Source organism: Leclercia sp. LSNIH8 (assembly GCF_002920195.1).
Classification (GTDB): domain Bacteria; phylum Pseudomonadota; class Gammaproteobacteria; order Enterobacterales; family Enterobacteriaceae; genus Enterobacter.
Genome location: NZ_PQJY01000009.1, coordinates 1 through 115343 on the forward strand (window position 1 = coordinate 1; position 115343 = coordinate 115343).

The window sequence follows — 115343 nt, forward strand, 5'->3', positions numbered from 1 at the left end:
ATTTGCCTGGCGGCTGTAGCGCGGTGGTCCCACCTGACCCCATGCCGAACTCAGAAGTGAAACGCCGTAGCGCCGATGGTAGTGTGGGGTCTCCCCATGCGAGAGTAGGGAACTGCCAGGCATCAAACAAGCCGAAAGCCCATCCTCACGGATGGGCTTTTTGCGTTTCTGCTGATTCTATCCCGTCTTTAAAGTTATCCCCCTAACCGATTCCATATACGGTAAACTATCCCGGTTTTTGCATCTGGATAGCGTCTATGAATCACTCCCTTAAGCCCTGGAATACCTTCGGTATTGACCGAAATGCCCGTCAGATCGTGCGGGCCGACGATGCGCAGCAACTGCTGGCCGCATGGAATCATGCCACGCAACACCACCTCCCTGTTCTTATTCTGGGCGAAGGCAGTAACGTTCTCTTTCTGGAAGACTTTTCTGGCACGGTGATTGTTAACCGCATTAGTGGGATTAAAGTTGAAGAGGCGCACGATTGCTGGCGTTTGCATGTGGGAGCCGGGGAAAACTGGCATCACCTGGTGCAGTTTACCCTTGAAAATAATATGCCGGGGCTGGAAAACCTGGCGCTAATCCCTGGTTGCGCAGGCTCATCCCCTATTCAGAACATCGGTGCCTATGGCATCGAACTCAAACATGTTTGTGATTATGTCGATTGTATCGAGCTGGCAACGGGCAACCCGCTGCGTTTAAGTGCGGAACAGTGCCGCTTTGGTTATCGCGACAGCATTTTCAAACATGAGTATCAGGATAAATATGTCATCGTTGCGGTTGGACTGCGCCTGACCAAAAACTGGCAGCCTGTCCTTACCTACGGCGATCTCACTCGTCTGGATCGTGCCACGGTCACTGCAAAAGAGATTTTCGACGCGGTTTGCCATATGCGAATGAGTAAATTGCCCGATCCGAAAGTGAACGGAAATGCCGGAAGTTTCTTCAAAAACCCGGTGATCTCCGGTCAAAAAGCCGAAATCTTACTCGCCCAGTGGCCGCAGGCGCCACACTATCCGCAGGCAGATGGCAGCGTTAAGCTGGCAGCGGGCTGGCTGATCGATCAGTGTCAGCTTAAAGGCACAACCTGTGGCGGCGCAGCGGTACATCGTCAGCAGGCCCTGGTGCTTATCAACGAAAACAATGCGACCAGCAGTGATGTCGTGCAGCTGGCCCATCAGGTGCGCCAGCGCGTGGGTGAGAAATTTGATGTCTGGCTGGAGCCGGAGGTGCGCTTTATCGGCCATCACGGTGAAGTTAATGCGGTGGAGGCCATTGCATGAAAGATCATACCGTTCCCCTGAAGCTGATCTCTGTTCTGGCTGACGGTGATTTCCATTCCGGTGAACAGCTGGGGGAACAGCTGGGAATGAGCCGCGCCGCCATTAATAAACATATTCAGACCCTGCGTGACTGGGGAGTGGATGTCTTTACCGTGCCGGGCAAAGGCTACAGCCTGCCGGAGCCGGTTCAGCTCCTGGACGAAGCCTTTATTAGCAGTCAGATCACCGACAACAGCGTTGCCGTTCTGCCGGTGATTGATTCTACCAACCAGTATCTGCTCGACCGGCTTAACACGCTACAGTCCGGCGACTGCTGCGTGGCAGAATACCAACAGGCGGGTCGTGGCCGCCGTGGACGTAAATGGTTTTCGCCTTTTGGCGCCAATCTTTATCTCTCCATGTACTGGCGTCTGGAACAAGGACCTGCCGCCGCCATTGGCCTCAGTCTGGTGATTGGCATTGTGCTGGCAGAAGTGTTGCAGTCGCTGGGCGCCGACAAAGTGCGCGTGAAGTGGCCAAACGATCTCTATCTGAACGATCGCAAACTGGCCGGTATTCTGGTAGAACTGACCGGAAAAACCGGTGATGCCGCGCAGATCGTAATGGGTGCCGGCATAAACCTGGTGATGCGCAATGTACAGGCCGAAGATATTAACCAAGGCTGGATCAACCTGCAGGAAGCAGGGATCGTCATCGATCGCAATGTCCTTGCCGTGCGGGTGATTAACGAGCTACGCCACTCGCTGAAAATCTTCGAACAGGAAGGTTTAGCCCCGTTCCTGCCTCGCTGGGAAAAGCTGGATAACTTTGCTCACCGTGCAGTGAAGCTGATCATCGGCGACAAAGAGATCTACGGCACGTCGCGGGGTATCAACGAGCAGGGCGCACTGTTGCTGGAGCAGGATGGCGTGATTAAACCGTGGGTCGGCGGTGAGATTTCACTGCGCAGCGCCGAATAAATTGCGGGGAGCCGCGGGCTCCCCGGTTCTTCAGCTATACCGCCGCCAGCCCCGTGCGAAGCGGCAACCAGAATAATCCCTAAACGCTTGGTTACACTCTCTTAAACAGTTCCCGATAAGGTATACTCTGAAAGCAGCAGGGTAACAGTTGATTAACCTGCCTTTCGCGTTTCTGGAGATCCATTTTGCGTGTCAGCCGCTCTTTAACTATCAAACAAATGGCGATGGTCACTGCCGTCACCATGGTGTTTGTTTTCGTCTTTTGCGTCATTTTGCTGTTTCATGCCATTCAGCAGAATCGCTACAACACGGCTACGCAACTCGAGAGCATTGCCCGCTCAATCCGTGAGCCCCTCTCTGCCGCCATTCTGAAGGGTGATATTCCTCAGGCGGAGTCGATTATTAAAAGCATTAAACCAGCAGGGGTTGTCAGCCAGGCGGATGTCGTGCTGCCGAATCAGTTTCAGGCGTTACGCATGAACTTTATCCCGGAGCATCCGGTACCGGTGATGATGAAACGCTTGTTTGAAATGCCGGTGCAGATCTCCCTTCCGGTCTATTCGTTGCAACGTCCGGCGAACCCGCAGCCGCTGGCCTATCTGGTGCTCCAGTCTGACTCCTGGCGAATGTACAAATTTGTCATCAGTTGGATCTCAACGTTGGTAACCACTTACTTATTGTTGACGCTGATGCTTACCGTGGCGCTGACCTGGTGCATTAACCGTCTCATCGTTCATCCGCTGCGTCGCATTGCCCGGGAGCTGGATACCCTCTCGCCGCAGCAACAGGTGGGGCACCAGCTTGCTCTGCCGCGTCTGCATCACGACGACGAAATTGGCATGCTGGTCCGCAGCTACAACCTCAACCAGCAGCGCATGATGCGCCAGCACGATGAGCTCAACCACAATGCCACCCGTTTCCCGGTGTCGGAACTGCCGAACAAGGCGTTTCTGATGGTGATGCTGGAGCAGGCCGTGAAGCGGCAGCAGACCATGGCGCTGATGGTAGTGGCCTGTGAAACGTTGCAGGATACCGCGGGCGTGCTGAAAGAGAGTCAGCGAGAGATGGTCTTACTGACGCTGGTCGAAAAGCTGAAATCCGTGCTTGCACCACGGATGGTACTGACGCAGGTGAGCGGCTACGACTTCGTGATTATCGCCAATGGCGTTAAAGAGCCGTGGCATGCCATCACATTAGGTCAGCAAGTGCTTACTGTTATCAATGAGCGGTTGCCGGTTCAGGGGATCCAGCTGCGCCCGAGCGCCAGCATCGGTATCGCCATGTTTTACGGCAACCTGACCGCAGAACAGCTCTATCGCCGGGCATTTTCCGCCGCGTTTACCGCCCGCCAGAAGGGTAAGAATCAGATTCAGTTCTTCGAACCCGAGCAGATGGAGAAAGCGCAGCAGCGGCTCTCAGAAGAGAACGACATCCTGACCGCGCTGGACAGCAACGATTTCGCCATCTGGCTGCAGCCGCAGGTCGATCTGCGCACCGGTAAGGTCCATAGCGCCGAAGCGCTGTTGCGGATGCGTCAGCCCGACGGCGGCTGGGAGCTTCCGGAAGGGCTGATTGACCGTATTGAAAATTGCGGCCTGATTGTGACGGTGGGTCACTGGGTGCTGGAAGAGTCCTGCCGTTTGCTGTCAGCCTGGCAGTCGCGCGGGGTGATGATGCCGCTGTCGGTTAACTTATCGGCCTTGCAGCTGATGCATCCCAACATGGTTCCGGATCTGCTGGCGTTGATTCACCGCTACCAGATCAAGCCGGACACCCTGATGCTGGAAGTGACCGAGAGCCGCCGGATTGACGATCCTAACGAAGCGGTGGCAATACTTCGCCCGCTGCGTAACGCCGGAGTCCGTATCGCGCTGGACGACTTTGGCATGGGATACGCTGGCCTGCGTCAATTGCAACATATGAAAACCCTGCCGGTAGATGTGCTGAAGATTGATAAGGCCTTTGTGGAGGGGCTACCGGAAGACAGCAGCATGGTCGAGGCAATTATCCAGTTGGCGCGTAGCCTGAAGCTGAAAATTATCGCTGAAGGTGTCGAAACCGAAGCTCAGCGCCAATGGCTGGCCGATGCCGGGGTGGAATGCGGCCAGGGATATCTGTTCGACAAAGCCGTTCCGGGTGATATTTTTGAGAGCCGATATTTTAAACGCGCTAATGCTGATAACTGAAATGTTGCTGAATTGTGCGAGTCAGCTCAAAGTTCTTAACATTTGTGTTTCAAATTCAGCCTGATCTTCTATCTGTCCTGATTTATGGGTGATATTTTAAGGCCGCAGGTGAGCAGTAACCCTACTTCGCCTGTGGCTTTTCTTCCCAAGGACATCTTATGAAAACCTCTCTCTTCAAAAGTCTTTACTTTCAGGTCCTAACCGCCATTGCTATCGGTATCCTGCTTGGTCATTACTATCCTGAATTAGGCGCCCAGATGAAACCGCTTGGCGATGCCTTCGTTAAGCTGATTAAGATGGTGATCGCGCCGGTTATTTTCTGCACCGTCGTGACCGGTATCGCAGGCATGGAAAGCATGAAAGCCGTTGGCCGTACGGGTGCGGTGGCCCTGCTCTATTTCGAAGTCGTCAGCACCCTTGCGCTGATCATTGGTCTGGTGATTGTTAACGTCGTGCAGCCCGGCGCGGGCATGAACGTTGACCCCTCTACGCTGGATGCGAAAGCGGTGGCGGTCTACGCCGAGCAGGCGAAAGATCAGGGCGTGGTCGCCTTCCTGCTGGATGTGATCCCCGGCAGCGTGATTGGCGCCTTCGCCAGCGGGAATATCCTGCAAGTGCTGCTGTTCGCCGTGATGTTTGGTTTTGCCCTGCATCGCCTCGGCAGCAAAGGCCAGTTGATTTTCAACGTTATTGAAAGTTTCTCGCAGGTGATTTTCGGCATCATCAACATGATTATGCGTCTGGCACCTATTGGCGCCTTCGGGGCAATGGCCTTCACTATCGGTAAATATGGTGTCGGTACCCTCGTACAGCTAGGCCAGCTGATCGTCTGCTTCTATATCACCTGTATTCTGTTCGTGGTGGTGGTGCTGGGCAGCATTGCCCGTGCGACTGGCTTTAGCATCTTCAAATTCATTCGCTACATCCGTGAAGAGTTGCTGATTGTGCTGGGCACCTCCTCGTCTGAATCGGCGCTGCCGCGCATGCTCGATAAGATGGAGAAGCTGGGCTGCCGTAAATCGGTCGTCGGGCTGGTGATCCCCACCGGCTACTCCTTTAACCTGGATGGGACGTCGATCTACCTGACGATGGCGGCGGTGTTTATCGCCCAGGCCACCAACAGCCATATGGATATCTTCCATCAAATTACGCTGCTGGTGGTGTTGCTGCTCTCTTCAAAAGGGGCGGCTGGGGTCACGGGCAGCGGATTTATCGTCCTGGCGGCAACCATCTCTGCCGTGGGACATTTGCCGGTGGCGGGCCTGGCGCTGATCCTCGGTATCGACCGCTTTATGTCCGAAGCGCGTGCCCTGACTAATCTGGTGGGTAACGGCGTGGCGACGATCGTGGTGGCGAAGTGGGTGAAAGAGCTGGACCACAAAAAGCTCGACGATACGCTGAATAATCGTGCGCCAGACGGCAAAACACACGGTTTGTCCTCCTAAAATCTTTCCTCAGGCCCGCATTCCCTTGTCGGGGTGCGGGCTCCTGCGCATAATGGCCCGGCATACTTGTCATAATTCGATAAGATTTATTTCGGGTAAATTTCACTTCATGCCGTGACGTTTCGTTTCGTGCGCGGTCTAATCGGAGTGTTTTGTACATCATATTTAGAGTGCGACAGGGCGTGTGGCACTCTTTGTAACCAGGAATGTTGATCAGGGGTTCACATGCAGGGCACAAAAATTCGACTCTTAACCGGCGGTTTGCTCATGATGGCAGCAGCCAGTTACGTGCAGGCTGACGCGCTCCAGCCGGACCCGGCCTGGCAACAGGGAACGCTGTCTAACGGTTTTCAGTGGCAAGTTTTAGCCACCCCACAGCGCCCCAGCGACCGCATTGAAATCCGCCTTTCCGTCAATACCGGCTCCCTGACCGAGAGTACGCAGCAGAGCGGTTTCAGCCATTTTATTCCTCGTCTGGCGCTGACCCAAAGCGGTAGCCTTCAGGCTGTACAGGCCCGTTCTCTGTGGCAACAGGGTATCGATCCGAAACGCCCGCTGCCGCCTGCCATCGTCTCCTACGACTACACCATGTTTAACCTCAGCCTGCCAAACAACCGCAACGATCTGCTTAAAGAGGCGCTGACCTGGCTGTCAGATACCGCCGGTAGCGTCTCCATTACCCCTGAAACGGTGAATTACGCCCTGAGCAACAGCGACATGGTGGCGACCTGGCCTGCGGATACCAAAGAGGGCTGGTGGCGCTATCGTCTGAAAGGTTCGGCGCTGCTGGGCCACGATCCGGCAGAGCCGTTAAAACAACCGGTTGATATTGAACAGGTGAAGTCGTTCTACCAGACCTGGTACACCCCGGATGCCATGACCCTGATTGTGGTGGGCAATATTGATAGCCGCGCGGTGATCGAGCAGATTGGCAAAACCTTCGGCGAGCTGAAAGGCAAACGTAACACGCCAGCGCCGGTACCAACGCTTTCACCGCTGCGCGCAGAGCCGGTGAGCATCATGACCGATGCCGTGCGCCAGGATCGTCTCTCCATCATGTGGGACAGCCCGTGGCAGCCGATTCGTGAGTCTGCCGCGCTGCTGCGCTACTGGCGCGCCGATTTAGCCCGTGAAGCGTTGTTCTGGCATGTTCAACAAACCCTGAGTAAGAACAACGCCAAAGATATCGGTTTGGGCTTTGATTGCCGGGTGCTGTTCCAGCGCGCCCAGTGCGCCATTAATGTTGAGTCGCCGGGCGACAAGCTGAACGCCAATATGGCGATAGTGGCGAAAGAGCTGGCGAAAGTGCGTGATAACGGCCTGAGTGAAGAGGAGTTCAACGCGCTGGTGGCGCAGAAAAATATTGAGCTGCAAAAACTGTTCGCTACCTATGCCCGTACCGATACCGATATCCTGATCAGCCAGCGTATTCGCTCCCTGCAAAATCAGGTGGTGGATATCGCGCCGGAACAGTATCAGAAGCTGCGCCAGGATTTCCTTAACAGCCTGACTGCGGATATGTTGAGCCAGGATCTGCGTCAGCAGCTTTCCCAGGATATGTCGCTAATTTTAATGCAGCCGAAAGGTGAACCTGAATATGATATGAAGGAGCTGCAGGCGACGTGGAACGACATTATGGCGCCCGCGCAGTAAAAGGAAAAAGGCAACGTAAGTTGCCTTTTTTAATGGATACAGCCCTTAAGCAGGCATCGCTTCGCGTGGAATAATGGCGCCGCGATACTGGATCACCGTGCTGGCGGTCAGGTGGCCGCGCTGCGCTGCCGCTTCCGGCGTACCGCCGGTCAGACGTACCGCCAGATAGCCGGCGCTGAAGGAGTCACCCGCCGCGGTCGTATCAATCACTTTCTCTTTCGCCAGCTTCACCGCAGGTACTTCGATAACCGCTTCTCCGGCGATCGCCACCAGGCAGGAATCTGCCCCGCGCTTAATCACCACTTCGCTGACACCGGCGGCCTGCGTACGCGCAATCACCTCATCAACCGGCTTCTCGCCCCACAGCGCATCTTCGTCGTCGAGGGTTAAGAAAGCGATATCGGTGCATTCCAGCATCTGGCTATAGACCTGCTGCGTCTCTTCGCGGCTGGCCCACAGGCGTGGACGGTAGTTGTTGTCGAAAATCACCTTCCCGCCGTTGGCGCGGCATTCGCGCAGCAGGGAGAGCAGTTTTTCACGGCTGCTCTGGCTGAGGATCGCAAGGCTGATGCCGCTCAGATAGAGATAGTCAAAATGGGCCAGCGTTTCGCAGATCTGCGCCGCGCTGTCGCTCTCCAGCCAGAATTTGGCGGCGGCTTCGTTACGCCAGTAATAGAACGTACGCTCGCCGGTGCTGTCAGTCTCGATGTAATAGAGGCCCGGCAGGCGGTTTTCCATCCGCTGGGTCAGGGAGGTGTCGACATTTTCACTCTGCCATGCGTCCAGCATCTGCTGGCTGAAATTGTCGGTGCCCAGCGCAGTAACATAATTTACCGCCAGCGCATCAGCATCGACCTGACGAGCAATATATACGGAGGTATTTAAGGTATCGCCACCGAAGCCGCGGCTAACTTCCGCGCCTTTCTGGGAGAGTTCGATCATACATTCGCCGATCACGGCAATTTTTTTGGACATAGTCGTGAACCTGGATAATTAAACTGCGGTTAGTTTGCGCTGGAGGCCGGAAGCGGTCAACTGTATTAAAACGACGTTCCATTATTTTTTTGAACCTGGACAAGTTCCTGACGGGTTTGATATCTCAGATTTTCATTTTCGTCCGCAACCGAACATAAAGTTCTCTTACCTGGAGCCGATAATCCTTTGACCAGTCCCGACAGGCTCTTTCCCATTCAACAGGACATCTGAAATGAAGTTAAGGCAGGACATCCAGCTGCTGAGCATCCCTGAAGCGAGTATTGAGAACTTACAGGAACACCGCTACTGGCTGCAATGTGAGCGCGCTTATACTTATCAGCCGATCTACCGCACCGACGGTAAGCTGATGGCGATTGAGATCCTGACCGTCGTAACCCATCCTTCAAACCCGGCACAGCGGATTGCACCCGATCGCTACTTCGCGGAAGTGCCCGTGCGCCATCGTCTGGATATCCTTGAAGAGCAGCTCGCCATGCTGATGGCCAGGCAGGCCTTTTTTGCTGATAACAATATTCTGGCTTCGGTTAATGTCGATGGTCCAACTCTACTGGCGGTGCGGCAGGATGAGAGCCTGCAGAAGCTGATCCACCAGCTGCCGTGGCTGCGCTTTGAGCTGGTGGAGCACGTTCGTCTGCCGCAGGACTCCTCGTTTGCCACCATGTGTGAGTTTGGCCCCCTGTGGCTGGACGATTTTGGCACCGGCATGGCGAACTTCTCCGCCCTGAGCGAAGTGCGTTACGACTACATCAAAGTGGCGCGCGACCTGTTCATTATGCTGCGCCAGACCCCGGAAGGACGCAATCTGTTCACGCTTCTGCTGCAGCTGATGAACCGCTACTGTCAGGGCGTTATCGTCGAAGGCGTCGAGACGCTGGAAGAGTGGCGCGATGTACAGAACTCACCTGCCGCCGCCGCCCAGGGCTATTTCCTCTCCCGCCCGGTATCGATGGAGACGCTCGACAACGTAACCATCACCCTGTAAAACCCTGCAGCTTCCCGTAATAGTGCGTGGTTAACGCGTTATTACCGGACGCTGCCGCCCCCTTTCCGCATGCCTGGACTATATTCATGAAAGGCAAGTGATTACTGAAAGGGAGTATGGGATGACAAAAACAGCGAAGATTATCACCTGGACAGGGGGAGTCTTCTTGTTGCTGATTGTGGTGCTGATTGTCGTGATCGCGACATTTGACTGGAACCGCCTCAAACCGACCATCAACCAGAAAGTCTCGACCGAACTTAACCGTCCTTTCGCTATTCGCGGCGATCTGGGCGTGGTATGGGAGCGGCAGAAGGGCGAAACGGGCTGGCGCAGCTGGATACCCTGGCCGCACGTTCATGCTAACGACGTTATGCTCGGCAACCCGCCGGACATTCCTGCAATCACCATGGTGCATCTCCCGCGCGTCGAGGCCACCCTTGCGCCGCTGGCGCTGCTTACTAAAACGGTCTACCTGCCGCGGATCAAACTGCAACAGCCTGATGCCCGGCTGATCCGTCTGTCGGAGAAGACCAATAACTGGACCTTCAATCTGGCGGGTGATGATAAAGAAAAAGATCCTGATGCCCAGCCTTCGTCCTGGTCTTTCCGCCTCGATAATATTCTGTTCGATCGCGGGCGGATCGACGTAAACGACGCGGTCAGCAAAGCACAGATGGAGATCTTCGTCGATCCGCTGGGCAAGCCGGTACCCTTCAGCGAAGTGACCGGCGATAAAGGCAAAAAGGATAAGGTCGGCGATTACGTCTTTGGCCTGAAGGCTGAAGGGCGCTACAACGACCAGCCGCTGCGCGGCACCGGTAAAATTGGCGGTATGCTGGCGCTGCGCAGCGAAGGCACCCCCTTCCCGGTCCAGGCTGACTTCCGCTCCGGCAATACCCGGGTGGCTTTTGTCGGTACGGTGAACGACCCAATGAAGATGGGCGGCGTCGATCTGAAGCTGAAATTCGCCGGGGATTCGCTGGGTGAACTCTATGAGTTGACCGGCGTACTGCTGCCGGATACGCCGCCGTTTGAAACTGACGGTCGGCTGGTGGCGAAGATCAATTCGGAAGAGGCCTCGGTCTACGATTACCGCAACTTTAATGGCCGGATCGGTGACAGCGATATCCATGGCTCGCTGACCTACACCACCGGCAAACCGCGGCCGAAGCTGGAAGGGGATGTGGAGTCGCGTCAGCTGCGGCTGGCGGACCTCGGGCCGCTGATTGGCGTCGACTCCGGTAAAGGCACCAAAGCGGAGGAGGTGCGCAAGCAGGCGCCCCCTTCCGGCAAAGTGCTGCCCAATGACCGCTTCGAAACCGATAAGTGGGACGTAATGGATGCGGACGTGCGCTTCAAGGGGCGGCGAATCGAACATGGCAGCAGTCTGCCTATCAGTAATCTTTCTACTCATATCCTCCTGAAAAATGCCGACCTGCGTCTGGAGCCGCTGAAGTTCGGTCTGGCGGGCGGCACCATCTCCTCAAATATCCATCTTGAAGGCGATAAAAATCCGATGCGGGGCCAGGCCGATATTCAGGCGCGACGGCTGAAGCTGAAGGAGCTGATGCCGGATGTGGAGCTGATGCAGAAAACCCTGGGTGAGATGAATGGCGATGCCAAAATTCGCGGTACCGGCAACTCGGTAGCGGCCCTGCTGGGGAACGGCAACGGCAATCTGAAGCTGCTGATGAATGACGGGCTGGTGAGCCGTAACCTGATGGAGATTCTGGGTCTGAACGTCGGGAACTTCATCGTCGGCCAGATCTTTGGCGACGACGAGGTGCGGGTGAACTGCGCGGCGGCCAATATCGACCTGGTCAATGGCGTCGCCCGGCCGCAGATTTTCGCCTTCGATACCGAAAACGCGGTGATCAACGTCACCGGCACCGCCAGTATGGCCTCGGAACAGCTGGATCTCACCATCAACCCGGAAAGTAAAGGCATTCGCATCGTGACGCTGCGCTCGCCGCTGTACGTGCGCGGTAGCTTTAAAGATCCGGATGCGGGGGTGAAGGCGGGGCCGTTAATTGCTCGTGGTGCGGTGGCCGCTGCGCTGGCGACCCTGGTTACCCCTGCCGCAGCGCTGCTGGCGCTCATCTCGCCGTCTGAAGGGCAGGCCAATCAGTGCCAGACCATTCTGTCGCAGATGAAGAAATAGTGGGGGATTTGCCCGGCCTACAGGAGAAGGTAGGCCGGGTAAGCGCAGCGCCATCCGGCATTAAGGATCACAATGACTGATGGCGAGTCTCGTGGGTCAGCAGCAGCGCAATCAGCGTCAGTGCCGCCATCGCCGCCAGGTAGATCCCCACGTATTGCAGACCATAATTCGCCTGTAACCAGGTGGCGATATACGGCGCCACAGACGCACCCAGAATCGAAGAGACGTTATAGGAGAAGGAGGCCCCGGTATAACGCACTTCGGTCGGGAACAGCTCTGGCAGCAGCGCGCCCATCGGACCGAACGTCAGCCCCATCAGGCTCAGGCCAATCAGCAGATACGCCATCACCAGCGACGGGTTACCGGAACCGAGCAGCGGTGGGAAGACGAACAGCGCAAACAGAATAATCAGCGAGGTGATCACAATCATGCTCGGGCGACGGCCAAAGCGGTCGGCCAGCACGCCGGCAATCGGCACCATCACACCAAAACCGATAACCGCCATCATCAGCATCCACAGCACTTCGTTACGCGGCAGGCCCAGGCCCACCGGCGCAGGCGTAGTGCTGAAGGTCATGGAATAGACGGTCATGATATAGAACAGCGTATAGGTCGCCAGCATGATGAAGGTGCCGAGCACGGTTACGCGAACGTGTTTGGTCAGCAGCGTGCCCAGCGGAATTTTTACCTGTTTCTTCGCGGCGGCCACTTTGGCAAAGACCGGTGTCTCATGCAGGGAGACGCGCACATAGAGGCCGATCAGGACCAGCACCGCCGAGAAGATAAACGGAATACGCCAGCCCCAGGTCATGAACTGCTCGTCAGTCAGCAGCCATGAGAGCAGCAGGAAGGTGCCGTTGGCAAAGAAGAAGCCAATCGGTGCGCCCAACTGTGGGAAGGAGCCATACAGCGCACGCTTACGTGGCGGGGCATTTTCGGTGGCCAGCAGCGCTGCGCCGCCCCACTCACCGCCCAGACCCAGACCCTGACCAAAACGGGCCAGCGCCAGTAGCAGCGGGGCCAGAATCCCGATGGTTTCATAGGTTGGCAGCAGGCCGATGGCAACGGTGGAGATCCCCATGGTCAGCAGCGAGGCGACCAGGGTCACCTTACGTCCGACGCGATCGCCGAAGTGACCGAACAGGGCCGAGCCGATAGGACGCGCGACAAAGGCGATGGCGAAGGTTGCCAGCGACTGCAGCGTGGCCGCCGTCGGGTCGCCCTGCGGGAAGAAGATATGTGGGAAAACGATAACCGCAGCGGTGGCGTAAATATAGAAGTCGAAGAATTCGATGGCGGTGCCAATCAGTGACGCGACGACGACTTTATTGCGCGAGTTAACCGGGACGTTTTCCTGCTCTGAATTGAGTGTTGTGGCTGTGGCTTGCATAAACTTTTCTTATTTTTGGCGAACGAAAGGCCATATTACGCACAGCAAAAGCGATATTTCAATCTGTAACAAACGCAGCGAGTGGTGAAAAAGAGAGCAAAAAGCGGATAATTTTCGGACCAGAAAAATCACATCCATGAAATGCTTCACAGAAATTAAAAGTTAGAATATAAAACTGGTTTTTGGTTAAATAAAAGTTACAGGCTGGATTTATATGCTGAAATGATGAATCGGGCTGATATATTTCATTCTTATTCAGCCCGATAGCGGTGTTAATGGTGACTTTTACCGGGCATTCGCCGGTCATCCGGGTACTCGGCAGTGGCGATCCATGCTGCGCAGAAGAGGGTTAGCCTGGCAAAGAAGTAGAAGAAGGCCAGCAATCCCAGCACGGAGCCGAATGCCGCCCCGGACGGGGAAGTGACCAGCGACGGCAGGGTGTAGGTCATCACGATTTTGATCACCTCAAAGCCGATAGCGGCAATGAAGGTGCCGCGGATCAGCGCCTTACGCCGTGGACGGTGGCGCGGCAGGCGCCAGAAGATCCAGAAGAACAGCAAATAGTTCGCCAGCATTGAGATCCCTAACCCCACCAGATGCCAGACCGGCTTCAGCCACTCAATGGTGTCGAGATAGAGCGCGGAGATGATCATCTGCTGCGCCGAGCCTGCCGCGGAGGTGATGGAAAGGGTGATAACCAGCGCCACCAGCAGGCCAATCAGCGAGATAAAGTCGCGCAAATATTTGATCCAGAACTTCTCCTCATCCTGCGGCTTACGCTCCCAGACGTCACGCGACTGGGCGCGGATCGCCTCCCGCAGGTTGCCCATCCAGTTAATACCAGAGTAGAGCGCCACTAACAGCCCGACAATCCCCACGGTGGTACGCTGCTCTACGGCGGTACGGATAGTGCTTTTCAGGGTCGCGGCCAGCGTCGGATCGCTGACGTTCTGCAGAATTTTAGCGAAGATATCCTGCAGCAGAGTCGGGTGCGAGATCAGAACGAAACCCGCCGCGGCGAAGGAGAGCATCAGGATGGGGATCATCGATAAAAATGAGAAGTAGGTGATCGCCGCGCCAAACTGGTTTCCCAGCCGATCGTTAAATCGCTCGGTGGCGCGCAGCAGGTGGGCAATCATTGGCTGCTGCTGAATCAGCTGGAAGGCGTCCTTCGCCTTGTCCAGCAGGCTCCCCGTTTTACGTATGGAGGTGATTTTAGGTTCTTCCGGCGCCTGAGGCGGACGGGTTTCCAGTTTTTTAATCGGCTCGAAGTCCAGATCATGGGTGGGGCGTTGCTCACTATTTTCCGGCATCACGCGCACTTTCCTTATTGTTTAGCGGGAGGTCCTTAAAATTATAGCCTGCGCTCAGTCAACGTAGGCTTTCATGATGTCCGTGAGCCAGGCCATAAACAGATGCACCCGGCGGGAGAGGTTGCGGCGGTGGGGATATATGAGCGATACCGGCATCGGCCGGGCGCGGTACTGCGGGAGGATCTCCAGCAGCTTTTTGGCCCGCAGCGCGTCACGCACGCCTACCCGCGGCACCTGAATAATCCCCAGCCCGGCGAGGGCCGAGGCATGGTAAGTCTCGGTGCTGTTGACCGTCAGGACACCGCCGGTCTTAATCCAGTGGGTCGCCTCACCATCGTAATATTCGAACCCCTGGGGCCGGGTGCCGAGATGCGTTGCGTAATGCACCATCGCATGGGAGGTTAAATCATCCAGCCCGTCGGGATAGCCAAAACGCGACAGATAATCGAGGCTGGCGCAGTTGATCACCGACAGCCTGCCGAGCGGGCGGGCGATTAAGCCGGAATCTTTCAGGGTGCCGACGCGCACCACGCAATCAAATCCTTCCCGAATCACATCCACCAGCCTGTCGCTGCTGCTCAGCTCCAGTTCAATGCCGGGGTACTGTTGCAGGAAGAGTGGCAGTTTGGGGATGACTAAATTTCGCGCAACGTTGGCCGGCATATCGACGCGTATTCTTCCACTGACGCTGGCAGGGTCGTGCAAAAAAAGACCATCCAGTTCTTCCATATTGGTCAGCAGATCTTTGGCCCGCTCGTAGTAGACCATACCGTCCTGCGTCAGGCTGACCCGCCGTGTGGTGCGGTGCAGCAGCTGGGTGCCAAGCCCGTTCTCCAGCGCCTGAATCTGGCGCGATACGCTACCTTTAGGCAGGCCCATTGAGTCTGCGGCGCGGGAAAAACTCTCCAGTTCAGCGACGCGAATAAATAACTGCATTGCGTGAATTTTATCCATAGGAAGCGCTCATTGTTGTTGATTTTGAAACAGTGAAGCGTTGCAGAGCGTATTTATTGATTTTCTATCACCTAATAAGCTCTTTCTCAATCACCACAACAGCCGAAACGAGGTTTCTCATGACTGAACGTATTGTAATAGTGACCGGCGGCAGCCGCGGGCTCGGTAAAAACGCGGCGCTGAAGCTGGCAGCAAAAGGTGTCGGGATCCTGCTGACCTACAACCGGAGCGAGCAGGAAGCGCTCGAAGTTGTGCGCGAAATTGAACAAAAAGGGGTAAAAGCAACGGCATTGCAGCTGAACGTCGGCGATATTGCCAGCTTTGAACAGTTCGTCACTGAGGTGAGTGAAAAACTGCATTCGGTCTGGCAGCGCAACACCTTCGATTATTTGTTGAACAACGCAGGCATGGGTTTATACGCCCCCTATATGGAGACCACGGAAGCGCAGTTTGATGAAGTGATGAATATCCATTTCAAAGGCCCGTTCTTTCTGACTCAGGGGCTATTGCCGCTGATGGAAAACGGCGGGCGGATCCTGAATGTCTCATCTGGCCTGGCCCGTTTTGCGCTACCGGGCTCCAGCACCTATGCGGCAATGAAAGGTGCTATGGAAGTGCTCACCCGCTACCAGGCTAAGGAGCTGGGCGCGCGCGGGATCACCGCCAACATTATCGCCCCGGGGGCGATCGAAACTGATTTTGGCGGCGGACGTGTACGCGATAACAAAGAGATCAATCAGCAGATCGCCTCCCAGACGGCGCTGGGCCGCGTTGGGTTACCGGACGATATCGGCGATGCGATTGCGGCGCTGCTCAGCGACGAACTCGGCTGGATGAATGCGCAGCGCATTGAGGTCTCCGGGGGGATGTTCCTGTAATCAGGTGCCGGGGAGGGAACCCCGCGGCACGCTTAGCAGTACTCTTTTCTTAACAGCCCAAACAGCCAGTCGTTATGCCACTCACCTGCCAGCCAGTAGCTTTCGCGCAGTTCACCTTCCAGCACAAAACCCACTTTTTCCAGCAGGCGTTTAGAGGCGATATTGCCCGCCGTCACCGTGGCGGTTAAACGGCGGATGCCTCCCTGCATAAAGGCGTAATCGCACACCGCCTGTAAAGATTCAAAGCCGTAGCCTTTACCCTGCGCCTGCGGGGCGAACAGGAACCCCACTTCGGCGCAATCATCATCGCGATGAATATAGCCTGTGACCCCGAGCGGCGTCTGATTGTGATCGCGCACCACCAGGCTCAGCCAGTGGTCACTGCCCGGCGACCACGCGGGCAGGCGAGTGGTAAACGTTTCGCGAATGGCCTCTTCCGGGCGGGCTTCGGCCACGTAGCGCATCACGTCGGGGTGTTGTTGCAGAGAAAGAAAAAAGGGCCAGTCCTCTTCCTGCAGTGGGGAACAGATTAAACGCGGGGTGTGCAGCACAGGCATGCCAGGTCTCCGGGAGCTTTTGTAAATGATATTAACATTATCACTGAAATAGTGGCGGTTATCGGGTATGTTTAATCTGGTATAACCACTTAAAAAACAACCGCTCTCCGTTCGCTGCGCCTGAATCCTTGCGCGGCAGTTAAAGGAAAATGATGACCCTCAGTAAATCGCACGTGATCCGCGAGCAGTTTGAACGCTGTCTGGGAATTATTCGTCAGGCCTCTGTGGAGATCCTGCTCCTGTTAAAGGTGCATGTTGCCGAAGGCAAAGATCCCCGTTGGTTCCTTGAGCAACTGGATTCCGCCAGACTGGCGCTGGGGGGCTGGGCGAGCGTGGCAAAACGCCTGAACCTCAACGATGCGGAGCTCTCACAATTTACCCTGCAATTACGGCTTTTGCAGCAGCGGGTGCCGCAGTATGAGAGCGGGCAGGATGTGAGCGACAACCAGTTGATTGCCGCGACGCGCTTTGTAACGGCGCTGGAACACCTGCGTTTGCAGCAGCCGCTGCTAACCTACAGTACCGAAATGAGCTCCGGCGATGAGTTTCATCAGCAATATGCCCGGAAACAGGTGCGTACCCTGGAACTGATGCTTAAAGGGTTAATTATGCAGGCCTGGCCGGATCCAACGCGCCTGAACAATCACCTTAAAACGCTATTCGGCGCCGATAGGGTCCGCCGCTGGCTGCAGCAGGGCGAACGCAACGATGCCCTCGGCGGCATGATGTTTAGCGAGCTGGCACTGATGCTGGTGGACAAGAAAGAGTACTCCCGCTCTTATTCGGCGCTGTTCAGCGATCCCGCTCTGCTGACGCTGATGGTGGAACCACGTAAAACGCTCCACTCCTTTCTTGATGATATCCGGCTGATCCGCAACAACATCATTGCCCAGCAGCCGCTGACCTCTGCGCAAATCCTTCTGCTGGACAACTATTACGCCCAGATTGCCGGCCCCGTTCAGCGTGCCTTTAACGAGGGCCGTACCGCGGTGAACCCGGCGGGGTTGATGGCAGAAGGCAACCACGAGCTGGAGCTCTTCTGGGAAAATGCGCGAGAAAAATGCCGGGCCACCGGCGATGACATTTTTGAGGTGCGTGACACCATCGATAAACCGAACCGTCGGCCCGCGCGTACGCCGGAGCAGCGCGATCACCTGATCTCGGTGGGGCTGTGGGGCGCGGTGGGGGTAATGGTGATGGGAATGCTGGTGGCGGGCACCTGGTTGTTAATGGAAAGCAGCACGCCGACCCAGGCGGCCAGTAGCGCCTCGCCTCCTGTGCAGACCGCGGCGGAAGAGATGCGTGAGTTACCTTCCTCCCGCGAAACGCTGACGCGCATGGGCGTCACCTGGGATGAGAATAATTTCCGCGCGGCGATCGACAGGAACGACAGCCGCGTGGCGCTGCTGTTCCTGAAGGCGGGAATGGAGTGGAAGCTCTCCTGGACGGAGCATGCCCTGTCGGTGGGGCATCGGGAGGTACTGGATGTCCTGATGCGCTATCGCCTGCAGATGGGGCAGGCCAAGCCCTGCAGACAGTTTATCAACACCCTCGCACACGCGATGTCAGCGGGCGAACCGCTGACGGATCTGCGCAAAGAGTATCTCCAGGCGTTTTGTACCGTTCCGGCGGTGGTCGAACGCCAGCGACGCGAGATGGATCAGGCGAAGCGGCGAGCCCAGGCCCAGCCGGACGCCAGTACCAAAAAATGGCAGACGATCCAGACAGCCATTTATGAGGTGATCCGCTGAGAATGCGGGGAGTTATGGCTCCCCGTACAGGCCAATAAGTCTGCGCACCACGCCGTTAGTCCAGCCAAACCCATCCTGCAGGGGATACTCACCCCCACCCCCTTCCCGGGGCTGGCTGCTGGCGATGTGGTACTTCTCAATCAGCTTGTGATGCATTTTGTAGAAATGGTTTACCGTGTGCAGCCAGCTCCACGCGATTTCATCCCCCAGGGAGTCGTTGCCGTATTGCTTGAATCCCTGAATCGCCATCCACTGCAACGGCGCCCAGCCGTTAGGTTTATCCCACTGTTCGCCGGTTTCATACTCGGTGGCAAGGATGCCGCCCGGTGTCAGGAGGCGTGCTTTTACCGCATCGGATAGCCGTTCTGCCTGCTCATGGGTACACATACCGACATACAGCGGCACGATGCTGGCCGCGGAAAAGAGCGCCAGTTGCTCCCGGCGCCAGTCGTAATCGCGATAGCAGCCGTTCTCCTCATCCCAGAGATAGCGGTTAACCGCCTCGCGACGATCGCTCGCCTTCTGGCGGAAGCGCTCCGCGGTCTCTTTATCCCCTTTTGAGGCCGAAATATTCGCAATGGCGCTCTCCAGCTTGAACAGGAAAGCGTTGAGATCGATAGGGATAAACTGGGTGGTGCGGATACTCGCCAGCCGACTCGGATCCCGCAGCCAGCGGGAGGAGTAGTCCCAGCCGGAAGCGGCCCCGGCACGCAGATCGCGATAGACCTCGTTAGGTGGACGCCCGGAGTGGCGGGCGGTCTCGACGTCCTCTATCCACGATTCATCCCTTGGGGTGTCACGGTCATCCCAGTAACGGTTGAGCAGCGAGCCGTCCGGCATACGTACCGCGCTGCGGTAAGCCTGGTTGAGCAGCAGGGACTCTGCGCCGTCCATCCAGAAGGCATACTCCATTTTCAGATGGTCCAGATAGCGCTTAGCACCGCGCACGCCATCCTCTTCAAACAGCTCCACCATCAGGGCAAACACCGGCGGCTGCGAGCGGCTCAGATAGTAGGTGCGGTTGCCGTTAGGAATATGGCCGTATTTTTCAATCATCCACGCAAAGTTATCTGCCATGCACTTGAGCATGTCGTGGCGGCCGCTTTCGGCCAGCCCCAGCATGGTAAAATAGGAGTCCCAGTAGTAGGTCTCGCTGAATCGCCCGCCGGGCACAATGTAGGCCTGCGGCAGCGCCAGCAATGACGACCACGGAATATGATCCTGCGGCTCTCGGGTCAGCACCGGCCACAGATTATCGATATGGTCTTTGAGCGAGAAAGAGGGATCGGAGACATATTCGCTCGACAGCACTTCCGGCAACCAGAAGTGGTTTTCCACAAACTGGCGCAGGTCAAAGTCGCGGTGTCGTCTCACCTTGCGATAGCGGATAAGGATATCCAGCGGATCCATCTTTGGCGCACAGTCGGGAAAGGTTTTGCTGTCTTCAAACAGTCGCGACGACTGAACATGCTCGAAGAGTTCAAGGTAGCGATCGGCAGGGGTGAGCGCATCGGATGCGGGCAGCCCTTCAATCATTTCAGGTTCCGGCTCCGCCTCGAGCATTTCATCCAGTTTTAACTCGCAGGGATCGATTTCGTAGAGAAGTTCTTGTTCTATGTCGAACTCTACGGTCTCTACAGTGCGTATTTTCTGGTTGAACATGGTGGTCAGGACCTCCGGTTAGCGTTATCTCGGGTCTGGTTTTATCCGGTTGCTTACTAATCTTAGACATTCGCTTCGGTCTGTGGTGAGGGAAATGTGCGGTAGATCACGCTTTGCTACGAAGCAAAAAAGTGAGCGGTTGGCGCCATGTCGATGTTTTTCAGGCAGTAAACAGGACAATCCACAGTAAAGAGAGCAAATAAAATTCGGATCATTCGCTATGCCGTTAAGAGGGCATCAGGCGATAGCATCCGCTTTGCCGCTAAAGCGATACGCTTTTTGCGCGTGCAAAAATTCCCCGAATGCAAGAGGTACGCGAAATTCTCTGCTTGCGTAAAATGACCTGTTGTTATTGATTAATAACACAATCTATGTGTATTTATATTTTATTGGCCCGCATAGCGGCAAGGATACGTGCGTTTAACGTGTACAAGGGCCTAAACGTAAGTTTAACGAGGGTAATCGAAAGCTAATCCCCCTGGGAAGAGCGGTACAACCTTTTTTAGAAAAAATAATATTGTGTAATGATCTTGTACTCTTGAGTTTTTCTAAGAAAAGTCCTGCCGAATCGAAAGCGGTAAACAGGTATTTGGTGAGCTTTTTTTTATTTTTGCGTTTATTAACACGATTTTTTATAGGAAAAATCCTGTCAGCCAAATGACGCCCTCTTTAATGAGGTACGTTTCAGGCTGTTTGGGGCATATTGCTCAAAGAAAAAAGCATCGCTACAATGCGTAAATCCGAAATAACAACGCTTAACGTTTTACGTTAAGCGTTGTTATTTCGGTGTAAAAAGGAATGGGTCTTCTGTAATGTATTATTCTGCTGTAAATATATCAGACGCACTTTGTTCAAAATGAAATACTCATAAATAAGGATATATTAAAATGAAAAAGATCAACATGACTGAAGCAAGCGCAATTATTGGCGGTACTTGCGAAACTTGTGTAAACACTTATGAATTAATGATAGTTAATGGTTCTAACGTATGTGCGGATGTAAAGACCTGCACTGACAAAAATGGCGCTGTAACCAGAACTTATAAAATTTCAGACAAGGCTAACTGCCCAGATGTCGGCTAAGAAACATCTGTCTCTTAGTTAAATGGAATAATTTCTGATTATTCTGAAGGGCGTTGTGTGATTTTTTACAACGCCCCCTTAGAGCTTCTCCTACTTTTATTTTCAGGATGAAAAGCCTCCCATGAAAAAAAGAATTCTTCTTATTCTGGCTTACACCATTTTTATCGCCGTCATTTCATCGTTGATTACGACTGCCTGGTTCCATTATTTCGTATTTAATAACGCCGATAATAGCGGACAGCAAGCATTGGTTTCACTGTCAGCTGATAAAGTAGCGAAAAGCCCAATCGCTGACGGAGAGGATATTATTGAAATTTTTTCATACGGTTGCCATTTCTGTGCAGTAAATGAAAAAAATGTGGCTGAGTTGGAAAAACGCCTGCCTGCAGGGAAGAAACTGGTACGTCTTCATTTCAATCTCGATAAGCAAGGTGGGCTAGCGCGCTTTGCGCCGGTGTTCGCCACCCTACAGGTGATGGGGCTCGAAGAAGCGCACCGTGAAAGCGCCTACCAGGCGGTGATCAAGGATAAGGTTGATTTAGGCGATCCAGCGCAGCGCACTGCATGGCTGGAAAATAATAATATTAACGTGGATAAATATAATACCGTCAGCCAGTCCGCTGAAGTAAAAGCGCGTATGGATTATATGGTTCGCGTTACTCAGTATTATAATATCAATGCAACGCCGTCATTTATTATTAATAAAAAATGGGTCGCGCTTCAGGAAGGTGATTTCTCATCTTTTGCGGACAAATTAATCACGCTATTAGAAACTAATCGCGCGGCGGAGTAATAATGAAATTTTTTGCCCTGTGGTGTGCGTTGGTGTGGAAAAACCTCGCCGTCAAATATCAGCTGGCATTACATAAGCTCGGGCTGATCAGCTACAGGGCACATTGCTTATTATTCCGGCGCATGCACTATCGCGTCATCTTCGCTTTCTCGCATGTAAGCCGCTTCCTGGGGCTGACGCGGCGAGATGTAAAATTGCGGGCCGTTGTCGCGCAATCTAACCGTCAGTGCCTGCTTCATGATAACAAGGCATTTGACTATATCTGGCTGACGCAGCGGCGTGAGTTACTGGTCCAGGCCGTCACTTACGGGCAAAATCGCTGGGCCTTGCAGGAGCTTGCAGCCTGTACGGCACAACTCAATGCTGTCGTCGAACCGTTGCAGCGCGCAGGCCAGTCGGTGATCCTCGCCCCGTTACATATGGTCTCGGACATACTCAGCACCATGATCGGCGGCACGGTGTACCCTAGCAAGGCGACGGTGATTACGTCACGCAGTGCCGATGTCTATTCCGCAGCCGAACGGCAAATGGGTGGTCTGGATCTTACGTATTGTTCTATACACGAGGATAATAAAAACATTGCGGGAACGCTGATGACCTCGGTAATGGATGCCGCGAGTAACCAGCGAAATATTATTTTATTCCCGGATATTACGCCTGACTTTACGCAATTTGCCAGTAAAGACAAAGCCGGGAAATTAAAATGCCGGTTGTTTGGCCGCCCGGCTACGTTACACAGCGGCATTATCCGGCTGGCAAGAATGATGTCAGCGAAGGTGGTTTTTTATCATCTTTATTACGATAACGGACTGAAAATTCGCATTCATGAGCCGGTTCCGGCAAAAAAATTGAAAGATGAAATGCCGGGAATTATTGAACAGAGTATTCGCGAGTATTCCACCGACTGGATGCTATGGCATTCACACTCTTTATTCTTCATTAATGATTGAAAATGAATAAGTTTACAGCGCGGCGCTAGTGATATTACAGATGAGAACAGGACGTTCAAAGGTGTCAATTATGGAACATATCATTCCCGAAATGGTTTATCAGGCAGAAACAAACGAATGCGCGCTGGCCTGTATTTCCATGCTGGCGGAAACACAGGGCGTCGATGCGCCCCTTGATGAGTTACGCGAGCGCTTTCCGGCGTCTGCCCACGGCACCGCGCTCTCAACCATGTGCGATATCCTGACCGAACTGGCGATCCCCGTTTATCCGGTCGCCTTCGATTTGAATGAACTCGCAGAACTCCCGTTACCTGCCATTTTGCATTACGGTGCGAGCCACTATGTGCTGCTGGCCTACCGCCAGGGAAGTTATGTTTGCGTGATGAATCCGGCGATTGGCGAGCAGCTTTTACCCATCGCCGCGCTGAAATCTGAAATCAGCGGTTATGCCCTGGTTCTTGACCAGGAAGCGGAAAGTGCCGCACCGCCGTTGGAGAAACACAAACGCACGCGACGTTTTCGCGCTCTGGAGTGCATGAGCTTAAAACAGACCGCGGCGATCCCCGGCATTTATCGGCTGATGCTGCTGGCGTTTTTGATTTCACTGACCTTGTTTATCATGCCGGTAATGGTCAGCTCTGCTATCAACAACGTTTTCTCCTCGGGCGGTAAAACAGAATTTCCATATTTCTATTACCTGCTGGCCTTTGTCGTCTCAACTCTGTTGGCTTTCTTTGTACGCAGCGTGACCGAGCGGTTTATCAAACGTTTTGTGGTGATGCAGAGCGTCAGCGGTTTTGCTCATCTTCTGACGAACTCGCTCGCCTTCTTCGAAAAACGCAGCCCAGGGGAAATCTTCAGCCGCTTCTCCAACTGGCAAATGGCGGCAGCCCAAAAAATCGAGCTGGATAACGGCCTGCGAATAGACTGGGTGGTGGGAGTCATTGCGCTGGGGGTCATGTGCTACATCAGCCCACTGTTGGCCGCCATTTCTGCCGCTGGCGTAACGCTGATGGGGCTGGTCAGCGTTTGGGCTATTTTCCGGGACCGCTATTTTACGCAACAGATGCAGGTGAAGAGCGCGGAGCAAAGCGATTTTCTGCTGGAGACTATTCAGGGATTTGCGACGCTGAAATCGGCTGGCTTGACCAGCCAGCGTCAGGCTGCATTCGCGAATTATGTTATTTCCCTGTTTGACTGTCGGCAGAAACAGAAAATATATGAGCAGGTAAAGGGCAGCCTGTATCAGCTGATTGGCAGTCTTGAGATGGTCTTTTTTATGCTGCTGGCGTTGCCGCTGCTGAAAAATAACAGCATCTCGCTGGGTGAGTTTTTTGCCTATAGCTTTGTGCGCCAGATTTTTACCGCCTATATCACCCAGATTTTCTTCTCTGTTCTGCGCAAAAACCAACTGCACGTGATCGATACCCGTGCCGCCGATCTGTTCCCGAAGGTGAAAGAAGAACGTCACGACGCACTACTGCCGCCGGTGGCGTTTAATCATCAGCTTCACTATCGTGAGCTGCAGTATGCGTACGATCCGGGCAAACCGGTGCTCGATAATGTGTCGATAGCGCTGCGTCGGGGTGAATCACTGGCGATTATCGGCGAGTCTGGCGCGGGAAAAAGTACGTTGCTCAAAGTCATTACCGGGCTTATTGAACCTCAGTCCGGGGAGATCCTCGCCGACGGGCAGCCGGTAAACAGTCGTCAGGCGCAGAAACTGTTCTTCCTGCAAAGCCAGGAGGACATCCTATTCAACACCAGCGTATTGCAGAACATCACGCTGTTTGATCGCGAGTACGACGCCAAAAAACAGGCGCGCATCAATAAATTCCTGCACGGGCTGAACCTAACCGACGTGATTGATCGTCTCCCGGGAAAACAGAACGCCCTTATTCGCGAGAGCCATCCTGCACTGTCGCTTGGGCAACGTCAGCGTCTGATGCTGGCCCGTGCAATGTACAGCGATCGGCCGGTAATGGTGCTGGATGAGCCGACCGCCAATCTTGACGAACAGACCGCTCACCAGGTGATGCAAACCCTTATCGATCATTGCCGTGAATATGAAAAAACGCTGATCGTCGTAACGCACAGTGAAACGACGCTACACCTGTTCGACCGCCTCTGTGCAATGAGAAAAGGCCATATAGAAGCGGTGGGAAACACCTCTGTGTCCACCATCCTCCCTGAAGGAGAGCTGGCGTGAGAGTTGCGATCAAACGACTACTCGTTATGGCGGGCAGAAACCGCAAGACCTTTTATGCCCTGGGCGTGTTGGCCGTGGCGCTGGTGATTGTCGGTGTGCTGGCTGTGCAACGTATATGGTCCGGGACCGAGGTGCCGGTCGTTACGCAGGTAATTGAACGCGGTGATATTCAGAAGACCGTCCTGGCGACCGGCATCCTCAAACCTTCTGTACAGGTGAATGTCGGTGCGCAGGTCAATGGTCAGTTAAAAAAACTGCACGTTCGTGCCGGCGATCGCGTCACTAAAGGTCAACTGCTGGCTGAAATTGACCCGGCGTTGCAACAAAGCGAGCTGCGTAAATCTGAGGCTGCGCTGGATATTGCCATCGCCCAGAAAGAGGCCGCCCAGGTCACGCTCAAACAGTATGATCTTGAGCTTAAACGCCAGTTGCGGATGGATCGCGACGGATCCGGCACGAAGAGCAATCTCGAGGAGGCGCAGGCCAGGTTCGATACGCAGAAGGCGCAGTTGTTAGTCAATGAAGCGCAGATCGTACAAGCGTGGATGGCGCTGGAAACGGCAAAAGCCAATCTGGGCTATACGCAGATTATGGCGCCGGTGGACGGACAGGTGTTGGGTATCGTTACCCGGGAAGGACAGACCGTTGTCTCCTCGCAGACCGCGCCGACCATTCTGGTGCTGGCCGACGTTGATACCATGACGGTGCACACGCGTATTTCAGAAACTGACATTTTGAAAGTCCGTCCCGGCCAGCCGCTGTGGTTTTCCGTTGTGGCCGATCCTAAACGTCGATATCAAAGTGTGATGGGCACACTTCAGGATGCGCCGAGTGACGCTTTACAGGATGACAGTGCCCGTCCCCAGGGGCAACAAGCCTCCGCCGTCTATTACGATGGCGTATTCAGCGTACCGAACCCCGACCATCAGCTACGTACCTCCATGACGGCACAGGTGTTCATCATCACCGATCAGGTTAAAAATGTGCTGCGCCTGCCGCTGATGGCGCTGGGTCAGCCGCAGGGGAAAGATCGCTATCAGGTGCAGGTAATGAAGGGCGATAAGATCGAACTGCGGCAGGTGCGAGTGGGCATCAACGACCGTCAGTTCGTTGAGGTGAAAGAGGGCCTGAGCGAAGGCGAGCACGTTGTGATTGTGCAAAATGAGACCGGGGCTGCGCATGGCTAACGCGCCGGTTATCGAACTTTCGCACATCTCCCGCCATTTTGGCTCGGGCAGCGCTGCGGTAACTGTGCTGAAGGATATCTCCCTGCGCGTTGAGGCGGGGGAGATGGTCGCCATTATCGGTGCATCGGGTTCCGGGAAATCCACGCTGATGAATATCATTGGCTGCCTGGATAAACCGTCGGAAGGCGAAATGCGCATTATGGATATCCCTGCGCAGGTGGCCAGCAGCGAACAACTCGCAGAGCTGCGCAGCCAGTATCTGGGCTTTATCTTTCAGCGCTATCACCTGATGCCCTATCTGACGGCCATCGAAAACGTCACCATTCCGGCACTGTATACCGATATGCCTGCCCCTGAACGTCGGACACGGGCTGAGTATCTGTTGACTCGCCTGGGTCTTGGTGAGCGCATGAATTACCGGCCTGCACAGCTCTCCGGCGGACAGCAGCAACGCGTCAGTATCGCCCGAGCCCTGATGAACGGCGCGCCGGTGATTCTGGCGGATGAGCCCACGGGGGCGCTCGACAGCACCAGTGGCCAGGAGCTGATGGCCATTTTGCATGGACTTCATCAGGCCGGGCATACGCTTATTATCGTCACCCATGACCGGCGTATCGCCGAACAGTGCCAGCGCATTGTCGAAATCCACGACGGCCAGATTGTGGCTGACCGGGTCAATCCGGTTATGCCGAAGGTGACATCCCATGACCTTCCAGCCATAGCCGCCACCGGGCGAACGCCTGTCTGGCAGAGCATCAAGGAAGCGGTGCGCATGGCGTGGCGCTCCCTGCTTGGGCATCGGATCCGCGCCTTCCTTTCCATGCTGGGCATCATCATCGGCATCTCTTCTGTTGTCTCTTCTATGGCAGTCGGTGAAGGGGCAAGGCAGAGCATTCTCAGCCAGATAAGCCAGCTGGGAAGCAGCTCGGTCGAAATTCGCCCCGGTCTCGGCTGGGACAAACTGCGGCCCGATTTTGAACGGGCATTGACGCTGGATGATGTGGATTTGCTCGGCAAACAGCCTTACATCGACAGCCTGTCGCCGATAGTGAATAAAACTGCTATGGCGGTCCGGGGCGGTAAGCAAGTTGTTGTTTCGTTGTCGGGCGTCAGTAACGGTTTCTTTCGTGTGCAGGGGCTGAACTTTGTTAATGGGAACCGTTTCACGGCACGCGATCTGGATGAACGTGAGCCGGTGGTCATCATCGATCCGAACGTGCGCAGCACGCTATTCCCTGGCGGGCAGGATCCGCTGGGCGAAATTATTCAACTTTCCGGCGCGCCTTACCGGGTGATCGGCGTAGCGGAGAAAAAAGGGCCGAAATATTTCGGCGAGCAACTCGGCGCATGGATCCCCTATACCTCGCTGCTGGAGCGGATGTCGGGTGATACGCCGTTGCAGTCCATTACCCTGCGTATCGCCGACGATTATCCAATCGATGCTGCTCAGCGAGATGTCGAGCAACTGCTGGATTCGGTGCACGGCAGACGGGATTTCTTCACCATGACCAACGATCAGATGACGAAGACGATTCGTAAAACGTCGGAGTCGATGACCCTGCTGATCACCGCGATTGCCGGGATTTCTCTGCTGGTAGGTGGCGTCGGGGTGATGAACATCATGCTGGTGTCGGTAACGGAAAGGACCCATGAGATTGGCATTCGCCTCTCGGTCGGTGCCCGGCCTGCGGACATCATGCGTCAGTTTCTGATTGAGGCGATGGTGATTTGTTCCCTCGGCGGCCTGATTGGCATTATCGGCTCGGGTCTGGCGGGGCTGATTTTTTCTTTGGTTACGCAGGAATTCACCATGATTTTCACCTGGCCGCCCATCCTTTTGGCCTGTGGCTTCTCCGCGCTGATCGGGCTTGGCTTTGGCTTTTTCCCGGCGCGCAATGCGGCCCGCCTGCATCCCACGGAGGCGCTGGCCCGCGAATGAAACTGAACCCATTCATCATTGCCGCCATGACGCTGACGCTGTTTGGCTGTGGTCAGGCGCTGAAAAGCGACTATCAAAGACCCATGCTGTCAGTACCTGACGCCTGGCGTGTGAAGGATACTGGCGAGGGCGTAGCGAAATTTTCCCCGCACTGGTGGGATAATTTTGGCGATCCGCAGCTGTCACGCCTGATCGTGTCCATGTTGCAGAGCAATAACGATCTGGCGCTGGCAGGGATCAAGCTTCGCCAGGCGCGACTGGCGGCTGGGATATCGGATCTTAATCTGACGCCTGACGTCACCGCAGGCGGAATAGCCAGTAATACTAAGTCTCTGCATCACGACACTACGCCGACAGAAAGCTACAGCAACGCTCTTTCAGCGTCATACGAGCTGGATCTCTGGGGAAAACTGGCGCGTATCCGGGAGCAGTCCGACTGGCTGGCAAAAGCATCGGAGCAGGATTTACAGGCTACTGCGCTGTCGCTTATTGGCACAACGTCTCAGCTTTACTGGCAGATTGCCAGCCTGAATCAGCAGATCGGCAATGTCCGGCAGAGTCTGGAGATTGCCAGAGAAACTCTGCGCATGGTGACCTCCCGCTGGAAGGCGGGTGATCTGGGCCAGCTCGATTATTTGCAGGCGCAGCAGACGGTGTTGAGCCGTGAAATTAGTCTGCGTGATTTACTCCAGCAGCGCGATGAAAGCCGTAATGCATTGGCGATTCTACTCAGCCGCCCGCCTGGACAGTACCCTGCCGAACGTCAGACGCTGGATCTCCATCAGCGTGTACCGGTGGCGCAGCGCCTGCCACTGGAAACCATCGCCAAAAGGCCGGACGTGCAGTCCGCCGAACTGAAACTGCGTGCCGCGCTGGCGGGTTCAGACGTTGCGCGATTGAGTTTTTATCCCTCGCTGTCGCTCAGTGCCTCATTGAATGCCGGTGCTGCTGTGTTTCAGCAATGGTTCAGCAACCCGGCCCGAACGCTGGGATCAGCGGTTGATCTGCCTTTCATCCAGTGGAACAAAGTGCAACTGACCGTCGACCAGTCCGGTCTGGATGTCCAGAGTGCGGCGATTCAGTTTCGTCACGCCTCCTACAGTGCGCTGCAGGATATCGATAACGCGATGTCGCAGCGCCTGACCTGGCAGCAGGAAAAACAGCATTTATTGAACGATTTGGCGCTGAGCCAACAGCGGCTGGTGCTGGTGGAAAGCCAGTATCACCACGGTTCGGTGAGTTATCAGGCGTTACTTGATGCGCAGAATGCGCTGCTGGTCAGCGAAAACGCGCTGGTAACAAACCAGTACAACTACCTGTATTCCACGATGAAACTCTGGTTGGCGCTAGGGGGCGGGGAAGACAATACGATGAATAAACAAGGATAAGCCATGACAATGGACACTTTACAGACGATGGACGCGCCGCGTCGGGTAGTGGTTACGGGTTATGGGGCAGTAACACCGCTGGGGATGAATGCCGCTGAAAGCTGGGCAGCCATCATGGATTACAAACTCGGCTACCGTTATTGCGACAAATCTGCCGCCGGGATCAAATCCCGTTTTTATGGCCTGATCGATGAGGAGCCTTCACTCAAAGGCGTACCTGCCGCCATCCGACGCCGCCTGCCACGTTATGCACGGCTTACGCTGGCCGCTGCGCGAGAGGCCATGCAGATGTCGTTTGGCGATGAAAAGCCTGAGCACTATTACGATCTGCGCGATTGCGGCGCCATCATGGGCACCGGCTGGGCAGGTCAGGACGAAACCCAGGTTTATTACGAAGATTATATGCGCACCGGGGTGGGCTCCCCTTTTGGCTGCTTTTTCTCGATGCCCAGCTCGGCCACGGCGGCAGTCAGCCTGCTGTGGGGGCTCCGTGGCTATCAAAATACACCAATAGCAGCCTGCGCGACGGGGACCATCGCGATAGGCGATGCGTTTGAACTTATCCGACATGGTCGTGCAAACATGATGCTGGCGGGGGCCGGAGAATCGCTGCGTTCTGATTCAGCGGTATGGAATATTGACGTGCTTGGCGCGCTGGCCAGCGAGCAGGAAGAGATCACGCGCGCCTGTTGTCCGTTCAGCCTGCATCGTAATGGCTTTGTGCTAAGCGAAGGGGCGGCGGTGCTGTGTCTCGAAGAGCGTGAATCTGCTATTGCACGTGGTGCGACTATTCTTGGCGAAATTCTCGGGTACGGTAATTTCTCCGATGCCAGTGATTTTACCGCGCCGGCCGAAGACAAAATTGCGCGGGTGCAAACCATCCGCCATGCCCTTCAGCAGGCTGGCGTTACCGCCCGGGATCTGGATTATATCAACGCCCATGGCACGTCTACGCCGCTCAACGACCTTAATGAAACCGAGGCGATGAAGATTGCGCTGGGCGAGGCGGCTTACACCACGCCTTGCTCAAGTACGAAATCCTATACTGGCCATCTGATTGCTGCCGCTGGCAGCTTTGAATCGATCGTTTGTTTGCAGGCCCTTGAGCATCAGGTGATGCCTGCGACCTGTCATCTCGCTACGCCCGATCCGGCATGCGATCTGGATTATGTACCCAATACCCATCGCCCGGCAGCGCTAAACACAACCCTCAACCTCAGCTTCGGGTTTGGCGGCGCGAACGCGGCGCTGGTGATCGGCAGGGGGAAATGATGTCGCTAAGCTACAGCCTGGAACATGCCGAACGCTGGGCGGCCTTTTCGGGTGACTATAATCCCATTCATTTTGACGTTAACGAGGCGAAGCGTCTGGGGATGGACGGATTATGCGTACACGGCATGCGCGCGCTGCTGGATGTAAAATCCGCGCTCAGTGCTGCCGTGGAAAAACATGCATCGTCGTTGGAAGGTCTGGTATTCAGCAGTCGTCTTCGCGAGCCGGTGATGTGTGAAATACCCTATGAGCTGCCTGTAAAAGAAGTGGTGCGTCGTGAGCAGATGCAGGTGAGCGGAAATTTGGTGAATTTTCAGACACAGAAGACCAGCATCAGTAGTAAAATCACTGGCGCTAACTCATTGACGTTATCACCTGCCGCTCAGGTGAATACGCTTGAAGGGGAAGAGCTGGCGGTGCTGTATACCCAGTTTCTGACTCATGTCGGACATGTTGCTCCGCTGTGGATTTTCCTTGATGCGATATTGTTCCGCCAGTTAGTCAATGCACCGGCAACGCTCGAGACGGTGCATAGCATTATCCCTGAGCATAAGGCCAATAGCCTGCGCGATGTTTTCAGCCTGGTGCAGGTTGTTCAGACGCACCATGACACGCATTTTTCACCCCGGTTGTTACGGCAAAATGAGAGTGGTCAGCGTTTTGACGCTATCGATTATGCGATCCTGCCGACGCTGGTAATGGGCAATAAACATGCTGGACTGGTTTTAGTGGCGGGCATTCAGGCGTGGCGTGTCAATGAGCCGTTGATGTCTGTCACGGTTACATTGAAAACCGGCTCGCTGGCTGGCTGACAGGTGATTGCTGATAAAAAAGAGCAATTAACCCTAAATAACATTCAACAGTCTGAATTAAAGGAATAAATCATGACACCTTTTGATGAAGTTTATAGCAAAGTTTGTGAGATGTTGTGCGATGCAAAAGACATGGAAATGGAAGATCTGGATCCGGACATGCCTTTGTATCAGCTAAAGCTCGATAGCCTGGATTATGTGGAACTTATGGTGCTGGCAAAGAAAGAATTTGGCGTCACCATTGAAGCTGAACTGTTCACAAATAATGTGAACATTACGCTTCGCGAGCTATGTCAGTATCTCAGCGAAAAAAGTCTTTAACTATGCAGAGGAAATGGATATTAGTCACCGGCGGAAGCCGTGGGATCGGACGTGCTACGGTGCTGCGTCTGGCGAAAGAATATAATGTGATATTTACCTGGAATCAGGGTGAAAGCGCGGCTCGGGAGGTTGAACAGGCCTGCGCAACGCTGCCGGGTAAGGTTGAAAGCTATCAATGTGACGGAAGTGATGAGCAGGCTGTGGCGCGTGTCGCCACTGATTTACTGACGCGTTACGGTGCGCCCCACGGCGTAGTGCACAATGCCGGTATCACGCTTGATGAATTGCACATTCACCAAAACCCGGATAACTGGCGTAAGGTGATGGATACGAACTTAAATGCTGTCTTCTATTTTAACCAGCATCTGCTTAAGCCGATGTTGATAGAAGGTGGCGGTTCTATAGTAATGATGTCGTCAGTTACCGGTGTGAAGGGCAATAGTGGGCAAAGTGCCTATGCAGCGAGTAAAGCGGCAATAATTGGCCTTGCACGGACGCTATCAGTGGAGTTAGGGCGTTTTAACGTCAGGGTCAATTGCTTGCTACCCGGCTATATCGACACCGATATTCTGGCCAATATCCCTAAAGAAAAACTGACTGCGCTGCACAAAACCATTCCGATGAAACGCTTCGGTACAGTAAACGAAGTCGCTGGTGCGGTGGCATGGCTGGTGAGTGACGACAGCACTTATATGACCGGACAAACTCTTATTCTGGATGGTGGCCTTTCCGCCTGATCAGAATGACAACATTCTATTCACTTCAAACAGGACGCAAGGCGTCCTGTCTTTTTATTCACACAAAAAACAGTCTCCTGCCAGGTTTATTTTACTGAGCATTAGGTCTGGAATCGTATAAATTTGAGATATTTCTCACTATTCTAAAAAATAGCGTCTTTTTCATCACAAAAAGTACGCAAAAAATCTAAGAAATAACCTATGGTGCTGACCACTGACAGCAGGATAAAATCATTTTGTAAGCGCATAGTTCCAGCCGTAGAAAACAATAATTATTCTTTTAAAGTATGATTTAAGTGTGGCTGTATCTTATCGGATGTCGTTTTCTATAGATAAAGAATATAAATCATTAGCTCGCCATTTAAATAAATTATCTTTTTCCGTATCGATTAGCGAACTGAATTACTTCAGAGAAACTTATTTGAGGCCGTCAGGATGACAATGAATGTAGCGCCTCAAGTGTTAAAGTGCGGGTCTGCTTTAGCAAAGTTTTCCCGGGGAAACGATACGCGATTCATCAAAAATCAGTCAGGATTCCGCACTATTCAGGATGCAGTTTTGTTGTGTACTACGGGTAATACTGGAAGTTTTAAATAAATTTTGTGAATTTGGTGTGAAAAAATATTTAAAAGAAATGGTGTTAAACTAAGGTGGCTTTTTTTGGTTCTTAAAACTAATATATCGCCATGCCGCAGCGTTAAATATCGTGAAATGAGCGGCACTAAATTTTAGCGTCATTCATTTTTCTGTTGTTTATTTAGAGCCCCTATAAGAAGTTTCATGAATACAAGAAAAAACCGATCCCGATAAATAGGATAAAAACAACGGTTTAGAGCGTAACGTACTGAAATAGAAAGTTAAACATAAATGGAAGCCGAGTAAGGGAATCAGTATTGACATGAAATTACCATCTCATTAAATTGTGCTCCAATTTAGTTCGACATGAATCGTTGGGATTTAGGGGGAACCCATCCAACGTTTTATTTACTGCGGTGGAGACTTCAGGAACTAAATAAAGGAAATGACATAGCGTTGTCGTGTAACATATTTAATAGGGACAAATTAATGAAAAAAAATCTTCTGGCAGTTGCTCTGATGGCTACCTCCGTTTTCGCTACTTCAGCAATCGCTGCTGATGGCGCAGTTAACTTCACTGGTACTATTACCGATGCAGCTTGTACTGTTGATGCAGATTCTCTGAATCAGTCAGTGATTCTGGGTAACATTAGCCGCAATGCATTCAAAGCTGCTGGCGATATCTCTGGTACTAAAGGGTTCAAACTGGTACTGAAAGATTGCCCGGATACTGTAAAAGGTGCAGTTGTTCGTTTCGACGGTGAGCAGGCAGCTGGTGACAACGGCATTCTGGCGCTGACCGCAGGTGAAAAGACCGCTAAAGAAGTCGGTATTCAGATTACTGACGCTCAGAATAAAGTCGTTCCACTGTATACCGACTCATCTGTTTACAGCCTGACCAGCACTGGTCCTAACACCCTGAGCTTCCGCGCAGGTTATATCGCCCTGTCTGATAAAGTCACTGTGGGTGAGGCAAACGCTGTTACTCAGTTCACTATCGTATATCAGTAATTTTCACTGAGCTAAATCAGACTGGAGGCAAGGTATGCCTCTGGTCTTTTTGAACATTCGAGACAGGCAGGGATAGCATGAATAGATGGCACGCTACAGGGGTGGCTGCATTATTAATGACCTTAGTCACGACGGCGCAGGCGGGCGTGGTGGTAGGGGGAACACGGGTAATTTATGACGGCGCAAAAAAAGAAAGTTCCATTAATGTCAGTAACCCTGACAACAATGTCTATCTCATTCAGTCATGGGTAGATGGCGCAGGGACAACTGATAAAGCACCGTTTATTGTTACTCCTCCTTTATTCCGACTGGACAGCAATCAGCAAAACATTTTGCGTATCGTGCGTGCGGGCGGCAATCTGCCACAGAATAAAGAGTCGATGTACTGGCTCAATATTAAATCGATCCCTTCTGCTAATAAATCGCAAGAAAATACGCTGCAGATTGCTGTGAAAACGCGTATTAAGCTCATTTTCCGTCCCGCTGGCGTTAATAATTCCCTTGACGAGTCCGCCAAAATCCTGACCTGGAAACGAATGGGTAATCAGTTGAAGGTCACTAACCCTTCCCCAAATTATATTAATTTTTTCAAAGTTAATATCAATGGTATTGAAGTAAAAAACGCCACTATGGTTGCGCCGCAATCAGAGGCCAGCTTCGATTTGCCGGGCAACGTTTCAGGGAATTCGCTGAGCTGGCAGTTTATTAACGATTATGGCGGCACTAGCAAAGCTCTTACTGTTGGTATTTGAACTCAATCACCAGAGTGTCGCTGCGTTGGTTGAGCATGGAAGTGAAGAACGTTAGTCATCATTTTATTATCAAATGACTGCGTTTATATATGGGAAAATAATATGAATAAAATTACGAAGAGCCATACTTCGAACCATTTTTCACGTACTCGTCTTGCCTGCTTGTTAACATTTTTAATGGGCGGGGCTGCCCTTACGCACGCAGCGGAATATTTTAATCCTGCGTTACTCGAAATCGATAATCCAGGCCAGGGAAAAGCGGATTTATCTATTTTCGAAGATGGCGACTTACAGGCACCAGGCACCTATCGTGTTGATATCTATCTTAACGGATCAGAAGTAGTTACTCGTGACATTAAATTTTCCCTTGTTGTTGACGCTGCCGGTAATCAGAGCCTTTATCCCTGTTTGAGTGGAGAGCTATTGCAGGAAATAGGCGTGAAAATTGGTATGTTCCCCGGTATTAAGGTCACAGATGAATGCGCCAACTTTACCGGTGCGATAGCGCAATCTTCGGCAAAATTTCGATTCGATCAACAACGCCTTGAATTGAGCATGCCGCAGATAGCGCTTAATGCCGAGGCTCGTGGTTACGTTTCTCCGGATAAGTGGGATCAGGGCATTCCAGCATTACTCGTAAATTATAGCTTCAGCGGCGCAAATACCGAGGCGCGAAATGGCGACAGTAGAGACTCAGATAACTATTACCTGAACTTGCGTTCGGGAGCGAATCTGGGGGCCTGGCGTCTACGTAACTATTCGACCTGGAACCGCGACAGTGATGGAAACGAGCGCTGGGAATCTATCAGCACTTATCTGCAACGCGACATTCATATTCTAAGAAGCCAGCTCACCCTGGGCGACAGTACCTCACCCAGTGAAATCTTCGATTCCGTGCCGTTTCGCGGTATACAGTTGGCTTCCGATGAAGACATGCTGCCGGACAGCCTGAAAGGCTATTCACCGGTGGTACGCGGTATTGCAAGCAGCAATGCGCAGGTAACGATTTATCAGAATGGTTACGTCATTTACCAGAGCTATGTACCAGCTGGCCCGTTCGCCATCACTGACCTCTATCCGACGGCGGGTAGTGGCGATCTGAACGTGATCATTAAAGAAGCTGACGGTACCGAGCGAACAATGATTGTACCTTTTGCTTCCGTACCTGTGCTCCAGCGTGAAGGCCGCCTGAAGTATAGCGTCACCAGTGGTCAGTACCGCTCATATAACGATGACGTTGATAAGACGTTATTCTCGCAGCTCACTGCCATGTACGGATTACCGTTCGGCGCGACGCTGTATGGCGGCATGCAGGCGGCGAGCAAATATCAGTCGCTGGCTGTGGGGATCGGGCAAAACCTGGGCCGCTTCGGGGCGCTTTCTGCAGACGTTATGCAGGCATGGACCAAGCTGGAACACGCAGAGAAAGACAGCGGCCAGTCGTACCGTCTGCGCTACGGTAAAAGTTTCGCTGAAACCGGCACCAACTTCAGCCTTGCCAGCTACCGCTATTCCACTGCGGGTTTTTACACGTTACAGGAGGCGCTGGATAGCTACACCGGAAATAATGGTCAGTTTAACGATCATAAGAAAAGCCGTGCCGAGCTGGTTTTGAGTCAAAACCTGGGGGACAAAGCCGGTGCGTTCTCTCTTAATCTGGTAAGAGAAGATTACTGGAATAACAACCGTTCTACCGAATCGGTTGGTGTTGGGTATAACAACTCCTGGAAAGGGATCTCCTACGGGATCAACTACACCTATAGCCGCAATGGTCAGGATCAGCACAAAAAGCGGACGTACTATACCGATCAGATCGTGGCTGTGAACGTCAGTGTTCCATTGAGTCAGTGGCTACCGAACAGCTACGCAACCTACAACCTTAACAGCAGCAAAAATGGTACTACCTCAAATAACGTTGGTCTCAACGGTACGGCGCTTGCTGATAACAACCTGAGTTACAGCCTCTCCCAGGGTTATACCTCTCAGGGAGAAGGGGCGAACGGCTACGCCAGCGCGGATTACAGAGGTGGATACGGGGAAATTAACGCGGGTTATGGTTACGATAAAAGCCAGCGCCGTCTGGATTATGGCTTGCAAGGCGGCATTGTCTTGCATGAAAACGGCTTAACGCTTTCACAGCCGCTCAATGAAACCGTGGTGCTGGTAAAAGCGCCGGGCGCGGACGGTGTAACCATCTCGAACAACACCGGTGTGACAACCGACTGGCGCGGCTATGCGGTGGTGCCTTACGCCACGGCATACCGACGTAACCAGATTTATCTTGATACCTTAACCTTGCCTGAAGATGTGGATATGACGCTGACCAGTGCGTCAGTCATTCCTACCCGCGGTGCCGTCGTGCGCGCAGACTTTAACCCGAGTGTCGGACAACGTGTGCTAATGACGCTGCTCCGTGCCAATGGCGAACCGGTGCCTTTCGGTGCAACGGTGAGCAAGGAGGATGGCGCAAAAGACGATGGCAGCATTGTCGGCGATGGCGGTCAGGTTTATCTGTCGGGTATGGCCGATGCCGGAACGCTTATGGCGAAATGGGGTAACGCAGAGGCGCAGACCTGTCGGGTGAGTTATACGTTACCTTCGCAATCGGCCACGGCGGGGATTCAAATTATTAATGGAGACTGCCGGTAAGGCGGGATATGGACATGACCGAACGCACGATGACATTTGTCGCAGATAAGACTTCACGCCACATTCCATGGCGTCGTATCGCCGGTAAAAAAAGCAGCGCATTATTCGGCCTGGCATTGGCGGGCTGGATGCTGAGCACCTCCGTACAGGCAGCCGCATGCAGATCAGACAGCGGGACGCAACGCTATGACTTTCTGATGGATTACACGTTAAAAGATCCTACCGAGAACGTGGCCGGAAGGACGATTAACGGTGCCTATCAATGGAACCTTGGCAGCATCTACTACGTGAGTTGTGACTGTACCGGAGAATACGGGCCTGCCTGGATTACCGCAAAAGTACCTGAAAGAGAGCTGGTACATACCGACGGTGACCTGAAATTTTACGCCATTAATGACTATCTGGCAGTGGCCAGCAAGGTATGGATCGCTGGCGGCAGGGATGAAGACGTCGCGACGCCTTTTACCAACAAGTCTAATAGGAACAAACCGGTCCGGTGCAACACTTTTCTCTATGGTACCGGCTCGAAAGGTAGTATTTCCCTCTATTTCCGGCGGCCCTTTGTGGGTGAACAAATCATTCCGGTAACTAAGGTTACCGATGTGTATATCGCTACTGATGACAAGACTCAGTCCATCGAGCCGGTGTCAACGGTTTGGATGAGCGGAAAAGTTACAGTACCGCAATCATGCGTGATTAATGGCGGGGGCACTATCGATGTGGATTTCAAAGATATTATGGCTGGCGATATTACGACGAAAGGCGAAATGGCTAAAAACTTCACGCCTAGAAACGTCAATTTGAATGTGAGATGCTCCAATATTTCCGAAGGGGTGAAGGTCAGCCTCTCTTTCTCTGGAACGCCGGATATGAATGATCCGACTGCCTTATCGACAACCAATAAAGATGTGGGTGTCAGAATGAAGGATCCAAAGGGAGATAACCTCGATCCGAATGGTGGAGAATTGCCGTTAAATATGGATTATACCAGCCAGATAGCAACATCGGCGATTACCTTATTTCCATTTAATACCACCGGTAAAATGCCTGAAACGGGTAACTTTACCGCAACAGCCACCATTCGTGCTGAAATACAATAATTCCGGACGCTACCGGTAAGGGAAAATAATGAAGGATTCAATTTTTTCAATACATCAAAAGAGAAAAGCCCCTGCGTTGCTGCTGTGTCTGGCTGCGGGCATGCTGTCCTATTCTGCAAATGCTGATACGGTACTGAATATCACCGGTACCATTAAAGCCTCACCGTGCAAAATCGACGTGCCTGCAGGCGGGGTGAATGTGGATTTGGGGCAGAATATCATGGCGGGGGATTTGTCTGAGGCTAAATCGGCAACTGAATGGAAACCTATTGCCATTGCGGTGAGCGAATGCCCAGCCACCACGTCTAAAGTTACCATGGCGCTGAGCGGCACGGCGGATACGGACGAGCCTGATATGTACAAGAACAACGGAACAGCAGAACAAGTGCAAATCCAACTGCAAAACACAGCGTCAGGTCAGGCGCTGGGTAATGCCTCAACTCTGGTTCAGGACGTAGAATCTACCAGCAAAGGCACGACCTTCAATATGCAGGCGCGGGCGTACAGCTCTAAGGGTAACGCAACACCGGGGTCGATCCTTGGCGTAGTGCAGCTTACCTTTACTTATCAGTAACCAGTAATAACCGCGGCTTCAGGAAGAATCTGCGAGTAAATAAAAACGTCTGACTCAGTAACGTTCCCGGCAGGGGGCGTTACTGAGAATACAAGGAAGGTAGATGAATAAAATCAATAATCCTGTGCCTCATGTCCCATTAAGCCCTTCTCCCGCCGTCTCCGTGGGCGAAGGCGTGTTGATTATGGACGCCAGCCCGGTTACTGCTCTGGGCATTAAGCGCGTATTAACGGAGACGTGCGGGATCGTCGAACCCATCGGTGCCGTACAAAACCTTGCCTCTATTCCCTCTGCTATTGCCAGTACATTGCCTGCGCTGCTTATCATGGACATTTGCGGTGAAAATGAATTGATGCTTGATGGGCTGCGGTTGTTGGCGCATCTGCACGAATCTCATCCGTCAATGAAGGTTATAATATGCACTGATTTTAGCGATCATCGTATTCTTGAGCTGCTAGTGTCATCGCATGCCAACGGTATCTTACTCAAACACGAGCCAGTGCTGGCATTAACACAGTGTGTTTCCGCCGTCATGTCAGGGGAGCGGCAGTGGGTAAGTCCTAAAGCGAAACGGTTGCTCTCTAAGAGTGCCCCGTCAAGCACTCCGCTGACCGCCCGCGAGCTGGATGTGCTTGCATATCTGTTTTCAGGCTTGAGTGTTTCCCGTATAGCGAAGACTCTCTATCGCAACGTCCGTACCGTGAGTACGCATAAGCGTAATGCGATGATAAAACTGGGCTATCACAATGACAGTGAACTTTATGCTCAATGTACGTGGATGGCAAAAACAGGCCCTGCCGCCCGTTTATAAGATACCAAGGATGGGGATTGCATAAAGATAAGTATCGGGGCGCAATTCCCAAACAGCATGGAACAGCAGCGCTATGAACTTAATCTCCCTCTGGCCTCAAACAGCCGCATTGATGGACAGCCACCCTCTGGCACTTTTTGGTCTGTCGACACTCATTCAATCCATCGCACCAACATGTAATATTCTGATTAAAGAGACGAGTCTGAGTAAAATTTCAGAAGCATTGATGTATCAGTCGGTCGATATTCTCATTACCGACCTGCAAAGCGTAGAGGAAAGTCTGCAGGAAGGGGTGGAGACTTTGTTACACCTGGGGTCGCAATTTCCCAACCTGAATATGGTTGTGTATACCTTTTGTCATGACAGTAAAGAATTATGGAAATTATTTAATCAGCAAAATATCAGCTTGATCGCACGTGGAGAGTCGATGGCAGACACTGAGAATTACTTCAAAAAAGCGTTTGCTCAGAGGCGTGTGTTAAGTCCAAAAATCTACACTGCTCTCTCTCATATCAATGATAAAAATGACAGAATGATATCCAGCCTGACGCGAAGTGAAATGGATGTATTAAAGCATTTACTCAATGGTATGGATTTACAACACATTGCGAAAATGAAGGCGCTAAGTATTAAAACCGTTAGCGCGCATAAATGTAATGCGATGCGAAAACTCGGCGTAGAAACTGACGCAGAATTATTTGTACTGCTAAATGATGTTTTCCATCAAAAATAGAACGCATATGATTCATCTTTCTGATGTCATATAAAAGCTGAAAAACTGGCGCTGTATTGCCAGTTTTTCAGAGGGGTTTAAAGCGAGTATTTACATGCATTAACGCATGGTCACGAACTCTTCTGCCGCCGTTGGGTGAATAGCCACGGTATTATCGAAGTCTTTCTTGGTCGCACCCATTTTCAGCGCGACCGCAAAGCCCTGCAGGATCTCATCCATACCAAAGCCGATACCGTGAATGCCGACAATCTTCTCATCCGGGCCGACGCACACTAACTTCATGCGGCACGGCTGACGGTGAGACGTTACCGCGGTATACATGGCGGTGAAGGCGGATTTATACACTTTCACCTGGTCGTCGCCATAGTGCGCGCGCGCCTGAGGTTCGGTTAAACCAACGGTACCGATTGGCGGGTGGCTGAAGACTACGGTCGGGATGTTGTTGTAGTCCAGGTGCTCGTCCGGTTTGTTGTTAAACAGACGCTCGGAAAGACGACGACCCGCGGCGACGGCCACCGGGGTCAGTTCAACGGCGCCGGTATTATCGCCCACGGCATAGATGCCCGGTACGCTGGTGTTCTGGAACTTATCGACAACGATATAGCCTTTCTCATTGGTTTTGACACCCGTGACGGCCAGGTTGAAGTTGTCGTTTGCGGGTTCACGGCCAATGGCCCAGATCAGGCAATCCACGGTCTGGCTGCGGCCATCTTCCAGCTCAAGGGTCAGGCTACCGTCAGCGTTTTTCACAACCGCTTTCGGAATGGCTTCCGTATGCAGATGCGGACCTTCGGCATTCATCACTTCCACCAGAGTATCGACGATCAGCGGGTCGAAGTTGCGCAGCGGCGCGTGTTTACGCACAAACAGGTGCGCTTCGGCGCCAAGGCCGTTAATCACGCCCGCCAGCTCCACGGCGATGTAACCCGCGCCAACGATGGCAACGCGTTTCGGCAGAGCAGGCAGCTCAAAGAAACCGTCGGAGTCGATACCGTATTCCGCACCCGGAATAGCCGGATGGCTTGGACGCCCCCCGGTGGCGATCAGGATATGATCGGCAGTGATCGTTTCACCGTTGACTTCGATCGTCTTCGCATCGACAAAGCGGGCAAAACCGCGGATCACATCGACGTTGTTCTTACCCAGTACGTTATCGTAGGAGGTGTGAATACGGTCGATGTACGCAGTACGGCTGGCGATCAGGCGATCCCAGTCGAAGTTGTTAATGGTGGTATCAAAACCGTAATCCGGGCCATACAGGTGGATGGCCTCGCGGATCTGCGCTGCATGCCACATCACTTTTTTCGGTACACAACCGACGTTAACGCAGGTGCCGCCGAGGTCTTTCGCTTCAATCAGCGCGCACTTCTGGCCATACATGGCCGCACGGTTAATCGAGGCGATACCGCCGCTGCCGCCGCCGATAGCGATGTAGTCATAATGCTTAGTCATGGTCTTATCCTTAATCGTTAATTGCCGCGATTGTATACCTGAAATCAATAGTTTCCATCGATGACTGCAATTACTCTGGCACGATCCAGCTAACGGTAGTATGGCCAGTACCGGCCGGGACCAGCTTTTTGTGCAGCCACGGCAGGACGTTATTCATCTGCGCTTCAAGCTTCCAGGGCGGGTTAATCACAATCATGCCGGAGGCGGTCATACCGCGTCGATCGCTGTCCGGGAGAACCGCCAGCTCAATTTGCAGGATCTTACGGATGCCGGTCGCTTCCAGATCCTTGATCATGCGCTTGATCTGCGAACGCAGCACCACCGGATACCACAGCGCATAGGTGCCAGTGGCAAAGCGTTTGTAGCCCTCGTTGATGCCGGTAACCACCGCCTGGTAATCGCTTTTGATTTCGTACGGCGGGTCGATCAGCACCAGGCCACGACGGGACACCGGCGGCAGCTTCGCTTTCAGCTGCTGGTAGCCGTCCGATTTTTCCACGCGCGCGCGGCTGTCTTTCTGGAATTCAGAGCGCAGCAGCGGATAGTCGCTCGGGTGCAGTTCGGTCAGCTGAATGCTGTCCTGCTCGCGCAGCAGCTGGCGGGCAATAAGCGGCGAGCCCGGGTAGTAGCGTAACTGGCCGCTGCGGTTAAAATGGTTGATCACGCCGATATACGGCTCAAGCTCCGCCGGCAGGTCATCCTGCTGCCAGATGCGGGCGATGCCTTCAAGGTACTCCCCGGTGCGCTCGGCATGCTCGCCGCTCAGCTGATAGCGGCCCGCGCCAGCATGGGTGTCCAGATAGAGAAAAGGCTTATCTTTCTCTTTTAGCGCTTCGATAATCAGGCTCTGAACGGTGTGTTTAAGGACGTCGGCGTGGTTGCCCGCGTGAAAGCTGTGGCGATAACTGAGCATGGGTAGATGAATTCCACTGAGTAAACGATTTTCCACAGTTTACCGCAGAACGACACAGAATACCCGCAGGCCCGGAAAGCGCTGTCGGGCCCACGCTTTTTCTGTCACCGCAGCCATTGAAATTCACTACACTTAACCCCATCCTGGAAACATTATGCTCGCGCAGGATGTGCGCTTCATTCACTCATTTAACAGGACAGTGCTTATGACCAACCCATTACTGACGCCTTTTTCGTTGCCACCGTTCTCCTCCATTCGGCCTGAACATGTTGTCCCTGCGGTTACTAAAGCGCTGGACGATTGCCGTAGTGCAGTGGAGAGCGTGGTGGCGAACGGCGCTCCCTACACCTGGGAAAACCTGTGTCAGCCGCTGGCGGAAGTGGATGATGTGCTTGGCCGCATCTTCTCCCCGGTCAGCCACCTTAACTCGGTGAAAAACAGCCCGGAACTGCGTGAAGCCTACGAACAAACTCTGCCGCTGCTGTCGGAATACAGTACCTGGGTCGGGCAGCACGAAGGGCTCTACAAAGCGTACCGCGACCTGCGCGATGGCGATCACTATGCGACGCTGAATATCGCGCAGAAAAAGGCTGTTGATAACGCGCTGCGCGATTTTGAACTGTCGGGCATCGGTCTGGCAAAAGAGAAGCAGCAGCGCTACGGCGAAATCGCGACGCGCCTGTCTGAGCTGGGCAACCAGTACAGCAACAACGTGCTGGATGCCACCATGGGCTGGACGAAGCTGATTACCGACGAAGCGGAGCTGGCTGGCATGCCGGAAAGCGCGCTGGCGGCAGCAAAAGCGCAAGCCGAAGCGAAAGAGCAGGAAGGTTATCTGTTGACGCTGGATATCCCGAGCTATCTGCCGGTCATGACCTACTGCGACAACCAGGCCCTGCGTGAAGAGATGTATCGCGCCTACAGCACCCGCGCATCCGATCAGGGCCCGAACGCCGGTAAGTGGGATAACACCCCGGTGATGGCGGAAATTCTTGCCCTGCGTCACGAGCTGGCGCAGCTGCTGGGCTTTGACAGCTACGCGGATAAATCGCTTGCCACCAAAATGGCTGAGAATCCGCAGCAGGTACTCGATTTCTTAACCGATCTGGCCAAACGTGCCCGTCCTCAGGGCGAAAAAGAACTGGCCCAGCTGCGCGCCTTTGCGAAAGCGGAGTTCGGCGTCGATGAGCTGCTGCCGTGGGATATCGCCTATTACAGCGAAAAACAGAAGCAGCATCTTTACAGCATCAGCGATGAGCAACTGCGTCCGTACTTCCCGGAAAACAAAGCCGTTAACGGCCTGTTCGAAGTGGTGAAACGCATTTACGGCATCACTGCTAAAGAGCGCAACGATGTGGAAGTGTGGCACGACGACGTGCGGTTCTTCGAACTGTACGACGACCAGAACGAACTGCGCGGCAGCTTCTATCTTGACCTCTACGCTCGCGAAAATAAACGCGGCGGCGCCTGGATGGATGACTGCGTAGGGCAGATGCGTAAAGCCGACGGCTCGCTGCAAAAGCCGGTTGCTTATCTGACCTGTAACTTCAACCGTCCGGTTAACGGCAAACCTGCGCTGTTCACCCATGACGAAGTGATCACTCTGTTCCACGAATTCGGCCACGGCCTGCACCACATGCTGACCCGCATTGAAGCGGCAGGCGTTGCCGGTATCAGCGGTGTACCGTGGGATGCAGTGGAGCTGCCGAGCCAGTTTATGGAAAACTGGTGCTGGGAGCCGGACGCGCTGGCGTTTATCTCCGGCCACTACGAGACCGGCGAGCCGCTGCCAAAAGCGCTGCTGGATAAGATGCTGGAAGCGAAAAACTACCAGGCGGCGATGTTCATCCTGCGTCAGCTGGAGTTCGGCCTGTTCGATTTCCGTCTGCATGCGGAGTTCAGCCCGGAGCAGGGGGCGAAGGTTCTCGAAACCCTGGCGGAGATCAAGAAGCAGGTTGCCCTTATTCCAGGTCCGGCCTGGGGACGCTTCCCGCACGCGTTCAGCCATATCTTTGCGGGCGGCTATGCGGCGGGTTACTACAGCTACCTGTGGGCAGACGTGCTGGCGGCAGACGCTTACTCCCGCTTTGAGGAAGAGGGGATTTTCAACCGCGAAACCGGCCAGTCGTTCCTGGATAACATCCTTACCCGTGGCGGCTCTGAAGAGCCAATGGAGCTGTTCAAACGCTTCCGTGGCCGCGAACCGCAGCTGGATGCGATGCTTGAGCATTACGGCATCAAGGGTTAGTTGATTCGTGAAGATTCACTTAGTTGATGAAACAGGCGCCGGAGACGGCGCCTTATCTGTTCTTGCCGCCCGCTGGGGGCTGGAACACGATGAAGAAAACCTGATGGCGCTGGTGATGACCCCGGACCATCTGGAGCTGCGCAAGCGCGACGAGCCCAAACTCGGCGGCATTTTCGTCGATTTTGTTGGTGGGGCGATGGCGCACCGGCGCAAGTTCGGCGGCGGACGCGGCGAAGCGGTGGCCAAAGCGGTCGGGATTAAGGGCAGCTACCTGCCGGACGTGGTGGATGCCACAGCGGGACTCGGGCGCGACGCTTTTGTGCTGGCGTCGGTGGGCTGTCGGGTGCGGATGCTGGAGCGCAATCCGGTGGTGGCCGCGCTGCTGGATGACGGCCTGGCCCGCGGCTATGCCGATCCGGAAATCGGCGGCTGGTTGCAGGAGCGGTTACAGCTGATCCACGCCTCAAGCCTGACGGCGCTGACCGATATCACCCCACGCCCGCAGGTGGTTTATCTTGACCCGATGTTCCCGCATAAGCAGAAAAGCGCGCTGGTGAAGAAAGAGATGCGGGTGTTTCAGTCGCTGGTGGGGCCGGATCTGGATGCGGATGGCCTGCTGGCGCCTGCGCGTCTGCTGGCCACGAAGCGGGTGGTAGTGAAACGTCCTGACTATGCGCCGCCGCTGGCGGAGGTTGCGACGACCAATGCGGTGACCACCAAAGGGCACCGGTTTGATATCTATTCCGGCACCCCGGAATAAAAAAAGCCGGGTGGCGGCTTCGCCTTACCCGGCCTACATTCAGGCAATCCCGCCTTACTCGTCGTCTTCGTCGCGCAGCGGCACAATCAGCATATCCACGTGTACGGTGTTAATCAGCTGACGGGCTGACGACATCAGCTTGCTCCAGAAATCCTGGTGATGGCCGCAGACCACCAGATCCATATCGTATTTTTTAATCGCATCGACCAGAACCTGGCCCAGGTCGCCGCTGCCGCTCAGGGTTTCGGTGATCGGATAGCCCGCATTCGTGGAAAGTTCGGTCAGCGCATGGTGGGTCTCTTCAGAGATACGCTTCTGCATGTCCCCCAGATTCACATCGATCAGGCCGGTATAGAGATCGGAGTAGTTAACGTCCACATGAATTAAGGAAACTTTCGCATTGTACGGACGCGCCATGGATACCGCTTTATCAACCAGCACTTTGCTCTCCGGGGAGAGGTCAACAGCGATCAGAATATGTTTATAAGCCATAGTGTTACTCCTTCCTTAAGTTATCGATGACCAATGCGTGTAGCAGTCGTCTACCTGCTTTCATTACGGCCCAGTTAAACAAAATTTTCAAGCATTGGTGTTGATAACGATTAACCTTGTGGCAAAAAAATTAACTGATCTCCTACACTATTGAATAAGCCGTTCGGATAATAAAATGTGAAGCCGATCGGCTTTTGAGTCTCTCTATCACTGAACCGTCTGTCAGGGCATTGGGGTGCGGTAGTCCCGAAGCGTTGCTTCGAGGGCGGACGCCGGGGAGGATGTATGATTAGCACCGTCGCATTGTTTTGGGCGTTATGTGTGGTTTGCATTGTGAATATGGCGCGTTATTTCTCATCCTTGCGCGCGCTATTAGTGGTACTGCGTGGCTGCGATCCGTTGCTTTATCAATATGTGGACGGCGGGGGATTCTTTACCTCGCACGGGCAGCCCAGCAAACAGATGCGCCTGGTGTGGTATATCTACGCCCAGCGTTATCGCGATCATCATGATGATGAGTTTATCCGTCGCTGTGAGCGCCTGCGTCGTCAGTTCATCCTGACCAGCGCACTGTGCGGCCTGGTGGTGGTGAGCATGATTGCTCTCCTCATCTGGCATTGAGCGCAAAAAAAAGCGGGCCAGTTACCTGACCCGCTCTTCGCGTAACCTGCCTGCGATTACAGGAATTGCAGGGAGATCCAGTACAGACCGCCAGACAGCAGAATGGATGCCGGCAGGGTAAATACCCAGGCCATCAGAATGCTGGTCACGGTTTTGCGTTGCAGACCACCGCCATCAACCAGCATGGTACCCGCCACGGACGAAGAGAGAACGTGGGTAGTGGATACCGGCATACCGGTGTAGCTGGCCAGACCGATAGAGACTGCCGCCGTCATCTGAGCGGACATCCCCTGGGCATAGGTCATGCCTTTCTTACCAATCTTCTCGCCGATGGTTGTTGCTACGCGACGCCAGCCAATCATCGTACCGAGACCCAGAGCCAGCGCAACCGCCATGATGATCCAGATCGGTGCGTACTCAATGGTGTTCAGCATGTCGACTTTCAGCTTCTTCAGCAGACGTTTGTCGTCGGCAGAGACTTCAGGCAGCTTAGCCACTTTGTCGGTGACGTCAGAGATGCACAGCATGATGCGGCGCATCTGGCCACGCTGCTCTACGGAGAGCTTGTCGTAGCTTTCAACGTCTGTCAGCATGCCTTTGGCGCGCTCCAGGGCACTGATCGCATTAGCCGGATGGCAATGGAACTCCGCCGGTTTGGTAGCGCCCGCTTCCGGAGAAGGGATCAACTGGTCAACGCCGGTCGCTTTTTTCAGCAGGTCAGGATGCTGCTGGAAATAGGTTTCAACGTTGTTGATGGCATCACGGGTACGGGTAATTTCGTAACCGGACGCATTCATATTGACCACGAAGCCCGCCGGGGCCACGCCGATCAGCACCAGCATCACCAGACCAATGCCTTTCTGACCGTCGTTTGCGCCGTGCGAGAAAGCCACGCCGATTGCAGAGATGATCAGAGCGATACGCGTCCAGAATGGCGGCTTCTTCTTGCCGTCTTTCTTTTCACGCTCTGCTGGCGTCAGGTGGATACGGGCACGTTTTTTCGTACCGCTCCAGTAACGACGCAGCAGGAAGATTAACCCCCCCGCCACAACCAGACCGACAATCGGGGAAATAATCAGTGAACCGAAAATACCCAGAACTTTAGGGATGTTCAGTGCGTCCACCACAGACGTACCGGTCATCAGCGCATTGGTTAAACCAATACCGATGATAGTGCCGATCAGCGTGTGGGAACTGGATGCTGGCAGGCCGAAATACCAGGTACCGAGGTTCCAGATAATTGCAGCAAACAGCAGGGAGAAGACCATAGCAAGGCCATGACCAGAGCTGACGTTCAACAGCAGATCCGTTGGCAGCATATGCACAATGGCGTAGGCTACGCTCAGACCTCCAAGAAGAACGCCAAAGAAGTTAAACACTGCAGCCATCACCACCGCAACTTGCGATCGTAATGCCCGGGTGTAGATAACCGTTGCCACTGCGTTTGCAGTATCGTGGAAGCCGTTAATCGCTTCGTAGAACAATACAAAGGCCAGAGCAAGCAAAAGTAAAAGCCCGGTATGGAAATCCAGGCCAGCAAACAAATGTAGCATAGGACGTTACGCCATTTTGAGGACATGAACGCGGCGCATTATCCAGGACAAATGCGCAACGGGCAAAGTGAAATATAGCCTTTTTTTGATTTGCTTACTGACATAAGCGTAGCAGCAAAAGAATTACTTTTTAAATTTCAACGAAATGCATGAAATTACAGATTTTTACGCTGGTGCGTTTCTTGAGGAAACTTTACAATTCGCGCCCTGAAAACCAGGAGGATCGAGACGTGGAAAAGTACGATGCTATCATTATTGGCGCAGGTGCGGCGGGTTTATTCTGTGCGGCGATGGCCGGACAGGCAGGACGCCGGGTTCTGCTGCTCGATAACGGCAAAAAACCAGGTCGTAAAATCCTGATGTCTGGTGGGGGCCGCTGCAACTTTACTAACCTTTATATCGAACCTGCGGCATATCTGAGCCAGAACCGTCATTTTTGCAAATCTGCGTTGGCGCGCTACACCCAGTGGGACTTCATCGACCTCGTGGGTAAACATGGGATCGCCTGGCATGAGAAAACGCTGGGGCAATTATTTTGCGACGATTCCGCGCAACAAATCGTCGATATGCTGGTGGCGGAGTGTGAAAAAGGCCAGGTTACCCTGCGACTTCGCAGCGAAGTGCTGGATGTAGCGCGTAACGATGCGGGGTACACGCTGCAGCTTAATGGCGAAACCGTGAGCGCAGAAAAACTGGTGATCGCCAGCGGCGGGCTCTCAATGCCGGGGCTGGGTGCCACACCGTTTGGCTATAAAATTGCCGAGCAGTTTGGCCTGAAGGTGTTACCCACCCGTGCCGGCCTGGTGCCATTCACCCTGCATAAACCGCTGCTGGAACAGCTGCAAACGCTCTCCGGCGTCTCGGTGCCGTCGGTGATTACCGCCGAAGACGGCACGCTGTTCCGTGAGAATCTGCTGTTTACCCACCGCGGCCTTTCCGGTCCGGCGGTGCTGCAAATCTCCAGCTACTGGCAGCCGGGCGAGTTCGTCACCATCAATTTAGTGCCGGATTGCGATCTGGAGAGCTTCCTCAATGAGCAGCGGGCGGCGCACCCTAACCAGAGCCTGAAAAACACCCTGGCAATGCAGCTGCCGAAGCGGCTGGTGGAGTGCCTGCAGCTGCTGGGGCAAATTCCTGATGTGTCGCTGAAGCAGCTCAACAGCCGTGACCAGCAGACGCTGGTGGAGACCTTAAGCGCCTGGCGCGTCCAGCCCAACGGCACCGAAGGGTATCGCACCGCGGAAGTGACGCTGGGGGGCGTGGACACCAACGAACTCTCTTCGCGCACCATGGAGGCCCGCAACGTGCCGGGACTCTATTTTATCGGCGAGGTCATGGACGTCACCGGCTGGCTGGGTGGCTATAACTTCCAGTGGGCGTGGGCCAGCGCCTGGGCCTGCGCAGAGGCGCTGGCAGGAAGGTAGTGCTCCGGCGCAACGATAGCGCCCTTGTCTCGCCCCCATCCGCTACACTGCATCTCAAACGTTCCGCTATTTTACGCCCTGTTCAGCTGAGCAGGGCGTATTGCGTTACCTTTCAGAGAGTGTGATATGCAGCTTGTGAGCATTATTATTTTGATCAACCTGACGGTGCTCATTCATTCCACATGGATGTTTATTATCCTGAAGTTCATCAATCTGAATGTGGAATCGGTGATCCGCGTTGTGTTCCGCAATATCGTCATCATTGTGACTGCACTTTTTGCTCATCTGCTTGAAGCCAGCCTGTTTGCCGTTTTCTATCGCTTCGTCGGCGCATTTACTGACTGGAACACCAGCTTCTATTTCTCGCTGGTCAGCTACGCTACAGTAGGGTACGGCGATGTCACGTTGTCGGAACACTGGCGACTGATTGGCGGGGTGGAAGGGCTGGTTGGCGCGCTGATGGTTGGCTGGTCAGTGGCGGTGCTGGTGGCTGTCCTGCAACGGCTGCGCGGCATGAGCCAGTAAAGCGCCGATGGCAGAACCTCCGCATTGTGAGGTAAAGTACACTCCCTCACGCAGGGTTATGCGTTTTAAGAGGAGAGCCGGTAAACGGTCCCTCTTTTTCTTTACTGGCTTCGCCAGTCTGCATGGTGTGTATTTTGTCTTCAAAAAGGGTTGTCTATGTCCTCTGCTCATCTCGGTTTCCCGACGGAAACCGTTGTTGTTTTTGTGGTTATGGCTGTCGGGGCGATGTTTATCGACCTCTTCATGCATCGCCATGACAAACCAATTTCACTGAAAAGCGCCTCACTCTGGTCCCTCTTCTGGGTGATGATGGCGATGGCGTTCGCCGGGTTCCTCTACGTGCATCACGGTGCCGAAGTGGCGAGCCTGTTCCTCACCGGTTACGCCCTGGAAGAGGTGCTCTCCGTTGATAACCTCTTCGTGATGATGGCGATCTTCGCCTGGTTTGGCGTGCCGGATCAGTATCGTCACCGGGTGCTCTACTGGGGGGTGATTGGCGCGATTGTCTTCCGCGGGATCTTCGTCGCTATCGGTACCAGCCTGCTGAGCCTGGGGCCATACGTTGAAGTGGTCTTCGCCCTGATTGTGGCCTGGACGGCGGTGATGATGCTTAAACGCGGCGAAGAGCAGGACGAGATTGAGGATTACTCCCAGCATCTGGCTTACCGCGCGGTAAAACGCTTCTATCCGATCTGGCCAAAAATTACCGGTAACGCGTTTCTTCTCAGCCAGAAAGAGGTGGATGCCGAGCTGGCTAAGCCCGAAAACCAGGATGTGATGGTCGGGCGGGTGAAGAAGGCGAAGCGCTATGCCACGCCGCTGCTGCTCTGTGTGGCGGTGGTGGAGCTGTCAGACGTGATGTTCGCCTTTGACTCGGTGCCGGCGATCATCGCGGTCAGCCGCGAGCCGCTGATTATCTACAGCGCCATGATGTTCGCCATCCTCGGCCTGCGTACGCTTTACTTCGTGCTGGAGGCGCTGAAGCAGTATCTGGTGCATCTGGAGAAAGCGGTGATCGCGCTGCTCTTCTTCGTCGCCTTTAAGCTCGGTCTGAACGCCACAGATCACTTCTGGCACCACGGCTACGGTATCGGCGCCACGGCGAGTCTGTTAGTGGTGTTGGGCGTACTGGCGGTGGGGATTCTGGCGAGCCTGCTGTTCCCGGGGAAACGGGAAGCCTGACGGATTCTGCCCGGCGGCGCTGTGCTTGCCGGGCCTACAAGCCCTGTAGGCCGGGTAAGGCGAAGCCGCCACCCGGCAGAGTTTACAGCTTAATCGGTGAGTTGCGGCGCGCGCGCGGCGGATGGAAATGACGCCAGTGCGGATCCTGCGCCGCCGCCAGCAGCTCGTGGTCGCCACGGGTGTCGCCCCAGGCGCGCACGTGATAGTTGGTCAGGCTGCCGTACACGCTCTCCAGCCGGGCCACTTTCTGCGCACAGCGACAGTTATGGCCGGTGATCCGCCCGGTCAGCTTGCCCTCTTTTACCTCCAGCTGGGTGCCGATAAGCTTAATGCCGAGCTTGTCGGCCCACGGCTGCAACACCAGCGCCGGGGAGGCAGAGCAGATGGTCACTTCCGCACCGGAGTTCACTTCCGCCGCCACCGCCAGCACCCCCTGCGGGCGCATCAGTTTGTCCCAGTACTTTTCGCAGAACCGCTCTGCCTGCTCACGCAGCCAGTGCTCATCCACGCCAGTCAGGAAGGTTTTGATCAGCACCTCTTTCAGTTCATCACGGGTCAGCTTGCGGCGTACGCAGTGAAGGGTGGGCAAGGCCATCCGCACCAGGCGACCGGCAAAGTAGCGCTTACCGAACGCAAAGCGTAAGAAGGGGATAAAGCTGTCGTGATGGGTCAGCGTGCCATCAAAGTCGAACACGGAGAGGACGCTGGATTTTGCCATCGCCTCATCGGCAATCATATTGGTCATAACAGAGTCTTAGCGTAAATTCACATTCTGTCCTCAGTTTACCTGCTTTAGCGTCAGATGCCACCCGCCAGCGGACAGGCGGCCATCGGCAGCGCTAGATAATATCGTCCACCACGCCGCCATCCACGCGCAGCGCCGCGCCGGAGGTGGCGGATGCCTGCTGGGAACAGACGTAAACCACCATGTTCGCCACCTCGTCTACCGTGGCGGCCCGCTGGATCACCGAGCTTGGGCGGTTTGCCATCACGAACTCTTTTGCCAGCGTCTCCAGGGATTTGCCGGTTTTCTCTATTTCGTCTTTCATCATCTCTGCAAAGCCGTCCGACATCGTCGGGCCAGGCAGGACGCTGTTCACGGTGACGCCACTCCCGGCGACAAACTTTGCCAGACCGCGCGCCAGAGATAGCTGAGCGGTTTTCGTCACGCCATAGTGGATCATGTCCGCCGGAATATTGCAGGCTGACTCCGAGGAGATAAACACCACCCGGCCCCAGCCTTTTTGCACCATGCCGGGCAGCAGGGCGCGCGACAGCCGAACGCCGGACATCACGTTGGTTTGCCAGTAGTGATCCCAGGTCTCATCGTCGGTGGCGTAAAAATCCTGGGGGCCGTAGATCCCGGCATTGTTGACGAGGATATCGACACCCGAAGCGACCCGGAGCAGAGCATCCACCCCTTCCTGCGTACTGAGGTCGGCAATGGCGGCCCGCACCTGAACGCCCGGTATTTGCTGCTGCAGCTGCTGGATGCCCCGGTTAACCGAGTCGACGCTGCGTCCGTTAACAATCACCTCGGCGCCGCTCTCCGCCAGCCCTCTGGCAATGGCGAAGCCAATGCCGCCTGTGGAGGCGGTCACTAACGCCACTTTTCCCGTAAGATCGATTTTCACGGCCTGCTCCTTGTCATATTTGAAGTTCAGACCATTAAGCGTAGCAGTTCACCTTTACGACGGCTGGCTGAAGAGGTGCAGTAAGGTTTCCACCTGTTCGTCGAGCGGGGCGAGCGTGCGTTTTACAATCAGATGCAGCGGTGTAGCACGGCGCGTGCCGTGGTTCAGGGGCACTGTTTTCAGCACACCGGTTTCCAGCTGTTGCTGAATTCGCTCTTCCGGCAGCCAGCCATACCCCACCTGATACATCACCGCATCGATAGCGGCATCGATGGTGGAGAAGGTCCAGGCTTCGCCGCCGGGAGGCGCGGCGTAGTTCTGCCCGGCGATCTGGATGAGTGGCCAGGGGCGTAGCATTTCATCAGTGAGCGGCGTATCGAGTTCAAACAGCGGATGCTCCCGATGCGCCACGGCGACAAAATCGATATTCATCAGCCACTCGCCGCGCCCGGTCACATCATGGCGGCGGGTTAGCACCATCACGTCGGCTTCGTTCTGGGCCAGGGCCTCGCCGGCGTTCTCAAGTATTTCGGTCAGATTCACCTCGGTTTGCGGATAGCGCTGTTGAAACTGGCGCAGAATGGCAAACAGGTGACGGCGAGGAAAAATGCTGTCCACCACCACATCCAGTCGGGTACGCATCCCGTTGCGTAGCGTCGTGGCGCGCGTCTCTAACAGGGTAAAGGCGTTTAGCAGCGGTTTGACCTGATTTAACAGTAGCTCCCCTTCCGGGGTCAGCACCGCCTTACGTCCCGCCTGAACCAGCAGCGCCACGCCCAGCCGCTCCTGCAACAACGCCAGGTTATAACTGACGGAAGATTGGCTGCGATGCGTCTCCTCTGCGGCGCGGGCAAAGCTGCCCAACTCAACGACACGTTCCAGCAGCGACCACTGCTCAAGGGTAGTTTTGTGCATAACTAATCTAATTTTTGGATGAATTTTATTAAATGATAGCGTTATTCATTCATTTTTTGCAGACGTAAGATGGGCTCATTGAAACAGAGGAGACAGGATATGAGCCAGTTTGATAAACATGATTTAAGCGGTTTCGTCGGCAAACATTTGGTCTACACCTACGATAACGGCTGGAACTACGAGATTTATGTCAAAAACGAGCAGACGCTCGATTACCGTATTCATAGCGGGATCGTGGCAAACCGTTGGGTAAAAGATCAACAGGCTTATATCGTTCGTGTAGGCGAGAGTATTTATAAAATCTCGTGGACTGAACCGACCGGTACCGATGTGAGTCTGATTGTGAACCTCGGCGACAAGCTGTTCCACGGCACGATCTTCTTCCCGCGTTGGGTGATGAATAACCCGGAAAAAACCATCTGCTTCCAGAACGATCATATTCCGCTGATGGTCTCTTATCGCGAGGCGGGCCCGGCCTACCCAACCGAAGTCATCGATGAGTTCGCCACCATTACCTTTGTGCGCGACTGCGGTGCCAATAACGATGCTGTCATTGACTGTGCTGCCAGCGAGCTGCCGGCAGACTTTCCGAATAATTTGAAATAAGCGGGTTACAGAACCTGAAGGGCACCGTTATGGAGGGGGAAGGGCGTTGGCGTACAGACCGCGAGGCTGAGTTCGCCGTGCTGAAAGTGGCTGACGCAGAGTGCCGACCTTAAAGTGCTGTCGATACTGACAATCTGCCAGGCGCTGCCGCCGCGCTGTTTGACGATCGCCTCTTTACGCGTCCAGATGCGCCAGAAGGCCGACAGTTTTGCTTCAGGCGCCTCCCGCTCCAGCTCGTCATGTTCGGCGAGGCTAAAGACGGCGTTAGCCAGCGCCTGCCAGTTATCCCGCGGGCGGATCACTTCGATGTCGCAGCCCACTTCGCCTTCGTCGCTTAACAGCAGGGCGATATCATCCCCGCTGTGGCTCAGGTTAAACCAGTAGGGTCTGGCATCGACGAACGCCGGTTTGCCCTGTTCACCGAAGACAATTTCCGGTACCGGGGCGGGCGATAACGCCCGGGCGAGTAGCGCCCGGCCAGCCAGCCAGGGGAGTCGGCGCGCGCCCTGCGGCGCCTGCTCAGAAAGCGCTGACGCCAGAGGGTCAGCGCTGAGGGTAGAAATTTTTCCCAGTAAGAACTGGTACATAGTCACGCCCAGCGTTTAATGATTATGGAAGTATTCATGCCGCCGAACGCGAAGGTGTTGCTTTGAAGATATTCGCAGTCAATGTGACGGGCCTCACCCATAATATAATCTAACGCGCCGCATTGCTCATCCGGTTGTCTTAAATTGATGGGCGGCGCGAACCAGCCCTCACGCCGCCAGCGCATACATCTCTTATCCCGGCAGCTTGCTTTTTGGTCTGCCTGGGCCAAGCAGGATCGCCAGTTTGCTGCCGCCCCGGGTGGTCTCCATCCAGATCTTACAGACGCTGGTGAGCGGTACGGAAAGTAACATCCCCACCGGGCCGAGCAACCAGCCCCAGATCAATAACGACAGGAAGACCACCAGGGTGGACATCCCCAGCCGGTGGCCCATCATTCGCGGCTCCACGATATTGCCCAGCACCATGTGGACGATAAGGAACAGCGCCCCCACCATCATGCATTCGTAAAAACCGTTGAACAGGAAGGCCTGGATCATCGGCGGTACGGCGGAGATCACCGCGCCGATATTAGGCACATAGTTCAGCAGGAAGGCCAGCACGCCCCACATCAGGGCAAACTGCACGCCCAGCAGCGTCAGCCCCAGCCAGACGATGGCCCCGGTCCACAAACTCAGCAGCGTTTTCAGCGCCAGATAGTGCGACACACCTTTTAGCGCGCGGTGTAAACCGGCGATGTGGATCTGCGGATTATTGAGGGCAAAACGCATCTTGTACGGCACGTGGCGCACTTCAAACAGCATAAAGACCACGGTCATCACCAGCAGCAGGACGCTGGCCATCGCCCCGGAAAGCTGGGTCATCAGCGCGGTGGCAAAGGTCATTACTTTCTCTGAATCCATCCGTCTCAGCATGCGCTCCGGGGAGAAGTGCAGGTTGAGGAACGGGAACATTTGCTGTAGACCGACAATTTTGCGCGTCAGCTCTTTATTGTATTTCGGCAGCATAGCGGCAAATTCATTGAGCGAGGCCGCCAGCACCCCAAACAGCGCCGTCAGCCCAATCAGCATCACCACCACCACAATGGTGATGGCAACAGGGCGGCTTACCCCCCGGCGCAAAAACCAGGTGACGAGGGGGTTAAGGACGATGGCGAAAAAGAGCGCCAGCAATAGCTGAACGAGAATATCTGCTGCGGCATGAATACCTGCCAGGATCACCACCAGACAGGCCAGCTTCATTAAAATATGGAGACCCGCTTTATCAGCGGGTGGAAGACCCGTTTTATCGGGCGGCGTGATTATCATGATTATTCCTCTTATATGATGCTCCTAAGTGTAGTGCGCCCGCAGCGCTTCGGCTGACGCCGTTAATCTTAAAGTCGCTGCTGCATTTCTCTCCCTGGCGTGGTAATAGTGAAACACTGTTGTAAAAATTCTGGTGAACCTGATGCCCGAACCTGCCGCCGAACCGGCACTGAGTGGATTGCGCCTCAACTTGCGTATTGTTTCCGTCGTGATTTTCAACTTTGCCAGCTACCTGACCATCGGCCTGCCGCTGGCCGTCCTGCCGGGCTATGTCCATGACATCATGGGCTTTAGCGCCTTCTGGGCGGGTCTGGTCATCAGCCTGCAATACTTCGCCACCCTGTTAAGCCGCCCCTATGCCGGACGCTATGCCGATCTGTTTGGGCCAAAGAGCATTGTGGTGCTGGGGCTGTGCGGCTGCTTCCTGAGCGGGGTGAGCTATTTCCTGGCCGGGCTGACCAGCGCCTGGCCGGTGGTGAGCCTGGCGCTGCTCTGTTTTGGCCGGGTGATTTTAGGCATCGGACAAAGTCTCGCCGGAACGGGCTCAACGCTGTGGGGCGTGGGGGTAGTGGGAGCTTCGCACATCGGGCGGGTGATCTCCTGGAATGGCATCGTCACCTATGGTGCAATGGCGATGGGCGCGCCGCTTGGCGTGCTCTGCTATCGCTACACCGGCCTGAGCGGGCTGGCGTTGACCATTATGGGGGTGGCGCTGCTGGCGATCCTCTTCGCCCTGCCACGTCCGAAAGTGAAGGCCAGCAAAGGCAAGCCGATGCCGTTTCGCACGGTGCTGGGGCGCGTCTGGCCGTACGGGATGGCGCTGGCGCTCGGTTCGGCGGGTTTTGGGGTCATCGCCACCTTCATTACGCTGTTTTACGCCGATAAAGGCTGGGACGGCGCGGCCTTCGCGCTGACGCTCTTTAGCTGCGCCTTCGTCGGCACCCGCCTGCTGTTCCCGAATGGCATCAACCGGCTGGGCGGGCTGAACGTGGCGATGATCTGCTTTAGCGTTGAGATTGTTGGCCTGCTGCTGACCGGCATCGCTGAGGCGCCCTGGATGGCGCGGATCGGAGTGTTCCTCGCGGGGGCGGGCTTCTCGCTGGTCTTCCCGGCGCTGGGGGTAGTGGCGGTCAAGGCGGTACCGCAGCAGAATCAGGGCGCGGCGCTGGCGACCTATACGGTGTTTATGGATATGTCGCTGGGGGTGACCGGGCCGCTGGCCGGGCTGGTGATGGCCTGGGCCGGGGTGCCGGTTATCTATCTGGCGGCGGCGGGGCTGGTGGTGGTGGCGTTACTGCTGACGTGGCGGCTAAAAAAATGGCCTCCGGAGGAGGCCATTTCATCGTGACGCTTACTGAATCACGAGGGTATTGATGATGTTCTCTGCGGCAGTTTGCGCTTTCTGCTGATCGTCAGCAGGCAGCGTGATCTGCAGGGTCAGCAGCTTGTTGTCCACTTTGCCCAGCACCACGGAGGAGTAAGCGGTCTGGCCTTTGGCAGAGATAATGCTGTCCAGCTGTTGCAGGTTGTGGCCTTTCAGATCGATGGCTTTGTTGGTGACCACCTGCAGCTGCGGGTCGCGGCTGCGCTGCTGATCTTCCAGACGTTTCGCCAGCACGCCCAGGTCTTCATTGGTGTCGTCGCCGACGATCACAATCACCGCTTTCTGTCCGGTGGCATCGGAATAGACGTGCATATTGTTCGCCTGCGTGCCCAGCTTGCCGCTCTGATCGGTCATATCCGCTGGCAGTGAGAAACTGAGTTTGCCATCCATCAGGCTGACCGGCTGACCCGTGGCGTTGCTTTCCGCAGACGCAGCCTGAGCTGGCGTTTTCGTGTCGCTGTTATCACAAGCGGCAAGCCCCATCACCAGCAGGCCAATCCCGACATATTTAACCAGATTGCGCATTACATTCTTCCTTTCGATAAACGGCCATAACGGCGCATCAATCCATCTTATCACAACTGTTCAGGGGAACCTTTAACCTGCCCGTAATGCTGAAATTTCAGATTTATCCTCGAATCTTTTCAGCAACATATTCAGCAGTACGCCGTACATCGGCAGGAAGAAGACCAGGCTGATAAGCACCTTGAAGGCGTAATCCACGAGGGCAATTTCCATCCAGTGTTCGGCCATAAACGCATCCGGGCTGCGCCAGAAGGCGATAAAGAAAAAGGCCAGCGTATCGCTGACGTTGCCAAACAGCGTGGAGGCGGTCGGCGCCATCCACCAGAGATGGTTCTGCCGCAGGCGGTTAAAGACATGCACGTCGAGGATCTGCCCCAGCGCATAGGCCATAAAGCTGGCGGCGGCGATACGGGCGACAAACAGGTTGAAGTGCGTCAGCGCCTCAAAGCCCTGCCAGCTTCCCATATAAAAAAGCGAGGAGATCGCGTACGACACAAACAGCGCCGGAAGCATGACGGCAAAAATAATGCGTCGGGCCAGCGGGGCGCCAAAGATACGAACGGTAAGATCGGTCGCAAGGAAGATAAACGGGAAACTGAACGCGCCCCATGTGGTGTGAAAACCAAAAATGGAGATCGGCAGCTGTACCAGGTAGTTACTGGAGGTAATCACCAGCAGATGAAAAAGCGAAAGCCAGAACAACGCTTTTACGCGCTGCGATTGTGTAAAGGAGTTCATATTGTACCTTTTTGATTAGTATTTGGGGTGAGGGAACCCAATAAACCGGCCGCATCATACTGCTTTCATTGCGCTTTGCAACGGCTATTTTTTACGCAATCGTTAACCTGGTTTGCTTTGCCCGGCCTGGGGCGTAAACTACTGCCGTTTTTTATCTGAACGAGACGACGATGACCGATCTGTTTTCCAGCCCAGACCATACTCTTGACGCCCAGGGCCTGCGCTGCCCGGAACCCGTTATGATGGTGCGCAAAACCGTGCGCACGATGCAAACCGGCGAAACGCTGTTAATTATTGCCGACGATCCGGCCACCACCCGCGATATCCCGGGCTTCTGTACCTTTATGGAACACGAGCTGGTGGCGCAGGAGACCGGCGCGCTGCCGTACCGCTATCTTATCCGCAAAGGCTAATGCCATTTTGCCCGGCGGCGCTTCGCTTGCATGGGCCTACAGGTAGGCCGGGTCAGGCTTTGCTGCCACCCGGCATGACATTCCGCACAATTCTGAACCGCCATTTCAATTTTTAGCGCTTTTTGTGAGGCGCTTCACCTACGCTTTTCAGGCAGTAGGCTAGTTTCTAGACGTTAAAACTAAAACAACGTTCCGATACTCACCCTCACTACCCTGGAGTTGACTCAATGAAAACGACCATCAAGCCGTTGCTGGCCGCTCTGTGTCTGTCTGCTTTTGCTGCCTCTGTCTCTGCTCAAACCATCAAAGCTGCTGATGTGCATCCTGAAGGCTACCCGAACGTGGTGGCGGTGCAGCATATGGGTGAAAAACTTAAACAACAAACCGACGGCAAGCTGGAGATCAAAGTCTTTCCGGGCGGCGTACTGGGTGATGAAAAGCAGATGATTGAGCAGGCGCAGATGGGCGCCATCGATATGATCCGCGTCTCCATGGCGCCGGTTGCGGCCATCCTGCCGGATATCGAAGTCTTTACCCTGCCGTATGTTTTCCGTGATGAAGACCACATGCACAAGGTGATCGACGGCGACATTGGTAAGCAGATCGGCGAAAAACTGACGGCGAACCCGAAATCGAAGCTGGTCTTCCTCGGCTGGATGGACTCCGGCACCCGTAACCTGATCACCAAAGATCCGATTGTTAAACCGGAAGATTTGAAAGGTAAGAAAATCCGCGTTCAGGGCAGTCCGGTGGCGCTGGCCACGTTGAAAGATATGGGCGCCAACTCGGTGGCGATGGGGGTAAGCGAGGTCTACAGCGGCATGCAGACCGGCGTTATCGACGGCGCAGAGAATAACCCACCCACCTTTATCGCCCACAACTACATGCCGGTGGCCAAAAACTACACCCTGAGCGGCCACTTTATCACCCCGGAAATGCTGCTCTACTCCAAAGTGAAGTGGGACAAGCTGAGCGCCGACGAGCAGGAAAAAATTAAGACCCTGGCCCGTGAAGCGCAGATGGAACAGCGTAAGCTGTGGCAGGCCTACAATGACGAAGCGCTGGCGAAGATGAAGGCGGGTGGCGTGCAGTTCCACGACATCGATAAGGCGGTGTTCGTCAAAGCGACCGAGCCGGTGCGCGCCCAGTATGGTGAAAAACATCAGGATCTGATGAAAGCCATCGCTGACGTTAAGTAAGCCGGAGTATTTATGTCCGAACTCTACCTGAAATGGATGGACCGTCTTTACCTGCTAGCGATGGCCGTTGCCGGGCTGTCGCTGCTGGTGATGACTATCGTTATCCCGATTGGCATCTTTTCGCGCTACGTACTCAACCGCGGTGAGTCATGGCCGGAGCCGGTTGCCATTATCTGCATGGTGACCTTCACCTTTGTCGGCGCGGCGGTGAGCTACCGCGCCGGATCGCACATTGCGGTGAATATGCTTACCGACAGACTACCAGACTCACTGAAGACGATCTGTGCACGGGTGGTGGATCTGCTGATGCTGGTCATCTCCGGCATCATGTTCTGGTACAGCTACCTGCTGTGCATTGAGCTCTGGGACCAGCCGGTCGCAGAGTTTCCGATTATGACCTCCGGCGAAAGTTATCTGCCGCTGCCGGTCGGGTCGGCGATTTTGATCCTGTTTGTGCTTGAGCGCCTGCTGTTTGGCTCTCAGGAAAACCGCCCGGTCGTACTGATCGGCAACCACAGTTAAGGGGTGAACAATGGATGCATTTGTTTTGTTATTCACCCTCGCCATTTTGCTGGCGCTGGGGATGCCGGTGGCCTTTGCCGTCGGCTTAAGCGCCGTGGCTGGCGCGCTGTGGATTGACCTGCCGCTTGAAGCATTAATGATCCAAATTACCAGCGGGGTGAACAAATTTACCCTGCTGGCGATCCCGTTCTTTATCCTCGCGGGGGCGATCATGGCGGAAGGCGGCATTGCCCGGCGGCTGGTTAACTTCGCCTATATCTTTGTCGGCTTTATTCGCGGTGGGCTGTCGCTGGTGAATATCGTCGCCTCCACCTTTTTCGGCGCCATTTCCGGCTCCTCGGTGGCGGATACCGCCTCCATCGGGACCGTAATGATCCCGGAGATGGAGAAGAAGGGCTATCCGCGTGAATACGCGGCGGCGGTCACCGCCAGCGGCTCGGTGCAGGCGATTCTGATCCCACCCAGCCATAACTCGGTGATCTACTCCCTGGCGGCAGGCGGTACGGTGTCGATTGCCACGCTGTTTATCGCCGGGGTGCTGCCGGGACTGCTGCTGGGTTTATGTCTGATGGTGCTGTGCCTGGGCTTTGCCCATAAGCGCGGCTATCCGAAAGGGGAGAGAATCCCCTTTAAGCAGGCGCTGAAGATCTTCTTCGATGCCCTGTGGGGGCTGATGACGGTAGTGATCATTCTCGGCGGCATTTTATCGGGGATCTTTACCGCGACGGAATCGGCGGCGGTTGCCTGCCTGTGGGCGTTCTTTGTCACCATGTTTATCTACCGCGACTACAAGTGGAACGAGCTGCCGAAACTGATGTGCCGCACGGTCAAAACGGTCACCATCGTGATGATCCTGATCGGCTTTGCCGCGGCCTTTGGTGCGGTGATGACCTACATGCAGCTGCCGATGCGCATCACCGAGTTCTTCACCTCGCTGTCGGATAACAAGTACGTCATTCTGATGTACCTCAACATCATGCTGCTGCTGATTGGCACCCTGATGGACATGGCGCCGATCATCCTGATCCTGACGCCGGTCCTGCTGCCGGTGACTAACGCCCTGGGCATCGATCCGGTGCATTTCGGCATGATCATGATGGTTAACCTCGGGATCGGCCTGATTACCCCGCCGGTAGGATCGGTGCTGTTTGTCGCCAGTGCGGTGAGCAAGCAGAAGATCGAAGCCGTAGTGAAGGAGATGCTGCCGTTTTACGGCATGCTGCTGGTGGTGCTCGGAATGGTGACCTACATTCCGGCGATTTCGCTGTGGTTGCCGCACATGTTGGGTATGCAATAGCTGTTGTACCGGGCGGCGCTGCGCTTGCCCGGCCTGGAAAATCGTAGGCCCGGTAAGGCGCAGCCGCCACCGGGCTTTTTTTATCGACGACGCAATAACCGTAGCGCGTTGGCCGTCACCAGCACCGTCGCCCCGGTATCCGCCAGCACCGCCAGCCATAATCCCGTCATGCCCAGCAGGGTGGTCACCAGGAAAATTCCCTTCAACCCCAGCGCGATAGTAATGTTCTGCCGGATATTGGCGTGGGTAGCGCGCGCGAGGCTTATCATCTGCGCCAGCCCAGTCAGGCGGTTGTGGGTGAGGGCCGCGTCGGCGGTCTCCAGCGCCACATCGGTGCCGCTGCCCATTGCAATGCCAAGGGTTGCCGCCTTCATCGCCGGGGCGTCGTTAATACCGTCTCCTACCATCGCCAGCGGCGCGGTGTCATTCAGCGCCGTCACCGCCTGCACTTTATCGGCGGGCAGCAGCCCCGCCCGAAAATCCAGCCCCAGTTCGCCAGCAATGGCCGCGGCGGCGCGCGGGTTATCCCCGGTGAGAATCACGCCCTTGATCCCCAGTTGATGGAGCGCCTGCACGGCCTCTTTCGCATCATCCCGCAGGGTGTCGCGCAGCGTAATAAGCCCCTTGGCTACGCCATCCTGAACCACCATCACCACCGTCTGCCCGGCCTGCTCCAGGGTAGTGATTTGCGCTGACAGCGGTGGGGCAGGGAATTTACCCGCGGCGCAAATCAGCACCTTACTGCCCGCGACCTCGGCTTCAATTCCGGAGCCCATCAGCGCCCGCTGCGCGACCGCCGCCGCAATCGTCAGCCCGCGGGCTTTTGCTTCACGCACAATCGCCTGTGCCAGCGGGTGGGTGGAACCCTGCTCCACCGCCGCCGCCAGCGCCAGCAGGTCGTTTTCGCCGTTGTCGAGCGGATAGATGCCCGTCACCTGAGGCTTGCCAACCGTCAGGGTACCGGTTTTATCGAAGGCCACCTGCTGCACCTGCGCCAGTTGCTCCAGCGCCGCGCCGCCCTTAATCAACGCGCCACGTCGTGCCGCGGCTGCCAGCCCGGAGGTGATCGCCGCAGGCGTCGAGATCACCAGCGCACATGGACAGCCAATCAGCAGCAGGGTCAGCCCCTTGTAGATCCAACCCTCCCAGGGCGCGCTGAACAGCAGCGGTGGCACTACGGCAACCAGCAGGGCGATGAGCATTATCACCGGGGTATAGAGGCGGCTGAAGCGGTCGATAAAGCGCTCCACCGGGGCGCGGCGCGCTTCCGCCTCTTCGATCAGCTTCAGGATGCGGTCGATGGCGCTCTCGCCCGGCTCCGACAGCACCGTTAGCTCGACCAGACGATCGACGCTGGTGGCTCCCGCCGGCACTTTTTCGCCCGCGGTGCGATCGACCGGGATGGACTCGCCGGTGAGGGCGCTTTCGTCAAAGCTGGCGGCGGCGGTGAGCAGCGTCCCGTCAGCAGGCAGACGGCCCCCGGCGGCGACTTCGATCACATCCCTCGGGCGCAGCCCGGCAATGGGCACGGTTTTGCGCTCGCCGTTGATTATCTGCGTGGCGGTTTCTGGTTTCAGCGCCATCAGCGCGCTCACCCCTTTGCGCGCCCGGCTCGCCGCCCAGCCCTCCAGCCGTTCGCCGATTAAAAACAGCAGCAGCACCATCGCCGCTTCCGCCGTGGCACCGATAAAAAGCGCCCCGATGGCGGCCACGCTCATCAGCGTCTCAATGGCGAACCCGCTGCCGCTTTTCATCAGACGCAGCGCCTGACGGGCCACCGGCCAGAGCCCTACCAGCGTGGTGGCGATAAAGGCGATATTGCCGAGGGGAGGGTTAAACTGCGCCAGACCCCAGCTCAGGGCCATCAACACCATCAGCGTGAGGAGCGGGAGGTTTTCACGCAGCATGGAGGATTTTTCGACCGGCGCGTTTTCATTGCGCAGCGTGTAGCCCGCCTTTACCACTGCGGCCTCGACCTGGCCGCTGACGTCGCTTGCAGCATCAACCAGCAGCTTTTGCGTGGCGAACAGCACCTGGACATGGTTCACCCCCGCCACCTGGCGAACGGCGTTTTCCACTTTGCGCGCGCAGGCGGCGCAGTCCATGCCGTTGACCACCCAGCTGTAACGCTCGCCCTCGACAGGCAGCACGGTTTCGGCCTGCGATGGAGGGTGATCCGCGCTACAACAGGCTTCTTTAGCAGGAAGGGGGGCGAGTTTAAGCGCCGCGAACTGCGGCACTTTTTTCGGTGTTTCTGGAGTCGACATGGCACTCTCCGGCAATGATAATTTTCTCATTAACCGCAGCATACACTCTGGAGTCGACTCCAGAGTCAAGCGTTAAATATAGAGCGAACGCACGATCAGGAAGTGCCCGGCAAAATAGCAGGCGGCGGCAATGGCATTATCGGCGCGGAAACGGCGACGGTAATGACTGCCCAGCCAGACAATATTGCTCAGCAGCAGGAGCGTGGCCCCCACGAAGGCCGACAGCGCCGGTGCCGTCGGACGGAAGAACCACAGCTCGCCCGCCAGCCACACCATCACCAGCGTCATGGCGATAAACGTACAGATTGGCCAGCGCATCTCCTCCAGACGCGTCCAGACCACCGCGATCAGCACCGCGCCAACGACCAGCAGCGCCAGCGGCAGCGGCCAGAAGAAGGAGAGCGTCATCTGGCTGGCAAAATAGATGGTATAGAGCAGATGCGATAAGAAGAACGCCCCCACGGCATAGAGCAGGCGCTGGCGCGGCAGCAGGGTCAGGGCATCGCCCACCAGCGACGCGCAGAGCCCGGCGAGCACCAGGTAGCTGATAGCATTAAACATTGGCGCCTGCCAGGCCAGCAGTAACAGGAGCAGTAAGGTGACGGGTTTAAACAGCCAGCGCTGCCAGGCAGGGCCGCGGTAGGACGCATCGACATATAGCCATGCGGAGAAACAGACAGCGATAAATGACCAAAGCATATTAAGTCCCTGTATCTGTTATTGTTGAATAAACAGTTTCACTTCAGTGTAGTGGTGCAGACGGGCCAATAGCAATGCACAGCGTGGCACGCTATCCTGATTTCAGCCTGGTCTTAAGGATTGTCTAATGAGCAAGATGCCGCTCTTTTTTATTATCGTTCTGGCAATTATCGTCGTTGCCGCGTCATTTCGCTTTGTGCAACAGCGTCGGGAAAAGGCCGATAACGACGCCGCGCCGCTGCTGCAAAAGCGGGTGGTGGTGAGCAATAAACGGGAAAAAGCCCTCAACGACCGGCGCTCGCGTCAGCAGCAGGTTACGCCTGCTGGCACCAGCATGCGCTATGAAGCGAGCTTTAAGCCGGAAAGCGGCGGTTTGGAGATGACCTTTCGCCTCGACGAGAAGCAGTACCATCAGCTGACGGTGGGGGATAAAGGAACGTTGCGTTACAAAGGGTCACGGTTTGAGGGGTTTGATCCGGCGCCGTAGCCAGCCAGCCCGCACGAACTGTTGGCCCGGTAAGCGCAGCGCCACCGGGCAGAAGGCCGCAGGTTACTTCTTCACCTGCGCCTTAAACTTCTTCATCCACACTAGCAGCTCAAACACGCCGAAGATAAAGACGCGGGCCTGCTGCCAGCCGGTCATCTGCGGACCGTCTTTCGGTAAGCCGTTTTTCAGCATCACCATCTGCAGGGCATGCATAAACGAGGTAAAAATCAGCGCCACGTTAACAAAAATGTTCATCGGGCGTGGGAACGGGTGGACGAGGTTGAGGAGCAAAAATGCCCAAACCCCCAGCATCAGCAAACGACCCAGATTAATCAGTACCGGCATCAGTCTCTCCTTGTGATTGACGGTGATAAAGACGATAGGCGACCTGTCCGGCCACTTTCTCCCGGTGCAGATCCCAGTGGGCGGGCACCGGCGGTAAACCGTTTTCTACCTCGCTCTCGACGTAGATTAGCGCATCATCCGCCAGCCAGCCGTTGTTTTCCAGCAGCGTTAGCGTCTCTTCCAGCAGCCCTTTGCGGAACGGCGGATCGACAAATACTACATCGTGTGGAGTACCCGCCTGGGCCAGAAACGCGAGGGTATTGGTGTTAACGACGCGGGCATGCGCCGCTTTCAGCGTCACCAGGTTTTGCTGTAACTGCTGGGCGACACTGCGATCCATCTCCAGCAGCGTGGTGCTGGCGGCGTAGCGTGACAGGGCTTCAAGGCCGAGCGCGCCGCTTCCGGCGAAGCAGTCCAGGCATCGGGCATCTACCATTGAAGGTGCCAGCCAGTTAAACAGCGTCTCACGGACGCGGTCGGTGGTCGGGCGCAGGCCGGGGCTGTCCGGGACGGGAAGTTTACGGCCACGCCACTGGCCGCCGATAATGCGAATTTGGCCCGCGGCAGCACGGTTGGGTTTCTTCATATTGTTGCTCAGGTCACTCGTACGGCCTGCGTTTGCAGGCGGTGATGTGCGTTAAGTTAAGTGATAAACTATTTCATCATTTTTTTAGCTTCCATGTATATAGCGCCAGTAATTAACCGCGAGGGGTGTAGTCGCAGATGGCAAAAGAGAAAAAACGTGGCTTCTTTTCCTGGCTGGGATTTGGTCAAAAAGAGCAGGAAACCGAGCAGCAGAACGAAGAACAACAGAGCGCAGAACAGCCCGCAGCGGTTGAACAGCCGCAGCCTGAAACCCCTGTTGAAACCGTCGCTGACGTAGAAGCAGAAACGCGCACCCACAGCCCGCAAGAGACTGAAGCCTTTGCTGAAGAGGTGGTTGAGGTCACGGAGCAGGTTCAGGAGCGCGAAAAACCGCAGCCGGTTGAACCGGAGCCTGTCGCGGTAGAGGAGATTGTCGAACCGATCGCGGAGGAGGTCCCACCGCAGGCTGTCGAGCATGAAGAATTACCGCTGCCGGAAGAGATCGCTGAAGAGAGTAAAGAGTCGATCCCGGAAGAGTATCTGCCAGAAACCGAAGAAGAGACGATCAGCGACGAAGAGCTCGAAGCGCAGGCGCTGGCGGCTGAGGCGGCAGAAGAGGCGGTGATGGTTGTCCCGGTCGCCGACGAGAACGAGCCAGTTGAAGAAATTGTTCAGGAGCAGGAAAAACCGACCAAAGAAGGTTTCTTCGCGCGCCTGAAACGCAGCCTGATTAAAACCAAAGAGAACCTCGGTTCCGGATTTATCAGTCTGTTCCGCGGTAAAAAAATCGACGATGATCTCTTTGAAGAGCTGGAAGAACAGCTCCTGATTGCCGACGTTGGCGTGGAAACCACCCGCAAAATCATCAGCAGCCTGACGGAGAGCGCCAGCCGTAAACAGCTGCGCGACGCCGAAGCGCTCTACGGCCTGCTGAAAGAAGAGATGGGTGAAATCCTCGCAAAAGTTGACGAACCGCTTAATATTGAAGGCAAAATGCCTTTTGTTATTCTGATGGTTGGCGTAAACGGCGTGGGTAAAACCACCACTATCGGCAAGCTGGCGCGTCAGTTTGAACAGCAGGGTAAATCAGTGATGCTGGCCGCGGGGGATACCTTCCGTGCCGCCGCCGTTGAACAGCTGCAGGTGTGGGGCCAGCGCAACAATATTCCGGTGATTGCCCAGCACACCGGCGCAGACTCCGCATCGGTGATTTTCGATGCGATTCAGGCGGCGAAAGCGCGCAATATTGATGTCCTGATTGCCGATACCGCAGGGCGTCTGCAGAATAAATCGCACCTGATGGAAGAGCTGAAGAAGATCGTCCGCGTGATGAAAAAGCTGGACGAAGATGCACCGCATGAAATTATGCTGACTATTGATGCCAGCACCGGACAGAACGCCATCAGTCAGGCGAAGCTGTTCCATGAAGCGGTAGGGCTGACCGGGATCACGCTGACCAAGCTGGATGGCACCGCGAAAGGCGGGGTGATCTTCTCGGTAGCGGATCAGTTTGGTATTCCTATCCGCTACATCGGTGTTGGCGAACGTATCGAAGATTTACGTCCGTTTAAATCGGGCGACTTTATTGAGGCACTTTTTGCCCGAGAGGATTAACAATGATTCGCTTTGAACACGTCAGCAAGGCCTATCTCGGTGGGAGACAAGCGCTGCAGGGAGTGACATTCCACCTGCAGCCGGGCGAGATGGCATTTCTGACCGGCCACTCCGGCGCGGGGAAAAGTACCCTGCTCAAGCTTATCTGTGGGATCGAACGGCCAAGCGCCGGGAAAATCTGGTTCAGCGGCCACGACATCAGCCGCCTGAAAAACCGCGAAGTGCCGTTTCTGCGTCGGCAGATCGGCATGATTTTCCAGGATCACCATCTGCTGATGGACCGCACCGTATTCGACAACGTGGCGATCCCGCTGATTATCGCGGGCGCCAGCGGGGATGATATTCGTCGTCGCGTGTCGGCGGCGCTGGATAAGGTCGGGCTGCTGGACAAAGCGAAGAACTTCCCTATCCAGCTCTCCGGCGGTGAACAGCAGCGCGTGGGCATTGCCCGCGCGGTGGTGAACAAACCGGCGGTGCTGCTGGCGGATGAACCGACCGGTAACCTGGACGACGCCCTTTCCGAAGGGATCCTGCGTCTGTTTGAGGAATTTAACCGCGTGGGGGTGACAGTACTGATGGCGACGCACGACATGGGGCTGATTGCTCGTCGTTCGTACCGCATGCTGACGCTCAGCGACGGTCATTTGCACGGAGGCCTCGGTGAATAAGCGTGATGCAATGAACCAGATGCGGCAGTTTGGCAGCAAACTTGACCGTTTTCGTAAATCGGCAGGCGGCCCGGGAGAGGGCAACCGCAATGCGCCGAAGCGCAGCAAATCCGCGCCAAGACCCAACTCGCGCAAAACCAACGTGTTTAACGAGCAGGTGCGTTACGCCTTCCAGGGCGCGCTGCAGGATCTGAAAAGCAAACCGTTTGCCACCTTCCTGACGGTCATGGTGATCGCCATCTCCCTGACCCTGCCCAGCGTCTGCTACATGGTCTACAAAAACGTCAATCAGGCGGCGTCGCAGTACTATCCTTCTCCGCAGATCACCGTTTATCTCGATAAGTCCCTCGACGATAACGCCGCTGCCCAGGTTGTGGGTCAGCTGCAGGCCGAGCAGGGGGTCGAGAAGGTGAACTACCTGTCGCGGGAAGACGCGCTGGGCGAGTTCCGTAACTGGTCCGGGTTTGGCGGCGCGCTGGATATGCTGGAAGAGAACCCACTGCCTGCGGTGGCGGTGGTGATCCCAAAACTCGATTTCCAGGGCACCGAGTCGCTGAACACCCTGCGCGATCGCGTCTCCCGCATTCACGGCATTGATGAAGTGCGGATGGACGACAGCTGGTTCGCCCGTCTCACCGCGCTGACGGGCCTGGTCGGGCGCGTTGCGGCGATGATCGGCGTGCTGATGGTAGCGGCGGTGTTCCTCGTTATCGGCAACAGCGTGCGCCTGAGCATCTTTGCCCGTCGCGACACCATTAACGTGCAGAAGCTGATCGGCGCCACCGACGGTTTCATCCTGCGTCCGTTCCTCTATGGCGGCGCACTGCTCGGTTTTGCCGGCGCATTTCTTTCACTGATTTTGTCAGAAATTTTGGTGATGCGACTTTCCGCCGCGGTAACCGAAGTGGCGCAGGTTTTTGGAACTAAGTTTAATATCAGTGGCTTATCCTTCGACGAGTGCCTGTTATTGCTGCTGGTTTGCTCGATGATCGGCTGGATAGCGGCCTGGTTAGCAACCGTGCAACATTTACGTCACTTTACCCCTGACTAAAAAATCTCTGGTATAATCTTTCCCTGCATTGAGAATCACCGTGCAGGGAAAGAGCCTTTCGTTGACTCTGACCCGCATCATCATCTTCACGTCACATTTTGTGCGTAATTTATTCACAGTTTCACTCGGAACTTGTGGATAAAATCACTGTCTGATAAAAGAGTGAGTGATATTCTCGTTGCTCATTAATTCTGGCATGTTCGTTGCCTGATGGGGACAAACCGCCGCCAGAAAAATTGATTGAGAGGAATGAATGACCAAAGAAATGCAAACTTTAGCTTTAGCCCCTGTTGGTAACCTGGAATCTTACATCCGGGCCGCTAACACCTGGCCGATGTTGACGGCCGAGGAAGAAAAGGAGCTTGCTGAAAAGCTGCATTACCAGGGCGATCTGGAAGCAGCTAAGACGCTGATCCTGTCTCACCTGCGCTTTGTTGTTCACGTTGCTCGTAATTACGCGGGCTACGGCCTGCCGCAGGCAGACCTGATCCAGGAAGGTAACATTGGCCTGATGAAGGCGGTGCGTCGCTTCAACCCGGAAGTGGGTGTGCGTCTGGTCTCCTTTGCTGTGCACTGGATCAAAGCGGAAATCCACGAATACGTGCTGCGTAACTGGCGTATCGTGAAGGTCGCCACCACCAAAGCACAGCGTAAACTGTTCTTTAACCTGCGTAAAACCAAGCAGCGTCTGGGCTGGTTCAACCAGGACGAAGTGGAAATGGTTGCGCGCGAGCTGGGTGTGTCCAGCAAAGACGTGCGTGAGATGGAATCGCGAATGGCCGCGCAGGACATGACCTTTGATATGTCCTCTGACGACGATGCGTCCGACAGCCAGCCGATGGCCCCGGTCCTCTATCTGCAGGATAAGTCATCTAACTTTGCCGACGGCATTGAAGATGATAATTGGGAAGAGCAGGCCGCCAATAAGCTGACCTATGCAATGGAAGGCCTCGACGAGCGTAGCCAGGATATCATCCGTGCCCGCTGGCTGGACGAAGACAACAAGTCCACCCTGCAGGAGCTGGCCGACCGCTATGGTGTCTCCGCTGAACGTGTGCGTCAGCTGGAAAAGAACGCCATGAAAAAACTTCGCGCCGCTATCGAAGCGTAATCTTCGCGAAGCTCCCCGATAACCCTCGAATGCAAATTCGGGGGTTTTGTTTTTTTAGCGCCCGTACTGGCAAATACTCCCCTCCTGGCAAACAGTTACCTGACGCCGTGTGCTGACTCGTTAAAGCCTCGCTTACCTTATATACATTACAAAATAGCTATTCCAATTCGATAAAAATGGGGTATGTTTTAGCAGAGTATGCTGAAAAGGCGCGCACGGCAGACGCATAATTGAAATAAAGCGCCAAAAAACAACATCACAACAAACACAATAACCATCACAATGGGGATTCTCAGGATGAATATGAAGGGTAAAGCCTTACTGGCAGGATGTATCGCGTTGGCTTTCGGCACCGCTCAGGCTGATATCAAAGTGGCCGTTGTCGGCGCAATGTCCGGTCCGGTAGCCCAGTACGGCGATCAGGAGTTCACAGGTGCAGAGCAGGCGGTTGCCGACATTAATGCCAAGGGCGGCATCAAAGGCGAAAAACTGCAGATCGTAAAATATGATGATGCCTGCGACCCGAAACAAGCGGTTGCGGTTGCCAACAAAGTGGTGAATGACGGCATCAAATACGTTATCGGCCACCTCTGCTCCTCTTCCACGCAGCCTGCGTCTGACATCTACGAAGATGAAGGCATTCTGATGATCACCCCAGCCGCTACCGCGCCGGAGCTGACCTCCCGTGGCTATAAGATGGTCATGCGTACCACCGGGCTGGACTCTGACCAGGGCCCAACCGCAGCGAAATATATCGTTGAGAAAGTGAAGCCGAAGCGTATCGCCATTGTTCATGACAAGCAGCAGTACGGTGAAGGCTTGGCGCGTTCCGTGCAGGACAACCTGAAAAAAGCGAACGCTAACGTGGTCTTCTTCGACGGTATCACTGCCGGTGAGAAAGATTTCTCTACTCTGGTGGCGCGTCTGAAGAAAGAGAACATCGATTTCGTTTACTACGGGGGTTATCACCCGGAGATGGGCCAGATCCTGCGTCAGTCTCGCGCTGCCGGTCTGAAAACGCAGTTCATGGGTCCGGAAGGGGTGGCGAACGTCTCCCTCTCTAACATCGCCGGTGAATCTGCGGAAGGCCTGCTGGTGACCAAGCCGAAGAACTACGACCAGGTCCCTGCCAACAAACCGATCGTAGACGCCATCAAGGCGAAGAAACAGGATCCAAGCGGTGCCTTCGTCTGGACCACCTACGCTGCGCTGCAAACCCTGCAGGCGGGCCTGAATCAGTCCGCTGAACCGGCTGACATCGCTACCTGGCTGAAAGCGAACGCCGTTGAAACCGTAATGGGACCGCTCTCCTGGGATGAGAAAGGCGACCTGAAAGGCTTTGAATTCGGCGTGTTTGACTGGCATGCCAACGGTACGGCGACCGACGCCAAATAATCCTCAGGGCGAGCGTTTCATCGCTCGCCCTTTTTTTATCTTCTCGAATTCCCTCCTCTGACATCATCCCCGTCGTTTCGCGCTCGTCCGCTATTCCATTTCGCTAATCTCAAAAAATGTGATCATATACATTATTTTTTAAAACTATATAGTTTTATTATGGCGTCACTGCAGGGAAATGGTCACGTTTTAGATATGGATAACCTTTAATATTTATTTTGATACATACAGCTCGTTAATAGAACGCGATGTATATAACCTGCATCGCGACGGCAATGATTCCGACGACCGCTACGGCGTGCAATTGCGCTTTAAATATTATCTCTGCTAAAGCCTTATATTTGCCGCTTATTACGACGATAAATAATTGCTGAGGATAATAGGCAATATCGCTTTGCCGATAGCGTTTGGCTCGCCTGCGCCCAAATGGCATTTATCCGCGAATAACTTATTGCCGCTCTGCACAAAAACAGGGGTTTTGCATAAAGGGAGAATACCTATGCCAGAAAATTACGAAGGAATGATTATGGGGCTAATTACCCATGCCGGCAGCTGCAACAGCCTGGCTTTCGCTGCGCTTCAGACGGCGAAACGACAGGATCATGATCAGGTACAGCGTCTGTTAGCCGAGGCGAAAAAGGTCCACCAGAACAGAGCGGAAGGCAGATCATGACGGTTTTAGATACGATAGCCGGTTTTTCGCAAAAACTGGCTGGCCAGGTGCATCTGCGCAGCCTGCGCGACAGCTTTATTATCGCTATCCCGTTTTTAGTGTTGGCCGGGCTTTTTATTATGGTCAACTACGTCTTTCTCGATACCAACGGCTTTATGCGCCACGTGCTCTCTGCCGACACCATGGTGCAGTGGCGGGGTATCGGCGAGCGGGCGCTCAACGGCACCATGAACATTTTGTCCATTATGCTGGCGGTGCTGGTGGCCTATTCGCTGGCCAGCAAGCGTAAGTTCGAAAGCCCAATCATTGCCGCGATGGTTTCGCTGGCCTGCTTTTTTGTGCTGATGCCGGTTACCGCCTCCGTTACCGCTGCCACCGGCGAGACGGTGAGTGTGACGGGCGTGGTGCCCTACGCGCAGACCAACGCGTGTGGGGTATTTCTGGCGATTCTGTGCGCCTTTCTCTCTACCAGCATTTTTCTGAAGATCTCCAGCTCCCCGGCGCTGCGGATCTCGCTGGGGGAGGAGGTGCCTCCTATGGTGCAGCAGTCGTTTAACGCCCTGTCTGCCATCATGATCACCGTGGCTTTCTTCTCCGTCGCCACCTTTGCCATTACCAGCCTGACGCATACCGAGCTGTTTGCGCTGATCCAGACCCTGGTGCAAAAGCCGCTGGTCCATCTGACCACCAGCCTGCCGGGCTTTATTACCTTAACCACCCTGACGAACTTGCTCTTTTCGCTGGGTATTCACCCCTCGGGTATTATCAACCCGGTGCTGGAGCCGCCGCTGCTGGTCGCCATGCAGGAGAACATGGCCGCCTTCGCCGCTGGCCTACAGCCGCCGCACATTATCGTGCTGCCGTTTCGCGACCTGTATGGTCACATGGGCGGAACGGGTTCAACGCTGGCGCTGCTGCTGGCGATCCTGCTGCGCAGCCGCATGAGCAGCCATAAAAAGTTCGCCAGAACGGTGATTGCTCCTGGAGTGTTTAATATCAACGAGCCGGTGATTTTTGGCCTGCCGGTGATCCTCAATCCGCTGATGATGATTCCGTTTATTTTCTACCCGCAGATAAACTTTATCATCGCCTATTACGCCACCGCCTGGGGCTGGGTATCGCATATTGTCGCCTACGTACCCTGGTCGGTACCGCCTTTGCTCTCCGGCTGGCTGGGATCGGGGGGCGATCTGCGCAACGTGGTGCTGCAAATTATCCTGATTGGCGTTGGGGTCGTGATTTACCTTCCCTTCCTACTGGCCTATGAGCGCTCAATCAGCGCGAAAAAAGCGCAGCAGGTCATCGAGACCATCGCCACGACGCCGCCAACAGCTCCTGAGCCAGAACCGGCAATCGCGCAGCCGCTGCGCGAGGGCGAGGCCCACCCGCTGGACGATAAAACCATCGTGCTGATGTGTAACGAGGGCATGTCCACCTCGCTGGTGGCAAAAAAGATGCGGCAATATGCAGAGAGTATCCACTGTACCGCGTCGATTAGCGCCACCCATATCGGCAACCTCGAAGAAACCGTGCAAAAAGCTGACCTGATACTCCTCTCGCCGCAGCTTACCTATATGGAAAGCAACGTTCGGGAAACGGCAGGAGATCGCTGCCGCGTGGCGCGGGTTAACCCGCAGCATTTTTCAAATATGAATGGTCAGGCGCTCATTGAGCATGCCGTCACGTTGTTAAAATAAGGAAGTTATATGATTAATTGCGCATTTATTGGCTTTGGTAAAAGTGCTACCCGCTACCATTTGCCCTACGTCCTGATCCGCAACGATAAATATCGTGTGAAAACGATTTACGATATTGTCGCTAAGCCGGAGATAGAGTCCCGGCCGCAATACCGCGGAATTACTTTTACCCGTGACGTTAACGAGATCCTTACGGATGACACCATCCGCCTGGTGGTTATCTGCACCCACCCGGACAGCCACTATTCCTGGGCAAAGGCCTGCATCGAGCACGGCAAAAACGTCATGGTCGAGAAGCCGTTTACTACCACGCTGGACGAGGCGAAGACGCTGCTGGCGCTGGCGAAGCAGCACGGCGTCACCGTCACGCCGTTTCAGAACCGCCGCTTCGACTCCTGTTTCCTGACCGTGCAGCAGGTGATTAAGAGCGGCCTGCTCGGGGATATCGTGGAAATTGAGAGCCACTTCGACTATTTCCGCCCTGAGGCGCAGCCGCAGGTTAACCACCCCTTCAACGGCGCATTTTATGGCCTTGGGATCCACACCCTCGACCAGATGCTGGCGCTGTTTGGCCGGCCGCGCCAGGTAGCCTATGACATCCGTAGCCTGCGGCTGAAGCAAAATCCCGACGATACCTTTGAAGCCCAGCTCTATTACGACGACCTGAAGGCGATCATTAAAACCAGCCATCTGGTGATGACGCCCTATCCGCGGTTTATTGTTCATGGCACCCGCGGCTCCTTTATTCAGATGCAGATCGACCGTCAGGAGAGTTACCTGAAAGAGAATATCATGCCGGACCACCCGACATTTTGCGCCAATAACCAGCCGGGCATTATTGAATATCTGAATGAGGAGCAGCAGACGGTTAAGCGCGAAGTGCCTGCGGTGCGCGGCGATTATGGCCGGGTGTATGACGCACTCTACGACACCATAATGAACGGGGCCGCCAATTACGTCAGCGAGCAGGATATGTTGACCAACCTGGAAATACTTGAGGGCGGTTTTAGCCGCGCCACGCCTTTCGTTATCGATTTGGATTAATACTATGAAACGGATATTAAATTGTCGGGCGTCCGATTTTCAGCGCCAGCCTGATGCGGCGGCGTTAGTGGCGGCCATTCGCGCCTCTGAGGGGCGGGTCGTGCTCGCCGAAGTGGCGGCGGAATCCCCGCCGCTCTACCCGGATGTCACCAATGCCGAGCTGGTGGCGGCGTTCGGTGCCGATATGGTTCTGCTCAAGGGATACAATACCGCCACCCATGCGGTTGCCGGAGCGCCCGTGGCGGGGGGAATTGAGCAGGTCAAAGCCCTTACCGGCAGGCTGGTGGGCGTCAGCCTTGAGGTGACTTCCGAAAACGACGCCGATAACCCGCGTAGCCTGTCGCGGCACGCGCTTGAACAGGCGCAGGGGGCGGATTTCCTCTGCCTGACCGGCTACGACAAGCCGGGGGTGGATCGGCACAGCATGCTTCAGGCGATAAGCCTTGCGAAGGCGCACTTCCCCGGCTTTATCATGGTGGCGAAGTTCAGCGCCCGGGGGCTGATGGCGGCGGCGGAATATGCGGAGTACGCGACGGCGGGTGCCCACGCGGTGGTGATCCCCGCACCAGGAACCTGTCAGGGGAGCCGTGAAGGAGAGGTGAGCGCGATCGTTGATGCCGTACACCTGGCGGGTGCCCTGGCCATCACCACCATCAGTACCAGTCAGGAGGGGGCAGACGGCGCAACGGTGAGCCAGATTGGTCTTGCCAGCAAGCGCTGCGGCAGCGACATCCATAGCTTTGGCGATGCGGGCTGCGCGGGAATAGCCGACCCGGAAGCGATTTATCGCCTGTCGATTGCCGTACGCGGAAAAAGGCACACCTGGGTTCGGATGGCCTCATCTATAATGCGTTGAGATTTCTATCTGCCTGTATTTATAGTATAACAGGCCTATGTTTATAGGTCTGTATTGTGGTCAGAATGCCGAAGTATCTTGCTATATATAAAGAGATTAAAAAAAGAATACTTTCTGGCTACTACGCCCAGAATAGCCAGCTGCCGGAAGGAAAGAAATTCGCGCTGCTTTTTGATTGTAGCGAACTGACTATTACCAAGGCGCTGGATATTCTGGTTAAAGAGGGGCTGGTCGTCAGAAAAAGAGGTCTCGGCTCTTTTGTTAAATTACCGTTTAATACCTCGTCAATTAATAGCCATCTGAAGGGCACCAAAGCGCGCTGTGATGAATCAGGCGAGACAATAACAACGCGAGTAATTGCTTTTTCCGCCATTCCCGCCCCGGCCGACGTGCAGGAAAAGCTCCAGCTTGGCGGCGATGAGATGGTCTATTCGATCCTTCGCGTCAGGGTTATTAACGACGTGCCGGCCATTATCGAAAAAACCTTTATGCCGGTGAACGTTATTCCCGGCCTCAACTATGCCAACGTGGCGGACTCCATATACAGCTATATTACCGACGCGCTGGGCTATCAGATCCACAGCAGCCACATGATGATCACCGCCTCCATAGCAGATGAGCAGCAAAGCCAGCTATTGCAGCTGGCAGAGCCGGAGGTGGTTATCCACGTTGAGCAGACCGCCTATTTAGATAACGGCAAGCTGTTTGAATACTCGGTCGCCACTCACCGCTATAACCGGTTTAAATTCGCCACCGAGTTTATTAAATACAATTAAGCCGCAGGCTTATTCCTGCCCGTGGTGGACCCATCCGTCCTGCTGCGCCACAAACCCCAGCGCCTGCATAAAGGCCGCCATCACGCCGCGGTCTTCGACGCCCACGTCCGCCATCCACCACGAGGCCACGCTCGGGTTATCGCGCATCACCTCTTCAACCAGATATTGCCCTACGCCGCGACGACGCGTGACTTCACGCACGCGCAGGGAGTCCAGCGCGCCTTCCGTTCCGCTTAGCGTGACGCGCACCGCGCCTAACAGCCGCTCGTTAAAGCGCGCAGCATAAATTCGATGGGTATCATCAACGGTGAGGGAGGCGGGGGAGTATTCCGGCCAGATTTTGCCAAGATCGATACGATCCTGGTCGCTAAAGGTCACCAGACGGACGATAGTCAGTTTCATTAGCAGCTTATCCACGTAAAAAAAGTACAGGCAGTGTACTCAATTTATCCTGCTGACGACTTCTCCTTTTTCAATCCATTCTTTAGGTGATTACTTTTTTGGCAGCCAAATGTACAGCCATAAAACGTAGGGATCGAAAAATAAGCAGAATATTAACCTAAAAGGCAGCGTTTTATTCCGCTCTTTGTACCGTTATTTTATGCTGCAAACTCTACTTTTAGTTGTTTATCTCTGCCTGATTTCAGAATATTATCTTTGCTTAATCACCTGAAATATAGAGACTTTACTCTGATTTTTGTGAAAAAACTGTGCTAAACCATTAAAGGCAATAGCAAAAGTTGCGTTGTTTAATAAAAGTACAGAATGCTTTTTAACCATAATAAAACAAAATATATACATCACGTCACGAATGGGGATTCACCAATGAAAAGGAACGCGAAAACATTGATCGCGGGAATGGTTGCACTGGCAGTTTCGCAGGCGGCCATGGCGGAGGATATTAAAGTTGCGGTGGTAGGTGCATTGTCCGGTCCGGTTGCCCAGTGGGGTGATATGGAGTTCAACGGCGCGCGCCAGGCAATTAAAGACATCAACGCCAAAGGCGGCATCAAAGGCGACAAACTGGTCGGTGTGGAATATGACGATGCCTGCGACCCGAAACAAGCCGTGGCCGTTGCCAACAAAATTGTGAACGATGGTATTCAGTATGTGATTGGCCATCTCTGCTCTTCCTCCACCCAGCCTGCGTCCGATATCTACGAGGATGAAGGCATTCTGATGATCACGCCTGGCGCCACTAACCCTGAACTGACCCAGCGCGGCTATCAGTACATCATGCGTACCGCAGGGCTCGACTCTTCACAGGGGCCGACCGCGGCGAAGTACATTCTCGAGAGCGTGAAGCCGCAGCGTATCGCCATCATTCACGATAAGCAGCAGTACGGCGAAGGGCTGGCCCGCTCTGTACAGGATGGCCTGAAAAAAGGCGGTGCCAACGTGGTCTTCTTTGACGGCATCACCGCAGGCGAAAAAGACTTCTCCGCACTGCTGGCGCGTCTGCAAAAAGAGAACATCGATTTCGTCTACTACGGCGGGTACTACCCGGAAATGGGGCAGATGCTGCGCCAGGCGCGCGCTATCGGCCTGAAAACCCAGTTTATGGGGCCGGAAGGGGTAGGTAACGCCTCTCTGTCGAACATTGCAGGCGATGCGGGCGAAGGCATGCTGGTGACGATGCCAAAACGCTATGACCAGGATCCGGCGAACAGCGCTATCGTTAACGCCCTGAAAGCCGAGAAGAAAGATGCGAGTGGTCCGTACGTCTGGATCACCTATGCCGCCGTACAGTCTCTGGCTACCGCCATGGATCGTACCGGCAGCAAAGCGCCGCAGGATCTGATTAAAGATTTAAAAGCACACGGGGCTAACACCGTGATTGGGCCGCTGAACTGGGATGAGAAAGGCGATCTGAAGGGATTTGAGTTTGGTGTCTTTAAGTGGCACGCCGACGGTTCATCCTCGGCCGCCAAATAATTATCCCACCGCCCGGCAGGACCGGGCGGGAATAGAAAGGTTACCTTATGTCCGAGCAGTTTCTCTATTTTCTGCAGCAGATGTTTAACGGCGTCACGCTGGGAAGCACCTATGCACTGATCGCCATCGGCTACACGATGGTGTATGGCATTATCGGCATGATCAACTTCGCCCACGGCGAGGTGTACATGATCGGCAGCTATGTCTCCTTTATGATTATCGCCGCGCTGATGATGATGGGCATCGATAGCAGCTGGCTGCTGGTGGCCGCCGGTTTTGTCGGGGCGATTGTCATTGCCAGCGCCTACGGCTGGAGTATCGAACGGGTGGCCTATCGCCCGGTGCGTAGCTCCAAGCGTCTGATTGCGCTGATCTCCGCGATTGGTATGTCCATCTTCCTGCAAAACTACGTCAGCCTCACCGAAGGGTCGCGCGACGTGGCGCTGCCAAGCCTGTTTAACGGTCAGTGGATTGTCGGCGCCAGCGAGAACTTCTCCGCCTCCATCACCACCATGCAGCTGGTGATCTGGGTTGTGACCTTTATTGCGATGCTGGCCCTGACGCTGTTTATCCGCTACTCCCGCATGGGCCGCGCCTGCCGCGCCTGTGCAGAAGATCTGAAAATGGCGAGCCTGCTCGGTATCAACACCGACCGCGTGATTGCCCTGACCTTCGTGATTGGTGCGGCGATGGCGGCGGTGGCGGGTGTGCTGCTCGGCCAGTTCTACGGCGTGATCAACCCGTACATCGGCTTTATGGCCGGGATGAAAGCCTTCACCGCGGCGGTACTGGGCGGAATCGGCAGTATTCCGGGCGCGATGATCGGCGGCCTGATTCTGGGCGTGGCCGAAGCGCTCTCCTCGGCCTATCTGAGTACCGAATATAAAGATGTGGTGTCGTTTGCCCTGCTGATTCTGGTTCTGCTGGTCATGCCTACCGGTATTCTGGGTCGTCCGGAGGTAGAGAAAGTATGAAACCGATGCATTTTGCTATGGCACTGCTCTCTGCGGCGATGTTCTTCGTGCTGGCGGCGGTCTTTATGGGCGTTCAGCTGGAGCTGAGCGGCACTAAGCTGGTGGTGGATTCCGCGTCGGATATCCGCTGGCAGTGGGTCTTTGTTGGCACCGCGGTGGTCTTCTTCTTCCAGCTGCTGCGTCCGGTTTTCCAGAAGACGTTGAAAAGCGTCTCCGGGCCGAAGTTCGTTCTGCCGGCTATCGACGGCTCAACCGTTAAACAGAAGCTGTTCCTTGTGGCGCTGCTGGTGGCGGCCGTGGCGTGGCCCTTCGTGGTCTCGCGCGGGACGGTGGATATCGCCACCCTGACCATGATTTATGTGATCCTCGGCCTCGGCCTGAACGTGGTGGTGGGTCTGTCAGGTCTGCTGGTATTGGGCTACGGCGGTTTTTATGCCATCGGCGCCTACACCTTCGCCCTGCTGAACCACTATTACGGCCTCGGCTTCTGGACCTGTCTGCCGCTGGCGGGGCTGGTCTCTGCTGCCGCCGGTTTCCTGCTCGGCTTCCCGGTGCTGCGCCTGCGCGGTGACTATCTGGCGATTGTGACGCTGGGCTTCGGCGAAATCGTCCGTATCTTGCTGCTCAACAATACCGAAGTGACCGGCGGCCCGAACGGTATCAGCCAGATCCCGAAACCGACCTTCTTCGGCCTGGAGTTCAGCCGTTCCGCCCGTGAAGGCGGCTGGGACACCTTCAGCAACTTCTTCGGCGTGAAGTACGACCCGTCCGACCGCGTGATCTGGCTCTATCTGGTGGCGCTGCTGCTGGTGGTTCTCACCCTGTTCGTGATTAACCGCCTGCTGCGTATGCCGCTGGGGCGTGCATGGGAAGCGCTGCGTGAAGATGAGATCGCCTGCCGCTCCCTGGGCCTGAACCCGACCCGCATCAAGCTGACTGCCTTTACCATCAGCGCCGCGTTTGCCGGTTTTGCCGGAACGCTGTTTGCCGCGCGTCAGGGCTTCGTCAGTCCGGAGTCGTTCACCTTTGCGGAATCCGCCTTCGTGCTGGCGATTGTGGTGCTGGGCGGGATGGGCTCGCAGTTCGCGGTGATTCTCGCGGCCATCCTGCTGGTGGTCTCCCGTGAATTGATGCGCGACTTTAACGAATACAGCATGCTGATGCTGGGTGGTTTGATGGTGCTGATGATGATCTGGCGTCCGCAGGGTCTGCTGCCGATGACCCGTCCGCAGCTGAAGCTGAAGAACGGGCAGACAAAAGGAGAGCAGGCATGAGTCAGCCATTATTATCCGTTAACGGCCTGATGATGCGTTTTGGCGGCCTGCTGGCGGTCAACAATGTCTCTTTGGATCTGCATCAAAAAGAGATTGTGTCGCTGATCGGCCCGAACGGTGCCGGTAAGACCACGGTCTTTAACTGCCTGACCGGTTTCTACAAGCCGACGGGCGGCACCATCATGCTGCGCGACCAGCACCTGGAAGGGCTCCCGGGCCAGCAGATTGCCCGCATGGGCGTAGTGCGTACCTTCCAGCACGTGCGTCTGTTCCGTGAGATGACGGTGATCGAGAACCTGCTGGTAGCCCAGCATCAGCAGCTGAAAACCGGGCTCTTCTCCGGCCTGCTGAAAACCCCGGCGTTTCGCCGGGCGCAGGACGAAGCATTAGATCGCGCCGCCACCTGGCTCGATCGTATCGGCCTGCTTCAGCATGCCAACCGCCAGGCGAGCAACCTCGCTTACGGCGATCAGCGTCGTCTGGAGATTATCCGCTGCATGGTGACCCAGCCGGAGATCCTGATGCTCGACGAACCGGCGGCAGGGCTTAACCCGAAAGAGACCAAAGAGCTGGACGAACTGATTGTCGAGCTGCGTAACCATCACGACACCACCATCCTGCTGATTGAGCATGATATGAAGCTGGTGATGGGCATTTCGGATCGTATTTACGTGGTAAACCAGGGGACGCCGCTGGCGAACGGCACGCCGGAAGAGATCCGCAACAACCCGGACGTGATCCGCGCTTACCTGGGTGAGGCATAAGATGGAAAAAGCGATGTTATCTTTTGACAAGGTTAATGCCCACTACGGCAAGATCCAGGCTCTGCACGACGTCAGTCTGCACATCAATCAGGGCGAAATCGTCACCCTGATTGGCGCCAACGGCGCGGGGAAAACCACCCTGCTCGGCACCCTGTGCGGCGACCCGCGCGCCACCAGCGGGCGTATCGTCTTTGACGGTAAAGACATCACCGACTGGCAGACCGCAAAAATCATGCGTGAAGCGGTGGCGATTGTCCCGGAAGGACGGCGCGTCTTCTCCCGCATGACGGTAGAAGAGAACCTGGCGATGGGCGGCTTCTTTGCCGAGCGCGAACAGTTCCAGACCCGCATCAAGCGCGTGTATGACCTCTTCCCGCGCCTGTTTGAACGCCGTATTCAGCGGGCAGGCACCATGTCCGGCGGGGAACAGCAGATGCTGGCGATTGGCCGCGCGCTGATGAGCCAGCCGCGCCTGCTGCTGCTCGACGAACCTTCGCTCGGGCTGGCGCCAATCATCATCCAGCAGATCTTCGACACCATCGAGCAGTTGCGCAGCGAAGGGATGACCATCTTCCTCGTGGAGCAGAACGCCAACCAGGCGCTGAAGCTCGCGGATCGCGGCTACGTGCTGGAGAATGGCCGGGTGGTGCTGGAAGATACCGGCGATGCGCTGCTGGCGAACGAGGCGGTACGGAGCGCATATTTAGGCGGTTGAGCCGTCTGTATTGCCCGGTGGCGCGTAGCGATCCGGGCCTACGGTATCAAGCCGGGTAGGGCGACGCCGCCCCCTGGCTTTTTTGTTTTTTGTACGCTTCAGTTGTACAATTCACTTGTACTTAAAAGGAGGCGCTATGCGTACAATGAACTATAGCGAAGCACGGCAGAATCTTGCTTCAGCGTTGGATTCTGCGGCGACGGGCACGCCCGTGACGATCACGCGTCGTGGCCATAAACCTGCCGTAATTATCAGTGTGGAAGAGTTTGAGCGTTATCAGGCGGCAAAACTGGATGCTGAGTTCGATGCCATTATGGACATACATGGGAACGAAATAAGGGAACTGGCCGATAAATGAATCTGCAATTTATCTCAGCGGAAGAGATAGTCCTGTTTCATGACAAACTTCTGAGCGTCACGCCTGGCGTCGCGGGAATGTCAGATCCAGGCCGTGCTGAAGCGTTGCTCCATCGTGTATTAAACAAATATCAATACGAAGGGGTGACCGATGTGTGGATTCTGGCAGCAATGCATTTGCTGGCAATTTCCCGCGGTCATATCTTCAATGACGGTAATAAACGTACAGCCCTGTTCATCACCCTGCTTTTTCTCAAACGCAACGGCATCTCGCTAAAAGCCAATCCAGATTATGTGGCGATGACGGTTGAAGCTGCTGCGGGTCGCTTATCGCTTGAAGAGATTGTTGAACGTTTACGCCGCTAGTCTCCTTCATATTTCCATCATCCCCCTGACGCCCTGTTGTCATATCTCTGTAAACAAACGGTTATTTTTCTGTAATTCGAGCATGTCATGTTACCTCGCGAGCACAAAACGCGTGATATCGCGCATCCGGCACAATAAGAGAGATGACAATGACATCGTTACGACACACAGCTTTGGGTCTGGCAATGGGTCTGGCTTTTGCGGCTAACGCAATGGCCGTCACCACTATTCCGTTCTGGCATTCCATGGAAGGGGAGTTGGGTAAAGAGGTTGACTCCCTGGCGCAGCGTTTCAACGACAGCCACCCGGATTATAAAATTGTGCCGGTGTACAAAGGCAACTACGAGCAGAGCCTGAGTGCGGGCATTGCCGCGTTCCGTACCGGTAACGCCCCGGCGCTGTTGCAGGTCTATGAGGTGGGCACGGCCACCATGATGGCCTCCAAAGCCATCAAGCCGGTCTATGAGGTGTTTAAAGAGGCGGGTATTAACTTCGATGAATCGCAGTTCGTGCCAACCGTCGCGGGCTATTACACCGATTCTAAATCCGGTCATCTGCTCTCCCAGCCGTTTAACAGCTCCACCCCGGTGCTGTATTACAACAAAGACGCCTTTAAGAAAGCCGGTTTAGATCCGGAGCAGCCGCCGAAAACCTGGCAGGATCTGGCGGAGTACACCGCCAAACTGAAAGCGGCCGGCATGAAGTGCGGCTACGCCAGCGGCTGGCAGGGCTGGATCCAGATCGAGAACTTCAGCGCCTGGCACGGCCAGCCGGTAGCCACCGAGAATAACGGTTTCAACGGCACCAATGCGGTGCTGGAATTCAACAAGCCGGAGCAGGTGAAACACATTACCCTGCTTGCCGAACTGAACAAGAAGGGCGATTTCAGCTACTTCGGACGTAAAGACGAATCCACCGAGAAGTTCTACAGCGGCGACTGCGCCATCACCACCGCCTCGTCCGGCTCGCTGGCGGATATCCGTCACTACGCTAAATTCAACTACGGCGTGGGGATGATGCCATACGACGCCGACTCAAAAGGCGCGCCGCAGAACGCCATCATCGGCGGGGCGAGCCTGTGGGTGATGCAGGGTAAAGATAAGGACACCTACAAGGGCGTGGCGGAGTTCCTCGACTTCCTGGCGAAGCCGGAAAACGCCGCCGAATGGCACCAGAAGACCGGCTACCTGCCGATCACCAAAGCCGCCTATGACCTGACCCGCGAACAGGGCTTCTATGACAAGAACCCAGGGGCAGACATCGCCACGCGCCAGATGCTGAACAAACCACCGTTGCCGTACACCAAAGGGCTGCGCCTGGGCAACATGCCGCAGATCCGTACCGTTGTGGATGAAGAGCTGGAAAGCGTCTGGACCGGCAAGAAAACGCCACAGCAGGCGCTGGATGCGGCAGTCGAGCGCGGAAACCAGCTGCTGCGCCGCTTCGAGCAGTCGACCAAATCGTAAAAAAATGCCCGGTGACGCGTAGCGATCCGGGCCTGGAAGACCGTAGGCCGGGTAAGGCGTAGCCGCCACCCGGCGCTGTTCAGGAACACAACCCTCATGTCCTCATCCCGTCCGGTGTTTCGCTCCCGTTGGCTGCCGTACCTGCTGGTCGCACCGCAACTGGTCATCACCGTAATCTTCTTTATCTGGCCTGCGGGCGAAGCGCTGTGGTACTCGGTGCAGAGCGTTGATCCGTTCGGGCTCTCCAGCCAGTTTGTTGGCCTGGATAACTTCGCTGCCCTGTGGCACGACAGCTACTACATCGACGCCTTCTGGACGACGATCAAATTCAGCGCCCTGGTGACGGTGAGCGGTCTTCTCGCCTCGCTCTTCTTTGCCGCGCTGGTGGATTACGTGGTGCGCGGCAGCCGCTTGTATCAGACGCTGATGCTGCTGCCTTACGCCGTCGCCCCCGCCGTCGCCGCGGTGCTGTGGATCTTCCTGTTTAACCCTGGCCGCGGGCTCATCACCCATTTTCTGGCAGAGTTCGGCTATGACTGGAACCACGCCCAGCACAGCGGCCAGGCGATGTTCCTGGTGGTCTTCGCCTCGGTGTGGAAGCAGATCAGCTACAACTTCCTCTTCTTCTTTGCCGCGCTGCAGTCCATTCCGCGTTCGCTGGTGGAAGCCGCCGCGATTGACGGCGCAGGCCCGATCCGCCGCTTCTTCCGGCTGTCGCTGCCGCTGATCGCCCCGGTGAGTTTCTTCCTGCTGGTGGTCAACCTGGTCTACGCCTTCTTCGACACCTTCCCGGTGATCGACGCCGCCACCGCAGGCGGCCCGGTGCAGGCCACCACCACGCAGATCTATAAGATCTACCGCGAAGGCTTTGCCGGGCTTGATCTCTCGGCCTCTGCCGCCCAGTCGGTGGTGCTGATGTTCCTCGTCATCATCCTCACGGTGGTGCAGTTCCGCTATGTTGAAAGTAAGGTGCGCTACCAATGATTGAGAACCGTCGCGGGCTGACGATTTTCAGCCATACCATGCTGACCCTGGGGATCGTCGTTATCCTGTTCCCGCTGTATGTCGCCTTTGTCGCCGCCACGCTGGACAGAAACGCCATCTTTGAAACCCCAATGACGCTGGTACCGGGTTCGCATCTCTTCGAGAACATGGCGACCATCTGGACCCAGGGCGTGGGGGTCAACAGCGCCCCGTTCTGGCTGATGATGCTCAACAGCTTCATCATGGCGTTCGGTATTACCGTGGGCAAAATCACGGTGTCGATGCTCTCGGCGTTTGCCATCGTCTGGTTCCGCTTTCCGCTGCGTAACCTCTTCTTCTGGATGATCTTCATCACCCTGATGCTGCCGGTGGAGGTGCGTATCTTCCCGACGGTGGAGGTGATCGCCAACCTCGGCATGCTCGACAGCTATGCGGGCTTAACCCTGCCGCTGATGGCCTCGGCCACCGCCACCTTCCTGTTCCGCCAGTTCTTTATGACCCTGCCGGACGAGCTGATTGAGGCCGCGCGCATCGACGGCGCCTCGCCGATGCGCTTTTTCCGCGACATCGTGCTGCCGCTGTCGAGAACCAACCTCGCGGCGCTCTTTGTCATCACCTTTATCTACGGCTGGAACCAGTACCTGTGGCCGCTGCTGATTATCCAGGACGTCAACCTCGGCACCGCCGTGGCGGGCATCAAGGGCATGATTTCAACCGGCGAAGGCACCACCCTCTGGAACCAGGTGATGGCGGCGATGCTGCTCACCCTTATCCCACCCGTAGTCATTGTTTTAGCCATGCAGCGTGCCTTTGTCCGCGGCCTGGTCGATAGCGAGAAATAAGATGGCAGGTTTAAAATTACAGGCAGTGACCAAAAGCTGGGACGGCAAAACCCAGGTGATTCAGCCGCTGACCCTCGACGTGGCGGACGGCGAATTTATCGTGATGGTTGGCCCGTCGGGCTGCGGCAAATCCACCCTGCTGCGCATGGTGGCGGGGCTCGAGCGCGTCACCTCGGGCGATATCTGGATTGACCGCCAGCGCGTGACCGAGATGGAACCCAAAGATCGCGGCATCGCGATGGTGTTTCAGAACTACGCCCTCTATCCGCACATGAGCGTGGAAGAGAACATGGCCTGGGGGCTGAAAATTCGTGGGATGGGCAAAAGCCACATCGACGAGCGCGTCAAAGAGGCGGCGCGCATTCTGGAGCTGGACGGCCTGCTGAAGCGCCGTCCGCGCGAGCTCTCCGGCGGCCAGCGCCAGCGCGTGGCAATGGGCCGTGCCATTGTGCGTGACCCGGCGGTATTCCTCTTCGATGAACCGCTCTCCAACCTCGATGCCAAGCTGCGCGTGCAGATGCGCCTTGAGCTACAGCAGCTGCACCGTCGCCTGAAAACCACCTCTCTGTACGTTACCCACGATCAGGTGGAAGCCATGACCCTCGCCCAGCGGGTGATGGTGATGAATAAAGGTGTGGCCGAGCAGATTGGCACCCCGGTGGAGGTGTATGAAAAGCCCGCCAGCCGCTTTGTGGCGAGCTTTATCGGCAGCCCGGCGATGAACCTGCTGGAAGGGCGCATCAGCACCGCGGGTACCCATTTTGAACTGGAGAGCGGCATGGCGCTGCCGATTAACTGGTACTATCGCGGCTACGCCGGGCGTAAGATGACCCTGGGTATCCGCCCGGAACATATTGCGCTAAGCTCGCAGGCGGAAGGCGGCGTACCGCTGGTAATGGACACCCTGGAGATGCTGGGGGCCGACAACCTGGCGCACGGACGCTGGGGCGAGCAGAAGCTGGTGGTGCGTATGTCACACGAGGAGCGCCCAAAAGCGGGCAGCACGCTATGGCTGCATCTGCCGGAAAATCATCTGCACTTATTTGATGGTGAAACAGGACAACGCATATGAGTAACTGGCCTTATCCCCGCATCGTCGCCCACCGTGGCGGCGGTAAACTGGCACCGGAAAATACCCTGGCGGCCATCGATGTTGGCGCGCGTTACGGTCATACCATGATTGAGTTCGATGCCAAGCTGTCGAAAGACGGGGAGATCTTCCTCCTGCATGACGATAACCTTGAGCGCACCAGCAACGGCTGGGGCGTGGCGGGTGATCTGCCGTGGCGCGATCTGCTGAAGGTGGACGCCGGAAGCTGGTTTAGCGGCGAGTTTAAAGGCGAGCCGCTGCCGCTGCTGACTGAGGTGGCTGACCGCTGTCGTCAACACGGGATGATGGCCAATATCGAAATCAAACCGACCACCGGTACTGGGCCACTCACCGGCAAAGTCATTGCCCTGGCGGCGCGTGAGCTGTGGGCAGGAATGACTCCACCGCTGCTGTCGTCGTTTGAGATTGACGCGCTGGAAGCCGCGCAGGCTGCTGCGCCTGAATTGCCGTGTGGGTTATTGCTGGATGTCTGGCGTGATGACTGGCGCGAGCTGACCAGTCGGCTGGAGTGCGTATCCATTCACCTGAACCATCGCCTGCTGGATGAAGCGCGGGTGAAGGCGATTAAGGCCGCCGGCCTGCATATCCTGGTCTACACCGTCAATCAGCCCCAGCGAGCAGCGGAACTGCTGCGCTGGGGCGTCGATTGTATCTGTACCGATGCGATTGCCCTTATCGGCCCGGACTTTCAGCCCTAAGGGTTATTGAGCATGTCGCCATTCTGCCGCTGCGGCAGCATATGTTGCTGCTGCACGCCGCCGGAGTCGACACTGCCGCCGCTGAGCATCCCGCCGCTGGTATTAGGCAGAACCTGCACCCCCGGCTGGCTCTGCTGAATCCGCTGGGTGTTGTTATCCATCTGCGTTTGCAGGTGCTGCTGCTGAACGCGGGTTTGCGTTTGCAGCTGCTGGTTAAGCATCCCTGTTTGCTGTTGCTGCTGCATCATCATCTGATTTTGCATCCGCTGCTGGCTGGGGTTTTGATACCCCGGCTGGTTAGGGTTGTTCAGGGTGTTGATGGGCTGCGCGAATACGGCAAACGGCAGTAACGCCGCCACAAGAATGAGACGTTTCATGGTCATTCCCTCCATCTGAAGCCTTCTGTAAGTTTATCTCGAATCCGCCATTACGATGATTTTTTAAGAGTTATGAACCAGGCTTAAGCGGGAGCATGAGTCCCTGTACCTGGAGAATAACAATGATGAAACCAACGTTTTTACGCTGGGTGGCGATTGCTGCCCTGACGGCAGGCGGTACGTTTTGCGTGGCAGCGAATCCGCCGGCGGCACCGCCGGTCTCCTATGGTGTGGAAGAGGATGTGTTCCATCCCGTGCGGGCGCAGAAGGGGATGGTCTCCTCAGTGGATGCCCTCGCGACCCAGGTGGGGGTGGATATTCTCAAACAGGGCGGTAATGCGGTGGATGCGGCGGTGGCGGTGGGCTATGCGCTGGCGGTGACGCACCCGCAGGCGGGCAACCTCGGTGGTGGCGGCTTTATGATGCTGTGCACCAAAGATGGCACCACCACGGCGATCGATTTCCGTGAAATGGCGCCCTCCCAGGCCACACGTGACATGTTCCTCGATGACCAGGGCAATGCCGACAGTAAAAAATCCCTCACCTCCCATCTGGCGACCGGTACGCCGGGCACCGTTGCGGGCTTCTCGCTGGCGCTGGATAAATACGGCACCCTGCCGCTGAACAAAGTGGTGCAGCCGGCGATCAAGCTGGCGCGCGACGGCTTTGAGGTCAACGACGCGCTGGCCGACGATCTGAAAACCTACGGCAGCGAAGTGCTCCCCAACCATGAGAACAGCAAAGCGATCTTCTGGAAGGAGGGCGAGCCGCTGAAGAAGGGCGACAAGCTGGTGCAGACGAACCTCGCCAAAAGCCTGGAGATGATTGCGGAGAACGGCCCGGACGCCTTCTATAAAGGGGCGATCGCCGACCAGATTGCCGAAGAGATGAGTAAGAACGGCGGGCTGATCACCAAAGCGGATCTGGCGGAGTACAAGGCGGTGGAGCGCACGCCGATTAGCGGCGACTACCGCGGGTATCAGGTTTACTCCATGCCGCCTCCATCCTCCGGCGGGATCCACATCGTGCAGATCCTCAATATCCTCGAAAACTTCGATCTGCATAAGTTTGGTTTCGGCAGTGCAGACACATTGCAGGTGATGGCCGAGGCGGAAAAATATGCCTACGCCGACCGCTCGGAGTATCTGGGCGACCCGGACTTCGTCAAGGTGCCGTGGCAGGCGCTGACCAATAAAGCCTACGCCAAATCCCTGGCCGATCAGATTGATATCAACAAGGCCAGACCGTCGAGCGAGATCCGCCCCGGCAAACTGGCGCCGTATGAGAGCAACCAGACCACCCACTTCTCGGTGGTGGATAAAGATGGTAACGCAGTGGCGGTGACTTACACCCTCAACACCACCTTTGGGACCGGGATCGTGGCGGGCAACAGCGGCATTCTGCTCAACAACGAGATGGACGACTTCTCCGCCAAGCCGGGCGTGCCGAACGTCTACGGGCTGGTGGGCGGGGATGCCAACGCCGTGGGGCCGAAGAAGCGTCCGCTGTCCTCAATGTCACCAACGATTGTGGTGAAAGATGGCAAAACCTGGCTGGTGACCGGCAGTCCGGGCGGCAGCCGGATTATCACCACCGTACTGCAGATGGTAGTCAACAGCATCGATTTCGGGATGAACGTGGCGGAAGCGACCAACGCCCCGCGCTTCCATCACCAGTGGCTGCCGGATGAGCTGCGGGTGGAGAAGGGCTTTAGCCCGGATACGCTGAAGCTGCTAGAGCAGCGCGGACAAAAAGTGGCGGTGAAAGAGGCGATGGGTAGCACCCAAAGCATTATGGTCGGGCCCGATGGCGCACTGTATGGGGCATCGGATCCGCGCTCGCCAGGCGATTTGACGGCCGGGTATTAAACGGTTTGCCGGGTGGCGGCTCCGCCTTACCCGGTCTACAAGGTTCCGTAGGCCCGGTAAGCGTAGCGCCACCGGGCAATATTCACTTAACCCGCGCCATATAGAGCGCATCGACAAATTCGCCGTCACGCAGGGCGAATCGCTTCCCGGTGCCTTCCACCACAAAGCCGTACTTGCGGTACAGGGCAATGGCAGGCGCGTTGTCGGCAAACACCGTCAGTTCGATACGTTCGATGCGCAGCCAGTTGTCGCACAGGTTGATCATCTCCCGCATCAACGCGCTGCCCGCCCCGCGCCCCTGCACGTCAGCAGAGACGCTGATACCAAAGGTCGCCACGTGGCTGCGTCGGGGGTTTTCCATCACATCCAGCGCCAGATGACCGACAACGTTACCGTCCAGGCAGGCCACCAGATGGCGTCTGCCCGGCTTTTTCATTACCCGTTCCTGCCACATCTCCATCGACGGATGAGGAAGTTGTAGTGTCTGGTGATACACCCCCGGATGGGTATTAAGCAGGCGTAAAGCTTCGGCATCGGCGGCTTCAACGTGGCGTATCACTATCTCACTCATTCCTTCTTCCTCAGTTAGTTAGGTTCCTTTCCAAAATCCGTCAGTTTGAAATGTGAGTCAACAAGCATTTTTTGCAAAAAATCAGTAGACAAGTGCGAATGAGAATGATTATTATTGTCTTGCGTTCAGGGAGTCCACGACGGAAACCTGAAAGCACGACATTGCTCACATTGCTTCCAGTATTATTTTAGCCAGCGTCTCGCTGGCTTTTTTTTGTTTACAGCTTTTGCGAATGCAGGCGATCCGGCATCTCAGCCGGGTTCTCTTTTATCATGCCCACCACGTTGTTCTTCTCCGCGACAGCCGGTAAGACCTCCGCCTGGCCGGAAAAGACGCCGCCTTTTTTGATCGCCAGGGTCCGGTAGAGCAGGGTGCCGGTAATCTGGCCATTTTCGCAGATTTCAATGGCCTCGCTGCTGCACTGACCGATGACCTTACCGTCCACGATCAACTCCCGGCAGGTGATGTTTCCCTCTACATAGCCCCCACGCATGATTTTTATCAGGCTCTCTTTAGAGTCGATATTGCCGTTCAGCTTGCCGTGAACATAGACGTGCCCGCCGGAAACAATATTGCCTTCAAAATGCACATCGCTGGCGATCACGGTGGTGCCATGCTTCTCCACCGCGGTGGGTTCTTTTTCAATGACCGGCGCAGGAGGGAGAATTTCTTGCTTGTCAGTTTCGGTTTTTTTTTGTTTCTTAAACATGAGGTTAACCTGATTAGATAGAAGAGGGAGACCAAAGGCCATTAGGGTTAATGCCGCGAACAGCCACGTCAGGGAGGGGGCATTGAAGCACCAGGCGACCAGGGCGAGCAGCCAGAAGAGAAGTGCGCTATTTAACGCGAGGTATTTTCTGTCCATAGAAAATGAGCGCGACTCCTTTCGCGAGCATGTTAATTTGTCTGCCTTCTTATCCTGGGATTCAGAGGCAGGGTCAAGGTTATGCCCGTTATTTTCGGATTCGATATAGCAATATATTCACGGCACGGTTTGCCCGCCGGAATAAGCCTAAAAGATTGATGGGGTTAAATTCGCCAGCAGGTTGCGCTATGGTTGAAGGCAGAGACCTTAGCCAGGAACAACATCATGACACTACACTGCGCATTTATTGGATTTGGCAAAAGCACCACCCGCTATCATCTTCCTTATGTACTTACCCGTAAAGCCAGCTGGCATGTGGCGCATATCTTCCGCCGCCACCCGAAACCGGAAGAGCAGTCTCCGCAGTACTCCCATATTCACTTCACCAGCGATCTCGACGAGGTATTGAACGATCCCGAAGTGAAGCTGGTGATCGTCTGTACCCATGCCGACAGCCATTTTGAGTACGCGAAACGCGCGCTGGAAGCGGGTAAAAACGTGCTGGTGGAGAAGCCATATACTCCGACGATGGCCGAGGCGAAAACGCTGTTCGAGCTGGCGCGCAGCAAAGGGCTGACCGTCACGCCGTATCAGAACCGTCGCTTTGACACCTGCTTCCTTACCGCGAAGCAGGCCATCGAGAGCGGCAAGCTGGGCGAGATTGTCGAAATCGAAAGCCACTTCGATTACTACCGTCCGGTGGCGGAGACCAAACCCGGCCTGCCGCAGGATGGCTCGTTCTATGGCCTTGGCGTCCATACCATGGACCAGATAATCAGCCTGTTTGGCCGTCCGGACCATGTGGCCTATGACATCCGCAGCCTGCGTAATAAAGCCAACCCGGACGATACCTTTGAAGCACAGCTGTTCTACGGCGATCTGAAAGCGATTGTTAAAACCAGCCACCTGGTGAAGATCGACTACCCGAAATTTATCGTTCACGGCACCAAAGGCTCGTTTATCAAATACGGTATCGACCAGCAGGAGACCAGCCTGAAGGCCAATATCATGCCGGGTGAACCGGGGTTTGCGGCGGACGATTCCGTGGGCGTGCTGGAGTATGTCAACGACGCGGGCGTGACGGTAAAAGAGGAGATCAAACCGGGCACCGGCGACTATGGTCAGGTCTATGATGCGCTGTACCAGACCCTCACTTGCGGCGTACCAAATTACGTCAAGGAAATTGAAGTGATGACCAACCTGGAAATCCTTGAACGCGCCTTTGAACAGGCATCACCTGCCACGATAACCCTTGCCCGATAAGCCTGAATGACTCCTCTGTGCTTGTTCAGATATTTTGAACAGAGGAGTCAATTTTCACCCTCTATGATCCCAGGTCGATTGCGTCCACACTTACTCCATCGAAACGAACTGAGGGTAAAAACAATGATCTTCTTACGCAAAGCAAACGACCGTGGACACGCAAATCATGGCTGGCTGGACTCATGGCACAGCTTCTCGTTCGCCGATTATTACGACCCGAATTTTATGGGCTTCTCGGCACTGCGCGTGATTAACGATGACGTGATTGACGCAGGCCAGGGCTTCGGTACCCACCCGCACAAAGATATGGAAATCCTGACTTACGTGCTGGAAGGGGCGGTGGAGCACCAGGACAGCATGGGTAACAAAGAGCAGGTGCCGGCGGGTGAGTTCCAGATTATGAGTGCGGGTACCGGAGTGCGTCACTCCGAATACAACCCAAGCAAAACCGACCGTCTGCGTCTGTACCAGATCTGGATCATTCCGGAAGCGAAAGGCATCACCCCGCGCTACGAGCAACGCCGCTTCGACGCGCAGCAGGGTAAACAGCTGGTACTGTCACCGGATGCCCGTGACGGCTCGCTGAAAGTGCATCAGGATATGGAGCTTTACCGCTGGGCGCTGGCGAAAGATGAGCAGTCTGTGCACCAGATTGCCGCCAACCGCAAAGTGTGGATCCAGGTGGTGAAAGGCGACGTGACCATCAACGGCACCAAAGCGACCACCAGCGATGGTCTGGCCATCTGGGATGAGCAGGCGATCTCTGTCCATGCCGACAGCGCCGCTGAAATCCTGCTGTTCGACCTGCCGCCGGTCTAAATAATTACGCAACCTTCCCTTTAAACGGGGAAGGTTGCGCTTTGTCCGTGATAAACTGAGAAAATCTCTCACTCATGATTTCTCAGGACGATGAAAAAGAAACGCCCCGTACTTCAGGATGTCGCCGATCGCGTCGGTGTGACCAAAATGACGGTCAGCCGTTTTTTACGTAACCCGGAACAGGTTTCCGTGGCATTACGTGGCAAGATTGCGGCTGCTCTCGATGAACTGGGTTATATCCCCAACCGTGCTCCCGATATTCTCTCCAATGCGACCAGCCGTGCGGTGGGCGTCCTGCTTCCCTCCTTAACCAACCAGGTTTTCGCCGAAGTGCTTCGCGGCATCGAAAGCGTCACCGACGCCTTTGGCTATCAGACCATGCTCGCCCACTACGGTTACAAGCCGGAGCTGGAAGAGGAGCGTCTGGAATCCATGCTTTCCTGGAACATTGACGGCCTGATCCTGACCGAACGCACCCACACCCCACGCACGCTGAAGATGATCGAAGTGGCGGGTATTCCGGTGGTGGAGCTGATGGACAGCCAGTCGCCATGCCTGGATATCGCCGTCGGGTTCGATAACTTCGAAGCGGCCCGGCAGATGACGGCGGCGATCATTGCCCGCGGCCATCGTCATGTCGCCTATCTTGGCGCACGTCTGGACGAACGTACTATCATCAAACAGAAGGGGTACGAGCAGGCGATGCTCGACGCGAACTTAACGCCCTACAGTGTGATGGTAGAACAGTCCTCCTCCTACACCTCTGGCATTGAGTTGATGCGTCAGGCGCGTCGTGAATATCCGCAGCTTGATGGCATCTTCTGTACTAACGATGACCTCGCGGTGGGCGCCGCTTTTGAATGCCAGCGTCTGGGCCTGAAAATCCCGCAGGATATGGCGATTGCCGGTTTCCACGGTCACGACATCGGCCAGGTCATGGAGCCGCGTCTGGCGAGCGTCCTGACGCCGCGTGAGCGCATGGGCCGTATCGGTGCGGAACGCCTGCTGGCGCGCATTCGTGGTGAAGCGGTGTCGCCTAAAATGTTAGATTTAGGTTTCACTCTGTCACCGGGTGGATCTATTTAGCGTGACAAGTTTGAACTAGCTCACACTTATTCACTTCGCGCACGTTTGGATATTGCTTCTCGTCAGCCCCGGCAGGACAATGTTACCGATAACTGTTACCCGTAACAATCGACTGAGGGACATACTTTGAGCACCACAAATCCAGATCACCACGTTTATGTCCTGATGGGCGTTTCCGGTAGCGGTAAGTCCGCCGTTGCCAGCGAAGTGGCACATCAAATCCATGCTGCGTTTCTTGATGGTGATTTTCTCCATCCGCGCAGCAACATCAACAAAATGGCCTCAGGTGAGCCGCTGAACGACGACGATCGTAAACCGTGGCTGCAGGCCCTGAACGATGCGGCGTTTGCCATGCAGCGCACCAACAAAGTCTCGCTGATCGTCTGCTCTGCGCTGAAAAAGAGCTACCGCGACCAGCTGCGCGAAGGTAACGCTAACCTCTCCTTTATCTACCTGAAGGGCGATTTCGACGTGATTGAAACCCGTCTGAAAGCGCGCAAAGGGCACTTCTTTAAGACCCAGATGCTGGTGACGCAGTTTGAAACCCTGCAAGAGCCAGGCGCGGATGAAAGCGATGTACTGGTCGTGGATATCGATCAGCCGCTGGACGGTGTTGTTGCAAGCACCATTGAGGTCATCAACAAAAGGCAGTAAGTTTTGAGTACGTTAACGCTTGTTTTAACAGCAGTAGGCTCCGTGCTGCTACTGCTGTTTTTGGTCATGAAGGCCCGTATGCACGCCTTCGTGGCTTTGATGGTGGTATCTATTGGTGCAGGTCTCTTTTCCGGCATGCCGCTCGACAAAATTGCTGCGACCATGGAAAAAGGGATGGGAGGCACGCTGGGCTTCCTGGCGATTGTGGTCGCGCTTGGCGCGATGTTTGGCAAAATCCTGCATGAAACCGGCGCGGTCGATCAGATCGCCGTCAGGATGCTGAAATCCTTCGGTCACAGCCGGGCGCATTACGCCATCGGTCTGGCCGGTTTGATCTGCGCCCTGCCGCTGTTTTTCGAAGTGGCGGTAGTGCTGCTGATTAGCGTGGCGTTTTCGATGGCGCGCCACACCGGCACCAACCTGGTGAAGCTGGTCATTCCTCTGTTTGCTGGTGTGGCAGCGGCTGCGGCATTCCTGTTGCCAGGGCCTGCACCCATGCTGCTGGCCTCGCAGATGCATGCTGACTTCGGCTGGATGATCCTCATCGGCCTGTGCGCGGCAATCCCGGGCATGCTCATTGCCGGTCCGCTGTGGGGCAACTTCATCAGCCGTTACGTTGAGCTGCACATTCCTGACGACATCACTGAGCCGCATCTGGGCGAAAACAAAATGCCCTCCTTCGGCTTTAGCCTCGCCCTGATCCTGCTGCCGCTGGTGCTGGTCGGGCTCAAAACCATCGCCGCGCGCTTTGTGCCGGAGGGATCGAGTGCCTACGAATGGTTTGAGTTTATCGGTCACCCGTTCACGGCAATCCTGGTGGCCTGTCTGGTGGCGATTTATGGACTGGCAATGCGCCAGGGCATGGCGAAAGACCGCGTGATGGAAATCTGCGGTGCAGCGCTGCAACCGGCGGGTATTATTCTGCTGGTGATCGGTGCGGGCGGGGTGTTCAAGCAGGTGCTGGTGGATTCTGGCGTTGGGCCGGCGTTAGGTGGGGCGCTCACCGGTATGGGGCTGCCGATTGCGGTGACCTGCTTCGTGCTGGCTGCGGCGGTGCGTATCATCCAGGGCTCTGCGACCGTGGCCTGTTTAACCGCCGTCGGGTTGGTAATGCCGGTGATTGAGCAGCTGAACTACTCCGGTGCGCAGATGGCGGCCCTCTCTATCTGTATCGCCGGTGGCTCGATTGTGGTGTCACACGTGAACGACGCCGGTTTCTGGCTGTTCGGTAAATTTACCGGGGCGACGGAAGCGCAAACCCTGAAAACCTGGACGATGATGGAAACCATCCTCGGGACGACCGGGGCGATTGTCGGGATGATTGCGTTTACGTTGTTGAGCTAGCGGGAAAGTTACAAATCAGACTGTAGGCCGGGTAAGGCGTAGCCGCCACCCGGCTTTTTTGTGTGTGCAGGAAACGTAGGCGTCCGCCACCCGGCGGTGAACATGTGGCAATGGTGGTGGTTCCGTTCACTTTACGTTCAATGCTGCTCTGTATGCCATGTCACCCGTGAACGTGTCAGGGGGGCTCGCTGCCGCCCCCCTGACCACCCCGGCTCCCGGCCAGGAAAATCGCCGCGTTGCGGTGCCTTCGGCTTATGACTTGCGGCTGTCGGGTCGGGCACCAGCCTGCATCCATGCAAGCTATGCCCTCTCGGCGCGTCCCTACGCCTCGCCCCGGCCTCCAGTCAACGCCTCAGCGATTTTCAGCCGGACCAGGGAGCCGCTGTGGGTGTTTTGCTTACCTGACTATTTTCGCCGCTGGAGATTTAATTTCGGGTTATGTGGGCAGGGATGTAGGCCGGGTAAGGCGTAGCCGCCACCCGGCTTTTTTGTGCGTGCAAGAAACGTAGGCCGGGTAAGGCATAGCCGCCACCCGACGTGAACATGCGGCAACGGGGGTGGTTCCGTTCACCTTGCGTTCAATGCTGCTCTGTATGCCATGTCACCCGTGAACGTGTCAGGGGGGCTCGCCGCCGCCCCCCTGACCACCCCGGCTCCCGGCCAGGAAAATCGCCGCGTTGCGGTGCCTTCGGCTTATGACTTGCGGCTGTCGGGTCGGGCATAGCCTGCATCCATGCAGGCTATGCCCTCTCGGCGCGTCCCTGCGCCTCGCCCCGGCCTCCAGTCAACGCCTCAGCGATTTTCAGCCGGACCAGGGAGCCGCTGCGGGTGTTTTGCTTGCCTGACTACTTTCGCCGCTGAAGATTTAATTTCTGGTTATGCGAGCAGCCTTCCAGAGCCTCGCTTGATACACCCTCAGCAAAGCGGTATCTTCTCGCCACGCCTGCAAAATCGGGCGTCAGGGTTGGTCCCCTGTTATTCTCATCCGTGATAAAGCTCGTTTTTATCGCGCAGCCCGTTACACCTCAATGGTGGGCTGGACGGTGGCGCCGCAAGGTGCGCCGGTAGCTGATGAGGCCGGTAGGACCAACTCCGTTCAGTCCATCACCAGTAAGGTTGGTCCCTTCTGTGGTGGTCAAATTAACTCATCAGAGGCTGTCTTATGACTACTACCCTTAGCTTTTCTCACTCTTTATTCACCACACCCTTCGATCACAACACGGATTTCACCGCGCTGGCTGATAACTGTGCGCGCTTTGTTGATGTACTGGCCGAGTGCGACGATCCGGCGCAAAAGATGGCGCTGTGCGGGCGGCTTTCAGCTTGTCTTGCTCTGCTTCAGCCAACCCTGCTTGAACCTGTTCCCGAACATTTAAAAGCGAGCCTGACGGTGGATGACTTACCGCTGGACGTGCCGGTCTTTGAGCCGGAAGCAGATCAGCTTGGGCGTTACTGCCAGCTATTAACACAGCTACTTCTCAATCAATCCCTGTCAAAAAGTGATGAAAGAGTGGCAGGAGATTTACTCCAGGAACTGGTCAGTTTTTATAGCGATACGCTAAAAGCACCGCGGAGCGGCGATTTTCTTGCCGGTAGCCCGGGTCGCCAGGGTGGTGGCGATTGAGCCACCCTGGCACGTTCACCGGTTCGGGTGTAACAGAGAAGCAAGGGACATAAAGTGAACGGAACTACCGCGACAGCCTCATGTTCTCACTCCATAACGCCAAAACAACCTCACCCCTTCATCCACGCCCGAATCCCATCCAGGAACATCTGTGTCGCCATCATCACCAGAATCAATCCCATCAGCCGCTCCAGCGCATTCACCCCTTTCTCTCCCAGCAGGCGCAAAAACAGCGACGACTGCAGCAGAATGATGAACGTTCCGCCCCAGGCAATCAGCAGGGCAATCACCAGGTGGCTCATCTGGTTCGGATACTGATGCGACAGCAGCATCAGCGTCGCCAGAATGGTCGGCCCAGCGACCAGCGGGATCGCCAGCGGCACAATAAACGGCTCTTCACCCGCCGGCAGGCCGCTGCTGTTGCCTTCGGTGCTCGGGAAAATCATTTTGATGGCAATCAGGAACAGAATAATCCCGCCGGAAATGGAGACCGTTTCAGCGCGTAAGTTCAGGAACGCGAGGATTTTCTCGCCGGCAAACAGGAAAATAAACATCACCAGCAGAGCGATGAGCAGCTCGCGGATCATGATGGCCCGACGACGCTTCGGCTCGGTGTGCTTCAACACCGACATGAAAATAGGCAGGTTTCCGAGTGGATCCATAATTAGGATCAATAAAACAGCTGCGGAAATGATTTCACTCATCGTACATTATCCCTGATACTTGTATGGTTTCCCCGATGATTAGCTCTTTTTCTGATCGGCGGGCAATCATCGATTAATTTCGCTTGCGACTTTGGCAGCATTTTGTAATGTGAAGCATATCCCAGTTCAATACTGGCTTGCACAAACAGCACACACCCTCTGCAGGAAAAAAATGCTATGAAAAACGTTGGTTTTATCGGCTGGCGCGGTATGGTCGGCTCTGTACTCATGCAACGCATGGTTGAAGAGCGCGATTTCGACGCTATCCGTCCGGTCTTCTTCTCCACTTCCCAGCTCGGCCAGGCTGCACCGTCCTTTGGGGGTACCACAGGCACGTTGCAGGATGCTTACGATCTGGAAGCGTTGAAGGCGCTGGATATTATTGTCACCTGCCAGGGCGGCGATTATACCAACGAAATTTATCCAAAGCTTCGTGAAAGCGGCTGGCAGGGCTACTGGATTGACGCGGCCTCTTCGCTGCGCATGAAAGACGACGCCATCATTATTCTTGACCCGGTTAACCAGGATGTCATTACCGACGGCCTGAACAAGGGCGTGAAGACCTTCGTGGGCGGCAACTGTACCGTCAGCCTGATGCTGATGTCGCTGGGCGGCCTGTTTGCTCAGGATCTGGTGGAGTGGGTCTCTGTGGCGACCTACCAGGCGGCCTCCGGCGGCGGCGCGCGCCATATGCGCGAACTGCTGACCCAGATGGGCCAACTGCACCACAGTGTTGCTGATGAGCTGGCAAACCCGGCGTCCGCTATTCTCGATATCGAACGCAAAGTGACTCAGCTGACCCGCAGCGGCGAGCTGCCGGTGGATAACTTCGGCGTACCGCTGGCCGGTGGCCTGATCCCTTGGATCGACAAACAGCTGGATAATGGCCAGACCCGCGAAGAGTGGAAAGGCCAGGCAGAGACCAACAAAATCCTGCGCACCGCTTCCGTGATCCCGGTTGATGGCCTGTGCGTGCGCATCGGCGCGCTGCGCTGCCACAGCCAGGCATTCACCATTAAACTGAAAAAAGATGTGTCTATTCCGACCGTGGAAGAACTGCTCGCATCACACAATGCGTGGGCGAAAGTGGTGCCAAACGACCGCGACATCACCATGCGTGAACTGACCCCAGCTGCGGTCACCGGCACATTATCTACCCCGGTAGGCCGTCTGCGTAAACTAAATATGGGGCCGGAGTACCTTTCCGCCTTTACCGTCGGCGACCAGCTGTTATGGGGTGCCGCCGAACCGCTGCGCAGGATGCTGCGCCAGCTGGCGTAATAAATACTTAATACTAAGGGGTGATTTATCACCCCTTTTTTTGCGTACTACATGGAGTAAACGCCAAATGGTCCATAATTTTTCAGGAGTCATATAAAGCGTTGGCTATGCTTTATGCGGGATGTCACATATTCCGCCTGGAGGTTGAACGGAACAGAGAGGATGCACAATGTGCGGTTCCGTTCAGGTCACATCAAGGTCGTACCCGGCGCGCGAAAGGGGCGGCAACTAAAAAAACAGGATGAATACCATGTCCGTTCGTATTGATAGAGACGTGATTAATGCGCTTATTACGGGTCACTTTGCGGATCCGTTTTCTGTACTTGGCATGCACCGCACTGATGCCGGCCTGGAAGTCCGTGCACTGTTACCTGACGCAACGGAAGTGTGGGTGATTGAACCTAAAACCGGCCGCAAGGTCGGGAAACTCGAATGTCTCGATTCACGCGGCTTTTTCGCTGGCGTGATGGCCCGCCGTAAAAACTTCTTCCGCTACCAGCTCGCTGTGATCTGGCATGGACAACAGAATCTGATCGACGATCCCTATCGCTTTGGTCCGCTGTTGCAGGAGATGGATGCCTGGCTACTGTCTGAAGGTACGCACCTGCGTCCTTATGAGACGCTTGGCGCTCATGCCGACACCATGGATGGCGTCACCGGCACCCGTTTTACCGTCTGGGCGCCAAATGCCCAGCGTGTCTCCGTGGTGGGGCAGTTCAACTACTGGGATGGCCGTCGCCATCCGATGCGTCTGCGGCGTGAAACCGGCATCTGGGAACTCTTTATCCCTGGCGCACTGAACGGCCAGCTCTACAAATATGAGATGATCGATGCGCAGGGTAATCTGCGTATCAAAGCCGACCCCTATGCCTTCGAAGCGCAAATGCGCCCGGAAACGGCGTCACTCATTTGCGGCCTGCCGGATAAAGTCGCCCAGAGCGAAGAGCGTATCCGGGCGAACCAGTTCGATATGCCGATCTCTATTTATGAAGTCCATCTTGGCTCCTGGCGTCGTCATACCGACAATAACTTCTGGCTCAGCTACCGGGAGCTGGCCGACCAGCTGATCCCCTATGTGAAGTGGATGGGCTTTACCCATCTGGAGCTGCTGCCGATTAACGAACACCCCTTTGACGGCAGCTGGGGCTACCAGCCTACCGGGATGTATGCCCCGACCCGCCGTTTCGGCACCCGCGACGACTTCCGCTATTTTATCAACGCCGCGCACGCCGCCGGACTGAACGTGATCCTCGACTGGGTGCCGGGCCACTTCCCATCCGATGACTTTGGCCTGGCGCAATTTGACGGCACCAGCCTGTATGAACACAGCGACCCGCGGGAAGGCTATCACCAGGACTGGAATACCCTGATCTATAACTATGGCCGTCGGGAAGTGACCAACTACCTGGTGGGCAACGCCCTCTATTGGATCGAGCGTTTCGGCATTGATGCCCTGCGCGTGGACGCCGTCGCCTCAATGATCTACCGCGACTACAGCCGCAAAGAGGGTGAGTGGATCCCGAACGAGTTCGGCGGACGTGAAAACCTGGAAGCGATTGAGTTTCTGCGCAGTACCAACCGCATTCTTGGCGAGCAGGCGCCAGGGGCGGTCACGATGGCTGAAGAGTCCACCGACTTCCCGGGCGTCTCCCGTCCGCCGTCAATGGGCGGGCTGGGCTTCTGGTACAAGTGGAACCTGGGCTGGATGCATGACACCCTGGATTACATGAAGCTGGATCCGGTGCATCGTCAGTATCATCACGACAAACTGACCTTCGGCATGCTCTATAACAGCACCGAGAACTTTGTCCTGCCGCTCTCTCACGATGAAGTGGTGCACGGCAAAAAATCGATCCTCGACCGTATGCCAGGAGACGCGTGGCAGAAATTTGCCAATCTGCGCGCTTACTACGGCTGGATGTTCGCCTTCCCGGGCAAAAAGCTGCTGTTTATGGGTAACGAGTTTGCCCAGGGACGCGAATGGAACCACGACACCAGTCTTGACTGGCATCTGCTGGAAGGGGGCGACAACTGGCACCACGGCGTTCAGCGTCTGGTGCGCGACCTCAACCATACCTACCGTCACCACAAAGCCCTGCACGAGCTCGACTTTGATGATTACGGCTTTGAGTGGCTGGTGGTGGATGACCATGAGCGCTCGGTGCTGATCTTTGTCCGTCGCGACAAGGCGGGTAACGAAATTATCGTCGCCAGTAACTTCACCCCGGTGACGCGCCATCACTACCGTTTCGGCATCAATCAGCCAGGCAAATGGCGTGAAGTGCTGAATACCGACTCCATGCACTATCACGGCAGCAACGCGGGTAACGGGGGGCTGGTACAGAGCGATGAACAGGAGAGCCATGGCCGCCCACAATCCCTGAGCATTACGTTGCCGCCGTTAGCCACTATCTGGCTGGTCCGGGAGGGGGAATGACGCAACTCGCCGCAGGTAAACCCGCTCCGCTCGGCGCATGCTATGACGGAAAAGGGGTGAATTTCACTCTCTTTTCCGCCCACGCGGATCGGGTTGAACTCTGCGTGTTTGACGGCAAAGGCATTGAACATCGGTACGATATGGTGGCGCGCAGCGGCGATATCTGGCATGGCTATCTGGAACATGCCCGCCCCGGCATGCGCTATGGTTTTCGGGTTTATGGCCCGTGGGATCCGGCAAAGGGGCTGCGCTTTAACCCGGCAAAACTGCTGCTTGACCCGTGCGCGTATCAGGTCGAAGGCACGCTGAATGATGATCCCCTGCTGCACAGCGGCACAGATACTCCGGATCACCGTGACAGCGCGGCGGTGGCGCCAAAAAGCGTCGTGGTCAGCGATCATTACGACTGGGAAGAGGACGCCCCGCCCAATATACCGTGGGGCAAAACGGTCATCTATGAAGCCCACGTCAAAGGGCTGACCTGGCTGCATCCTGACATCCCGGAAGATATCCGGGGCACCTACAAAGCACTCAGCCACCCGGTGATGATTGCTTATTTTAAGCGCCTCGGTATCACCACCCTGGAGTTATTACCGGTGGCCCATTTTGCCAGCGAGCCGCGCCTGCAACGCCTCGGCCTCAGTAACTACTGGGGCTATAACCCGATGGCGATGTTTGCCCTTGAGCCGCGCTATGCCTCGCATCCCGACCGGGCAAGAGATGAGTTTCGTGACGCGGTGAAGGCGCTGCACGAAGCGGGTATCGAGGTCATTCTGGATATCGTCCTCAACCACAGCGCCGAGCTAGATCTTGAGGGGCCGACGTTCTCCCTGCGCGGAATTGATAACCCTAGCTATTATTGGTTAAGAGAGGATGGTGATTATCACAACTGGACCGGTTGCGGTAACACTCTCAATCTCAGCCATCCGGCAGTGACAGACTATGCGTATGCCTGCCTGAAGTACTGGGTTGAAACCTTCCATATCGACGGTTTTCGTTTTGATCTTGCGTCGGTGATTGGACGCACGCCGGAATTCAGCCAGCAGTCGCCGCTGTTTGAGGCGATAAAAAACTGCCCGCTGCTCTCAGGTGTGAAGCTGATTGCAGAGCCCTGGGATATCGGCCCGGGCGGCTACCAGGTGGGAAATTTCCCGCCGCCGTTCGCGGAATGGAACGATCACTATCGTGATGCGGCGCGCCGCTTCTGGCTAACGCGCGATCTCTCTTTAGGAACATTTGCCGGACGTTTCGCCGCTTCCAGCGATGTCTTTAAACGCAACGGGCGTTTGCCTTCCGCGTCGATCAACCTGTTGACGGCGCACGACGGTTTCACCCTGCGTGACTGCGTTTGTTTCAATCAGAAACACAATGAAGCAAACGGCGAAGAAAACCGTGACGGCACCTCCAATAACCACAGTTTTAATCATGGTATTGAAGGGTTAAGTGGCAATCTGGATGTGATCGAGCGGCGCCGCGCCAGCGTGCATGCGCTGCTGACGACGCTTTTACTGTCACAGGGTACGCCGATGCTGCTGGCAGGCGATGAACATGGCCACAGTCAGCGCGGCAACAACAATGCTTATTGCCAGGATAACGCGTTAACCTGGCTTGACTGGCAGCAGGCAAACGAGGGACTCGTCGCCTTTACTGCCGCGTTGGTCCATCTGCGTAAGCAGATCCCGGCGCTCACCGAGGATCGGTGGTGGGAAGAGGGCGACGGCAACGTTCGCTGGTTAAATAAAATGGCGCAACCGTTAGGTGCGCACGAGTGGCAGAACGGGGTGCCGCGCCTGCAAATCCTGCTTTCGGATTGCTGGCTCATCACCCTCAATGCCACAGATGAGGTCGCAGAAATTATTTTACCTGAAGGGGAGTGGCGGGCTATCCCCCCATTTGCCGGAGAGGATAATCCGGTCGTTATGACTGTCTGGCATGGGCCTGCGCACGGTGTATGTGTATTCCAGAGATGATAATAAAAGGAGTTGATCATGGTTAGGTTAGATAAGAACGACCCTCTAATGTTGGCGCGTCAGCTGCCATTGAAGTCTGTTGCCCTGATTCTTGCTGGCGGCCGCGGTACCCGATTAAAAGATTTAACGATCAAGCGCGCCAAACCCGCCGTCCACTTCGGCGGTAAATTCCGTATTATCGATTTTGCTCTGTCCAATTGCCTCAACTCAGGCATTCGCCGTATTGGCGTCATTACCCAGTATCAGTCACACACTCTGGTGCAGCATATTCAGCGCGGCTGGTCGTTCTTCAGTGAGGAGATGAACGAGTTTGTCGACCTGTTGCCTGCCCAGCAGCGCGTCCATGGCGAAAACTGGTACCGCGGCACCGCCGATGCGGTCACGCAGAACCTCGATATCATTCGCCGTTATAACGCCGAATACGTGGTGATCCTCGCCGGGGACCATATCTACAAGCAGGACTACTCGCGCATGCTTATCGACCATGTCGAAAAAGGGGCGCGCTGCACCGTAGCCTGTTTGCCGGTGCCCGTTGCCGAGGCGACGGCGTTTGGCGTCATGGCGGTGGACGAAAACGACAAGGTGATCGATTTCGTGGAAAAACCGGCGAATCCACCTTCAATGCCGGGCGATGACACTAAAGCGCTTGCCAGCATGGGTATCTATGTCTTTGATGCAGATTACCTTTACCAGCTGCTGGAAGAGGATGACAAGGATGAAAAATCCAGCCATGACTTCGGCAAAGACATCATCCCGAAAATCACCAAATCTGGCATGGCCTATGCACATCCTTTCCCGCTCTCCTGCGTGCAGTCCGATCCGAATTCAGAACCGTACTGGCGCGATGTAGGAACCCTGGAAGCGTACTGGAAGGCTAACCTCGATCTGGCCTCTGTCACGCCGGAGCTGGATATGTACGACCATAACTGGCCGATCCGCACCCATATGGAGTCTCTGCCGCCGGCAAAATTTGTCCAGGACCGTTCGGGCAGCCACGGCATGACGCTGAACTCGCTGGTTTCCGGCGGGTGCATTATCTCCGGCTCGGTGGTGGTGCAGTCGGTATTGTTCCCGCGCGTGCGGGTGAACTCCTTCTGCAATATTGATTCGTCAGTGCTGTTACCCGACGTCTGGGTGGGCCGCTCGTGCCGCCTGCGTCGTTGCGTTATCGACCGTGCCTGCGTCATTCCGGAAGGCATGGTAATTGGAGAAAATGCGGAAGAGGACGCGCGCCGTTTCTACCGCTCAGAAGAAGGTATCGTGCTGGTTACGCGGGAAATGCTGCGTAAACTGCAGATCAAACAGGAGCGATGATGCAGGTTTTACACGTTTGTTCTGAAATGTTCCCGTTGCTCAAAACTGGCGGGTTGGCGGATGTGATAGGGGCGTTACCGGCGGCGCAAATTGCAGGTGGGGTTGATACCCGCGTGCTGTTACCCGCTTTTCCAGATATTCGTCGCGGCGTGCCTGACGCGCAGATCGTCAGCCGCCGCGAGACCTTTGCCGGGCGCATCACATTACTGTTTGGCCATTACAACGGCGTGGGTATCTACCTGATTGACGCGCCGCATCTTTATGACCGCCCAGGGAGCCCGTACCACGACACTAACCTGTTTGCCTATACCGATAACGTGCTGCGTTTCGCGCTGCTCGGCTGGGTAGGGGCGGAGATGGCCTGTGGGCTGGATCCGTTCTGGCGTCCGGACGTGGTGCATGCCCACGACTGGCACGCCGGGTTAGCGCCAGCCTATCTGGCGGCACGTGGCCATCCGGCGAAGTCGGTCTTTACCGTGCATAACCTGGCGTACCAGGGCATGTATTTCGCCAAACATATGGATGACATCGATTTGCCATGGTCATTCTTTAATATGCACGGGCTGGAGTTCAAGGGGCAGATCTCCTTCCTCAAGGCCGGGCTTTACTACGCCGATCACATCACCGCCGTCAGTCCAACCTACGCGCGGGAGATCACCGAAGCGCAGTTTGGCTACGGGATGGAGGGGCTGCTCAGCCAGCGCCATCGCGAAGGCCGACTGTCGGGCATTCTCAACGGCGTGGATGAAAAAATCTGGAGTCCGGAAACCGATCTGCTGCTGGGGGCGCGCTATAACCGCGACTCCGTGGAAGATAAGGCCGAGAACAAACGTCAGCTGCAAGTTGCCATGGGACTGAAGGTCAACGACAAGGTGCCGCTGTTTGCGGTGGTAAGCCGTCTGACCAGCCAGAAAGGACTCGATCTGGTGCTCGAGGCGCTGCCGGGCCTGCTGGAGCAGGGCGGACAGCTGGCGCTGCTGGGTGCGGGCGATCCGGTACTGCAGGAGGGCTTCCTCGCCGCCGCCGCCGAACATCCAGGACAGGTGGGTGTGCAGATTGGCTATCACGAAGCGTTTTCGCACCGCATCATGGCGGGCGCAGACGTTATTCTGGTGCCGAGCCGTTTTGAGCCCTGCGGCTTAACCCAGCTGTATGGTCTGAAGTACGGCACACTGCCACTGGTGCGGCGTACTGGCGGGCTGGCGGATACCGTATCCGACACCTCGCTGGAGAATCTGGCGGATGGGATCGCCACCGGATTTGTCTTTGAAGACAGTAATGCCTGGTCGCTGTTACGCGCGATTCGTCGTGCTTTCGTGTTGTGGTCACGTCCTTCTTTATGGCGTTTTGTTCAACGCCAGGCGATGGCCATGGATTTTAGCTGGCAAGTTGCGGCGCAGTCCTACCGCGATCTTTATCAACGCTTGATGTAACAATGCTGGAATCAGAGATATGAATGCACCCTTTTCCTATGCGTCTCCCACGGTAAGCATTGAGGCGTTAAAGCACTCCATTGCTTACAAGCTGATGTTCACCATTGGCAAAGACCCGGTCATCGCCAACAAACACGAATGGCTCAACGCCACCCTGTTTGCGGTGCGTGACCGGCTGGTTGAGCGCTGGCTGCGCTCCAACCGCGCCCAGCTCTCACAGGAGACTCGCCAGGTTTACTATCTGTCGATGGAGTTTTTGATTGGCCGCACCCTTTCCAACGCGCTGTTGTCGCTGGGTATCTATGACGACGTCAAAACTGCGCTGGAAGAGATGGGGTTAGATTTAGAAGAGCTGATTGACGAAGAGAACGACCCTGGCCTCGGCAACGGTGGTCTGGGCCGTCTGGCGGCCTGCTTCCTCGATTCGCTGGCGACCCTCGCCCTGCCAGGGCGTGGCTACGGTATCCGCTACGATTACGGCATGTTCAAACAGAACATTGTCGATGGCCGACAGAAAGAGTCTCCGGACTACTGGCTGGAGTACGGCAACCCGTGGGAGTTCAAGCGCCACAATACCCGCTATAAAGTCCGCTTCGGTGGCCGTATTCAGCAGGAAGGCAAGAAGAGCCGCTGGGTCGAGACCGAAGAGATCCTGGCCGTAGCTTACGATCAGATCATTCCCGGCTACGACACTGATGCCACCAACACGCTGCGCCTGTGGAACGCCCAGGCCAGTAGCGAGATTAACCTCGGTAAGTTCAACCAGGGCGACTACTTCGCGGCGGTGGAAGATAAAAACCACTCCGAGAACGTCTCCCGTGTGCTCTATCCGGATGATTCCACCTACTCCGGGCGCGAGCTGCGCCTGCGTCAGGAGTACTTCCTGGTCTCCGCGACCATTCAGGATATCCTGAGCCGTCACTACCAGCTGCACAAAACCTACGCCAATCTGGCGGATAAGATCGCAATTCACTTGAATGACACCCACCCGGTGCTGTCGATTCCTGAGCTGATGCGCCTGCTGATTGACGAGCACAAGTTCAGCTGGGACGAGGCGTTTGAGGTGACCTGCCAGGTCTTCTCCTACACCAACCATACGTTGATGAGCGAAGCGCTGGAAACCTGGCCAGTAGATATGCTCGGCAAAATCCTGCCGCGCCACCTGCAGATTATCTTCGAGATTAACGACTTCTTCCTGAGAACGTTGCAGGAGCAGTATCCGCACGACACCGGCCTGCTGAGCCGCACCTCGATCATTGATGAATCCAATGGCCGCCGGGTGCGCATGGCGTGGCTGGCGGTGGTAATCAGCCACAAAGTCAACGGTGTGTCTGAGCTGCACTCGAACCTGATGGTGCAGTCGCTGTTCGCAGACTTTGCGAAAATCTTCCCGATGCGTTTCTGCAACGTCACCAACGGGGTGACGCCACGCCGCTGGCTGGCGCTGGCGAACCAGCCGCTCTCTGATGTGCTCGACGAGAACATTGGCCGCACCTGGCGGACCGATTTAAGCCAGCTGAGCGAGCTCGAGCAGCATGCTGACTTCCCGACGGTGAATAAAGCGGTGCGTGATGCCAAGCTGCTGAATAAAAAGCGGCTGGCGGTGTGGATGGCGCTGCATCTTAACGTGGTGGCTAACCCGAAAGCGCTGTTCGACGTGCAGATCAAACGTATCCACGAGTACAAGCGTCAGCTGATGAACGTGCTGCACGTGATAACCCGCTACAACCGCATCAAGGCCGACCCGGATGCGGACTGGGTGCCGCGCGTGAACATCTTCGCCGGTAAAGCCGCCTCGGCATATTACATGGCGAAGCACATTATTCATCTGATCAACGACGTGGCGAAGGTGATCAACAACGATCCGCAGATTGGCGACAAGCTGAAGGTCGTCTTTATCCCGAACTACAGCGTGAGTCTGGCCCAGCTGATCATTCCGGCCGCCGATCTCTCGGAGCAGATCTCGACCGCAGGCACCGAAGCCTCTGGCACCAGTAACATGAAGTTTGCCCTCAACGGCGCGCTGACCATCGGCACGCTGGATGGCGCCAATGTTGAAATGCTGGAGCACGTGGGTGAAGAGAACATCTTTATCTTCGGTAACACCACGGAAGAGGTGGAGGCGCTGCGTGCTAAGGGCTACTCGCCGCGTGATTATTACGAGCAGGATGAAGAGTTGCGTCAGGTGCTGACCCAGATCGGCACCGGGGTATTTAACCCGGACGAGCCTGGCCGCTACCGCGACCTGGTGGATTCGCTGATTAACTTCGGTGACCACTACCAGGTGCTGGCTGACTACCGCAGCTATGTGGATTGTCAGGACAAGGTCGACGAGCTGTACCGCAAGCCGGAAGAGTGGGCCACCAAAGCGATGCACAACATCGCCAATATGGGCTACTTCTCGTCGGATCGCACCATCCAGGAGTATGCCGAGAACATCTGGCATATCAAACCGGTGCGGTTGTAAAAAATGCCGGGTGGCGGCTGCGCCTTACCCGGCCTATGTACTTTTGTCTTTTGTAGGCCCGGTAAGCGTTAGCGCCACCGGGCTTTTTTTATGATGCTAACGACAGCTCACGCTTTCCCGTACGCTGCGCCAGCCACAGCGCCACGCGCGACTGCTGCTCCGCATTCAGCCACATCCCCTCTTTGGTGCGACGCCACAGCGCATCGTCTGCGCGGCGTACCCACTCGTGGTCGGCTAAGTAGCGCAGTTCCGCCTCGTAAAACTCGTGGCCAAAATGTTCGCCCAGATCGGTCAGATCCTTCGCCCCGTTCAGGATCAGCTCGCTGTTGCTGCCGTAGGTGCGGGCAAAGTGGCGGGCCATGGATTCGCTGATAAACGGATAGCGACGGCGCAGTTTTGCCGCGTAGTCATCGCGGTTGCCGCCGATATCACCGCCAGGCAGTACCGCGCCTTTGGTCCATGCCGGGCCGATACCCTGGTAGTAGGGGGCCAGTTTTTCCATCGCATGTTCCGCCAGCTTACGGTAGGTGGTGAGCTTACCGCCAAACACCGACAGCAGCGGCGCTTTGCCGTGATCGTCGTGAATATCAAGCGTGTAGTCGCGGGTGATGGCCTGCGGTGAATCGGATTCGTCATCGCACAGCGGACGCACGCCAGAGTAGCTCCAGACCACATCCTCACGCGTCAGCGTCTTTTTAAAGTGCGCGTTATAGACCTCCAGCAGATAGCTGACTTCGCTCTCGTCGATCTCAACGTTCTTCGGATCGCCTTTGTACTCCACGTCGGTGGTGCCAATGATGGAGAACTCATCCATCCACGGGATCACAAACACGATGCGCTTGTCTTCGTTTTGCAGAATATAGGCCTGCTTCTGGGTATGCACCCGCGGCACCACAATGTGACTGCCTTTGATCAGGCGGATGCCATACGGCGACGGCAGCTGCATCCCCTGGTCAAAGAACTGCTTCACCCATGGGCCGGTTGCGTTCACCAGCCCGCGTGCCTGCCAGCTGAAACGCTCGCCGGTATCGATATCTTCCGCTTCGACAATCCACAGCCCCTTTTCCCGGCGCGCCGAGACCGCGCGGGTGCGGGTTTTCACCTCACCGCCTTTGCGTTCAACCATTTGCGCGTTGGCCAGCACCAGACGGGCATCGTCCACCCAGCAGTCGGAATATTCGAATCCGCGCACGATTTCAGGCTTCAGCACCGAGTCTGCGCCAAAACGCACACCGGCAGAGGCGGGCAGGCTGGTGCGTTTGCCCAGGTGGTCGTACATAAACAGACCAATGCGGATCATCCATGCCGGGCGCAGATGTGGGCGGTGCGGCAGGCGAAAACGCATCGGCGTGGCGATATGGGGAGCCATTTTCAGCAGCACTTCACGTTCCGCCAGCGCTTCACTCACCAGGCGGAACTCATAGTGTTCCAGGTAACGCAGGCCACCGTGGATCAGTTTGGAGCTGGCGGAGGAGGTGGCACAGGCGAGATCCTGCGCTTCCAGCATCAGGACAGATAACCCGCGCCCGGCCGCATCAGCCGCAATACCTGCACCGTTGATACCGCCACCTATTACAATCAGATCTTTAGTTTCCATTGCATCCTCACGCACTTTCGTTAAAGCTCAAAAATGTTCGATATCGCTCATATTAGCAAAGGAAATGGATTTTAGTAACATCAAAAAAACATTTTTGAGTGATAGAGCTAACATAATGGCGTTTACCCGCCGCCACGACGTACACTAACCGTTAAAATAGTGCGGTCCCAGGCCGCACGGCACGTGAACAGACAACAGAGAGCACCATGGAACAATTTGAATGTATTAACGTAGAAGAAGCCCATCAGAAGATGCACCAGGGCACCGCAGTGCTGGTGGATATTCGCGATCCGCAGAGTTTTGCGATGGGCCACACCCCGGGCGCATTCCATCTGACCAATGCCTCGCTCGCCGAGTTTATGCGTGACAACGATTTCGACACCCCGGTGATGGTGATGTGCTATCACGGCAACAGCAGTAAGGGAGCGGCGCAATATCTGCTGCAACAGGGCTATGACTCGGTTTACAGCGTGGACGGCGGCTTCGATGCCTGGCACCGTCATTTCCCGGCAGAAGTCGAGCACGCGGGCATTTAGGGTATATACTGTCCCCTTTTGTGTGGAATAAGCGACTGCCGCCGATGCTACTGATCACCTCTTTTAACAACCCGCGCGTCGCCCAGGCGTTTGTCGACTACATGGCGACGCAGGGTGTCATTCTTACCATTCAACAACATACGCAAACCGACGTCTGGCTGGCGGATGAGAGCCAGGCTGCCCGGGTTGAGGCAGAGCTGGCGCGTTTTCTGGAAAATCCCGGCGATGCGCGCTATCTGGCGGCGAGCTGGCAGTCCGGCCATACCGGTAGCGGCCTGCGTTATCAGCGCTTTCCTTTCCTTGCGACCCTGCGCGAACGCGCGGGGCCGTTTACCCTGGGGTTAATGGCGGCCTGCATTCTGGTCTTCATTATGATGAGCGTGGTGGGCGATCAGCAGATCATGCTGCTGCTGGCCTGGCCCTATGACGCCTCGTTAGAGTTCGAATTCTGGCGCTACTTCACCCACGCGCTGATGCACTTCTCGTTCCTGCATATTCTTTTTAACCTGCTGTGGTGGTGGTATCTCGGCGGGGCGGTGGAGAAACGGCTCGGCAGCGGCAAGCTCATCGTGCTCACCCTTATCAGCGCGCTGCTCAGCGGCTTTATCCAGCATAAGTTCGGCGGCCCGTGGTTTGGCGGCCTTTCCGGCGTGGTCTACGCGCTGATGGGCTATGTCTGGCTGCGCGGCGAGCGCGATCCAGAGAGCGGTATCTACCTGCAGCGCGGGTTGATGACCTTTGCATTAATCTGGATTATTGCCGGATGGTTTGATCTGTTTGGTATGGCGATTGCCAACGGTGCTCACGTCGCCGGGCTGGCGGTCGGGCTGGCGATGGCGTTTGCCGATACGCTCAATGCGCGAAAACGAACATAAATCTGGCAGGGAACTCCGATGAAACAAACACAACGTCATGATGCCATTATTGACCTGGTGAAAAAGCAGGGATACGTCAGTACCGAAGAGCTGGTGGAGCAGTTTGCCGTCAGCCCGCAGACCATCCGCCGCGATCTCAACGACCTGGCCGATCAGAACCGTATCCTGCGCCACCACGG

General features: G+C 55.6%; 104 protein-coding genes, 1 rRNA gene and 2 pseudogenes (1 of these 107 running past the window's edge). 79 read left to right on the forward strand and 28 right to left on the reverse strand.

What is annotated here, in order from left to right; all coding sequences use genetic code 11:
- The first annotated feature begins 5 nt into the window (after window positions 1–5).
- From rrf to C3406_RS20505, 6 genes are all read left to right on the forward strand, one after another.
- A 5S ribosomal RNA gene (gene rrf, locus C3406_RS20480) occupies window positions 6–121 on the forward strand.
- Window positions 122–257: 136 nt separating this feature from the next.
- Window positions 258–1286, forward strand: a complete 1029-nt coding sequence (gene murB / locus C3406_RS20485) for a UDP-N-acetylmuramate dehydrogenase (RefSeq protein ID WP_103824710.1) — start codon at window positions 258–260, stop codon at window positions 1284–1286.
- Window positions 1283–2245: a bifunctional biotin--[acetyl-CoA-carboxylase] ligase/biotin operon repressor BirA gene (gene birA, locus C3406_RS20490; protein WP_103824711.1), complete on the forward strand. Its 963-nt coding sequence runs from the start codon at window positions 1283–1285 to the stop codon at window positions 2243–2245. Before murB ends, birA begins: the two co-directional genes overlap by 4 nt.
- 185 nt (window positions 2246–2430) lie before the next feature.
- Window positions 2431–4431, forward strand: a complete 2001-nt coding sequence (hmsP, locus tag C3406_RS20495; RefSeq protein ID WP_233210581.1) for a biofilm formation regulator HmsP — start codon at window positions 2431–2433, stop codon at window positions 4429–4431.
- Window positions 4432–4589: 158 nt separating this feature from the next.
- Complete coding sequence (dctA, locus tag C3406_RS20500; protein ID WP_103824713.1) at window positions 4590–5876, forward strand: C4-dicarboxylate transporter DctC; 1287 nt, start codon at window positions 4590–4592, stop codon at window positions 5874–5876.
- A 225-nt stretch (window positions 5877–6101) separates the two neighbouring features.
- Window positions 6102–7529 carry a M16 family metallopeptidase gene (locus C3406_RS20505; protein ID WP_103824714.1) on the forward strand — a complete coding sequence of 476 codons (1428 nt, stop codon included), beginning with the start codon at window positions 6102–6104 and terminating at the stop codon, window positions 7527–7529.
- A gap of 45 nt (window positions 7530–7574) precedes the next feature.
- Here C3406_RS20505 and kdgK read toward each other — a convergent pair whose 3' ends face one another.
- Window positions 7575–8504: a 2-dehydro-3-deoxygluconokinase gene (gene kdgK, locus C3406_RS20510; RefSeq protein WP_103824715.1), complete on the reverse strand. Its 930-nt coding sequence runs from the start codon at window positions 8502–8504 to the stop codon at window positions 7575–7577.
- Window positions 8505–8736: 232 nt separating this feature from the next.
- Between kdgK and pdeH the strand changes: the two genes are divergently transcribed.
- Window positions 8737–9507: a cyclic-guanylate-specific phosphodiesterase gene (gene pdeH, locus C3406_RS20515; protein ID WP_103824716.1), complete on the forward strand. Its 771-nt coding sequence runs from the start codon at window positions 8737–8739 to the stop codon at window positions 9505–9507.
- Window positions 9508–9628: 121 nt separating this feature from the next.
- Entirely contained in the window at window positions 9629–11668 is a 2040-nt protein-coding gene (locus tag C3406_RS20520; protein WP_103824717.1) for an AsmA family protein, read from the forward strand.
- A gap of 67 nt (window positions 11669–11735) precedes the next feature.
- Here the strand turns inward: C3406_RS20520 and C3406_RS20525 are convergent, their stop codons facing one another.
- The 3 genes from C3406_RS20525 to C3406_RS20535 form a co-directional block, all read right to left on the reverse strand.
- Window positions 11736–13058, reverse strand: a complete 1323-nt coding sequence (locus tag C3406_RS20525; RefSeq protein ID WP_103824718.1) for an MFS transporter — start codon at window positions 13056–13058, stop codon at window positions 11736–11738.
- Between the two features lie 272 nt (window positions 13059–13330).
- Entirely contained in the window at window positions 13331–14371 is a 1041-nt protein-coding gene (gene yhjD, locus C3406_RS20530) for an inner membrane protein YhjD (protein WP_370463879.1), read from the reverse strand.
- Between the two features lie 54 nt (window positions 14372–14425).
- On the reverse strand, window positions 14426–15325 hold the full coding sequence (locus C3406_RS20535) for a LysR family transcriptional regulator (RefSeq protein ID WP_103824720.1): 900 nt from the start codon (window positions 15323–15325) through the stop codon (window positions 14426–14428).
- Between the two features lie 119 nt (window positions 15326–15444).
- Here C3406_RS20535 and C3406_RS20540 point away from each other — a divergent pair, with 119 nt between their 5' ends.
- Window positions 15445–16203: an SDR family NAD(P)-dependent oxidoreductase gene (locus tag C3406_RS20540; RefSeq protein WP_103824721.1), complete on the forward strand. Its 759-nt coding sequence runs from the start codon at window positions 15445–15447 to the stop codon at window positions 16201–16203.
- Window positions 16204–16235: 32 nt separating this feature from the next.
- Here C3406_RS20540 and C3406_RS20545 read toward each other — a convergent pair whose 3' ends face one another.
- Window positions 16236–16760, reverse strand: coding sequence for a GNAT family N-acetyltransferase (locus C3406_RS20545; RefSeq protein ID WP_103824722.1), 525 nt, complete (start codon window positions 16758–16760; stop codon window positions 16236–16238).
- Window positions 16761–16912: 152 nt separating this feature from the next.
- Here C3406_RS20545 and C3406_RS20550 point away from each other — a divergent pair, with 152 nt between their 5' ends.
- A complete protein-coding gene (locus C3406_RS20550; RefSeq protein ID WP_103824723.1) occupies window positions 16913–18511 on the forward strand; it encodes an STY4199 family HEPN domain-containing protein in 1599 nt (532 codons plus the stop codon).
- Window positions 18512–18523: 12 nt separating this feature from the next.
- Here C3406_RS20550 and C3406_RS20555 read toward each other — a convergent pair whose 3' ends face one another.
- The gene (locus tag C3406_RS20555; protein ID WP_103824724.1) at window positions 18524–20173 is read right to left on the reverse strand and encodes an alpha,alpha-trehalase; all 1650 of its coding nucleotides are present in this window, start codon (window positions 20171–20173) and stop codon (window positions 18524–18526) included.
- An 887-nt stretch (window positions 20174–21060) separates the two neighbouring features.
- Here C3406_RS20555 and C3406_RS20560 point away from each other — a divergent pair.
- The 18 genes from C3406_RS20560 to C3406_RS20645 all read left to right on the forward strand — a co-directional run bounded on the left by C3406_RS20560 (window position 21061) and on the right by C3406_RS20645 (window position 41069).
- A complete protein-coding gene (locus tag C3406_RS20560) occupies window positions 21061–21255 on the forward strand; it encodes a DUF4762 family protein (protein ID WP_103824725.1) in 195 nt (64 codons plus the stop codon).
- Between the two features lie 121 nt (window positions 21256–21376).
- Window positions 21377–22048, forward strand: a complete 672-nt coding sequence (locus C3406_RS20565; protein ID WP_103824726.1) for a DsbA family protein — start codon at window positions 21377–21379, stop codon at window positions 22046–22048.
- A 2-nt stretch (window positions 22049–22050) separates the two neighbouring features.
- A complete protein-coding gene (locus tag C3406_RS20570) occupies window positions 22051–22998 on the forward strand; it encodes a lysophospholipid acyltransferase family protein (RefSeq protein WP_103824727.1) in 948 nt (315 codons plus the stop codon).
- A gap of 70 nt (window positions 22999–23068) precedes the next feature.
- Complete coding sequence (locus C3406_RS20575; RefSeq protein WP_103824728.1) at window positions 23069–25207, forward strand: peptidase domain-containing ABC transporter; 2139 nt, start codon at window positions 23069–23071, stop codon at window positions 25205–25207.
- Window positions 25208–25233: 26 nt separating this feature from the next.
- The gene (locus C3406_RS20580) at window positions 25234–26394 is read left to right on the forward strand and encodes an efflux RND transporter periplasmic adaptor subunit (RefSeq protein WP_103824729.1); all 1161 of its coding nucleotides are present in this window, start codon (window positions 25234–25236) and stop codon (window positions 26392–26394) included.
- Entirely contained in the window at window positions 26387–28333 is a 1947-nt protein-coding gene (locus C3406_RS20585) for an ABC transporter permease (protein ID WP_103824730.1), read from the forward strand. The genes C3406_RS20580 and C3406_RS20585 overlap by 8 nt, the downstream gene beginning before the upstream one ends.
- Window positions 28330–29721 (forward strand): efflux transporter outer membrane subunit, encoded by a 1392-nt coding sequence (locus C3406_RS20590; RefSeq protein WP_233210582.1) that lies wholly within the window; start codon window positions 28330–28332, stop codon window positions 29719–29721. Before C3406_RS20585 ends, C3406_RS20590 begins: the two co-directional genes overlap by 4 nt.
- A gap of 9 nt (window positions 29722–29730) precedes the next feature.
- Window positions 29731–30993, forward strand: a complete 1263-nt coding sequence (locus C3406_RS20595) for a beta-ketoacyl-[acyl-carrier-protein] synthase family protein (RefSeq protein WP_199182748.1) — start codon at window positions 29731–29733, stop codon at window positions 30991–30993.
- Complete coding sequence (locus C3406_RS20600) at window positions 30993–31805, forward strand: MaoC/PaaZ C-terminal domain-containing protein (RefSeq protein ID WP_158250572.1); 813 nt, start codon at window positions 30993–30995, stop codon at window positions 31803–31805. The genes C3406_RS20595 and C3406_RS20600 overlap by 1 nt, the downstream gene beginning before the upstream one ends.
- 72 nt (window positions 31806–31877) lie before the next feature.
- Window positions 31878–32126, forward strand: coding sequence for an acyl carrier protein (locus C3406_RS20605; protein WP_103824732.1), 249 nt, complete (start codon window positions 31878–31880; stop codon window positions 32124–32126).
- 2 nt (window positions 32127–32128) lie between these two features.
- Window positions 32129–32863 carry an SDR family NAD(P)-dependent oxidoreductase gene (locus tag C3406_RS20610; protein ID WP_103824733.1) on the forward strand — a complete coding sequence of 245 codons (735 nt, stop codon included), beginning with the start codon at window positions 32129–32131 and terminating at the stop codon, window positions 32861–32863.
- Window positions 32864–33928: 1065 nt separating this feature from the next.
- The gene (locus tag C3406_RS20615; protein WP_103824734.1) at window positions 33929–34450 is read left to right on the forward strand and encodes a fimbrial protein; all 522 of its coding nucleotides are present in this window, start codon (window positions 33929–33931) and stop codon (window positions 34448–34450) included.
- 77 nt (window positions 34451–34527) lie between these two features.
- The gene (locus C3406_RS20620) at window positions 34528–35202 is read left to right on the forward strand and encodes a fimbrial biogenesis chaperone (RefSeq protein ID WP_103824735.1); all 675 of its coding nucleotides are present in this window, start codon (window positions 34528–34530) and stop codon (window positions 35200–35202) included.
- Window positions 35203–35304: 102 nt separating this feature from the next.
- Complete coding sequence (locus tag C3406_RS20625) at window positions 35305–37851, forward strand: fimbria/pilus outer membrane usher protein (protein WP_103824736.1); 2547 nt, start codon at window positions 35305–35307, stop codon at window positions 37849–37851.
- Between the two features lie 14 nt (window positions 37852–37865).
- Window positions 37866–38951, forward strand: coding sequence for a fimbrial protein (locus C3406_RS20630; RefSeq protein ID WP_158250573.1), 1086 nt, complete (start codon window positions 37866–37868; stop codon window positions 38949–38951).
- Between the two features lie 28 nt (window positions 38952–38979).
- Complete coding sequence (locus C3406_RS20635; RefSeq protein ID WP_103824738.1) at window positions 38980–39525, forward strand: fimbrial protein; 546 nt, start codon at window positions 38980–38982, stop codon at window positions 39523–39525.
- A 103-nt stretch (window positions 39526–39628) separates the two neighbouring features.
- Window positions 39629–40336, forward strand: a complete 708-nt coding sequence (locus tag C3406_RS20640) for a LuxR C-terminal-related transcriptional regulator (RefSeq protein WP_233210583.1) — start codon at window positions 39629–39631, stop codon at window positions 40334–40336.
- A 73-nt stretch (window positions 40337–40409) separates the two neighbouring features.
- Window positions 40410–41069: a helix-turn-helix transcriptional regulator gene (locus C3406_RS20645; RefSeq protein ID WP_103824739.1), complete on the forward strand. Its 660-nt coding sequence runs from the start codon at window positions 40410–40412 to the stop codon at window positions 41067–41069.
- A 99-nt stretch (window positions 41070–41168) separates the two neighbouring features.
- Here C3406_RS20645 and gorA read toward each other — a convergent pair whose 3' ends face one another.
- Window positions 41169–42521, reverse strand: coding sequence for a glutathione-disulfide reductase (gorA, locus tag C3406_RS20650; protein ID WP_103824740.1), 1353 nt, complete (start codon window positions 42519–42521; stop codon window positions 41169–41171).
- Between the two features lie 70 nt (window positions 42522–42591).
- Window positions 42592–43434, reverse strand: coding sequence for a 23S rRNA (adenine(2030)-N(6))-methyltransferase RlmJ (locus tag C3406_RS20655; protein WP_103824741.1), 843 nt, complete (start codon window positions 43432–43434; stop codon window positions 42592–42594).
- A 205-nt stretch (window positions 43435–43639) separates the two neighbouring features.
- Here C3406_RS20655 and prlC point away from each other — a divergent pair, with 205 nt between their 5' ends.
- Complete coding sequence (gene prlC / locus C3406_RS20660; RefSeq protein WP_103824854.1) at window positions 43640–45682, forward strand: oligopeptidase A; 2043 nt, start codon at window positions 43640–43642, stop codon at window positions 45680–45682.
- A 7-nt stretch (window positions 45683–45689) separates the two neighbouring features.
- Window positions 45690–46442, forward strand: coding sequence for a 16S rRNA (guanine(1516)-N(2))-methyltransferase RsmJ (gene rsmJ, locus C3406_RS20665; protein WP_103824742.1), 753 nt, complete (start codon window positions 45690–45692; stop codon window positions 46440–46442).
- A gap of 54 nt (window positions 46443–46496) precedes the next feature.
- On the opposite strand, the gene uspA is transcribed toward rsmJ, so the two are convergent.
- Entirely contained in the window at window positions 46497–46934 is a 438-nt protein-coding gene (gene uspA, locus C3406_RS20670) for a universal stress protein UspA (RefSeq protein WP_103177386.1), read from the reverse strand.
- Window positions 46935–47219: 285 nt separating this feature from the next.
- Here uspA and uspB point away from each other — a divergent pair, with 285 nt between their 5' ends.
- Window positions 47220–47555, forward strand: a complete 336-nt coding sequence (uspB, locus tag C3406_RS20675) for a universal stress protein UspB (RefSeq protein ID WP_032615027.1) — start codon at window positions 47220–47222, stop codon at window positions 47553–47555.
- A gap of 56 nt (window positions 47556–47611) precedes the next feature.
- Here the strand turns inward: uspB and pitA are convergent, their stop codons facing one another.
- Window positions 47612–49108: an inorganic phosphate transporter PitA gene (gene pitA, locus C3406_RS20680; RefSeq protein ID WP_103824743.1), complete on the reverse strand. Its 1497-nt coding sequence runs from the start codon at window positions 49106–49108 to the stop codon at window positions 47612–47614.
- Between the two features lie 230 nt (window positions 49109–49338).
- On the opposite strand from pitA, the gene C3406_RS20685 reads away from it, so the two are divergent.
- From C3406_RS20685 to C3406_RS20695, 3 genes are all read left to right on the forward strand, one after another.
- Entirely contained in the window at window positions 49339–50532 is a 1194-nt protein-coding gene (locus tag C3406_RS20685; protein ID WP_103824855.1) for a BaiN/RdsA family NAD(P)/FAD-dependent oxidoreductase, read from the forward strand.
- 126 nt (window positions 50533–50658) lie between these two features.
- Window positions 50659–51057, forward strand: coding sequence for an ion channel (locus C3406_RS20690; RefSeq protein ID WP_103824744.1), 399 nt, complete (start codon window positions 50659–50661; stop codon window positions 51055–51057).
- A 156-nt stretch (window positions 51058–51213) separates the two neighbouring features.
- Window positions 51214–52239, forward strand: a complete 1026-nt coding sequence (locus C3406_RS20695; protein WP_103824745.1) for a TerC/Alx family metal homeostasis membrane protein — start codon at window positions 51214–51216, stop codon at window positions 52237–52239.
- Between the two features lie 82 nt (window positions 52240–52321).
- Here C3406_RS20695 and C3406_RS20700 read toward each other — a convergent pair whose 3' ends face one another.
- The 3 genes from C3406_RS20700 to C3406_RS20710 form a co-directional block, all read right to left on the reverse strand.
- Window positions 52322–52984 (reverse strand): HAD family hydrolase, encoded by a 663-nt coding sequence (locus C3406_RS20700; RefSeq protein WP_103824746.1) that lies wholly within the window; start codon window positions 52982–52984, stop codon window positions 52322–52324.
- A gap of 94 nt (window positions 52985–53078) precedes the next feature.
- Window positions 53079–53873 carry an SDR family NAD(P)-dependent oxidoreductase gene (locus tag C3406_RS20705; protein ID WP_103824747.1) on the reverse strand — a complete coding sequence of 265 codons (795 nt, stop codon included), beginning with the start codon at window positions 53871–53873 and terminating at the stop codon, window positions 53079–53081.
- A gap of 54 nt (window positions 53874–53927) precedes the next feature.
- The gene (locus C3406_RS20710) at window positions 53928–54788 is read right to left on the reverse strand and encodes a LysR family transcriptional regulator (RefSeq protein WP_103824748.1); all 861 of its coding nucleotides are present in this window, start codon (window positions 54786–54788) and stop codon (window positions 53928–53930) included.
- 99 nt (window positions 54789–54887) lie between these two features.
- Here C3406_RS20710 and C3406_RS20715 point away from each other — a divergent pair, with 99 nt between their 5' ends.
- Window positions 54888–55394 carry a phenolic acid decarboxylase gene (locus C3406_RS20715; protein ID WP_103824749.1) on the forward strand — a complete coding sequence of 169 codons (507 nt, stop codon included), beginning with the start codon at window positions 54888–54890 and terminating at the stop codon, window positions 55392–55394.
- 5 nt (window positions 55395–55399) lie between these two features.
- Here the strand turns inward: C3406_RS20715 and acpT are convergent, their stop codons facing one another.
- The 3 genes and pseudogenes from acpT to C3406_RS20730 all read right to left on the reverse strand — a co-directional run bounded on the left by acpT (window position 55400) and on the right by C3406_RS20730 (window position 57247).
- On the reverse strand, window positions 55400–55981 hold the full coding sequence (gene acpT, locus C3406_RS20720) for a 4'-phosphopantetheinyl transferase AcpT (RefSeq protein WP_103824750.1): 582 nt from the start codon (window positions 55979–55981) through the stop codon (window positions 55400–55402).
- Between the two features lie 2 nt (window positions 55982–55983).
- Window positions 55984–56166, reverse strand: a pseudogene (locus tag C3406_RS20725) (beta-ketoacyl-ACP synthase); the annotation flags it as partial.
- A gap of 7 nt (window positions 56167–56173) precedes the next feature.
- The gene (locus tag C3406_RS20730) at window positions 56174–57247 is read right to left on the reverse strand and encodes an AI-2E family transporter (RefSeq protein ID WP_103824751.1); all 1074 of its coding nucleotides are present in this window, start codon (window positions 57245–57247) and stop codon (window positions 56174–56176) included.
- Between the two features lie 108 nt (window positions 57248–57355).
- On the opposite strand from C3406_RS20730, the pseudogene C3406_RS20735 reads away from it, so the two are divergent.
- Window positions 57356–58595 (forward strand): annotated as a pseudogene (locus tag C3406_RS20735) (MFS transporter).
- Between the two features lie 3 nt (window positions 58596–58598).
- Here C3406_RS20735 and C3406_RS20740 read toward each other — a convergent pair.
- A complete protein-coding gene (locus C3406_RS20740) occupies window positions 58599–59156 on the reverse strand; it encodes a DcrB family lipoprotein (RefSeq protein WP_103824753.1) in 558 nt (185 codons plus the stop codon).
- A 72-nt stretch (window positions 59157–59228) separates the two neighbouring features.
- The gene (locus tag C3406_RS20745; RefSeq protein ID WP_103824754.1) at window positions 59229–59894 is read right to left on the reverse strand and encodes a 7-cyano-7-deazaguanine/7-aminomethyl-7-deazaguanine transporter; all 666 of its coding nucleotides are present in this window, start codon (window positions 59892–59894) and stop codon (window positions 59229–59231) included.
- A gap of 170 nt (window positions 59895–60064) precedes the next feature.
- On the opposite strand from C3406_RS20745, the gene tusA reads away from it, so the two are divergent.
- The 4 genes from tusA to C3406_RS20765 all read left to right on the forward strand — a co-directional run bounded on the left by tusA (window position 60065) and on the right by C3406_RS20765 (window position 63325).
- The gene (gene tusA / locus C3406_RS20750; RefSeq protein ID WP_103824755.1) at window positions 60065–60307 is read left to right on the forward strand and encodes a sulfurtransferase TusA; all 243 of its coding nucleotides are present in this window, start codon (window positions 60065–60067) and stop codon (window positions 60305–60307) included.
- Window positions 60308–60534: 227 nt separating this feature from the next.
- Window positions 60535–61506: a TRAP transporter substrate-binding protein gene (locus C3406_RS20755; protein ID WP_103824756.1), complete on the forward strand. Its 972-nt coding sequence runs from the start codon at window positions 60535–60537 to the stop codon at window positions 61504–61506.
- Between the two features lie 12 nt (window positions 61507–61518).
- Window positions 61519–62028 (forward strand): TRAP transporter small permease, encoded by a 510-nt coding sequence (locus C3406_RS20760; protein WP_103824757.1) that lies wholly within the window; start codon window positions 61519–61521, stop codon window positions 62026–62028.
- Between the two features lie 10 nt (window positions 62029–62038).
- Window positions 62039–63325 (forward strand): TRAP transporter large permease, encoded by a 1287-nt coding sequence (locus C3406_RS20765; protein ID WP_103824758.1) that lies wholly within the window; start codon window positions 62039–62041, stop codon window positions 63323–63325.
- Window positions 63326–63405: 80 nt separating this feature from the next.
- Here C3406_RS20765 and zntA read toward each other — a convergent pair whose 3' ends face one another.
- Window positions 63406–65592, reverse strand: a complete 2187-nt coding sequence (gene zntA / locus C3406_RS20770) for a Zn(II)/Cd(II)/Pb(II) translocating P-type ATPase ZntA (RefSeq protein ID WP_103824759.1) — start codon at window positions 65590–65592, stop codon at window positions 63406–63408.
- A gap of 72 nt (window positions 65593–65664) precedes the next feature.
- On the reverse strand, window positions 65665–66291 hold the full coding sequence (locus C3406_RS20775; RefSeq protein WP_103177368.1) for a lysoplasmalogenase: 627 nt from the start codon (window positions 66289–66291) through the stop codon (window positions 65665–65667).
- Window positions 66292–66418: 127 nt separating this feature from the next.
- On the opposite strand from C3406_RS20775, the gene C3406_RS20780 reads away from it, so the two are divergent.
- A complete protein-coding gene (locus C3406_RS20780; RefSeq protein ID WP_103177367.1) occupies window positions 66419–66778 on the forward strand; it encodes a DUF2500 domain-containing protein in 360 nt (119 codons plus the stop codon).
- Between the two features lie 63 nt (window positions 66779–66841).
- Here the strand turns inward: C3406_RS20780 and C3406_RS20785 are convergent, their stop codons facing one another.
- Both C3406_RS20785 and rsmD read right to left on the reverse strand, forming a co-directional pair.
- The gene (locus tag C3406_RS20785; RefSeq protein WP_103824760.1) at window positions 66842–67123 is read right to left on the reverse strand and encodes a DUF1145 family protein; all 282 of its coding nucleotides are present in this window, start codon (window positions 67121–67123) and stop codon (window positions 66842–66844) included.
- Window positions 67107–67709 (reverse strand): 16S rRNA (guanine(966)-N(2))-methyltransferase, encoded by a 603-nt coding sequence (rsmD, locus tag C3406_RS20790; RefSeq protein ID WP_103824761.1) that lies wholly within the window; start codon window positions 67707–67709, stop codon window positions 67107–67109. Before rsmD ends, C3406_RS20785 begins: the two co-directional genes overlap by 17 nt.
- Window positions 67710–67846: 137 nt before the next feature.
- On the opposite strand from rsmD, the gene ftsY reads away from it, so the two are divergent.
- From ftsY to C3406_RS20845, 10 genes are all read left to right on the forward strand, one after another.
- On the forward strand, window positions 67847–69322 hold the full coding sequence (gene ftsY / locus C3406_RS20795) for a signal recognition particle-docking protein FtsY (RefSeq protein WP_103824762.1): 1476 nt from the start codon (window positions 67847–67849) through the stop codon (window positions 69320–69322).
- 2 nt (window positions 69323–69324) lie between these two features.
- On the forward strand, window positions 69325–69990 hold the full coding sequence (ftsE, locus tag C3406_RS20800) for a cell division ATP-binding protein FtsE (protein ID WP_103177363.1): 666 nt from the start codon (window positions 69325–69327) through the stop codon (window positions 69988–69990).
- Window positions 69983–71041, forward strand: a complete 1059-nt coding sequence (gene ftsX, locus C3406_RS20805; RefSeq protein WP_103177362.1) for a permease-like cell division protein FtsX — start codon at window positions 69983–69985, stop codon at window positions 71039–71041. Before ftsE ends, ftsX begins: the two co-directional genes overlap by 8 nt.
- A gap of 253 nt (window positions 71042–71294) precedes the next feature.
- Window positions 71295–72152 (forward strand): RNA polymerase sigma factor RpoH, encoded by an 858-nt coding sequence (gene rpoH / locus C3406_RS20810; protein WP_032614938.1) that lies wholly within the window; start codon window positions 71295–71297, stop codon window positions 72150–72152.
- A gap of 297 nt (window positions 72153–72449) precedes the next feature.
- The gene (locus C3406_RS20815; protein ID WP_103824763.1) at window positions 72450–73547 is read left to right on the forward strand and encodes a branched-chain amino acid ABC transporter substrate-binding protein; all 1098 of its coding nucleotides are present in this window, start codon (window positions 72450–72452) and stop codon (window positions 73545–73547) included.
- A gap of 526 nt (window positions 73548–74073) precedes the next feature.
- Window positions 74074–74220 (forward strand): PTS lactose/cellobiose transporter subunit IIA, encoded by a 147-nt coding sequence (locus C3406_RS26925; protein ID WP_476629947.1) that lies wholly within the window; start codon window positions 74074–74076, stop codon window positions 74218–74220.
- Window positions 74217–75917, forward strand: coding sequence for a PTS transporter subunit EIIC (locus C3406_RS20830; protein ID WP_103824766.1), 1701 nt, complete (start codon window positions 74217–74219; stop codon window positions 75915–75917). Before C3406_RS26925 ends, C3406_RS20830 begins: the two co-directional genes overlap by 4 nt.
- A gap of 9 nt (window positions 75918–75926) precedes the next feature.
- Window positions 75927–76961, forward strand: coding sequence for an oxidoreductase (locus C3406_RS20835; protein WP_103824767.1), 1035 nt, complete (start codon window positions 75927–75929; stop codon window positions 76959–76961).
- A 4-nt stretch (window positions 76962–76965) separates the two neighbouring features.
- Complete coding sequence (locus tag C3406_RS20840) at window positions 76966–77817, forward strand: DUF7916 family protein (RefSeq protein WP_103824768.1); 852 nt, start codon at window positions 76966–76968, stop codon at window positions 77815–77817.
- Window positions 77818–77882: 65 nt separating this feature from the next.
- On the forward strand, window positions 77883–78593 hold the full coding sequence (locus C3406_RS20845) for a GntR family transcriptional regulator (RefSeq protein ID WP_103177357.1): 711 nt from the start codon (window positions 77883–77885) through the stop codon (window positions 78591–78593).
- A gap of 9 nt (window positions 78594–78602) precedes the next feature.
- On the opposite strand, the gene panM is transcribed toward C3406_RS20845, so the two are convergent.
- Complete coding sequence (gene panM, locus C3406_RS20850; RefSeq protein WP_103824769.1) at window positions 78603–78995, reverse strand: aspartate 1-decarboxylase autocleavage activator PanM; 393 nt, start codon at window positions 78993–78995, stop codon at window positions 78603–78605.
- 423 nt (window positions 78996–79418) lie between these two features.
- Here panM and livK point away from each other — a divergent pair, with 423 nt between their 5' ends.
- The 12 genes from livK (at window position 79419) to ugpQ (ending at window position 90079) form a co-directional block, all read left to right on the forward strand.
- Window positions 79419–80528 (forward strand): high-affinity branched-chain amino acid ABC transporter substrate-binding protein LivK, encoded by a 1110-nt coding sequence (livK, locus tag C3406_RS20855; protein WP_103177355.1) that lies wholly within the window; start codon window positions 79419–79421, stop codon window positions 80526–80528.
- Window positions 80529–80575: 47 nt separating this feature from the next.
- Entirely contained in the window at window positions 80576–81502 is a 927-nt protein-coding gene (gene livH, locus C3406_RS20860; protein ID WP_013099131.1) for a high-affinity branched-chain amino acid ABC transporter permease LivH, read from the forward strand.
- Window positions 81499–82776: a branched chain amino acid ABC transporter permease LivM gene (livM, locus tag C3406_RS20865; protein ID WP_103177354.1), complete on the forward strand. Its 1278-nt coding sequence runs from the start codon at window positions 81499–81501 to the stop codon at window positions 82774–82776. Before livH ends, livM begins: the two co-directional genes overlap by 4 nt.
- Window positions 82773–83540, forward strand: a complete 768-nt coding sequence (gene livG / locus C3406_RS20870; protein ID WP_039032512.1) for a high-affinity branched-chain amino acid ABC transporter ATP-binding protein LivG — start codon at window positions 82773–82775, stop codon at window positions 83538–83540. The genes livM and livG overlap by 4 nt, the downstream gene beginning before the upstream one ends.
- 1 nt (window position 83541) lies before the next feature.
- Entirely contained in the window at window positions 83542–84255 is a 714-nt protein-coding gene (gene livF, locus C3406_RS20875; RefSeq protein WP_103177352.1) for a high-affinity branched-chain amino acid ABC transporter ATP-binding protein LivF, read from the forward strand.
- 136 nt (window positions 84256–84391) lie between these two features.
- Complete coding sequence (locus C3406_RS20880) at window positions 84392–84613, forward strand: type II toxin-antitoxin system Phd/YefM family antitoxin (RefSeq protein WP_103824770.1); 222 nt, start codon at window positions 84392–84394, stop codon at window positions 84611–84613.
- Window positions 84610–84978, forward strand: coding sequence for a type II toxin-antitoxin system death-on-curing family toxin (locus C3406_RS20885; RefSeq protein WP_103824771.1), 369 nt, complete (start codon window positions 84610–84612; stop codon window positions 84976–84978). The genes C3406_RS20880 and C3406_RS20885 overlap by 4 nt, the downstream gene beginning before the upstream one ends.
- A gap of 149 nt (window positions 84979–85127) precedes the next feature.
- On the forward strand, window positions 85128–86444 hold the full coding sequence (gene ugpB / locus C3406_RS20890) for a sn-glycerol-3-phosphate ABC transporter substrate-binding protein UgpB (protein ID WP_103824772.1): 1317 nt from the start codon (window positions 85128–85130) through the stop codon (window positions 86442–86444).
- A 96-nt stretch (window positions 86445–86540) separates the two neighbouring features.
- A complete protein-coding gene (gene ugpA, locus C3406_RS20895) occupies window positions 86541–87428 on the forward strand; it encodes a sn-glycerol-3-phosphate ABC transporter permease UgpA (protein ID WP_103826500.1) in 888 nt (295 codons plus the stop codon).
- On the forward strand, window positions 87425–88270 hold the full coding sequence (gene ugpE, locus C3406_RS20900) for a sn-glycerol-3-phosphate ABC transporter permease UgpE (protein WP_103824774.1): 846 nt from the start codon (window positions 87425–87427) through the stop codon (window positions 88268–88270). The genes ugpA and ugpE overlap by 4 nt, the downstream gene beginning before the upstream one ends.
- Window position 88271: 1 nt before the next feature.
- Window positions 88272–89342, forward strand: coding sequence for a sn-glycerol-3-phosphate import ATP-binding protein UgpC (locus C3406_RS20905; protein WP_103824775.1), 1071 nt, complete (start codon window positions 88272–88274; stop codon window positions 89340–89342).
- Window positions 89339–90079: a glycerophosphodiester phosphodiesterase gene (gene ugpQ, locus C3406_RS20910; protein ID WP_103824776.1), complete on the forward strand. Its 741-nt coding sequence runs from the start codon at window positions 89339–89341 to the stop codon at window positions 90077–90079. Before C3406_RS20905 ends, ugpQ begins: the two co-directional genes overlap by 4 nt.
- Here the strand turns inward: ugpQ and C3406_RS20915 are convergent.
- A complete protein-coding gene (locus tag C3406_RS20915; protein WP_103824856.1) occupies window positions 90076–90456 on the reverse strand; it encodes a DUF2756 family protein in 381 nt (126 codons plus the stop codon). The genes ugpQ and C3406_RS20915 overlap by 4 nt on opposite strands.
- A 122-nt stretch (window positions 90457–90578) precedes the next feature.
- Between C3406_RS20915 and ggt the strand changes: the two genes are divergently transcribed.
- Window positions 90579–92324, forward strand: a complete 1746-nt coding sequence (gene ggt / locus C3406_RS20920) for a gamma-glutamyltransferase (RefSeq protein ID WP_199183295.1) — start codon at window positions 90579–90581, stop codon at window positions 92322–92324.
- Window positions 92325–92406: 82 nt separating this feature from the next.
- Here the strand turns inward: ggt and yhhY are convergent, their stop codons facing one another.
- A complete protein-coding gene (gene yhhY, locus C3406_RS20925; RefSeq protein ID WP_103824777.1) occupies window positions 92407–92895 on the reverse strand; it encodes an N-acetyltransferase in 489 nt (162 codons plus the stop codon).
- A 217-nt stretch (window positions 92896–93112) separates the two neighbouring features.
- Window positions 93113–93760 (reverse strand): bactofilin family protein, encoded by a 648-nt coding sequence (locus C3406_RS20930; RefSeq protein ID WP_103824778.1) that lies wholly within the window; start codon window positions 93758–93760, stop codon window positions 93113–93115.
- Between the two features lie 225 nt (window positions 93761–93985).
- On the opposite strand from C3406_RS20930, the gene C3406_RS20935 reads away from it, so the two are divergent.
- The 6 genes from C3406_RS20935 (at window position 93986) to C3406_RS20970 (ending at window position 100550) form a co-directional block, all read left to right on the forward strand.
- Window positions 93986–95023: an oxidoreductase gene (locus tag C3406_RS20935; RefSeq protein WP_103824779.1), complete on the forward strand. Its 1038-nt coding sequence runs from the start codon at window positions 93986–93988 to the stop codon at window positions 95021–95023.
- Between the two features lie 123 nt (window positions 95024–95146).
- The gene (locus C3406_RS20940; RefSeq protein ID WP_103824780.1) at window positions 95147–95842 is read left to right on the forward strand and encodes a pirin family protein; all 696 of its coding nucleotides are present in this window, start codon (window positions 95147–95149) and stop codon (window positions 95840–95842) included.
- Window positions 95843–95932: 90 nt separating this feature from the next.
- Window positions 95933–96928, forward strand: a complete 996-nt coding sequence (gene gntR, locus C3406_RS20945; protein ID WP_103177342.1) for a gluconate operon transcriptional repressor GntR — start codon at window positions 95933–95935, stop codon at window positions 96926–96928.
- 126 nt (window positions 96929–97054) lie between these two features.
- The gene (gntK, locus tag C3406_RS20950) at window positions 97055–97582 is read left to right on the forward strand and encodes a gluconokinase (RefSeq protein ID WP_103824781.1); all 528 of its coding nucleotides are present in this window, start codon (window positions 97055–97057) and stop codon (window positions 97580–97582) included.
- 3 nt (window positions 97583–97585) lie between these two features.
- Entirely contained in the window at window positions 97586–98926 is a 1341-nt protein-coding gene (gene gntU / locus C3406_RS20955; RefSeq protein WP_103824782.1) for a gluconate transporter, read from the forward strand.
- 1162 nt (window positions 98927–100088) lie between these two features.
- Window positions 100089–100550: a hypothetical protein gene (locus tag C3406_RS20970; protein ID WP_103824785.1), complete on the forward strand. Its 462-nt coding sequence runs from the start codon at window positions 100089–100091 to the stop codon at window positions 100548–100550.
- A 110-nt stretch (window positions 100551–100660) separates the two neighbouring features.
- Here C3406_RS20970 and yhgN read toward each other — a convergent pair whose 3' ends face one another.
- Complete coding sequence (yhgN, locus tag C3406_RS20975) at window positions 100661–101254, reverse strand: NAAT family transporter YhgN (protein WP_103177338.1); 594 nt, start codon at window positions 101252–101254, stop codon at window positions 100661–100663.
- A gap of 177 nt (window positions 101255–101431) precedes the next feature.
- Between yhgN and asd the strand changes: the two genes are divergently transcribed.
- The 6 genes from asd (at window position 101432) to glgP (ending at window position 112156) form a co-directional block, all read left to right on the forward strand.
- A complete protein-coding gene (gene asd, locus C3406_RS20980; protein ID WP_103824786.1) occupies window positions 101432–102535 on the forward strand; it encodes an aspartate-semialdehyde dehydrogenase in 1104 nt (367 codons plus the stop codon).
- 250 nt (window positions 102536–102785) lie between these two features.
- Complete coding sequence (glgB, locus tag C3406_RS20985; RefSeq protein ID WP_103824787.1) at window positions 102786–104972, forward strand: 1,4-alpha-glucan branching enzyme; 2187 nt, start codon at window positions 102786–102788, stop codon at window positions 104970–104972.
- Window positions 104969–106942 (forward strand): glycogen debranching protein GlgX, encoded by a 1974-nt coding sequence (gene glgX, locus C3406_RS20990; protein WP_103824788.1) that lies wholly within the window; start codon window positions 104969–104971, stop codon window positions 106940–106942. Before glgB ends, glgX begins: the two co-directional genes overlap by 4 nt.
- An 18-nt stretch (window positions 106943–106960) precedes the next feature.
- A complete protein-coding gene (gene glgC, locus C3406_RS20995; RefSeq protein WP_103177334.1) occupies window positions 106961–108256 on the forward strand; it encodes a glucose-1-phosphate adenylyltransferase in 1296 nt (431 codons plus the stop codon).
- Window positions 108256–109689 (forward strand): glycogen synthase GlgA, encoded by a 1434-nt coding sequence (gene glgA, locus C3406_RS21000; protein ID WP_103177333.1) that lies wholly within the window; start codon window positions 108256–108258, stop codon window positions 109687–109689. The genes glgC and glgA overlap by 1 nt, the downstream gene beginning before the upstream one ends.
- 19 nt (window positions 109690–109708) lie before the next feature.
- Window positions 109709–112156: a glycogen phosphorylase gene (glgP, locus tag C3406_RS21005; protein WP_103824789.1), complete on the forward strand. Its 2448-nt coding sequence runs from the start codon at window positions 109709–109711 to the stop codon at window positions 112154–112156.
- An 88-nt stretch (window positions 112157–112244) separates the two neighbouring features.
- Here the strand turns inward: glgP and glpD are convergent, their stop codons facing one another.
- Entirely contained in the window at window positions 112245–113753 is a 1509-nt protein-coding gene (glpD, locus tag C3406_RS21010; RefSeq protein ID WP_103824790.1) for a glycerol-3-phosphate dehydrogenase, read from the reverse strand.
- 206 nt (window positions 113754–113959) lie between these two features.
- On the opposite strand from glpD, the gene glpE reads away from it, so the two are divergent.
- The 3 genes in view from glpE to C3406_RS21025 are tightly spaced (at most 44 nt apart) and all read left to right on the forward strand, a layout consistent with a single transcriptional unit that may run on beyond the window.
- Complete coding sequence (gene glpE, locus C3406_RS21015) at window positions 113960–114289, forward strand: thiosulfate sulfurtransferase GlpE (protein WP_103177330.1); 330 nt, start codon at window positions 113960–113962, stop codon at window positions 114287–114289.
- Window positions 114290–114333: 44 nt separating this feature from the next.
- The gene (glpG, locus tag C3406_RS21020) at window positions 114334–115164 is read left to right on the forward strand and encodes a rhomboid family intramembrane serine protease GlpG (protein WP_103824791.1); all 831 of its coding nucleotides are present in this window, start codon (window positions 114334–114336) and stop codon (window positions 115162–115164) included.
- Between the two features lie 18 nt (window positions 115165–115182).
- On the forward strand, window positions 115183–115343 hold the 5' portion of the coding sequence (locus C3406_RS21025; protein WP_103824792.1) for a DeoR/GlpR family transcriptional regulator. Its footprint extends 598 nt past the window's final position; 161 of the gene's 759 nt are visible here — the first part of the coding sequence; the start codon lies at window positions 115183–115185; its stop codon lies beyond the right edge, outside the window.

Excerpts from the sequence above, each read along its gene's own strand:
- murB (WP_103824710.1), top strand. The coding sequence starts at position 258 with ATGAATCACTCCCTTAAGCCCTGGAATACCTTCGGTATTGACCGAAAT.
- birA (WP_103824711.1), top strand. The coding sequence starts at position 1,283 with ATGAAAGATCATACCGTTCCCCTGAAGCTGATCTCTGTTCTGGCTGAC.
- dctA (WP_103824713.1), top strand. The coding sequence starts at position 4,590 with ATGAAAACCTCTCTCTTCAAAAGTCTTTACTTTCAGGTCCTAACCGCC.
- C3406_RS20505 (WP_103824714.1), top strand. The coding sequence starts at position 6,102 with ATGCAGGGCACAAAAATTCGACTCTTAACCGGCGGTTTGCTCATGATG.
- kdgK (WP_103824715.1), bottom strand. The coding sequence starts at position 8,504 with ATGTCCAAAAAAATTGCCGTGATCGGCGAATGTATGATCGAACTCTCC.
- pdeH (WP_103824716.1), top strand. The coding sequence starts at position 8,737 with ATGAAGTTAAGGCAGGACATCCAGCTGCTGAGCATCCCTGAAGCGAGT.
- C3406_RS20520 (WP_103824717.1), top strand. The coding sequence starts at position 9,629 with ATGACAAAAACAGCGAAGATTATCACCTGGACAGGGGGAGTCTTCTTG.
- C3406_RS20525 (WP_103824718.1), bottom strand. The coding sequence starts at position 13,058 with ATGCAAGCCACAGCCACAACACTCAATTCAGAGCAGGAAAACGTCCCG.
- yhjD (WP_370463879.1), bottom strand. The coding sequence starts at position 14,371 with ATGCCGGAAAATAGTGAGCAACGCCCCACCCATGATCTGGACTTCGAG.
- C3406_RS20535 (WP_103824720.1), bottom strand. The coding sequence starts at position 15,325 with ATGGATAAAATTCACGCAATGCAGTTATTTATTCGCGTCGCTGAACTG.
- C3406_RS20540 (WP_103824721.1), top strand. The coding sequence starts at position 15,445 with ATGACTGAACGTATTGTAATAGTGACCGGCGGCAGCCGCGGGCTCGGT.
- C3406_RS20545 (WP_103824722.1), bottom strand. The coding sequence starts at position 16,760 with ATGCCTGTGCTGCACACCCCGCGTTTAATCTGTTCCCCACTGCAGGAA.
- C3406_RS20550 (WP_103824723.1), top strand. The coding sequence starts at position 16,913 with ATGACCCTCAGTAAATCGCACGTGATCCGCGAGCAGTTTGAACGCTGT.
- C3406_RS20555 (WP_103824724.1), bottom strand. The coding sequence starts at position 20,173 with ATGTTCAACCAGAAAATACGCACTGTAGAGACCGTAGAGTTCGACATA.
- C3406_RS20560 (WP_103824725.1), top strand. The coding sequence starts at position 21,061 with ATGAAAAAGATCAACATGACTGAAGCAAGCGCAATTATTGGCGGTACT.
- C3406_RS20565 (WP_103824726.1), top strand. The coding sequence starts at position 21,377 with ATGAAAAAAAGAATTCTTCTTATTCTGGCTTACACCATTTTTATCGCC.
- C3406_RS20570 (WP_103824727.1), top strand. The coding sequence starts at position 22,051 with ATGAAATTTTTTGCCCTGTGGTGTGCGTTGGTGTGGAAAAACCTCGCC.
- C3406_RS20575 (WP_103824728.1), top strand. The coding sequence starts at position 23,069 with ATGGAACATATCATTCCCGAAATGGTTTATCAGGCAGAAACAAACGAA.
- C3406_RS20580 (WP_103824729.1), top strand. The coding sequence starts at position 25,234 with ATGGCGGGCAGAAACCGCAAGACCTTTTATGCCCTGGGCGTGTTGGCC.
- C3406_RS20585 (WP_103824730.1), top strand. The coding sequence starts at position 26,387 with ATGGCTAACGCGCCGGTTATCGAACTTTCGCACATCTCCCGCCATTTT.
- C3406_RS20590 (WP_233210582.1), top strand. The coding sequence starts at position 28,330 with ATGAAACTGAACCCATTCATCATTGCCGCCATGACGCTGACGCTGTTT.
- C3406_RS20595 (WP_199182748.1), top strand. The coding sequence starts at position 29,731 with ATGGACACTTTACAGACGATGGACGCGCCGCGTCGGGTAGTGGTTACG.
- C3406_RS20600 (WP_158250572.1), top strand. The coding sequence starts at position 30,993 with ATGTCGCTAAGCTACAGCCTGGAACATGCCGAACGCTGGGCGGCCTTT.
- C3406_RS20605 (WP_103824732.1), top strand. The coding sequence starts at position 31,878 with ATGACACCTTTTGATGAAGTTTATAGCAAAGTTTGTGAGATGTTGTGC.
- C3406_RS20610 (WP_103824733.1), top strand. The coding sequence starts at position 32,129 with ATGCAGAGGAAATGGATATTAGTCACCGGCGGAAGCCGTGGGATCGGA.
- C3406_RS20615 (WP_103824734.1), top strand. The coding sequence starts at position 33,929 with ATGAAAAAAAATCTTCTGGCAGTTGCTCTGATGGCTACCTCCGTTTTC.
- C3406_RS20620 (WP_103824735.1), top strand. The coding sequence starts at position 34,528 with ATGAATAGATGGCACGCTACAGGGGTGGCTGCATTATTAATGACCTTA.
- C3406_RS20625 (WP_103824736.1), top strand. The coding sequence starts at position 35,305 with ATGAATAAAATTACGAAGAGCCATACTTCGAACCATTTTTCACGTACT.
- C3406_RS20630 (WP_158250573.1), top strand. The coding sequence starts at position 37,866 with ATGACCGAACGCACGATGACATTTGTCGCAGATAAGACTTCACGCCAC.
- C3406_RS20635 (WP_103824738.1), top strand. The coding sequence starts at position 38,980 with ATGAAGGATTCAATTTTTTCAATACATCAAAAGAGAAAAGCCCCTGCG.
- C3406_RS20640 (WP_233210583.1), top strand. The coding sequence starts at position 39,629 with ATGAATAAAATCAATAATCCTGTGCCTCATGTCCCATTAAGCCCTTCT.
- C3406_RS20645 (WP_103824739.1), top strand. The coding sequence starts at position 40,410 with ATGAACTTAATCTCCCTCTGGCCTCAAACAGCCGCATTGATGGACAGC.
- gorA (WP_103824740.1), bottom strand. The coding sequence starts at position 42,521 with ATGACTAAGCATTATGACTACATCGCTATCGGCGGCGGCAGCGGCGGT.
- C3406_RS20655 (WP_103824741.1), bottom strand. The coding sequence starts at position 43,434 with ATGCTCAGTTATCGCCACAGCTTTCACGCGGGCAACCACGCCGACGTC.
- prlC (WP_103824854.1), top strand. The coding sequence starts at position 43,640 with ATGACCAACCCATTACTGACGCCTTTTTCGTTGCCACCGTTCTCCTCC.
- uspA (WP_103177386.1), bottom strand. The coding sequence starts at position 46,934 with ATGGCTTATAAACATATTCTGATCGCTGTTGACCTCTCCCCGGAGAGC.
- uspB (WP_032615027.1), top strand. The coding sequence starts at position 47,220 with ATGATTAGCACCGTCGCATTGTTTTGGGCGTTATGTGTGGTTTGCATT.
- pitA (WP_103824743.1), bottom strand. The coding sequence starts at position 49,108 with ATGCTACATTTGTTTGCTGGCCTGGATTTCCATACCGGGCTTTTACTT.
- C3406_RS20690 (WP_103824744.1), top strand. The coding sequence starts at position 50,659 with ATGCAGCTTGTGAGCATTATTATTTTGATCAACCTGACGGTGCTCATT.
- C3406_RS20695 (WP_103824745.1), top strand. The coding sequence starts at position 51,214 with ATGTCCTCTGCTCATCTCGGTTTCCCGACGGAAACCGTTGTTGTTTTT.
- C3406_RS20700 (WP_103824746.1), bottom strand. The coding sequence starts at position 52,984 with ATGACCAATATGATTGCCGATGAGGCGATGGCAAAATCCAGCGTCCTC.
- C3406_RS20710 (WP_103824748.1), bottom strand. The coding sequence starts at position 54,788 with ATGCACAAAACTACCCTTGAGCAGTGGTCGCTGCTGGAACGTGTCGTT.
- C3406_RS20715 (WP_103824749.1), top strand. The coding sequence starts at position 54,888 with ATGAGCCAGTTTGATAAACATGATTTAAGCGGTTTCGTCGGCAAACAT.
- acpT (WP_103824750.1), bottom strand. The coding sequence starts at position 55,981 with ATGTACCAGTTCTTACTGGGAAAAATTTCTACCCTCAGCGCTGACCCT.
- C3406_RS20730 (WP_103824751.1), bottom strand. The coding sequence starts at position 57,247 with ATGATAATCACGCCGCCCGATAAAACGGGTCTTCCACCCGCTGATAAA.
- C3406_RS20740 (WP_103824753.1), bottom strand. The coding sequence starts at position 59,156 with ATGCGCAATCTGGTTAAATATGTCGGGATTGGCCTGCTGGTGATGGGG.
- C3406_RS20745 (WP_103824754.1), bottom strand. The coding sequence starts at position 59,894 with ATGAACTCCTTTACACAATCGCAGCGCGTAAAAGCGTTGTTCTGGCTT.
- tusA (WP_103824755.1), top strand. The coding sequence starts at position 60,065 with ATGACCGATCTGTTTTCCAGCCCAGACCATACTCTTGACGCCCAGGGC.
- C3406_RS20755 (WP_103824756.1), top strand. The coding sequence starts at position 60,535 with ATGAAAACGACCATCAAGCCGTTGCTGGCCGCTCTGTGTCTGTCTGCT.
- C3406_RS20760 (WP_103824757.1), top strand. The coding sequence starts at position 61,519 with ATGTCCGAACTCTACCTGAAATGGATGGACCGTCTTTACCTGCTAGCG.
- C3406_RS20765 (WP_103824758.1), top strand. The coding sequence starts at position 62,039 with ATGGATGCATTTGTTTTGTTATTCACCCTCGCCATTTTGCTGGCGCTG.
- zntA (WP_103824759.1), bottom strand. The coding sequence starts at position 65,592 with ATGTCGACTCCAGAAACACCGAAAAAAGTGCCGCAGTTCGCGGCGCTT.
- C3406_RS20775 (WP_103177368.1), bottom strand. The coding sequence starts at position 66,291 with ATGCTTTGGTCATTTATCGCTGTCTGTTTCTCCGCATGGCTATATGTC.
- C3406_RS20780 (WP_103177367.1), top strand. The coding sequence starts at position 66,419 with ATGAGCAAGATGCCGCTCTTTTTTATTATCGTTCTGGCAATTATCGTC.
- C3406_RS20785 (WP_103824760.1), bottom strand. The coding sequence starts at position 67,123 with ATGCCGGTACTGATTAATCTGGGTCGTTTGCTGATGCTGGGGGTTTGG.
- rsmD (WP_103824761.1), bottom strand. The coding sequence starts at position 67,709 with ATGAAGAAACCCAACCGTGCTGCCGCGGGCCAAATTCGCATTATCGGC.
- ftsY (WP_103824762.1), top strand. The coding sequence starts at position 67,847 with ATGGCAAAAGAGAAAAAACGTGGCTTCTTTTCCTGGCTGGGATTTGGT.
- ftsE (WP_103177363.1), top strand. The coding sequence starts at position 69,325 with ATGATTCGCTTTGAACACGTCAGCAAGGCCTATCTCGGTGGGAGACAA.
- rpoH (WP_032614938.1), top strand. The coding sequence starts at position 71,295 with ATGACCAAAGAAATGCAAACTTTAGCTTTAGCCCCTGTTGGTAACCTG.
- C3406_RS20815 (WP_103824763.1), top strand. The coding sequence starts at position 72,450 with ATGAATATGAAGGGTAAAGCCTTACTGGCAGGATGTATCGCGTTGGCT.
- C3406_RS26925 (WP_476629947.1), top strand. The coding sequence starts at position 74,074 with ATGGGGCTAATTACCCATGCCGGCAGCTGCAACAGCCTGGCTTTCGCT.
- C3406_RS20830 (WP_103824766.1), top strand. The coding sequence starts at position 74,217 with ATGACGGTTTTAGATACGATAGCCGGTTTTTCGCAAAAACTGGCTGGC.
- C3406_RS20835 (WP_103824767.1), top strand. The coding sequence starts at position 75,927 with ATGATTAATTGCGCATTTATTGGCTTTGGTAAAAGTGCTACCCGCTAC.
- C3406_RS20840 (WP_103824768.1), top strand. The coding sequence starts at position 76,966 with ATGAAACGGATATTAAATTGTCGGGCGTCCGATTTTCAGCGCCAGCCT.
- C3406_RS20845 (WP_103177357.1), top strand. The coding sequence starts at position 77,883 with ATGCCGAAGTATCTTGCTATATATAAAGAGATTAAAAAAAGAATACTT.
- panM (WP_103824769.1), bottom strand. The coding sequence starts at position 78,995 with ATGAAACTGACTATCGTCCGTCTGGTGACCTTTAGCGACCAGGATCGT.
- livK (WP_103177355.1), top strand. The coding sequence starts at position 79,419 with ATGAAAAGGAACGCGAAAACATTGATCGCGGGAATGGTTGCACTGGCA.
- livH (WP_013099131.1), top strand. The coding sequence starts at position 80,576 with ATGTCCGAGCAGTTTCTCTATTTTCTGCAGCAGATGTTTAACGGCGTC.
- livM (WP_103177354.1), top strand. The coding sequence starts at position 81,499 with ATGAAACCGATGCATTTTGCTATGGCACTGCTCTCTGCGGCGATGTTC.
- livG (WP_039032512.1), top strand. The coding sequence starts at position 82,773 with ATGAGTCAGCCATTATTATCCGTTAACGGCCTGATGATGCGTTTTGGC.
- livF (WP_103177352.1), top strand. The coding sequence starts at position 83,542 with ATGGAAAAAGCGATGTTATCTTTTGACAAGGTTAATGCCCACTACGGC.
- C3406_RS20880 (WP_103824770.1), top strand. The coding sequence starts at position 84,392 with ATGCGTACAATGAACTATAGCGAAGCACGGCAGAATCTTGCTTCAGCG.
- C3406_RS20885 (WP_103824771.1), top strand. The coding sequence starts at position 84,610 with ATGAATCTGCAATTTATCTCAGCGGAAGAGATAGTCCTGTTTCATGAC.
- ugpB (WP_103824772.1), top strand. The coding sequence starts at position 85,128 with ATGACATCGTTACGACACACAGCTTTGGGTCTGGCAATGGGTCTGGCT.
- ugpA (WP_103826500.1), top strand. The coding sequence starts at position 86,541 with ATGTCCTCATCCCGTCCGGTGTTTCGCTCCCGTTGGCTGCCGTACCTG.
- ugpE (WP_103824774.1), top strand. The coding sequence starts at position 87,425 with ATGATTGAGAACCGTCGCGGGCTGACGATTTTCAGCCATACCATGCTG.
- C3406_RS20905 (WP_103824775.1), top strand. The coding sequence starts at position 88,272 with ATGGCAGGTTTAAAATTACAGGCAGTGACCAAAAGCTGGGACGGCAAA.
- ugpQ (WP_103824776.1), top strand. The coding sequence starts at position 89,339 with ATGAGTAACTGGCCTTATCCCCGCATCGTCGCCCACCGTGGCGGCGGT.
- C3406_RS20915 (WP_103824856.1), bottom strand. The coding sequence starts at position 90,456 with ATGAAACGTCTCATTCTTGTGGCGGCGTTACTGCCGTTTGCCGTATTC.
- ggt (WP_199183295.1), top strand. The coding sequence starts at position 90,579 with ATGATGAAACCAACGTTTTTACGCTGGGTGGCGATTGCTGCCCTGACG.
- yhhY (WP_103824777.1), bottom strand. The coding sequence starts at position 92,895 with ATGAGTGAGATAGTGATACGCCACGTTGAAGCCGCCGATGCCGAAGCT.
- C3406_RS20930 (WP_103824778.1), bottom strand. The coding sequence starts at position 93,760 with ATGGACAGAAAATACCTCGCGTTAAATAGCGCACTTCTCTTCTGGCTG.
- C3406_RS20935 (WP_103824779.1), top strand. The coding sequence starts at position 93,986 with ATGACACTACACTGCGCATTTATTGGATTTGGCAAAAGCACCACCCGC.
- C3406_RS20940 (WP_103824780.1), top strand. The coding sequence starts at position 95,147 with ATGATCTTCTTACGCAAAGCAAACGACCGTGGACACGCAAATCATGGC.
- gntR (WP_103177342.1), top strand. The coding sequence starts at position 95,933 with ATGAAAAAGAAACGCCCCGTACTTCAGGATGTCGCCGATCGCGTCGGT.
- C3406_RS20970 (WP_103824785.1), top strand. The coding sequence starts at position 100,089 with ATGACTACTACCCTTAGCTTTTCTCACTCTTTATTCACCACACCCTTC.
- yhgN (WP_103177338.1), bottom strand. The coding sequence starts at position 101,254 with ATGAGTGAAATCATTTCCGCAGCTGTTTTATTGATCCTAATTATGGAT.
- asd (WP_103824786.1), top strand. The coding sequence starts at position 101,432 with ATGAAAAACGTTGGTTTTATCGGCTGGCGCGGTATGGTCGGCTCTGTA.
- glgB (WP_103824787.1), top strand. The coding sequence starts at position 102,786 with ATGTCCGTTCGTATTGATAGAGACGTGATTAATGCGCTTATTACGGGT.
- glgX (WP_103824788.1), top strand. The coding sequence starts at position 104,969 with ATGACGCAACTCGCCGCAGGTAAACCCGCTCCGCTCGGCGCATGCTAT.
- glgC (WP_103177334.1), top strand. The coding sequence starts at position 106,961 with ATGGTTAGGTTAGATAAGAACGACCCTCTAATGTTGGCGCGTCAGCTG.
- glgA (WP_103177333.1), top strand. The coding sequence starts at position 108,256 with ATGCAGGTTTTACACGTTTGTTCTGAAATGTTCCCGTTGCTCAAAACT.
- glgP (WP_103824789.1), top strand. The coding sequence starts at position 109,709 with ATGAATGCACCCTTTTCCTATGCGTCTCCCACGGTAAGCATTGAGGCG.
- glpD (WP_103824790.1), bottom strand. The coding sequence starts at position 113,753 with ATGGAAACTAAAGATCTGATTGTAATAGGTGGCGGTATCAACGGTGCA.
- glpE (WP_103177330.1), top strand. The coding sequence starts at position 113,960 with ATGGAACAATTTGAATGTATTAACGTAGAAGAAGCCCATCAGAAGATG.
- glpG (WP_103824791.1), top strand. The coding sequence starts at position 114,334 with ATGCTACTGATCACCTCTTTTAACAACCCGCGCGTCGCCCAGGCGTTT.